Here is a 103,841-nt window from a genome sequence, read left to right on the forward strand (position 1 = left end):
AGACTTTGTCCCGTCTTTTCCTTGGGGATAAGCGCAGGGCTTGACGCCGCTTTTCCAAAGCCTGGCTTGACAGGCGGTATCTCGTGCAGGGATGCTCGATTGATCGAAGAACGGCGCGTCAAGCCGCGCCGAAGAAAAGCGGCTCAAGCCGCCGCACTCCAAACAGAGGCCATCTTGACTCGGAACTCGCAACCCGAAACTCGGAACTGATTTAAAGGTGGTGCCGGAGCACGGACTTGAACCGTGATACCCGTGAAGGTGGTAGATTTTGAGTCTACTTTTTTGCGTGTTTTTGCTAATATTTATCGATAATGGTTATTTTGTGATTGCTTTGTGAATTGCCATGCCTTAGTATTAGGGCTGAGTTAAGCGGCATTGAGCGAAATACGGCAATCGGAGAGTAACCATGAAACATCGAACAGGGCACATATTTAAAAGAGCTAACAGTAATACTTTTTATTTGCGGTATGTCATTAATGGCAAGGTCATGCAGCAGGCCTTGTATAACGACAACGGCGAAGCGATTACCTCGGCCAAGGATGCGGAACAGGCCCGGGTAAAGATCATGTCCCCCTTCACGGTGGCGGATGAAGCCGGGGCGCTGGAAAACGTCAAGGCTAAACTGGAAGGCCGGCGGCACGAACTGGAGGTCATTGATGAACAGCGCAACCCCGCCCTGCCCCTCCAGCAAGCTTGGGGCACCTTTATCAAGTCTCACAACCGGCCTGACACCGGTACAGCCACGTTGAGGGTTTATGCCCTGACTTGGGGGCGTTTCTTAAAGTGGATAACTGGCGCATACCCGGATGTGAAGACATTACGGGCCGTGACACCGGAGATCGCGGGAGAGTATGCCGCCCATTTGACCGCTGAAAAACTGAGCCCAAACACGTTCAACAAATACATGAACCTGCTGAGCCTCGTTTTCCGGACTGTTGCCGAGAAAGCACGCCTGACGAAAAATCCCTGGGAAGATATTCAACGGAAACGACTGGTGACTCATGGTCGCCGGGAACTTACCATCGCGGAACTCCGTGCGGTTTGCACAAAAGCTACCGGGGATTTGCGTCTCATGGTGGCTATTGGGCTCTACACAGGGCTACGACTGGGCGATTGCGCCACCTTGCGCTGGGCCGAAGTTGACCTTGCGCGCGGCATCATCCTCCGGATCCCCAATAAAACAGGACGACGTAGCCAGAAACCCGTTATGGTGCCGATCCATCAAACCTTGCGCGCCCTGCTGGAGGAGGAGCCCAAGAGTGACAGAACCGAATACGTCTTGCCCCGTATTGCCGCCGACTACGCGCGGCATCACAGTTATGTGACGGATCGCATGCAAGCCCTGTTCAAGAAGTGCGAAATACAGACAACGCGGGCTGTAGAATGTCAGAAAATGGCGCAAGTTGAAGTTGGGTTTCATTCCCTGCGGCATTCATTTGTCTCCCTCTGCCGGGAGGCCAATGCACCGCTGGCGGTTGTTGAAGCGATTGTTGGTCACAGCAATCCTGCCATGACCCGGCATTACACCCATACCGGGGAAGCCGCCGCCATCGCGGCGGTGGCGGGACTGCCGTCCATTATGACTGAGGAGGAACCCAAAGCCCTCCCCCCGGCACCAGCGCCTCGCCTGGTGGATGCTGATGCCGTTCTGACAATATTTGAAGGGGCAAATTCAAAGAACTGGCAATCCAAGGTGGCTGAATTGCATGTTTTGGCTGAAAAGATAAGCCGCAGCGACGGGCAGAGCAACGCATCGTGAGTTCGTGTCTACGACTGTTCGTGTCTACAACTTGACCGCTCGTATTCGGAATATTACGTTTTTAGGGAGGACTCAGATCATGACGACCAAAACTTTGCGTTTATCAGACCACATGCTGGATGCTGTGCGGGAACTCGGCACCGCCGAACATATTGAGGAGGCCACCGGTAACACTGGCATGGATGACACCCTAGCGTCTTTGCGATCTCTTCAGAAGAGTAACCGCTGAACAGGGTTACCTCCATAATCCTTAGCCTAGGATCGCATCCTTGCAGGCCTTGGCCACGCGGAACTTCACCAGGCGTTTGGCCTTGATCTTGATCGTCTCGCCCTTCGCGGGGTTACGTCCCATGCGAGCCTTACGATTCACCAACACCAGTTTACCCAAGCCAGGAAGGGTGAAACTGTTCTTGGCATTCTTGTATGCCAAACAACCCGTCCAGAACGTAAAAACTTATGATGTTAAAAAGACGACGTCGCCATTGCGTTTCAGGCAGTAATTGAGGAAGATTATTCTATGTGCCATTTTGAAGTAGATTCTTTCGCTTTTTTGGATAAGTCAGTTGTCACGACCGCTGACCAGAAGGGAGAGCGGGTTGTGAAACAACTTAGAGCGCTGACTCTGACGGTGGCATGTGCCATCGCGGCTGGGATGGCTGGCATACCTGATGTTTCAGCCTGCAATGTGCCGGTGTTTCGTTATGCTCTGGAACGTTGGCAGGCTGACACCTTTGACGTCACACTTTACCGCCAAGGACCCCTCCCAGCCGACAAACAAACCTCCGCGACCGTGCTTCAGGATGCGGCTGACCGAGGAGCCGCCAATTTAACTTTAAAAGTCGTCGAAGTATCCGGCCCGAACAATTTCCCCCTGCCATGGGTGAAGGTGGATTTCCAGGTTGGAAACGCGACTGAGATTCCGCCTGCGTGGCAGGGACCTTTTGACGCCGCAACTGGCCAACTGCTGCTGAATTCGCCGGCCCGCCGCGAACTAGTCCGCCGCCTAGTCAACGGCGACTCGGTTGTGTGGGTATTGCTCGACGGCAATCCGGCGACCAAAAGCCTGCTCGACACTGAGTTTCGCAGACTTGAAAAGGAAATCGCCATCCCCGAAGTTGACCCAAACGATCCACGCACAGAAGGTAACCGCGCTCTGAAAGTCGCCTTTTCCGTGTTACCGGTCACGCGTGCTGACCCGGCTGAGACAGTCTTCATCGCCATGTTGTTCGGCATTGATTTATCGCTGACCAACGCGACCGGGCCAGTGGTGTTTCCGGTCTATGGCCGCGGCCGTGTGCTCGCCGGGTTTGCAGGGAAGGATCTCAATGCCAGCACGATCTCAGGAGCGGCGTACTACGTTTGTGGCGCGTGTTCCTGCGAAGTCAAGGCACAGAAACCCGGCACAGACCTCCTGCTCTCGGTTAACTGGGATGAGGCTATCCCGCAGTGTGTCGTCACGGATCCTCCCCTGCCACCACTTGTCAGTCTGTCGTCACTCCCCCCGCTGGCGACAAGCGTAACGACGTCCGGCGTACCCGCGCCGGCACCGGTTTCACCCGGCGGATTGCGCCGCAATCTTTTCATCTCTCTGGCAGTTGTACTGGGGGTGGTCGCTGCCGGCACACTCGTCATCATGCGAAGGAACCGGTCATGACCCTCCTACACCTTATTCTCCGCGAGGTTGGGTGCCGCCAACTGAATTTCATGCTGGGCATTGTGTCAGTCGCTGTCGCTGTGGCATGCCTAGTGTCTGAACTGACCGTCTTGAAGCGATATGACCTGCGCACCGAAGAGATCATTGCCGCCCGGTCTGCCGAGACGCAGTCTCGCATGGCCGGGCTTGAGGATGACTACCGGAAACTGACACTCAAGATGGGGTTCAATGTGCTGATTTTACCCAAGGATCAGAACTTGGGCGACCTGTACGCTGACGATTTCGCGGCGAAGTCCATGCCGGAGGACTATGCCGTGCGCCTCGCAAAAAGCCGCGTTGCCACGATCAACCACATTCTGCCCAGCCTTCAGCAGAAAATCAAATGGCCGGAGCGCAATCGCTCGATTCTCCTGATGGGCGTGCGCGGCGAGGTGTACCTGCAAAGCGCCAAACAGAAACCTCTGATCGAACCCGTCGCGACGGGTACGATGCTCCTCGGCCATGAACTCGCCATAACCCTTCACCTCAAGGCCGGGGATGAAGCCGTGTTGATGGGGCGGATGTTCACGGTGGCAAAAATTAATCCCGAACGTGGCAACAAGGATGACATTACTGTCTGGGTCAATCTATCTGAGGCTCAGACCCTGCTGGGCAAACCCGGACTGATCAACGCGATTCTCGCGCTGGACTGCACCTGTGACACCTTGGACCGGCTCGGAAAGATCCGCGTTGAGATCGCACGCATCCTGCCAGACACGCAGGTGATCGAGTTCGCCTCGCAAGCCGTTGCCCGTGCCGAAACAAGGCAGCGAGCGGCGTCCGAAGCCGCCGCCGCTATCGCCCAGGAAAGTGCTGGCCGCGCGAAACTGCGCGCGGAGAAGGAGTCCTTCGCCGCGGTTCTTGTGCCGGCAACGCTGGTCGGCGCCGCAATATGGATCGCGTTTCTAGCCCTAGGCAACGTTCGTGAACGGGCTGTCGAGATCGGCATCCTGCGCGCCCTGGGACTGCGGTCATGGCAGATTCTCGTTCTCTTTCTAGCCCGGGCTCTGGTTACCGGATTCGTGGGGGCGGCGCTGGGGTTTGGCGCGGGGGTGCTCCTGACTGCCCCGGCGATGCCGACGTTCCAGTTGCCTTGGTTGCCAGTCGTGCTGGCGGTTGCTCCGATCCTGGCAGCCCTCGCGAGTTGGATTCCAGCGATGCTTGCCGTAGGGCAGGATCCGGCGGTGGTATTGAGCAGGGAGTAGGAATGATTCTTGAAATATCAGATTTGAGTAAACGTTTTACCGGGCCGGCCGGTATGGTTAACGCCGTGAGCGGACTGTCACTGGTTCTTGCCGCTGGCGAGTTCGTCGCTGTTCAGGGGCCGAGCGGATGCGGCAAATCCACACTTTTGCTGGCAGCCGGCGGATTGTTGCGACCCGATGGGGGCGGGGTTCGCGTGGCGGGGCAGGATCCGTATGCCATGCCTCCTGAGGCCCGGGCCGTGTTCCGGGCTGCGCACATTGGATTTGTCTTCCAGCAATTCCATCTAGTCCCGTACTTGAGTGTTCGGGATAATGTACTGGTCCCGACCCTTGCCCTGACGATGCCGGACGCCAGGGTCCGGGTGACGGAATTGCTTGAGAAATTCAACCTAACCGATAGGCAACACCATTTGCCTGAACACTTAAGCGTCGGCGAACGTCAGCGGACTGCGCTGGTCCGTGCCCTGCTAAACCGGCCTCAACTTCTGCTCGCCGATGAGCCGACGGGAAATCTTGACCGCACCAACGCCGAAACGGTAATGGCGGCCCTGGCGGGCTTTGCAAAAACCGGCGGGGCTGTTCTGCTCGTGACTCACGACGACACCGCCGCCAGCCGTGCTGATCGGATTGTCCGGATTGAGAAAAAGCCTTAGATCACCCAGCCGTACTTCCGGTAGCATTGCTTGGATTCGGCGGTGGTCAGAAAGTCCATGAACTTCACCGCTTCGGCAGGATTTTTTGAGAACTTGAGCAACCCGATACACGTTCCCCGGTAAATACAATAGGCCGGAGGCAACTTCACAACCTCAATCCTTCCCGGGGCCAGGTGCGCAAAACTCGACCAGCCAAACGCACAGTCGATTTTGCCTTCGACCACAGCTTCAACAATCGCCACGCACCCATTGGCCTTGAATGTAATGTTACGGCGGATCGGCTCAATCAATCCGGCCCGTCCACTCAAATCCTCCCACAGGCCCTTCAGGCAGTCCATGACCGAGATGGCCACCTTGACGCCTGGCCGCGCCATGTCTTTGAGGGTCGTGATTCCGGCCGGGTTACCGGCTGGCACCACGATGGCTGATTCGCGGCAGGCGATGGTGCGCCGTTCTCCCTTTTTGACGATGCCACGCACCTCCCCGTCATCAAGCAGGTATTCCGCACCGGCGATCGCCAAATCGTGAATTCCCTCCTCTGCAATTTCCACGAGAAAATCAGCATGCCCGCCGCCCTCCACCGCCTCTTCGGCCACGGGACTTGCGCAATGCCGGTTGCAGACGCTGATCTCCACATGTGTGCCGGTGTTCTGCTCAAAGAGAACCGCTGCTTCCCTGAGTGGTTCGGCGCACGCCCTTGCGGAAAAAACCCGGATTATTCTGTCATGGTTCATCGTGTTCATCACTGTGGCCTATCTTGGTTTGAATCCAAATACCTCACTCATGCCTTCACCGTTCCGTTCTCCAACCGCAACACCAAGTCGGCGAGCCGCACGGCATCGACCGGGTTATGCGTGATATGCAGCACGGTTGCACCGCTGTCCGTCTGAACGCGTCGGAGCAGTGCGACCATGTCGTCACGCGTGTCCTCATCCACCGCGCAGAGCGGCTCATCGAGCAGCAGGATACCGGGCCGGAATGAAAGCGCGCGCCCCAGCGCGACGCGCTGGCGCTCCCCCCCGCTCAAGCCTAACGGCAGGCGGTGCAACAGCGGCTCAATATTCAGCAACTCAGCCAGTTCCTGAACCCGGGCCGCAATGCGGGCCTTTGGCTCGCGCCGGATGGCGAGTGCGAACGCCAGATGTTCGCGCACGGTCATACAGGAGAACAGGGCCCCGTCCTGGGGCACATACCCTATGTTGCGCTCCGCCGGCCTGGCCCGGGTGACATCCACACCGCACAGTCTGACGCGTCCGGCACGCAAAGGACGAAGGCCGGCAATCGCCTCCAGAATGGTGGTTTTACCGGTTCCGGTGCGTCCCATCAGCACGGCATAACGGCCCGTAGGCACCGAAAACGTCACATCTTGTAACGTGAACGAGCCCTGCTGAACGGCAAGTTGTTCGACTGAAATCATGAAAAAGGTCCCCCACCCGCCAGGCTGCGATCCATGGATTGCTGCAGCCCGAACGTGCGCGCCAGTGTTAACACCACCAACGCCATGCCGATCATCAACAACGATACCGCGACAGCCGCTTCGATGTTGCCCACGCTCAGTTCCAGAAATACCGTGGTGGGCAAAACTTCCGTGCGCAACCGCGTGGCGCCGGCAAAAACGAGTATCGGGCCAAATTCACCGAGTGCCCGCGCCCACGCGAGCGTGGCGGCGGCCAACACGCCCCTACGAGCCTCCGGCAAGGCCACCCACCAGAACGCTGCCGCACGGTTGCACCCCAAGGTCAACGCCACCTGCTCCCGGCGGGTATCGATCTGTCCAAACGTCACGAGCATCGTCCGCACGGCAAACGCGCACGCAACGGCGAATTGCGCCAGCACCACGCCTCCAGTCGAGTAGGTAAAAGGCACGACGCGCTCAATGGCTTTGCCAACAGGCGTCTGGAACAGTATGAGCAGACTGAGTCCAATGACCAGCGGCGGCAACACGACGGGAATATCAAGGATACCATTGATGAGATTCTTGCCCGGAAAATCAAACCGCGAGATCAGATAGGCGGTCGGCACGGCAACCCAAAGCGACAACAACGTGGTCAAGGTACAGGAAATCAGGCTCAACCGAATCGAAAATTGGATATCAGGGCTGCGCAATGCCGCCAGTAGATGCCCCGGCGTGGTGAACGACAGGTCTGCAACCAGCATCGCCACGATCAGCACGATATAGACGCTGCTGAGTAACGCAAGACCCAGTAGAAATGGCCAGTCAGGGCCAGGACGCACTTTTAACGATGGAGGCTCACCAACTACATGATTCACGGGGTCTGACTCCATCGCGCATGGTTTACAATAATAGCCGCAGTAGGACACTCTTTTTCACACAAAGCGCAGCCGGTACACAGGTTGACCCGAACTGTAGGGCACAGGTCTCCCGAGTCCATCTTAAGCGCCACTGTGGGGCATACATCCACGCAAACAGCACAGGCAATACATTGCCCTCGATCGATTTGCAATAGTTCACCCGACTGGACGTTAGGAATCATGCCCAGTGTTTTTCTCCTGACCATGCCGACTTGAGCGCATGGCACCGACGATTAACGCCCAGACAAATACAAGCATCAATGCCGGATTCGCCCATTGGAACGTCACCATGGCAAGGTCAGGATTTAAATCCGACCGCATACTCTTAAGCATCGGCCAAAATGAATCCGCATGTCCTTTCAAGTATTCATCCCCGGCAGCTTCCATGACGAAGGTGAACCCAAACCAGTTGGCCGCACAGGCCACGACCAATAATCCCAGCACACTCCACCAGGCAGGTGAACCTGCGATCCGCCCGCCGTGAAACACACGGAGCACCAGGGCAACGGCCATCAACACCATCGCCAGAGGCACCCAGGGCACACCAATCTTGATATCGGCCATAATGTCAGGATTAATGATGAACACCCCGACCAATGTGACAAACCCCAGCAACAGATCAATGAGGACATCGGTTCCCGTCTCCCACGCTTCCGCGGCCAGTCGCAGGGTCAAACGGCGGCGAATGCTGTCCAGATAAGATCGTCCCGCGACCAGCGCGAGAATCACAAATGACAACATAATCGCAAGATCGCTCACGCTTTGAAGAGACCAGACTTCCAGTCCCTTGTGAATACCTCGCTCCAGTTCTTCCATATTCATCGTGTTATTCCTTCATCATCCATTAACGGGGTAACGAAACCGGAGTCTTCCGGTAAGTCCAGCCAAACCCGACAGACTCAAATCGCTGACGGGACTCAGCCGAGACAATCACATCACGAAGGCGTGTCATCAATTGCGGGTATCGGGTGTCTTTTCCGACCGCATAAGGTTGGACCATATGGGCCATCGGGTGCTCAATCTTCACGCCATCAAGATACTCATGCACGCTCCCCAAATTGCTGCGGCAGGCAATGATCACATCGAGAGAGCCGGTGCGGAGCTGATTGACAAGAAAGTCTCCGGTGGGTGACTCGACTTTCATATTGGCCCCGATTTTATCGTAAATCTCAAGTGCCATAAGCATTTTCCAGGCAATATTGCCCATGGCCGACTTCTCGTGGTGTGGCAGCCCCACACGCAACCCGGGACGCAACAGGTCTGCCGGGGTATGGATGTTGAGCGGGTTGCCCTTCGGGACGATCAGCATAAGATCATTATCCACCACGTCACGGGGATCAACATAGAGATCTTTGACACTTGTCATGAACGATGTGTCGCATGAAAAATAGGCATCAGGCCGCTCCCCCGCCCGCATTTGGGCACAGAGAACGCCGCACCCGTTGTACACCGTCGTGATGCGAATGCCCTCGCGCGCCTCGAATTCCTTCAGTGTTTTTTCAAGACCCGGACGCAACATGGCACCACTGAAGAACACCACATCCGGTGATACGGCCCAGGCATCACCGTCAAGCGACACATAGTGGTTCTGAGCAAATATAGGCAATCCACGGTCACGCGCTCCAAGATATCGGGCAAACCTCAACGCTTCGGTCGGCGCCCGACTGGCTTTGACCACTCCGACCGTGACTGTTTCAAAGGCCCCCGTAAAGGTCGACGCTTCAATGATTTGAAGTTTGGGATACTGCCGGGCCGTCGCGTCCCAGACAATGCCCGCATCCACAGCACCTATTTTGACATCATTGGCCACATCATTTACTGTAGGCTTAAACACTTTGGCGCGCGGCTTCAGCGCAGCCCACATCCCTGCGGACTCCATCAATTTCTGGGTCATCCTGCCAATGGACGCCGCCTCGGGATTGGCCAGAGAAACAGTTACGTCCTCGCGCAACAGATCGGAAACCGCCTGGATATGCTTCGGGTTGCCAGCGCCCACAAGGATAACGGGATGCACCTTCGCCAATGGAATCGCCTCGGCGATCACGCCCAATGCCTGCCCTTCACGGATGTAACTATCATCTCCCGCAATGAAAAGATCCCCGGCATGGGCAACCCGGAGGTTGCTGAGCAGTGTACCCGATCCGCCAAACTGCAATTGGATGCTGACCCCGAATTCCTTCTCATACTCACGGGCCACCGCCTCAACCGGCGGTTTAATCCCAGCCGCACAGTAGACCAGCAGAGTTTGCCGGGGTTCGACTGTCGGTCGGCGTGGCAGCAACAGGACAATCAAGGCGGCAACCGCTATCAACGAGGTCACGACAATCAGCATCGCAACACCCATCTTGCCCGCCTTGAATTCCGGTATCCTGTCAGAGGTCGTTTTCATCGTTTATGCACGGATGCGAAGGGTATGTACACCAACCCCATTAACGTTCACACTGGCGTAACCGCTGCGCTCAACTTGGCGGTATTCGAAATCAACCTGGCGCCCATCCAGGGTGAGGCCGCGCGGCCGGCGTGCCTCCGGCAACAGAATTTCCAGCCGCGTCGTCGGCGCACTGCTCGTAAAGGTCAAGGTCAACAAGCGACCATTGCCACGATAGCGGTAGCTTGCATACCCCTCTGAGGCGGGGTAGCGCACGCAAACCTCGGCACGTTTCACGCCGGCGGCTACCCAGCGCGGCGCCAACAGCAAACGATCAAAGGCCACGCCTTCGTCCTTTACGCCTGCAAGCCCCTCGAGCAAAGCATACATCACGGCGGCTGCGCCCCAGTGGTCTGGAATGCCAAAACTGATCGGGTTGGGCTGGAAGTAGACCGGCGCATCGCACAGCGTCAACCCCAGCACAAACCACTCTCCAGCCCCCGGCATGGTGGCCAGCCTGATCCCGGCAATTATTTTTTCGGGGTGCGGGTTATAGATCCCGCAGGTAAAGACGGCGATATTGGGGCAGACGCGGTTCTTGCCGCGCCACGCCACGCGCGCATGAGGGTGGAAGAAATCCGGCGGCGTCCACCAGTTTCGCACCATGTTGTCCTTCACCGCGACATGATGTTCGCTCCCATCCGCGTACTGCATCGTAATGCTTCCAGCCGGAAAGGCGGCACTGGAGTAGGTGTGCAGCAGATAGAGCGATTGCGCAACGCGATTCACCGGGAGTTTGATCTCCGGCAGGTAGGGAGCCTTCGGCGCAAGGCCGATGCAGGCCCGGCGCTGGTTTTGGCGCGGATCGATCAAGACAAAGGGGATGTCCTCATACCGCTGCCTACCCACCAGCATTTCCGCGAGGTCATTCCGGCCTTCACCAGTCCACCCCGGTACGTTTTTGGCGCCTTTGCCGCAAAAGTCCACGTTGGCCGCCGTGGTGAGATCAAGCGTGTGGAAGGTGCGGCGGGGCGGCGTTGATTCTGCACCGCGCAGCACGCAGGGGAGGATGCGCTGCCGGCTCCACTCCGTCACGGCCGAGCCGCCATTGGGGGCGCGCGGCAGCCAGTCGGCAAACTTGTCGCACAGACCTCCCACGCGGCGCAGGATGTCGGCACCGTAGTTCTCAAAGCCATGTTCAAATGCGCCATGCGCAAGTTCACCAGCCGTGATCGTGGAGACGCCGCCGTTCATGTACTCCCATTTGTCGTTGGCATGCTTGAACCCACGCTCGAAGGGAGGATAGATCAGGTACCATTCGCCCGGCGACCCCTTGGGTAGATCGCGCCGCAGGTGCTGGTAGGTGCGTAGGATCTCCACGCACTGCGCATGAGGGATGCCACGGTTGAGCGCGTAGGTGTTGGAGAGAGAAATCTGCTTGCTTTCATCCACGCCGAGGTCGCGTTTGACCCGGGGATCCTCGGGCACATGATGCCGGTAAAACCGGCCGTTCCACGCCACCCGGTCGAGCCGCTGCCGGATCGCGTCGCCGGTGCGCCGCCATTGCCGCGCCTCGGCGTTGCGACCGGCGTGCTCCAGCATTTCGGCCAGATAGCGGCAGCCGGCGGCATAGCCGGTGTTGTCGCCGTGCATGATGCCAAAGCGCGTCTTCTCCGGGTCGATCAGCATGTTGTGGCCGGAGATGGCCAGGTCTTCCTCGGTCTGGAAGTCCCAAGTGTCGATCGTGTAGCCACGCTTGAGGAGTTTGAATTTCCGCGACCAGTAGCAGGGCGATTGGCGTGAAAAGTTCAGCGCCCGGATGGCCTGATCCAGACGCCCCCGCATCCAGGCCTCGTCACCTGTCGCCTTCCAGATGTAGTAGAGGCCTTCCACGTAGATATACTCCAAGTCATTCTCCACAGGGGTGCGCTGCATGCAGACATCGCGCGCCGGATCCTGCCAGCGGAAGCCCGTGGGAAGAAACACGATGTCCCAGTAGCTGGCGACGCGTTCCAGGGGTTTCACGGTATCCGCCAGCATGCCATTCGTGTGCTGGGTGTCGCCAAAGAGATCGAGCCCCGGCTTCAACTCGGGACAGAAATATTTCAACCCCTTCATCACATGAATATGGTCCCGCAGGCAAAAACTGAAAAAATTGTAAAAGCGGTTGCCAAGGCGCAGGTAATGCGGCTCGCTCCAGCAGAGCATGGTCCAGAGCGCATCCGCGAAAAGTTGTTGGTAGATGCCATCCGATTCCTTTAATTCCGTCCGGCAATCCACCTGGAAGGAAAGCGCCGCCAGTTCGCATTGCGCCTCATCCAGCAACCGTACCTCATGACGCCCCAGAGCCCCGCCGACCGTAAAACGAAACGGCGTCTTTCCTTTTTGCCGTATGTATTCGCGACCCTGTCCGTCGCGCACAGTCCAAGTTCCTGACAGGCAGCCACCGGTGACCGTTACCCGGCTCAAGGGCGTCATCGGCTCATTCAGCGGCGACTCGGCAAGGTGAAGATGATGTTCCCTGTCGACTCCATTATTCTGACGTTTCATGCGCCCATGCTACTATATCCAATGAGAAGAATGACACACTCTTAGATATTTTTTTTGTTGAATCGCGCATTACTTTGGATGCCGCCCTCGCCTCGTTTCCTCGCGCGTGATCATGATGAGGCTTAAACGCAGGCCTTTTCGGCCCATCGTCCGTTACTGCCGCCTCGTGCGGCAGAGGCCAAAAGCCATGATGCGAACGCCTTCCGCCGGGGACATAATCCTTGCCTTGACGGCAACGGTTTACCCATAATATTCACATTCTTTATTGTAACCGAAAACCTGAGAGGCTTACCATGTTCAGCGCCAAAACGATTGCCAAAGCTGTGCGCCGCGCCAATATTGTTTATGACCTCCACGAACTCCAGACCGGCCATGAGTTCATCCCGCCCTACGTTGCCAACGGCTGGGTGGGTGGCTCTTTTGATGAGTTCGGCTTTCCCTCCAAACCCAACTTCGACTACGATCATGGACGCCGGCATATCGGGTATGTAAACCATTACTACCGCTATTCCAATGGGGGGCACAATCAGGCGGCTCTCCTCGCCATGTCACCCGGACGCGCAGACGGACGCGGCCTCTGGCTGGGCGACCTCTCACGCTACCGCCAGGTCCTTGACCTCTACGCCATGACGCTCACCACCGATTGGACCGTGGACACCGCTACCTACCGGACGCGTTCCTTTGCAAGCATGGCCCTGCCGGAACTTTTCGAGACGGCCTTCACCTGCACCGGCATCACACCCCGCGACGCGCTGACCGTCCGCATGCGCTTTGACTTGCTGCAGGCCGAGAACACAAGTTGCCGCTGGAAGCAGGGTCTCATGGATACCCTTCAGGTGGAAATCGAGGAGGCTAAACAGGGCTGGCTCGTACGTTCCATCACCAACTGCAAAACAACTGAGTTTCTGATCGCTGGCGTGAACCTCACCCTCCAGTGCGAGGGCAATGAACTCGTCTTTATCGTGCCGGAGGGCAATAGCGCGCTGCGCGTGCTCATCCTCGACCCCGAACTCGGCGCCCAACGCGACGCCGCCGTGAAGGCACTGCCCAAACCCTCACCACGCTTCCGTCAGGACCATCTCGCTGCCGCCGCCGCCTTCTGGGAACGCAGTGGTCTTTTCCTCCCACAGGGTCCTGCCGCCAAGGTATGGACACGTTCCGCCTACTACCTGGCCTCAGCCGTCTCGCCGTTGCCTACCCATATCATGGAGCCGACGGGACTCAATAATAACATCTGGAAGCACGGTTTCCCGCAGGACATGTATTACGTCACCGAGAATCTGGCACGACTTGGTCACATCGAGCGCGCCTTGGCACAACTTCCCAACTGGCTCGACAACCTGGAGGCGGTCAAGCGCTATACCCGGCGGATCGCGGAGCGCGAGGGCGCCTTCTACCCTTGGATCCCTCCATTCGAGGACTGGGACGGATTCGAGAAAGACGGCCCCACCAACCCCGACACCTACGAGTTCCACAACTCCGCCTATGTGGCGGCCATGGTCTGGAACTGCTTCAAGATCACCGGCGACCGGGCCTTCCTGGCAAAACATTTTCCCATCCTGGAGGAGGTGGCGCGATTCTATCTGTCACTCACCGTTCTGCCGCCGGGCGGCAAGGCACAAATCCAGCATCTGCACCTGCGCAGCCAGGATGAGGCCAGCACGGAGACCGGCGAAAAATCAAATGCGCTCTGCTGTTTCTGGTCCGCGCTCTACACTCTGCGCGCCTACCAAGAGGTCTGCCGCATCCTCGGGCGCCAAGGCGAACTTCAGGGCCGTGTGACCGAGGTACTCACAGTCGGCTATGATCTTGCCTCACTCGAACGCCCGGATGGCACACTGAAGACGTTTGCGGAGGATGACCGGCCAGTAGGCCTGCAGAAGCATCCGGTGCAATTAAATCCCATCTGTTACCTGCCTCTACCGGACATCATCGACAGTTATGCACCGGTAAAAACTTCCTGGGCCCGCCGCTATGACCTGACGCATCAGGCGCTTCTCCCCATCTCCTATGGTTGGACCTTTGGGGAGTTCACCCTCGCCTCGGCACGTATGCGGTCAGGCCGCGAGGTGGCACGTGACCTCTCAATGGTGCAACCCGCACGTTTCGCGGACCCGTACTGGATCCAGTTCTATGAATCGAGCATGCGTGAGCCGTGGCATATGAAGAAGGCTTACTACTTCACAACCAGCGGGCTCTACCTGCAAGCCCTGACAGACTGTGTGGTGCAATACTGCCGCGGGACGCTTGACCTGTTCGCCGCAATCCTGCCGGAATGGGAGGATAAATCTTTCTTTTTCCATGGACTCCGCACCGACGGCGGCCTCGCAGTCTCCGGCGAATGGCGGGCAGGCGGTTTTCGCGTAGAGATCGTGCCCTCACGAGACGTGGTGATGCCCCTGCGCATAAGTCGCGACCTCAAAGGCATCCGCCTGCTGGAAGCAGACGGCCAAGCCCGGCAATTCGACGGCCAGACTGAGATCCCCTATTCATTCCGCAAAGCCCATCAGGTCGTGGTGGAAAGAAATTGAGAGGCAAAACTTCTTAGTCTGTAGCCCAATCTGACGTGTACTCTGCGTTTTCCAGGAACAACTCATCCGTCATCGCCCGGATCTGCGGCAGAGTCAGGATGGCACCGGTGAGGGGATCGGCCTGAATCGCCTGCCTGACGAGGCGCCGGCTCTTCGTCAACGCCCCCTCTACGGCCATCCCATGCACCGCGACGTGCGGCGTCATGAGAGCGGCTAATGCAGCCGGGAGCTGACCCACACGACAGGGAGTGATCCCGTTGGCATCCGCCAGGCACGGCGTTTCCACCACCGCCTGCGGAGGAAGATTTTCAATGAGTCCATGATTGCGGATATTCCCATAAAAAACCCGCGGCCGGCCTGTTTCCAGAGAGTGCAGGATGCGCGCCCCATACTCGTTACTGCGTTCGTAGACAATCGGCTCTTTTCCGGTAATCTGGCGGTCCACTTCAGAAACCCTGGCCTTGTAGTTGGCAGAATCGCGATCATAGCCCCAGTAGGTTTCACAGGCATATTGCTTCGCGACGGTCTCGTCCTTGCGGAACCAGGGATAGTATTCGGTCTGATGTTGCGGCCCCTCGGCCGGGAAATAACCGATCGCCTCTAACAGCTCGAAGCGGGGACGCTCCCAGGGCTCGGCTGTCACCACGCGATCCTTGGCTGCCAACAGGTCCGGATAAATATTCCGTCCTTTGTGCTCGAGTGTAAGATAGAAGTTCACATGATTGAGTCCGCCGGCGGTGTAACGCACCTCATCGGGAGGAATACCAATCCACCTGGCGATCTGCGGGTACGTATTCTGGATACTGTGACACAGACCCACGGAACGTTCATGACCGGAATCCAGAAGCGTCCACAAGTTCATGGCCATGGGGTTGGCGTAGTTGAGAAGCCAAGCGCACGGAGCCACCTCCCGCAGGTCGCTGGCAAGACCTCGCAACACCGGAGCCGTGCGTACACAGCGGAAGACACCGCCGGGGCCGATCGTATCACTGACCGTCTGCAACACGCCGTATTTGGCCGGTATGGCCACATCAGACTGATAGTGCTTGAGCCCGCCCACCATGATCGTAACGATCACGTAGTCTGCCCCTTCCAGCGCCTGGCGCCGGTCTGTAGTGGCGGAAACGCGTGAAGGCAGTTTCCGATCCCGGATGATCTTGTTGATCATCCGCTCCGAACGGGCGACCCGCTCCGCATCAATATCCATAAGCGAGATCTCGAGCTCGCGAAGTTCCTCGTAACTAAAGAAATCAACAACCAGTTCCCGGACAAACTTGGCGCTACCGCCGCCAATAATCGCAATCTTCCTCATTCACTCCTCCAATGATTCACGAACATTCAAACATCTCCAACTCACTCTAATCCTTATGGTCGCAACAAAATCTTACCCGAAATTCTTCCCGAAATAAGATGTGTTCAATTCGTATGTGACGAATATGCCTGCCATCAAGGTTTAGCGGATCGTATACACCGACCCTTTCGAAGCCCATTGTAGCAGGCATGTGGGGGGATTATTCGTCCGAAACTGAACTAGCGCATCGCTTCCCGCATAAGCAAACGCCGTCACCTGGTAAGGCATGCCATAGACGAGGCTATTCACCAGCACATTCGTGCCACTGCCGGCGTACACGACATAATTCGAAGTTCCAAGGACAGAACCACCACCAAAGGACGCGTTCGCCGTGTAGTTACTACCATCCACCGGCGCTGCATCCACCGCACCGCCCTGCCTGATCAACACGACCGTTCCGGTACTGGAGACGCCGGCCGTCCAGGAGATCATGAACGCACCATTTGCCACATTGGCATCCGTCAGGTTCACTGCCTGCAGTGGTTCCGCGTAGAATTCGCCGTTCGCCGAATATGCAAACGCGTCACTATTACTGGCCCAGCCCCGGTAGTAGTAGTGCTGGCCAGGGCTGAAACCCGCCACATTCGTCGTAAAGCTGAATGGTGCGTTGGTCGATCCAAGGATCGTGACCACATTGCCCGTGGGGTTGACAGCCGTATCCCACACCACGCCCCAACTGGTGATCGGGCCTCCACCGCCATTGGTCACACTCGCACCCAGTGTCGCAGTGGTCATGCCGACATCCGCCACGGTAGGCGTCACCACCACCGGCGGCACATAGAAAGTCCGCTGACTCGCCGTCGGCGGGTTGTTCGTCCGGTACTGGATTAAACTGCCGCCGCCTGCATAGGCGAATGCCGCCACCTGATATATCGCGCCGCCAGGGATGAGGTTATTCACGATCACATTCGTGCCACTTCCGGCATACACAACATAATTCGAAGTTCCGAGGACAGAACCACCACTGAAGGATGCGTTCGCCGTGTAGTTACTGCCATCCACCGGCGCAGCGTCCACCGCACCGCCCTGCCTGATCAACACGACCGTCCCCGTACTGCTCGCGTCAGCCGTCCAGGACACCGAAACCGAACCGGTCGATAAGCTTGAAACGACAACTCCCGATGCCTGCACCGGTTCCGCGTAAAACTCACTATTCGTCGAATACGCAAGACCGACAGAGTTGCTGGCCCAACCCCGGCAGTAGTAGTGCTGGCCGGGACTGAAGCCCACCACATTCGTCGTAAAACTGAACGGCGCGTTGGTCGAACCCATAATCGTGACCACATTGCCCGTGGGGTTCACAACCGCATCCCACACCGTGCCCCAACTGGTAACCAAGCGGCCACCACCGTTGGTGACGACGCAGGCCAGAGTCGCCCCGTTGGTGCTGATAGAAGACACCGTCGGAGCCATCAACAACGGTGAATCGTAAATGAACCCTTTCTGGTCAATCTCCAAAGCATCGGGAATCCCATCGTTATCCAGATCAAGAGACACCACCCCTGCCCCGTTGGTCCACACGCTGTAAGTGTCCACATAGGCCGGGCCGACAGACCCGGCGTCCAGTTCAAAACGACCGCTATTGAGCAGGTTCGTATTGATAAACCTCAGTTGCTGGCGCAGCAGGCGCCCATCCAGGAACAAGGCGGCCCGCCCACGCTTGTAGTTCTGATTGACCGCAATCTGCATCCAGGCGTTATTCGCCAGATTCGATACGGCGACCCCTTGCGCATCGTTGGAACAAACGTCCCAGCCTCCCAGGTCCGGGTTGAATACAGTCACATAACCATTGGTGTTGACAAACAGTTCAACGGCAACGCTGTTATCCTGGCGGTTATCGGCCGTCTCGACCGAAATCCTGTTGGTGTCCTGATAATAAAATTCAAGCCATACGTTGGACGATGCAGAGGCCGCCATCGTGCCGGAAAGTACGGACTGTGCCGAAACCGCCACGGCGACGTTGTTCTGCGCCTGGTTAGTCTGCGCAACGACGGAATCGGAGGAGGCCGCCCACCCGAAATAGCCCATGCGGTTCATCTTCGTCCCTATCGCATAGCGCTCGAACGGGTCGGCATAGGGCGGAACCTGAGGCACGACCGTCGTCTCCCAGCCGTAAGTGAACGTAACGGTACCGGTGAACGTGGCACCGTCGGCCACAAACGCCGTCACATTGGATACCTGCACCGTCCCGCCGGATTGAACGGTAAGCGTCCCGATGTCGTTGCTACCGCCATTCACCACGAGCAACCCGTTGCTGGCCACCGTCACACCGCCTGTTATCGTCAATCCCTGACACCCCGCCAACGTGCCCGTCGCACCACCCGACACCGTCAAGCCTCCCAGGATCGTCGTGTTCGTGGCGAGTACGGTCAGATTCAAACCGAAGGTCACAGCGTTCGTATAGAATCCGGAACTAACCACGATCGTGTCACCGGCCTGCGCCGCGCTCACTGCGGCCTGGATTGTCGGGTAGTCGCTGGGCACAAACCTCAATCCCGTATGGGTGAAAACCGCGGTCACAGTCGTATCCGTCCAAATGTTGGAGAACGTGTAGGATCCCGTACGCTGTTGGCCCGTGAAGGTCGCCGCCGTACCGCTATTGGTCAGCACCGAGGTCACCGCCCACGCCACGCCGGCTGTCATGGCTACATTCACCTGCCCACCCGGAAACACCTCGTTGGTCGAGATCGTAATGGTACCGCTGCCGCTGGAGGCCGGCGTCAATTGCGGTTTTCGCACAAATACCGCTGCAAAGACCCCATCAGAGAGTCCGTCCGGACTGATGTTGGTCCACGTGTAGGTTGCGCCGGCTGTATATTGTCCCGTGAAACTTCCCACACTCTGCCCGTTGGTCCGCACATCCGCCACGTAATAACCATTTGAAGCCGTGATTAGGAAATTGGTCTGGCCACCCGGAATAACGTCGAACGGGCCGACGGGCGTCACGGTGCCATTGGTCGGAGCGACCAGGGTGATGATGGGACGGTGCCGGCCGGTTAAGTTCCCATACAACTGAATTTCCTGGGCATCCGACATCCCGTCATTGTCCAAGTCGGCTGTCCAGTTTGTGGGGGCCGTGTAGGAGATCGACACTTGATCGAAATACAAGGATCCGGACATCCCTCCGTCCGCCTCAAAGCGCTGATAACTTGTCAGATTCGTATTGATGAAGGGCAGTCCCGCTATTAACAGGTGCTGGTTCATAAAGACCGCGACCGTCTTGTTCGAGTAGTTCTGGCACAGGGTGAGCCGTTCCCACTGGGACGTGAACGTTGTTGTGTTGGTCTGCCAATAATCCTGCGCATAGGTGACCCATGCATTGCTGACCGAATTCCATACCACCGGACAACCGTTGGTATCCAGGAAGGTTTCCACGGCCAGATTCGTATCCACATATTGCGATGTCGCCAAGGCCGCCGACACTCCCATGGACGTGTTGACGTAGAGATCGACCCAGACATTGGAGAATGTCACCGCTGTCAGCAGATTCGAGGAAACAGTGCCGCCCGGCACGGACACTCCATTAGTCCCTCGCACGACATCGGCCACATCGGTCAAGGTTCGGATTACCACCGAGGGGGACGATGCCCCCCAGCCTGTGGCGCTAAGGTTGGTCAGAGGCGTCCCATCCGCATAATTCTCAAAACCTTCAGTGACGGGAAGTGTGGCCGCGTTAGCACAAGCAACGCTCATCGCCACACACATGACCCATGCGAGTATCGCTCCAAGTCCATGTATAAAAATACGCATCATCCCCCCCTCCTATCGATTAGGACCGTACTACTGAATTTTCAACATCGACCCCGTGAATAACGAATCAGTTACTGTCATGGTCTGCGTTACACCGCCAAAGCCACTAAACACTGTATTTGACGCCTCATTCAGATAGGCCGCCCATATCCAGTTCGTCGAGCGGACCACGCCCGAAATCTGCACGTCGTCGATCACACACGAGGGATAACGCTGGCCACCTCCATATCCACCGATCGCGATGGAGGTTTGGGGCACACCAGGTGCACCTGTCGCAAGGTCTGGCAACTTCGCGCCATCCAGAAACACGATCGGATTACCCAAAGCACTCACCTCCAAGGTGACGTGGTGCCAACCCGTACCAATGACCCTGCCGCTGGTGATCCATCGTGAATGTTCGTAAAGCAAGGTACATACGTTCCCGGTGTTGCCGTTGTCCCATCCTAAACCGTCTCCAACACCGATACCATAGCCCCCACCAGTGCCATTACCGACATTCACGAACGGACCATGCAACGACGCGCTCGCCAGATTGACCCAGCAAGAAATCGTCACGTTATTCGTACTTAATCCCAGTAAAGAGTTCACCGTCACACAGGCTGTGGCACCCGTGAAATTCAATGCGCCGCCCATTTGCCCGTTGGTCCATGAAGTCGAACTGTTCATGCTGGTCAGGACGCCATTGTTCGTACTCGCGGAATCGAGTGCGCTCAGGGTGTTCGTATAACTGCTGCAGTGCCAGACCCCCCTGAAGCCATTAGTCCAGACCGCCCCGTTGGTCGTGCAGGCCAACTGACTGCTGTTGGCTGGATCACCCCAGCGGGCCCAGATGACACCAGTCCCGTTGCTGGGTATCGTCGGCGCCTGAACCCACACATAGGAGGCCTGGCCGTCGTTCGTATTCCAGCGTTCAATCTCGTAGTTCAGGTAAGCCGTATTGGTCAAGTCACCGGTGGAAAGAAAGCGCAGATCCCATCCATTGGGAGACACAAAGTTGGTAAACGAAAATCCACTTCCGTTGACATTATTGCTCAACACGACCAAGACGGGGAAGTTGGTCAATGTTTCCGTCCGGTTGGTATATCCCCGGAATGTAATCGGCATGCTATAGGAATACTGTTGCACCGGAATAAACGACACAGCCGGGTCGGCCAAACTGGTGCCAAAGGAATTCGCGGCCCAGTAACGGTAATAATAGGTCGTCCCAGTCTGCAATCCTACCAGCGTGTTGGTGCTGATGATCGGCGCACTACTTGCCGAACCAATAGTGATCTGTCTGCCAGCGAGCCAGCCGCTCAAGGTCTGGCCCGGGTCATTGGTGCCATAGATCAAGCCCCAGGAGGTCACCGGAGCCGAACCGGTCGAAACCAGCGAGCCCGACACCACTACCGTATGCGGCGCAATCGAGATCACCCCGCTGTTCGCCACGTATGGCTTCAAAATGTAGGTATTGAAGGCGGCATTCGAGGCCTGATTCATGTAACTGGCCCAGATCCAGTTCGTCGAACGGGCGGCACCCGAAACCTGTACATCGTCAATGGCACACGTGGCGTAGCGTGCTGTGCTATACCCGCCGATCCCGCTGAAAACTGCAACCGGCTTTGGCGCCGCCGCCGATAATGATGGGGTAATAGATACGGAAGCACCATCCAGGAAAGCGGAGGCCTCACCAGAAGCACTCACGACCAAGACCACATGGTGCCAACCGCCTGTAGGAACCTTGGTGGAGGAATAATACCAACTGACACCATCGAATAGAACGGCGATATAATTGCCGGGGTTCTCCCAAAAACTATGACCCGAGGCGTTATCCCCAACACCGATCCCGTACCCCCCAGTGGTATCGCCGACATGCACAAAGGCGCCGCCCATATTCGTATTCGGAAGATTGACCCAACAAGAGAGCGTCGCGTTCGATGTCCCCAATCCCAACGTGGAGTTCACCCGGACATAAGCGGGACTGCCCGTAAAACTCAACGCGCCGCCCATTGTCCCGCTGGTCCAGGAGTTTGCGGCGTTCATAGAAGTCAGGACGCCATTGTTCGTACTCGCGGAATCGAGCGCGCTCAGGGTGTTCGTGTAGCTGCTGCAGTGCCAGACCCCCTTGAAGTTATTGGTCCACGTGGCGCCGTTGGTCGTGCAGGCCAGTTGGGTGCTGTCATTGCCCCATGTAGCCCAGATGGAGCCGGAGCCGTCGCCGGGCATGGTTGGAACCTGCACCCAGACGTAGGAGGCCTGACCGGCGTTCGTGTTCCACCGCTCGATCTCGTAACTGAGACTCGTGTCTGACGCGTTCGTGCCGAATCGCAGGTCGTAACCGTTCGGCGACAGAAAGCCGTCAAACGTGAACCCGCTATTGCCAAAGTTATTGCTGAGCACGAGAAGCACGGGGAAGTTTGTCAGCGTCTCCGAACGGCCGCTGTACCCGGTAAACCTGATTTGCATAAACGCTGCCTGCGATGAACCTGCCAGCAGAACCGCCAATACTCCGATTGCGAGCAACCGCGTCACAGCACCACTCTGCCAGCCCATTCCCAACCCTCTTGTCTGTACGTTCATGTTCGTGTCCTCCCCCTGATTTTTCCACTAAAACTCATTCCCTTTGCCGAGTTTTCCTTTTCAGCAACGCCTTACTGGATCATCAACAACGTCCCCTCAAACAAAGGATCTATGATGGTCATGGTCTGCGTTACACCGCCAAAGCCACTAAACACTGTATTTGACGCCTCATTCAGATAGGCCGCCCATATCCAGTTCGTCGAGCGGACCACGCCCGAAATCTGCACGTCGTCGATCACACACGAGGGATAACGCTGGCCACCTCCATATCCACCGATCGCGATGGAGGTTTGGGGCACACCAGGTGCACCTGTCGCAAGGTCTGGCAACTTCGCGCCATCCAGAAACACGATCGGATTACCCAAAGCACTCACCTCCAAGGTGACGTGGTGCCAACCCGTACCAATGACCCTGCCGCTGGTGATCCATCGTGAATGTTCGTAAAGCAAGGTACATACGTTCCCGGTGTTGCCGTTGTCCCATCCTAAACCGTCTCCAACACCGATACCATAGCCCCCACCAGTGCCATTACCGACATTCACGAACGGACCATGCAACGACGCGCTCGCCAGATTGACCCAGCAAGAAATCGTCACGTTATTCGTACTTAATCCCAGTAAAGAGTTCACCGTCACACAGGCTGTGGCACCCGTGAAATTCAATGCGCCGCCCATTTGCCCGTTGGTCCATGAAGTCGAACTGTTCATGCTGGTCAGGACGCCATTGTTCGTACTCGCGGAATCGAGTGCGCTCAGGGTGTTCGTATAACTGCTGCAGTGCCAGACCCCCCTGAAGCCATTAGTCCAGACCGCCCCGTTGGTCGTGCAGGCCAACTGACTGCTGTTGGCTGGATCACCCCAGCGGGCCCAGATGACACCAGTCCCGTTGCTGGGTATCGTCGGCGCCTGAACCCACACATAGGAGGCCTGGCCGTCGTTCGTATTCCAGCGTTCAATCTCGTAGTTCAGGTAAGCCGTATTGGTCAAGTCACCGGTGGAAAGAAAGCGCAGATCCCATCCATTGGGAGACACAAAGTTGGTAAACGAAAATCCACTTCCGTTGACATTATTGCTCAACACGACCAAGACGGGGAAGTTGGTCAATGTTTCCGTCCGGTTGGTATATCCCCGGAATGTAATCGGCATGCTATAGGAATACTGTTGCACCGGAATAAACGACACAGCCGGGTCGGCCAAACTGGTGCCAAAGGAATTCGCGGCCCAGTAACGGTAATAATAGGTCGTCCCAGTCTGCAATCCTACCAGCGTGTTGGTGCTGATGATCGGCGCACTACTTGCCGAACCAATAGTGATCTGTCTGCCAGCGAGCCAGCCGCTCAAGGTCTGGCCCGGGTCATTGGTGCCATAGATCAAGCCCCAGGAGGTCACCGGAGCCGAACCGGTCGAAACCAGCGAGCCCGACACCACTACCGTATGCGGCGCAATCGAGATCACCCCGCTGTTCGCCACGTATGGCTTCAAAATGTAGGTATTGAAGGCGGCATTCGAGGCCTGATTCATGTAACTGGCCCAGATCCAGTTCGTCGAACGGGCGGCACCCGAAACCTGTACATCGTCAATGGCACACGTGGCGTAGCGTGCTGTGCTATACCCGCCGATCCCGCTGAAAACTGCAACCGGCTTTGGCGCCGCCGCCGATAATGATGGGGTAATAGATACGGAAGCACCATCCAGGAAAGCGGAGGCCTCACCAGAAGCACTCACGACCAAGACCACATGGTGCCAACCGCCTGTAGGAACCTTGGTGGAGGAATAATACCAACTGACACCATCGAATAGAACGGCGATATAATTGCCGGGGTTCTCCCAAAAACTATGACCCGAGGCGTTATCCCCAACACCGATCCCGTACCCCCCAGTGGTATCGCCGACATGCACAAAGGCGCCGCCCATATTCGTATTCGGAAGATTGACCCAACAAGAGAGCGTCGCGTTCGATGTCCCCAATCCCAACGTGGAGTTCACCCGGACATAAGCGGGACTGCCCGTAAAACTCAACGCGCCGCCCATTGTCCCGCTGGTCCAGGAGTTTGCGGCGTTCATAGAAGTCAGGACGCCATTGTTCGTACTCGCGGAATCGAGCGCGCTCAGGGTGTTCGTGTAGCTGCTGCAGTGCCAGACCCCCTTGAAGTTATTGGTCCACGTGGCGCCGTTGGTCGTGCAGGCCAGTTGGGTGCTGTCATTGCCCCATGTAGCCCAGATGGAGCCGGAGCCGTCGCCGGGCATGGTTGGAACCTGCACCCAGACGTAGGAGGCCTGACCGGCGTTCGTGTTCCACCGCTCGATCTCGTAACTGAGACTCGTGTCTGACGCGTTCGTGCCGAATCGCAGGTCGTAACCGTTCGGCGACAGAAAGCCGTCAAACGTGAACCCGCTATTGCCAAAGTTATTGCTGAGCACGAGAAGCACGGGGAAGTTTGTCAGCGTCTCCGAACGGCCGCTGTACCCGGTAAACCTGATTTGCATAAACGCTGCCTGCGATGAACCTGCCAGCAGAACCGCCAATACTCCGATTGCGAACAACCGCGCAGCAACTCTCCTCCTCCAGCCCACACTCGCAACCTTTGTCATCGCAGCCATATTGGAGTCTCCTGATTGATCCAAAGCAATTCCATTCGAACGATCCATGCATCCCCCTCGTTTTGAACTTCATGACTATCGCCTGCAACTTGTCTTATCTCATGCTATGCCAATTTATCAAATAGGCCTTACCGTGTCTTATCCTTGTAAGCCTTTTCTTTTGATCTTTCGCGCAAAACGTTGCCCTTCGGTTGACGCCAGACGGCACACGACTATGCCAGACTAAATTCACCAAACTGAAACACGCTTGAATATGTCATTCGGTTGACTTATAAAGACACACGGTATCGTTACGAATCCGAACATTATGTTAATCATTCGTCAACGCGCAATATCAACCGCTTGACTTAAAGGAAAACTTGAAAGCGAAGGCAATTCAGAGAGAGAAAGGCGACCTCAAGATACAACGGCGAGTGACATTGGCGGATATTGCAAAAGAGTTGAATTTAGACAAATCCAGTGTGTCGCTGGCGTTGCGAGGACACTTGAGGGTCTCAGCGGAGACCCGCGCCCGCGTTCTGACTTCGGCACAACGGCTCGGTTACCGGGTCAACGCCGCCGCTCAGCAACTGGCCACCGGGAAATCCCACGCGCTGGGACTGGTTCTGCCGGGAACCTTCGCCACATTGCGGGTCGAGGTGGCCATGAGAACCATCGAGCGACTGGCCACGCTGGTGGCAGCCGGCGGGAAAGCCTTCACCATCCTCTCGGCCTCGGACCTGATCCTCGCCGCGCATGATCCCATGGCACTACCCCATCCCGAGGGCGTCTTCGTCTGGGGCGATGTCCCTCTTGCCGCCCTGTCGGACGCCGGCCTGCGTAATACCCCGTCCGTAGTGCTGGATCCTAACCACGTCTCCTACGCCGACTACCGCGGTCTCCAGGTGGCGATGGATAACAAGGGCGTCGGACGGATGATGGTGGAGCATCTCGTCAGCCGGGGAGTTCAACGCCTGCTCTTCGTCCAGGCCAATACCGATCATCTCGGACACCTTCAGCGCTGGGACGGCGCCCGGCAGGCGTGGGGTGAACACCGCCCCCCCCAGAACCTGACCTGCGCCCCCTTCGCGGAAGTGAACGACAACCTGCTGCGCACCTTCGCCACCGGAGGTGACGGCGGCATTCTCTGCGTGGTGGATGACACGGCGGTGGTACTGATGCGACGCCTGACGCAGATGGGGTTCCGTATTCCACAGGATATCCGTATCGCCGGTATCAACGGCGAGGAGCCCGCAAGGCTGATGGAAGTGACGACCGCCCTGTTCGATGCCGAGACGCTGGCCGAGAAAGCCTACCAGGCCTTAAGTGAATCGTTGACCCTCCCTCCCGTCACCACCCCTCCCCCGATCCCCTTCACCCTGAAGGTCGGCGAAACCACCTGAGGCGTTTTGCTAAACCGCTTGACTTGTCGCGTGATTTGCTCCAAAAACGGCGGCTCATCGTCAAACCATCAGAAATACAACGAGAAGGAGACATCATGATTTTCGAAAAAAAGGAATATGTCCGGCGCTACGAACACAACCCCATCATCACCCCCCGCGACCTGCCCTGTCGCAGCAACTCGGTGTTCAACTCCAGCTGTATCAAGCAGGGAGACCGGTATATCATGATGCTGCGCATCGAGGATGTGGATGGATCACAACACTTCCGCATGGCGTACAGCAAGGATGGCATTCATTTCGACATTGCGGCTCAACCGGTCCAGATTCCCGATTCGGACGAAATGGAACGTTTCGAATTGCTGCGCTACGATCCGCGCATCACACCGCTGGAAGGCACCTTCTACGTCACCTACGCCGCCCACGGCTCCAAGGGTGTGCGCGTATGCATGGTCCAGACCGACGACTTCGTGAACTTCAAGCGCATCGGCTATGTCTCCCAACCGGATAACCGCAACGGCGTCCTGTTCCCCGAGAAGATCAAGGGCCGTTATGCGCGCTTCGACCGTCCCACCATGGCCCACGGCCAGGGCGGCAAAGGTGACATGTGGCTCAGTTACTCGCCTGACATGATTCACTGGGGCGACGCCAAACTGGTCGCGGAGACCCGCGCGGAACGTTGGGACGGCCACAAACTGGGTGCCGGGGCCGTGCCGATCAAGACCGCCGAGGGCTGGTTGCTGCTCTACCACGGCGTCTATGAACGGTGTAACGGACTGGTCTACCGCTGCGGCGCCATGCTGCTGGATCTGGATGACCCTTCCAAGGTCATCGCCCGCAGCCGCGGCTATATCCTCGGCCCGCAGGAACCCTACGAACGCATCGGCGACGTGGGGAACGTGGTCTTCGTTACCGGCAACGTGGTGGAGCCTGATGGCACCGTGAAACTCTATTACGGTGCCGCCGACACGGTCATGTGCCTCGCCTTCGCCAAACTGACCGACCTGATCGACGCGGCGCGGAACGGTTAATAGGATTCCTCATGCGTTTCGCTTCGCCTTTTCAGGTCCATGCCGTACTGCAACGTGATCAACCCATCCCGGTCTGGGGATGGGCAGGCGCCAATGAGGAGGTCGTCGTTCAACTGGGCGACTCCGAAGCTAAGGTCATGGCTGCCCCTGACGGGCGATGGCTGGTCCGTTTGCCTTCGCTGCAGGCGGGCGGGCCTTACGAACTGCTCGCCAGCAGTGCGTCCGGCGAGGCGCGCCTGGCTGACATTCTCGTTGGCGAGGTCTGGATCTGCTCCGGGCAGTCGAACATGGGGTATACCCTTGTAGAAAGTCCGCAGGCGCCGCCAGCACACGAGTCGGATCTGCCGCGGATCCGCCTGCTTACTGTCAGCACACAGGCATGCCAGGGCCCGCAGACCGAGATTTATGGAAAGTGGGCGCCCGCCACACACGCGTCCTTTGCCGCGTTTTCGGCGGTGGGCGGCTGGTTCGGCCGCCGGTTGCACTGCGAATTGGGTGTGCCCGTGGGGTTGATTTGCAACGCCTGGGGTGGCACCCGCGTTCAGGCCTGGATGAGCCGCGAGGCGCTGATGTGCGATGCGCTGGGAGTGGATGAAGTGCGCAGTTATGAAAACTACGCCTATCGCGTGGAGCCCTGCGGTGATGGGCGGGATTTCAACACGCTCATTGATTGGGAGCGCTACATGGCAGCCCTCGACACCGGTAATGCCAGCCTGGTCAAAGGGTGGGCCGCGGCAGACTTTGCAGATCAGGCTTGGGAAACCATGCGCGTTCCCGGGCACTGGCAGGATGATGGTCATCCGGGCAGCGGCGTGTACTGGTTTCGCCGGACCGTGCAGGTGCCGGCAGGCTGGCGTGGACATGACCTGGAACTGCATCTGGGCGCGGTGGACAAGCACGACGACACGTATGTCAATGGCGAGCGCGTGGGCGGCCTGACGTGGACCGATGGGCCCAATACATGGAACACGCCGCGTGTTTACCGGATTCCGTCGCGACTGGTCGGAGCATCGGGCGCGGTGTGCATCGCGGTCCGCGCCCGGTCGCATCTGTATGACGGCGGCCTTATTGGTCCGGCCGAGACGATGCGTCTGCATCCGGTGGACCATGCCAGCGGCGCGCTGGCACTGCACGGCGAATGGCGCTACGCCTGCGAACAGGATTGGGGCGTGCAGACCGTTCCCAATCTGCCACTGGGGCCGGGCAATCCGAACGCGCCCTACACCATGTTCGACAGCCGTCTGGCGCCGCTGATCCCCTACGGCATTCGCGGCTTCATCTGGTACCAGGGCGAAAGCAACGCCCACGAGGCAGGCGTGTACCGCCAGTTGCTGCCGCAGATGATCCGCGACTGGCGCCGGGCTTTTGGACAGGGCAACGTTCCGTTCCTGCAGGTTCAACTGGCCAACTTTGGCAGCGTTACGGATAAGCCGGGACCCAGCGACTGGGCCCTGTTACGTGAAGCCCAAACCGCGGCCCTGTGCGAACCGGCCACCGGCATGGCGGTGGCCATCGATGTTGGCGAAGGCAATGACATTCATCCCCGCGACAAGCACAGCGTCGGCGAACGTCTGGCGCGCTGGGCCCTGGCGGAAACCTACGGGCGCGGCGGGATGCCATCCGGCCCACTCTATGCTGGCATGACCATTGAATCTGGCAATCGCCTGCGCATCCGCTTCCGGCATGCGGACGGATTGAAGACCCGCGATGGTGAACCACTGCAGCACATCGCCATTGCCGGCATTGACCGCAATTTTCAATGGGCAATGGCGGCCATCGAAGGCGATACACTGGTGGTCTGGCACCCCGAGATCAGTCGCCCGGCAGCGGTGCGCTACGCCTGGGCCAATAATCCGGAAGGCTGCAACCTGGTAAACGGCGCCGGACTGCCGGCCTTACCATTCCGCACTGATAGTTGGTGACTACGATGAAAAGTCCTGCCCTCGCTCGATTACTGGCAGTTATGATTGGTGTAGGCTTCCACTCCGTTGCCGCACCTTCCGGAACCGGTGTGACAGATCTAACCATCGAACAACTCCTGCTCCCCTCGCCGACACCGCCACCGCCCCTTTTGCCAATGGTGGATGACCAGAACGATTCGTGGTGGCAGGGCAGGCCGGTTTGGGAAGCACAATCCAGAAACATCGGCGCCACATTCTGGGCGGCCGCCTCACCAACAGCGTTCCGTTTCCACGTGGTAGTGCATGCCGATAAACAGACCAACTCCTACCACGAACGGAATCTCTGGCGCGGGGACTGTATCTATATCAGCCTCGACGCACGGGGCGACGATCCCCCCGGCAAACCGCAGCCTCTGGAGCCAGATGACGCTGTCTTCATCTTCGGACTTGGCGTTCAGGGGCCGGAATGCCGGGTCTCACATGGAAACCCGGTCGAACAGAAAGCGGATTCCGCCCGTTTCCTGAAATCCATCTTGCGCAATGAAGACGACAAGACCACTACCTATGAAATCGTGATTCCGTACTCGGCCGTGGGAACCGCCGTCGGACAAACGCCCACGGCCGGACTGGCTGTATGCATTGCCCACAAGAATGACGAGGAAAAAGACCTGACCTGGGGCCGGATTACCGGCGACGCCAGGACACCCCGGGAACTCCACGTCTTTGCACTACCCGCGCCGGCGCACCCATTTATCTCAACGGCACCCTTTCGAACGCGCCTCGTTCAGGACACCGATACGGCCATGGTGACGATCGCCTTCCGCACGGAGGGTGAGGCGGTCATCGAGGCGTCACTGGGCGGCCGGAAACTCACCAAAACGTTCAGGGGGGACGGGAGCGTTCAGCGTTTTGCCATCCGCGTACACGGGGCAGCGGTCAGGCCGGGTGCGGACTCTCTGGACCTCACCCTTTCCGCCACGGCCACGCCCGGCGTGACTGCCCATTATGCCTTATCCACGCCCGCCGTTGTGATGTCAAGGCTCCAGGCCCGGATCGAAAAGCTCCTGGCTGGCGCGCCTAACGCGCTCGTCCGGGACAACCTGCAGGCAACTCTTGCGCTAGTCCAGGAATCCTATCGGTGCCTGCCGCTGGAGAAACCCGACCATCCTGAACGCGCAGGAGAATTCATCGATAACGCGGAACTGATCCTGCGGAAACTTCCGTTCGAAACGGTCGATTGGCAGGATCATATCCGCAAGTGCATCCCGCTGGCGTTCACCTTTATATCCGACGTGGACCGGACGCTGCAGTACTACTCGTTGCAGATGCCGTTCGATTACCAGGAAGGCCGCACGTATCCCCTGACGATCTACCTGCATGGAATGGGCGACGATAACCCATTGGGCGGTTTAACCTCCACGTTTGACAATTCCAGCGAAGACACGCTGTTCCGGACCGTGGACATTGATCCGTCCAACATCCCCCCCTCGCACCGGGGCTTTGTCCTGGCCCCGTGGGCACGGGGGAATTCCATGTATCGCGGGGCCGGTGAGAGTGACGTGTGGCAGTCGATCGCCCGAGTGAAGCAACGTTTCCAGATCGATCCTGACCGGGTCTACCTGACGGGTTTTTCCATGGGATGCAGTGGCGTCATGGGCCTTGCCGGAAGGCATCCCGATGTCTTTGCCGGCCTCAATCTGGCCAGTGGGTTCGGGCCCTGGAGCGAAACCAGCCAGATAGACCTGATCAACCATCTGCGGAACATGCCCATGGCCGTGTGGGTTGGCGAACTGGATCCGATGGCCGGAGCGGCGACAGCCTTTCATGAACAACTTGGAAGGCAGGGGATCTCGCACCGCTTCGAGATCGCCAAACAATTGCCGCACACCTACCCCTATCTGGAGTATCAGAAAAATGTCGGTTACCTGATGACCTTCCGGCGGAAGGCCGAAGGGGTCACGCCCGTTTCCCGGTAGAACGCCCGGGTAAACACGGGGCCGCTTTCGTAGCCGCAATGTTCAGCCACTTCGGACATGGAAAGGTGGCTGGAGAGCAACAGGCGCCGGGCGGCATCAATGCGCACGCGCACTATTTCCTGCTGTACCGTGCGGCCCAGCACCGTGCGAAAACGCAATTGAAGCGCGCGGCGGCTCAGTCCTGCCGTACGCGCAACTTCTTCCATAGAGATCTTCCCCGTTGCGGCGGTCGTGCGGATGCGATTCAGAGCGGTGGCCAGACGTCGATCGCTGATCGCAAAAGAGTCTGTAGATTGACGTTCAACCACGCCTGAGGGCAGGATGTACAGCGGCTTGCGGGGTATGGTTTCACCCGCGAGCAGGCGGATCATCACCATCGTCGCTTCGTAACCGACCCGCCACATGTTCTGGTCGATGCCGGAGATGGACGGGTGAATGGTCGCGCAGAGCAGATCGTCGTTGTCGCAGGACAGAACCGCCACCTCTTCGGGCACCGCGAAACCGAAGCTCTCGCACAAGGCGACAATCTCACGTGCGTGGGTCGTCATATCCGCAAGCACGGCAACGGGCCGGGGGAGTGAGGAAAGCCATCGTTCCATGGGCATTTGGGTCTGCACCCGGTTGGCATTCCCGAATGGCAGATGGCAGGAAATCAATTCGTTTCCCGAGCGGTGGATGATCTCGGCGAAGGCTTGTTCGCGTTCGTCGGAATAAAGCGAACCCTCGACTCCTAAGAATCCAAAACGACGGTGGCCCTTGGCGAGCAGGAACTCGGCGGCCATCCGGCCGATGGCGGCGTTGTCGGCACGGACGGAAGGAAACCCGGCGACGTGATCCTGCTCCACAAACACCACGGGACGGTGGCACCGGCGCAGATAGGCCATATGCTCGGGCGCAGTTGCACGACACAGGATACCGGCAACACGCCCTCCCCCTGCGGTGATTTCGTTGGAGATGTCGCCGCTCCATGACCCTCTGTAAAACACCTCGATCCGTCCCGTCTGTTCCGCCGCTTCCACACAACCGCGAACCAGGGACGCATAGTCCGGCATAGCGGAATTCAGCAGCAGGGACACTCGCGGCCGTCTCCCGGCAAAATCGCGACGGTGCGGAACCACCGCCAGACTCTCAGGTATTGCGCGTTTCATCAAATAATTATACCCAAAATGATGATACACGGCAACGTTTTATTGATATATTGGAAAACCAATAATGAAAGCGAGAACTGAAAATGCGTAGACTATCTACCTGGCGACACCGACTGGCATCACTCCTGGCCCTGGCCATTCTCAGTTTGATCCCTTCACGTGGGATGACGGTAACCGGGGCGGTCTGGCTTGAGGGTGAGGAGTTCACCAGCGCCGGTCCCGGACTGGAACGTAAAGAGTGGAAGTGTTCCAGCCTCTCCAAGGAAGGGTGGGCTTCAATCATCCTGTCCGCTGAGGAGATGGAGAAGAATATCCCGGAAGACGGTTTGCCGTTGACCTACGACTTTTCTGTAAACACTGCCGGAACCTACGAGGTCTGGAATCGCATCGGCTACACCGGCGCGCGGGCGCCACTGCGCTGGCGCATAGACCAGGGCACGTGGCAGGATCTCAGCGCCAAGGCGCCAGGCCAGGACCACATGGAACTGGCGATGTTTTGCGATGTTTCATGGATCAAGATGGGAACGAGCACACTCACGGCCGGCAAGCACACGCTCGAAATCCGCATCCTGCGCTGCTACAAAACGAATGAAGGCAAGAAGCAACCTGATCGCGTGATCTACGGCTCGGACGTGATCTGCATCTCCCCTGCCCCGTTCCTCCCCAACGGAAAGGCTCGCCCCGGTGAGGCCTGGCAGACCGAAAAGGATCAACAAGCCGCCGCGCAGATCTTCGAGTTACCGGACGCCATCGCGGGCCAGCGCGCCAGCGTAACGCTGTCCGGTTTCTGGCAGATGGCCCGCTACGACGAATTGGGAATCCAGGATCGCACCGGCCCCGTGAATGCACTGCCGCCGGATACCGAACTGAACTGGTCATCGATACGCGTACCTTCGGATCGCAACTTGGCGCGACCAGACCAGGTCTTCGCCCACCGCTTCATCTGCCGAACCAAGGTCAATGTGCCGGCTGATTTGTCTGGCCGTGCCTTCGTACTCGAACTGCCGCTCTACAGTTTTTCCGTGAGCGTCTTTATCAATGGCCAGTTCTGCGGGTTTGAGAGCACCGCTTTTGCACCCAGCAGTTTCGATGTCACGAAGGCGCTGAAACCAGGGACAGTCAACGAAATCGCAGTGGTGGTCAAGGACTTCTACTACGCCAGCGACACCATGACCCCGCAGGGGTTCGCGGTCCCGCTGGGGGCGATGCGCGACAACCAGCGGTTCACCTTTGGCTACGACTTCCCTGTCGGACTCAAGACCGACGCCGGACTGCTCTTCCCGCCCATCCTGACCGCCTGCGGTTCGGCCTACACCACTGACGTGTTTGCCAAACCCTCGCTAAGAAAGAAAGAACTCGGGCTCGAAATCACCTTGCGCAATGCCACCGACAAGGCGGCGAAACTGTCCGTGGAGAACGCCGTGGAACCGCTGTCCGGCGGACCGGCAGAGAAGGTGTTCGCCGCCAAAGAGGTCGATTTGGCGGCTGGACAGGAACTCGTGCTGGATCTCCACGAATCGTGGACCAACCCCAAACTCTGGTGGCCGGATGATCCGCAGCAGTACATCGTCGTCACCACTCTCAAGCAAGGTAACAAGATGCTGGACGTGAAGCGCACCAAGTTCGGTTTCCGCGAATGGGAGTGGAGCGGTCGCTCGTTCAAGCTCAATGGCATCCCCTGGCAGGGGTGGGCGGACATGACCTACCACAACGGCGTACCCGGACATGCAACCGAGGCGCAACTCGCTGAAGTCGCCGCAACCTGGCGCCGCACCGGCCAGACCATGATCCGCCGCGAACCGCAGCACATGACCAGTTGGGGCGGCATGACGGACCAGGAATCCTACGATTTCTTTGACCGCATCGGCATGCCGACCCGCGCCTCGGGCATTTTTATCGGCGACTTCGGCTCCTTCCGCCTCGTCGATCAGATCAAAGACGCAGCAGGCAAGGAAATCCATGTGGCTCGGAAGCCTCTCTTCGACAACTGGCGGCGCCAGATGCAACCGTGGATCCGTTCGCTACGCAATCACCCCTCCATCTTCATCTGGTCGATCGAGGATGAGATCACCTTCATCAACTCCCGCCTGCGCGGCGACTCCAAGGTTGTGGAGCCTGAGATCCGCAAGGGCGCTGAGATGGTCATGGCGCTCGACCCGACCAGGCCGGCCATGGTGGACGGCGGCGATGCCCTGTATGACCAGTCGCTGCCGGTCAACGGTGGCCACTACAACGAGACCGACTTTCGTGATTATCCCGACGAGGCCTACACCTACGAGCATTTGCTGCAGATTGAAAACGTCCGAACCCCATGGAAAATGCGCGAGGATTGTCCTTACATTCTTGGCGAAGGACTCTACTGGCGCGGCTGCGCGCCCTCGGCGTTCGCCGGCATCGCGGGCGAAGGCGCCTTCTCCGGCTGGACCGAAGCCGACCCCGGCATCGCCAAGTTTCTGCGCATGATGTGCGAGGGGTACCGCTGGTCCGGTTGGTGTTCGCCGCAGTACTGGGGCGTGATGCCGGAAACGGCTGAATATTACAAGGCCTGGAAGCCGGTCGTCGCACTCTGCCGCCAGTGGAACTGGAGCTTCGGCGGCGGCAGCTCCGTCGAACGCACCCTGAAAGTCATCAACAGCACCCGCTATGACGACCCCATCGACCTGAACTGGCAGTTCGTGATCAACAGCAAGGTTCTGCAACATGGACAGGAAACCTGCAAGGTGGCACCGGGCCTGGGGCAGGAATTGACCATCACGCTTCAGATGCCGAAAGTCTCCAACCGCACCGCCGGCCAGTTCATCCTCGCCTGCTCCCGGAAGGGACAGGAGATCTGGCGTGACGAGAAATTGCTCTGGATCCTGCCGTCCGACGCGGGCGCCAAGCCGAAGTTGAAAGCCGGCCAACTCTGGGTCTGGGATCCGGTCGGCACGGTCAAGGCGCGCCTGAAAGCGCGCGGCATCGACTTCAACGAGACCGATGGTTTGGCCAAGGTTCCGGCCAGTGCCAAGGTGCTCATCGTCGGCAAGGACGCCATCACCAATGAAATCCTTTCCACCTCGCCCCAGTGGCTGGCGCTGGCCACCCGCGGCACACGCCTCGTGGTGCTCGAGCAGGAATTCCCCCTCCACTATCAGGCCGTGCCGGCGGATTTCGAAGTCGCCCGCAATATCAAGGGCCGCATCGCCTTCCTGCAGAACCTGGAGCATCCAGTCAGCGCCGGACTTGACCAGCCCGATTTCTTCACCTGGTCCAAGGACCACATCGTCTACAAGAACCCCTACCGCAAGGCCACGACCGGCACCCGCTCGCTGATCCAGTGCGACACGGAACTGGGGTGCAGCGCCCTGGCCGAATGCACCACCGGCGAGAGCGTGATGCTGTTCTGCCAGTTGGTGGTCGGCGAGAAACTGGGCTTCGATCCCGTGGCGCAGCGGCTCTTCGACAACCTGCTCGCCTACGCCGCGGCCTATGCTCCGCAGCGCCGGAGCAGCGCCGTGGCCATCCCACCCGACAGCGTGCGCGGCCAGTTGCTCTCCGGCTCCGGCCTGGCATTTGCACCGGTTAAAGACACGCTCGCCGAGATAGTCTCTGGCAAGCACAACATCGTCATCGCCGATGCCAACGCCAAAAACCTCAAGGCGCTGGCCGGGTCGGTCGAGCAGGTACGCGCCTTTGCCGAAAAAGGCAACTGGATCTTCCTCTGGGGGCTCACACCCGAAGGACTGGCCGACTTCAACCGCCTTGTCGGGGTCGATCACCTGATTCGCCCATTTGAACTTGAGAAGGTAGCACTCGCCCCGGTCTCCGATCCGCTAACCGCCGGTCTCTCCACCCGCGATGTGGTCATGGGTTCCGGCCAGGGCGTGGGCGCCAACAAAGGCGACACCTTCGCGGCCGACGACGTGTTCACCTATATCGTGGACACCGACGACGTGTCCCCCTTCGCCACCTGGCCGGCAGGCGAATACTTCAAGCAGCCCGGCGCCAAACCCCGGAACGACCACTATCCGCGCAATATGGTGAACGGATTCGGCGTCTCGGATTGGTGGCAGTACAGTTTCTCAATCCTGCTCTTCAAAGGCGAACCAACCTCGTGGACCATCGAGTTGCCACGGAAAGAAACCATCGAGCAGTTCTCCATCCAGCCCAATGCCAGTTATCACCAGTTGACACAGGTGAACCTGCTCTTTGACGACGACCCGACGCCGGTCTCGCTGAGCTTCAAGGCCGGCAGTGAGCGCCACGATCTCGCGGTGAACCCGCCACGGGAATGCCGCAAGCTCACGATCGAGCTCGCACAGTGGGAAAAGACCGGCAAACTAGACGTACTCGGCATCGACAACATCTGGATCAAGGTCAAACGACCGGCGGACTTCTATCAGAAGGTCAAACCGATGCTGAACATCGGTGGACTGGTCCGGTACCCCATTGGCAAAGGCGGCATAGTGCTCTGCCAGCTCAACATCCCCGAGCGCGAGAAACTGCCGGTGAATGCCGAGAAGAAGAAGAACATCGTCGCCACCATCCTGCGCAACCTCGGCGCGATCTATGCCGGCGGGCCGACGGTGGTTGCCGGTGCGGGGCTGGAATATGATCCGATCCCGCTGGAGAACAAGTGCAACCAGTATCTGACCTCCGGCCACGGTTGGTTCAACGAGGAGCACAACCTCTCCCACCTGCCAGTCGGCGAACAGGTCTTCGAAGGGGTGCGTTACCAGATCCGTGATTTCAAGACCTCGCCCGCACCGGGCTGCATCATGCTGGCCACGAAATATGCCCGCGAGCAGATGCCGGACAAGGTCGAGGGGATCCCAGTCGGCAAGAAGGCAGACGCCCTGTTCTTCCTGCATACATTCCAGGGCCAGACCGAATGGAATTCACGCGAACGCCCCCAACATCCGGTGCTCTTCAAGTATGTGATCCATTATGCCGACGGCCAGACGGCCGAGGTGCCGGTCCTGCAGGGACTGGGCGTCGGCAACTGGTTTGCCAGGGAACCCAAGAGCCTGAGCCAGGCGGCGGTGGTCTGGGCCGCACCCTTCCCGAACGCGAAGGTCGCCGGCGAGCAGGCGGTTGTCTACCAGTTCCAGTGGAACAACCCGCGACCGGACGTGACCATCCAGTCCATCGATGTGACCTACGATGCCAAGGATAAAAACGAATTCGGCGGCGCCGCCGTGCTGGCCATTACCGCAGCGCGGGCGCTGCCAGCTCAGGGGAAATAGCCACGGATGCTGACCTGAAACGAACGAGAGACTTTCAGCCAGGTGGAGCGAGGCTTCCCGCCGGGCCAGGAACATCTAATGAAGAAGAAGGAGTAGAAAACACTATGAAAATGCTAAAGTTGCCGTTTTTGCTGACCTGCCTGATGACGGGATCCGTATTCCTCACGTCTGCCCGTGCGCAGACCGGGATGACTACCAAGGTCGACTACACCTGGTGGGAGGCGGAGAACCCCGCGCAAACCACCTTCCCGCTTAGCGCCGTCCACCCGGCCAAAGCCGATGCCGAACAGGTCTCCGGCGGAGACTGGCTGCTCACGGACAAAGGTGCCGGTGCCACGGCCACATGGGAGGTGCAGGTCACCTCGGGCGGCGAGTACAACTTCTGGGGGCGCATGCATGTCAAGAGCGGCGCCTTCCAGTGGCGTTGGAATGCGGGCGAATGGCAGTCCGTTCCCAAGGATTTCAAGTACATCGAGTACAAGGAGTTCGTCCCCAACATTCTCAACATTCCGCCCTTGGGTTGGGGTTTCTCCTGGGTCTCGCTCGGCAAGGTCCAGCTTCCTGCCGGCAAGAACACCCTGGAGGTAAAGATGTCCCCGGAGGCCGGCAAGGTGGCCTTCGACTGCTGGCTATTGAACAAGTTCCAGGACATCCCTTTCAGGACGGAGAAACCGGATTTAAAGTTCAACCGGGCCGCGCAAGGGTGGTTCCCCTTTGAACCGGATCGTGACGACTTCCTCTCCTCGCTCATGGATCTGCGCTCGCTCAACGAGAAGGAAGCTGGCTCACAAGGGCGGATCGTGGCCAAGGGCGATGACTTCGTTTTTGAGAAGACCGGTAAAAAAGTCCGCTTCTGGGGCGCGACCCTTGGTGACATCAACGGCATGGACAAGGCGGATATCGATTACATGGCGCGGCGGTTTGCCAAAATGGGCATCAATCTGATTCGTCTGCACGCCGGCGGGCCGCTCCAGCAAGACCCCAAGAAATGCGTGGAGAACATGCATTACCTGGTGGCCGCATTCAAGAAACAGGGCATCTACTCCGAGTTGAACTGGTGGTGTACGGCGCAGAACGGCAAGCCGCTCTGCTTCTACATCGATGACGTGATGATGAAGGAGTTCTACCTCAAATGGCCCGAGATGCTGTTGAAGCCCTTGAATCCGTACACGGGCCTGTCGCTGGCCAAGGACCCGGCGGTGATGGCAGTGGAATTGATCGATGAAGACAGCATCTTCTGGCACACGTTCAAGCCCCGCCAGTCGCTTTGGCCGGAGGCCTGGGATCGGGCGGAGCACGATTTTCATGCTTGGCTGCAGGCTAAGTACGGCTCCCTGGAGAAAGCGACAGCCGCCTGGGGTCCCGGGCAGTGGCCCAAGGGGGACAACTTCGACAAGCAGCGCGTCGCCATGTATCCGGGGTATCTGCTGGGCTGCGCCGACTGGGCCTTGGCACAACGCAATCCGCAACGGGCCGCCGACCAGGTGGAGTTCATGACGTACGTCCAGCGCAAATGGACTGCGGACCTGAAGACCTGGCTCCAGAAGGAACTGGGCTATGACGGCATCGTCATCGGCAGCAACTGGCAGGGTGCGGACACACGCAACCTGGACCCTCTGGATCAATACGCGAACATGGCAGGTGACGCCACAGCCTGGAACTGCTACTTCGCCGGTCTGTCCACCACGGGATCCCGCGTGACGCCGAAGGATATCTATACCGACCTGTCGCTGCTGAAGAATCCGCTTCAGGGCGTCATCATGCACAAGCGGGTTGCCGGGCGACCGCATCTCATGACGGAAGGCGACTGGTGCCTGCCCAACCGCTTCCGCGCCGAAGAACCCTTCATGGAAGCCTGTTACGGATCACTTCAGGGCATGGGCGGATGGTGTTTGTTTGCTCTCGAGGGAGACTGGATCAACAAATATGTGCGGCGCTGGCCCATGCAGGTCCCGGTGGTGATGGGCCAGCACCCCGCCGCCGCGCTCATCTATCGCAACGAATACGTCAAGGAAGCACCGGTGGTAATTAACGATGCACTGGCGCTCAAAGACCTCTATGCCTTGAAAGGTGCCACCTTTGTCCCTCAGTTCCGCGGATCGGTGGACTTCAATGCCAAGGCCGAGGCCGCATCAGGGAAAACGGTTGCGTCCGCCGAGACGGATCCGGTCAAGATCGAACTGGCCCAGGCTGACGGACTGGCCTACTACGTGGGGCGGGTTCAGCGGACGATCGCTGAAAATCCCGGTGCTTCCTACATCCTGCCTGATCTGAACAAGCATATCGACCGGAAGGCGCAGGTGGTGCGCAGCGTGACCGGTGAAATGATGCTCGATTACGGTAAAGGGCTTTGTACCGTCAATGCCCCCTGTGCGCAGGGGGCCACCGGATTCCTGCAAGCCGCCGGAACCCTCGCGCTGGCAGATGTCAGCATCGCCATGCAGAACGAATATGGCACGGTGTTGGTGGTCTCCCTCGACGGCAAGCCGCTGAAAAGCTCCGCCAAAATCCTTGTCCAGGTCATGACCGAGGAGCAACAGTACGGCTACACGACCGCGCCTATTAAGCATGCGTTTGCAAAGGGCCAACCTGAGATCGACTGCCTGCAGGTCGTCTCCAACGGTGTGCCGCCCATCTGCGTACGCAACTTCAGCGGCAGCATCACCCTCATGCGCGCCGACGCCGGCAAGTTCAAGGTCGCAGCCCTGGACATCAATGGCCACAAGACCAGGGATCTGCCCACCGGATCCGGCGACACACTCACGATTGAACTGTTGCCAAATTGCCTTTATTATGTGATTCAAAAATAAGGAACGTGTGTTTAATAAACACCATGAGCATCTATCTCGCAACCGAACACGGCGTCATTGGAGATGACCGCACTTGCAACACCAAAGTCTTCCAAACTTTGATTGACCGGATCGTGGCGGCCGGTGGCGGCACCATCCTGCTTCCCCGCGGGTCCTACCGTAGCGGGACCTTACGCCTGGGCAGCGGGCTTACCCTGTGCCTGATGGATGGCGCGGTGCTGCGCGGCACCGGCCGACTGGCCGACTACCAGATAGACGGGAAGCTCGCGGGGCTGCTCTACGCCCGCGAGGCGAACGACCTGCGGATCGAGGGGCCGGGGCTGATCGACGGCGCCGGCGAAGCTTTCTTCGACCCAGCCCGGCCCCATGATTTCATCGACTACGACCTGAGCCGTACGCGCCAGGGGCACGACTTCATCGACCCAGCCACCCGCTGCGCCAACGGGCCGGTCCATACTTTCGAGCGGCCGGGCAACCTCCTGGTGTTCGCCGCCTGCCGCAACCTGGTGCTGGCCGACTTTGCGGTGCGAGGTGCAGCCTACTGGACAATCCATCTGGCCGACTGCGAGAACGCGCTGATCCAGCGCCTGCATATCGACAACGACCGCTGCCACCCCAACAACGACGGTATCCACCTGACCACCTGCCGACGGACGCGCATCCTCGACTGCGTGATCTCGACCGGCGACGACGCCATCGCGGTTACCGGCTTCCGCAGCATGCCACTGGAACCTAACATCAACCTGGGTCTGGAGGATCGCGACGGCGTTGGCGAGGACATCGAGATCGCCCGCTGCCGCCTCGCCAGCCGCTCAAGCGGAATCCGGATCGGCTATGGCCAAAACGACGTCCGCCGTGTCAGCGTCCACGACGTGTTGATCCACGACTCCAATCGCGGCATCTGCATCCAGAGCCGCAACCAGGGTGCATTGGCCGACCTCTCCTTCGAGCGGATCCGGATCGGCACCCGCTATGAGAACGGTCCCTGGTGGGGCCACGGCGAGACCATCCATATGAGCGCCGCTGATTACGAGAGCGGCATTGCCCCTGGGAAGATCCAGAACGTGAGTTTCCGCGACATCGACGCTGAGGGCGAGGACGGCATCCTCCTGTGGGCCGAGCGACCGGGCCTGATCCGCGACGTGCGCCTGGAGCGCGTCAGCATGCGCCTGTGCCCGGGTGCCTTGAGCCTGCGCATGGGCGGCAACCGCGACCTCCGCCCAACCCTGAACCCGGCGAGCGCGATCACCGCCGGTCCCCTGGCCCCGCTCGACGCGACCCGCATCGAAGGCCTTGCGGTAAAAGACTGCCGCTGGAGCGCCCTGCCCGGGATGCCGGTCTTTGCGGACAACCATCCGTATCTGGATGATTCCGGCGAACATTGAAAGAGCATTCAACAGCAAAAACCACAACTCTTTTTGAAAGATTATGACAAGACCACACCAGCCAACTGTTCATGTCGTTTTCACGACCCACTGGGACCGGGAGTGGGTTCAGACGTTTGAGCAGTACCGCTTTCGTCTCGTAAACCTGCTCGACCGGGTCATCGAAATCCTCCGCGCAGAGCCCGAAATCCGCTTTGTCATGGACGGCCAGACCATCGTGTTGGAAGACTACCTGGCAGTGCGGCCCGATCAGCGTGCACGCCTCCAACGCCTGTCACGTGCAGGCCGCATCCTCTTCGGGCCGTGGTATGTGCTGGCCGACCAGTTTCTCGAAGGGCCAGAGGCCACTATCCGCAACCTGCAACTTGGCTTCCGGGATGCGGCGGCCTTCGGCGGTCCCATGATGGAAGGTTATGTGCCGGACTCCTTTGGCTCCATCGCCACGCTGCCGCTGCTGCTGAACGGCTTTGGCATTCGCGCGGCGAATTTTGGACGCGGGCGCGCCAACGGCTCCAACCGCGACCTGCTCTTCCGCTGGCGCTGGCACGATGGCAGCGAAGTTCTGGCGCTGAACCGTGGCTATGCCGGCGCCCTCGGGATCGCCTACCCGGACATCTGGCGCAACCTGGACGATGCGCCCGCCGATCCCGTGGCGGCCACGATTGCCGCTACCAACGTGTTGAAGAGCGAGCAGACGGTCAGCCCCGTGGATTGCTACTATTTCTCAGTAGGCGTGGATCACATGGAACTGCGCCCTGGCATGTCCCGTATCCTGCAGGCCTTGAACTCGAACCTGCCCGCGCACTTTATTTCGTCCACTCCGGAGCGCTACGCCGCAGACGCCGCCGCGCGGCTCCGTGAAACCGGCCAAGTGCTGCAGGTCGCCACCGGTGAAATGCGCGGCGAAGCGCCGGATTGGATGGACCTGAACGGCGTCCTCTCGACCCACGCCGAGATCAAACGCCGCAACCGCGCCTGCGAGATCATGCTGGCTCAGGTGATCGAACCGCTGGCCGCTGTCTATGAAATAAAACAGAAGCGTCCGGTGCAGCACCATCTGGACCACGCCTGGCGCCTGCTGATCCAAAACCATCCGCACGACTCGATCTGCGCCTGCAGCCGCGATGCCGTGATCGACGACATCCTGGCGCGCTTCCGGAACGTGGAGGATCTGTCCACCCTCCTGCGCCAGCGCCTGATGCACGAATTGCTGCCGCATCCGCCGGCCGATACCGAGACCAAGCCTGTGGTGGTGCTGTTCAACCCGGCCGTCGCCCGTGGCGTGAGCCCCTTTCAAGCCGTCGTGCGCGTACCGACGCGACTTGCGGACGAACGCTTCGACTTGCTTAACTCAGACCGGAAAAAGATCGGCACAGCACAGCGCCTGGCCATCAAGCAGGCCGACCTGGAATCCTACTACCAAGTCAACGAAGACCTGCCCAAACTGGTATCCAAGACGCCGGCCACAGGCCGCGCCGACCGCCAATGCTACAGCCTGCTCGAGATTCGCGGCGTCACAGACTTTGGCCAAGCTGCCGGCTTTCAAACACTTCAGCTCGCGCCATTGACTGCGGCCACACACGCGCACCCGGAATTTGAGGCGCACACAAACCGGCTACGCAACGACCTCGTCGAACTTTTGTTCGCCACAGACGGTAGCGTCACACTGTGCGAACGCGCCACCGGCCGTCATTGGTCACACCTCGGCTATTATCAGAACCTCGCCGACCTCGGCGATACCTACGACTACCAGCCTCTGGCCCCCGACACACCCCTGGAGACGCGCGGAGGCCAAGCTGAAATCGCCGCAGATGAGATGGACGATTTCTCTGCAACCGTGCGCGTGACCACCACCCTGCGCATCCCCGTGCGCTCGCAGGCGCAAGGGCGTGCCACGGAAACGGAGACACACCGGATCATGACCGCCTTCACGCTGTATGCTGGATCACCGGTGGTCCACGTTCGCGTGCAGGTTGTGAACCGGGCGCTGAATCACCGGTTGCGGGTCGGTTTCCCATGCCACGGTACCCCCCCCGTGGCCGCAGGCGGTCATTTTGCGGTGATGACACGTGCCTGGACCCGACCGAACGACAAGTACCCATCCCGTCCGTTGCTGGACTTCCTGCACGTGGGCGAAGAAGCCGGGTTGGGAATCCTGGTCCGCGGAATGTACGAATATCAGGCGCTGGGCAACGAAACCGACGGCGAAGTGCTGCTCACGCTCTTTCGTTCAGTGGAAACCATCGGCCCGGCCGCCGGGTGCAACTATCCGGTCGAGCACGCAAAAAGTCTAGGCATACAAACGGCCGAATTTGCGCTCACACCGAGCGCATCTCTGCGCGAGACCATGGATCGCGCCAGCGCCTACATCGTGCCAGTGACCGCAGAAGGGTGCCTCAGCGCCGGTTTGGATCTGAATCTTCCGAGCAAACTACTGCAGGCGGACGGCGCACCGGTGGTCACCTGTTTCAAGCGCGCCGCCGATGGCAAGGGGCTGATTGTGCGCGCCTTCAACCCCGGCGGCGAAAAAGCCTTTCTGCACCTGCGTTGCGGCCTGCGCTGGTCAAAAGCCAGCCGTGTGAATCTTGCGGAAGAACCAGCTGAAGGCGCCACACCCGCGTGCAGCAAAAAAACGATGACGCTGGAATTTCAACCCTACGAAGTGATTACCCTTCGCCTGAAGTAAAATGAACCAACTAATTGAGGCACAATACGTCTGGCATGATGACGCGGGGCGCGGGCGGAATCTTCACGCCTGTTTCCGCCTGACCTTCATCCTTGATGCGGCCGTCGTATCGGCACGGCTCAATCTCTTTGCCGACACGACGTACCAACTTTTTGTAAACGGCCAGTTCGTTGAGTTTGGACCGATCCGGTTTGATCCGCGGTTCCCGATGTTCGACACGGTGGATATCGCACACTGGTTACGTGTCGGAAGAAATGTCATCGCCGTATCAGTCAACTCCTTCCAGCACAAGACCCTCAAGTCCATCACCCACCAGGCGGGATTTATCACCTGGGGTGAGGTGAGGACATCCGATGACGCCACAGTTTCCCTGGCAACGCCGGGCGCGTGGCGTGGCGTTCCCGACCTTTCGCTGGCGCGCTACACCGGCAAGTTCAGCTTCGCCCTCAACGCTGCGGAGTTGTTTGACCAGGCTGGCGAGGAACCCGGATGGCGGGAAGCGGATTTTGCCGACGGCCATTGGCCGCAGGCAGTGTCGCTGGCCAATCAGGCAGCGTGGGGGCCGCTCGAGCCGCGATCAATCCCCTTCCTGTCCAAAGCGTCGATTCCGTTCGAGCGCGTGACGCAGGCCCTTCCCCTGGCTATCGATGAGGATTGGTATTCGTTCGCAGTGCCGTTTCCCGCGTTTTACGAGGCGGACAAGAAGACCTTCAGTAGTCTCGTGGCGTTCGCGACCTGGATCCACTCGCCCGAAGACCAGGAAATCATAGCCGGCGTGTTCTGGGGCGAGTACTGGCTCAATGGCAAACGGATTCCCGACGGTGTCCTGTGCACTTTCCGCAACCAGCGCATCAACCAAAGCTGGCGTCTGCGGAAAGGCTGGAACTATTTCTTCGGAACCGTGCAGGCATATCAGAATATTGTCGAACAATATTTCGCCTTGCCGCGCGGCAAAGGTCTTTTCGTCTCCGCCGATAAGGACCTCACCGGTACGCGCCGTTTTAAACATACACGTATCCTGATGGCAGCAGAACACGCGGAACATCTCACATCGAAACCCGTCCCCTTCGTTCCGGACGACGCGCTTGAAGAGATCGGGGGATGGATCTACGTGGACGTTTCGGAATGCGCGCAGAGCCCGAGCCGCGAACTGGGATGGGACAGTTACAGCGAACCGGTCGAGACGCTCACGCCTGAGACGCTCCAGGGCCACATCTTCCGTCACACCGATTACCCGGAAGGCTTCTCGCTAGTGCTGGACGCCGGACAAACCCGTCTTGTCCTGCCACGGCTGGTACTCGACGGCGTCGAAGGCGCGACGATCGATCTCGGCTATACCGAACATCTTCGCGGTGATGGCGTACATATCCAGACGCAGCACCATTCACCCTGTTCCGACCGGATCCTGTGTTCGCGTGACAACCTCGACTGGATGCCCCGCCACCCGCGCGGTTTCCGCTATCTCATGCTCACCGTAAGAAATACGCGTGCCGATGTGACCTTGAGAAAGTTGTCGCTGCGCTCCGCCATGTATCCGGTCCAGGAGCGTGGCCGCTTTACCTGTTCTGACCCGCTGTTGACGGCAATCTGGGAGATGGGCCGGCGCACCCAGGCCGTCACCATGGAAGACGCCTACGTGGACTGCGTTGGCCGTGAACGCGGCATGTACGGCCGGGATACGATCATCCAGTACCATGTTAACCTGGCAACCTTTGGCGATCAGACTCTGATGGAACGTTGCCTGCAACTCTTCGGGCAGTCACCAGACGCCAGCGGAAAATTCCGGGCGGTCTACCCGAACACCGGTGACTACACCATCGCCGACTTCGCCCTGAACATGGTCGACGGGTACTGGAACTACTATGCGCACAGCGGCGACCTGGAACGGATCCGTCAGGACTGGGCGGCCATCCTCGTGAACCTGCACTGGTTCCATGAACTCTCCGACGAGAGGAAGGATTATTTACTGGATGCCGACTGGCCCGCGAACCGGCGGATTGCGGCGGAGTACGGCGGCTACCATGGCGACAGCGGCGCCACGGGATACATGTCGAAAAAGGGACCAACCTGCCTCTTTTCATGCTTCTATCTATCGGCACTCCAGGCGGCCTCGCGGCTGGCCAAGGCGTTGGGCGGCGAAGCGCTGACAGAAAAGCGGCGACTCGACCGGAGATCCGCGCGACTCGCGGCATCCATCCAGGTCGCGTTCTGGGACGAAGGCCGGGGATGCTTTGCGGATGACCTGGCGCACACGACCGTCTCGGCGCATGCGAGTCTGCTGGCGGTGTGCACCGGCGTTGCCAAAAGACGGCAAGTACCACGGATTCGGCAGCATGTATCATTCGAATTGCGTTCAATCTTCCGTAACGGCTTTGACCCGAGCGGAGGGACGTTAACCAGCCCGAGTTTCGCCTTCTCCCTGTTTGACGGCCTGTACCATCTCGGACTCCACGAGACCGCCGAGAGCATGATGCGGCAGGGCTGGGGATGGATGCTGGCGCAAGGGCTCAAGACTTGTGTCGAGCATTTCTCGCTCGCCGACAGTCTCTGCCATGCCTGGTCGGCTTCGCCAACCTACTACCTTTCCAAGAATGTGCTGGGCGTCCACTTTCCGGAGGCGCCGAACCTCGACGTCGTGGAGATCCGGATCAGGACCCATGGCGTCACCTGGGCCGAGGGCGCTTTCCCGCATCCGCGGGGCGCCATTGAAGTGAAGTGGCGCAGGGAAGGCGGCCGATGCATCATCGAAACCAAAGTGCCTGAAGGCGTGTGCGTAACAAAACAGGGTGAGTCATGAGATCATTCAAAGCGCCACCCCGTTTTCTGATCCGCGATGGGGACCGTGTTGTTTTCTGGGGCGATTCCATTACGGACAACAGTTATTGGTGCCGCACGGTGGAAACCTATGTGCGCTGCCGGTATCCGGATTACCACGTTGATTTCATCAATCTCGGCCTGGGTGGCGACACGGCCCAGGCGGGAAAGATCCGCATCCAGCGTGACCTTCCAGCCACCCGGCCTACCCTGGTCTTGATCAACCTGGGGATGAATGACGCCGGCTTCGCCCCTTATCGTCAAGCCTCCTGCGACGTCTACATCCGGAGCCTGCGCGATATGCTGCACTTCATCCGACGCCGCACCAGGGCGCGAGTGGTGTTCATCTCCCCCATTCCCTATGAGTGCGGTGCGGCCCGGGATTCCACCGGTCGGAAACGGAGCATCTGGTATCCGCAGACTCTGCGTCGATTCTCCCGGGCGATGGCTGTCTTTGCCAAAGCATCCCGTTGCACCTTCATCGACCTGAATCGGCTGTATCAGAAGGAACTGAACCGGTACCAAGTAGCTGACCCGCAATTAACGCTCTCTCATGACGGCATCCATCCCGGTGCGGATGGCAACGCACTCATCGCCGCCCTGCTGCTTCAGGCCATGGGCGCCGAAGGCGACCTCCTGCACCTCCAAATTGACCTTACAAAGCGCACCGCGGAGGCGACCCATCAGCGCATCACGTCGCTGACCCGGATCCCAAAAGGTATCCGCTTCACGCGCCAACCTCAGGCCTTCCCGTTCCAGTTCAGCGGCCGCGACGTCATCCGCCTCGACCTGAAACCGTGGCAGGCCCGTCTCAATCAGAACACTCTCCGTGTAACCGGACTGCCGACCCCGTACCTGCTGCTGTTGGTAAACGGCCGCGTTCGGGCAACTTTCACCAGAGCCCAGGCACAGCGGGGTGTTTCGTTGACCAACCTGGGTCTACCGGAGGAAGCTGTCGGCACACTGGTGGGCGACATCGTGGAAGAGGTCCATCGCCAGCGTTATAGACTGTGGCGCCAGATGCCGCCGCGCAGTTCCGGCGACCATCCGGAAACCGACTATCTGCGCGAACAGTCAGACTCGCAGGTCAGGTACTTGAACAGCCGCGGCATCCACTGCCAACCCTATCAGGTGGAACTGGTCGCCAGCAAAACTGCCGATCTGTATGCCACTGCACCCTTCCCAGTGCTCCCGCCCTTCCCTTGTCATGGGGCCGAGGTGCAGATCCTGTTCGAGATCGACACCTCGGCCTGGACCGGGATTATCTCCCCGCGCACCGGCCAGAAACTGAAGTTCCACGCCCCACTGCGCATCAAGGGCGATTTCAACAACTGGGTGGCCACGCCGATGAAGCCGCCAGCCAGCGGCAGCGACGGGATCTGGACGCTCCGAACCAACGTCCGAATCAAGGATTCTCTGAGTTCCTTTGCATTCGAGGATGCCAGCCCTGAGCGCGGCGCGCACGAAAGCGAACTCATGGAGATCATCAAGTTCGGGTTGCACGATCTGGTTGGCCCTTCGGCGAGCGCTGCTTTCGCCTTTGTGCCGGACCGACATCGCCACCTTTGCATCACCACAGCCCATGTCAAGGAGGCCATACGCCTGAGCCGCATCAAGAAACCATGAAACAAAAACAGAAGGTAAAGTATATAAACATGATAAGCACTATGCCGTTCTCCAAACAGGACGCTACTTGGATACTTAATGATGATGGCTCGTTCGGATACACTTCCGGAAGTATTGCCTTGCTGGATTGCCGTCCGGCATTCAACGGCCACCCGGTTTCCGCGAAATCGGTCGACGTAATACAGCTGACGGGCGGTGGTGAGATTATTTATCATCTCAAAAACGGGCGTATCAGACTGATTTTTTCCACCAATGCCGATTCGCTGGTCCTGCGCTCCTTTCTGGATATGCCCGTGGCGCCGCACTGGTTCCAACCCATCGCCTACGCCAGGGTTCAGGGCGCCGATAGATATTTCAAGCAGGGGATCGGCTTCGCCGGCCCGAGCGGAATCATTCCGGTTCCCCAGACGCCAAAAAAACGCGAGTCACCTCAGCTCAACGAGGCCTGGGCCGCAGACAGTTATCTCGTCTCGGGCTTCCTTACCCCGTCCGAACAGGCGCTGGCGATCGGTGCCTGCCGGCATGACCGCTTCCTGCAGCGCAGCAGTTACCGCAACCGCCCGTACCGCTACAATCTGATCGACCGCCACCTGGAGTCGGATGATCTCCTGTTCGAAGCCGGCTTCGCTACCGAGGAGTTGCCTCTGGCGGAACCGCTGGCGCTGCCCGATCTGCATTTCGTCGCCGGGATCGAGCCGTTCAGCACCTACCGTCACTTCGCGGAGAACGTTGCGCAGGAGAACCAGGTTAGATTCAACAACCAGCCGCACTATCAGGTCTGCACCTTCTGGGAATGGATGACCGAATATACCCAGGAGCGGCTGAACGATCTCGTCGCCGGCTGGAAGGCGGCCAAACCCGCCATCCCGATCGAGACCATCCAGGTCGATGGCGGCTTCTGCACCTATGGCGACTGGCTGCAGGCCAACCACCGTTTCCCGCAGGGCATCCAGCACATGGCCGACACCATCCTCCATGCAAGATGCAAGGCAGGCATCTGGATCGGCCCCTTCATCGTTGCCACCACCAGCCAGACGGCCAAGGATCATCCGGAATGGCTGCTGCGAAATCTGGACGGCACAATCCACGTCGCGGGCAAGCTCGACGAGTACGAATGCTACATCCTGGATACCACGCACCCCGAGGCCTTTGCGTACCTGCGTCAGGTTTTCCGCACCTACCGGAAGATGGGGTTCAGTTACTACAAGACCGACTTCATGGAATGGGGACTGCGCGACCGGACGCGCTTCCTGCGTCATGATAACCGCACGACCTCGGTTGAGCACATGACTGAGGTTATCCGCATGATCCGCGAGGAGATCGGCCCGGACAGTTTTTGGGTCGCCTGCATCGCCGTCTATCCGCAGTTCATTGGCTACGCGGACGCGGTACGTATCTCCAACGATGTGCCGGCAAACTGGCGGGAAGGCAGCCATGGCAACCTCATCCAGGAGGCGTTCACCATGCACTACCTGCAGCAGGTGCTCTGGCAGAACGACCCCGACTGCCTCTTCCTGCGCGATGTCGACTCCGGCCTGAATTCCAAGCTCACCCGCGACGAGACTTACCTGCTCGCCTACTGGAACGCCATGATCGGCGGATTCATCACCGCCAGCGACCGATTCCATAAAATCACCCCGGAATACCTCAAACTCTGGCGCTTCCTGCAACCGGGAAAACAGCAGATGAGTTGCCGTTTCCCGTACTGGTCCGGCAACAAGAAGCTGAAAGTGGCTGTGCGCGACTACGCCGATGGTACGGCCGCCGTGCTGATCATCAACCCCACAACCGAAACGATCCGCGAAGAGTACCAGGTCAAGGAACTCCTGGGCGAGGAAGACGCCTGGCTGTTCCTCTGGCAACCCGGCGCAAGCACGCCCCTCGGCCAGCAGACCAAGATCACGGCCGAATTGGCCGCGCATCAACCGTTCCTGCTCTACGCCAACCCGAAAAACCAGCCACCCGCACCGGAACTTACCCTGTTTGGAGAAACGGTGGAGGGGCTATTACCATGACCCCCGAACCCTGGATGCAGTTACCCCACAACTTTAACCTCATCAATCACATCAGCATGTCAATCGGTTGACTCTAACGCCTTATGCGTTTAATATTAGTTGATAAAAAAGGCCTATTCATGAAACCAAAGTGTCAGGTGCTGGGGACTTCGTATTGCATTCCGAACGGCGTCTTCTGGAAAGGGCTCGACGGCAGCACCGTGCTCTGCCCGCGCGGCGGCTTCTCCAACGGCACCAGGCATCCGCTGCCACCCTCCACCACCGAACCACGCGGCTTTGAGCAACTGCGCACCACGCTGGATCCTGTGAACCTGGACATCATCCGCGACCGGCTTGATTTCACCACGCTGATCGTGGGCGCCGAGGAGCGGCTGCCGAATCCGGATACGCCGCGCTTCATTGATGAGATGCGCAAGCGCAACCCCTGGGCCGAGTTCCGCTTCGGCCTGCTGAGAGAAATGCCGGACCACTTCCGGGATCTGGACCGGTTGCTCGATCAGCCGCCCGCCGACCGCGTCTCCACCAACCTGGAGGGGAACCCTACCTCGAGCGGCGTGCTGGTCACCCGCATCCTCCTGAAACAGCTCAACCGCCGGGCGGAAAACCGCCTGGTCTCCGCCGAAAAACTGGCGGTTGCGGGCTATGTCAAAACCGGCTCCTACGGACAAAATCTACTGCTGGACGCGTGGCGCAAGTTCATCTTCACCCAGTTTCACGACTCAGTGACCGCCACCCACCTTGACCCGTGCTTCGACGAACTGATGGATGCGCACACGGATCTGGCGCGGCAGACAGAAACCATCATTCAGCAGGCGGCTGAACAATTGCAGGGGCGCAAATTGCGCATGCATCAACCGGCAGGCACAGAGACGCTCAGCATTTTCAATCCGCACTCCTTTGCCTGCACTGAGCGCGTGTCGCTGCCTGTTCCTGCGGGTGCACGCACGGTCGTGGTCACGGATACTACCGGCCACACACTGCCGCTGGCCGAGATTCGCGACGGTCAGGCGGAACTGGTGCTGAAAGATCTGCCACCCCTGTCGGCCGTGACGCTGCGCGTGCGCGGCGTTGCTAAGCCTTCCAAGCCACCGCGAAAATCGCACCAATCACAAATTGAAAATGAATTCTACCATTTACGCTGCGACGATCATGGTGTGGTGAGCGTGTGGGAGTTCTGGGATGGTTTCCGCTACGAGGTGCATCGACTCTGGGGCGTCGCCGTCCTAAATGTCGGCACCCCCTCCTACCGCATCGAGGATGGCACCATTCTGGTTTCGGTCCTGCGCAGCCCGACGCTACGCTCACACATGCAGGGCGTCGCCTTTGGCCCGGATGGCACGGATCACTACACCCTGGATGTCTGTCAGGGGATGCTGGACAAGGGCGAGCATGAGTTCGTGCATGCACTGACCTCGTTCGATGGGCACTTTGCCGACAGCCCGATGCCGCGCATGAGCATGGCCATGAATGCACCGCCGCTGGTGATCCCCGGCAAACTCGCGCGGCTGGATCTGCCACAACTCGAGGCCTGCGGCTCCGTGATCGCAGCCGTGAAAAAGGCCGAGCAAGGCGCAGGGTTGGTGGTGCGGTTGCAGGAACAGCGCGGCCAGAGCGAGGAAGTGAGCCTCTCGCTGCCGCGAGGGTTCCGGCATGCCATTCTGGTCAACCTCCTCGAACGCCAACCCAAACGTCTGGCCGTGCGCCAGGGACAGGTCCGGGTGACCTTGCGTCCTTTCCAGATCGCCACCGTCTTGATGACCAGAACAGGAGATGTAGAGCGATGACATCCATGACCCCTCGTGAACGTGTATGGGCTGCTGTCCGCCGCACCGACTCGGACCGCACACTGTACCTGCGAGGGAAGGCCATCGCAGCGGCCCGGGGAGCATGTTGATGTATTATATCTTGCTATCCTGCATCCTCCTGCTGAATGGCACAATCGCATGCGGCGAGACAGACATCTCCCGACCTGCGGTGGGCGCCATTCGCTGGGATGCCTGGACCGGCGGGAACGTGACCCGACAGGTCGAGCAAACCCTTGGACCTCTGAAATATCATGATCGCCTCCCCTGGTTTACAGAGGTGATCAACGATGCAACCGTGAAGATCGACGGCAGCAAACCCGACGTAATGGACCAGGAAATCAAGTTTGCCGTTGCCGCCGGATTGGACTACTGGGCCTTTCTCGTCTACCCGGAGGCCAGTTCCATGAGTGTCGCCCTGCAACAGTATCTACACAGTCCCAAGCGCAATCAGATCCACTTTTGCCTGATCCTGCACAATTCGCTCAACGTCCCCACCAACCAGTGGCCCGCAGAGTTGAGTCGCACCCTCGCGCTGCTGCAGGAACCTGGCTACCAAACCGACCTGAACGGACGCCCTCTGGTCTATGCCTATGCAGGCACGGGGCTCCGCTTTGACCGCTTCAACGAACTTCAAGCCGTTGCCAAAAAACAGGGAATCAACCCGTATTGTGCCTACCTGGGGCACAACCCGGCACTGGATTTCCAAACCGTCTCGAATCGCGGATTTGATGCGGTCTCGGCCTATGCCAAAAGCAGTAGCGCCCCCCAATTCACGGACCTGGCCAAAACGGTGGAACAAAGCTATTGGCAGGAAGCCGTCCAGGCCAAAGTTCCCTGTATCCCACTCGTGACCACCGGATGGGATAACCGTCCCCGCAAGGAACATCCTGTATCCTGGGAAAAAGAAGCGGGCTACTACAATCAGACGGTGTATCCATCCCGCGCAACGCCCGCAGAAATCGCCACCCACTTGAGCCATGCCGTATCTTTTGTAAAGGACTATCCGCGCATCTGCGCTGCCAACACCATCCTCATCTATGCATGGAACGAATATGATGAAGGGGGGTGGCTTGCCCCGACAAGAGGTTTGGATGGAAAACCCGATACCCACCGGATCGAGGCCACGCATAATATACTGAACCCGATCAAAGGAATGAATAACGCCAAGTCGTTCTGAACGATGTGATTCAAATAATGAAACAGAAAGAACACCGTATGACTACCTTAGACATCCAACGTGAAGCGTTTAGGAAGGCAAGCGCTGAACTGGGCATGGTCTGCCGGCAGCCGGTTGACCGGTTCCTAGCGGAAATGGAGTTCGCCGAAAAACTGGCCCTGCTCGTCGGCAGAGAGAGCCGCGGCTGGGACAAGTTGTTCGCCAAGGCATGGGGCATAGTTAATACAGCGGTCGCGACTGGCGTCCCTTCAGGACTGGCCGGGGCGGTCGAGTCGGCGGAAAAAATTCTCGCACCTGTGGCCGAAGTGGCGAAAACGTTCACCATCCATTGCGTCGGCCATGCGCACATCGACATGAACTGGAGGTGGGCGTGGTCGGAGACAGTCGCCATCACCAACGATACGGTCATCACGGTACTGAAACTCATGGAGGAGTTCCCCGAGTTCCGATTTTCACAGAGCCAGGTGTCTATCTATGCGATCCTGCGTGATTTCAACCCGGAACTGTTTGAACAGGTCAAACAGCGCGTCAAGGAGGGCCGCTGGGAGGTCACGGCCTCGCAATGGGTCGAGGGTGACAAGAACCTGTCGAGCGGCGAGTCGCTGGCCCGGCACCTTCTTTACTCACGCCAGTTTTTCAAAAAATATTTCGATCTCGACCCTGAGGATGTTGCCATCGACTGGGAGCCGGATATGTTCGGCCATTCCCACGCGGTACCCGCCATCCTGCGGCGCGGTGCGGTGAGTCGCTATTACCTCTACCGGCAGGGCGGAACAGAGCGGCCACCTGTATTCTGGTGGCAGGCTAAAGATGGCTCACGCGTGCTGGTCTACAGGGACTTCAAGGGCTACCTTGGTCCCATCGACCCGCAGGCCATCACTCCAAACTTTATCCGCTTCGTGCAGGAGACCGGCTTCCATGATTACATGTGGGTGTACGGCGTGGGCGATCACGGCGGCGGGCCTACTCGCCGTGACCTCATGCGGGCAATGGAAATGGCCGAATGGCCCGTCTTTCCCCGGCTGCAGTTGACCACGACGAACGACTATTACACCATCCTCGAACAGCATCCCGACCGCTGGCCAGTCGTCAACGAGGAACTTAACTTTGAGTTCACCGGCTGCTATACCACGCAGGCACTCGTCAAGAAGGGCAACCGCTACGGCGAGAACTACTGCCTCGAGGCCGAGACGGCCGCCGTGCTGGCCGAGCTCATCTCCGGCAGGGCCTGCCCATCCGACAAGTTGCGCGAAGCCTGGACCGATGTCCTCTTCGGCCAGTTCCACGACATCCTGCCTGGCTCCGGCGTCCACTGGACGCGCGGCTACCAGAGCGGACTGTTCCAGAAGATCGGCGCGATCACAGGCATGATCAAGACGCACTCTTGGCGCGCCATAGCCGCAATGGTGGACACCTCCTTTTGTGGAGAGGCCCCATCGGCACCGACGCCCGCCATGACGAGCCGCGCCATGGGCGGAGGGCCGGGATGCTGCCGTTTTTCGACCAGCGGCGTATCCATGGCCGCACATGTAACCGACGGCCCGCGGCCTTTTGTGGCTTTCAACACGACGGCTCGGCCACGCAGCGAGGTTAGCAACGCGATCGTCTGGGACGCCGACACAGGTATCTGCCCCGGTGACATCCAGCAGAAGAGTTTCGTTGCACGCACGGCTGACGGCCGCCTGCTGCCCACTCAGAAGTTCGGAGCCGGCGAATGGGCCGGGCACAGATATCTGCACCTCTTCTTTCCGGTAGAAGTTCCCGCCCTTGGCTACACAACCGTGGTCCTTGAAGAGGGGCGCGCCGAGGCACCCGTCAATGCCGTGAAACTGCCGCCAACCGCCGCTGAACGCGAGGCACCGCCCGTTCCATCGCTGGAAAATGACAAACTGCTTGTCGAATTCGATCCCTGTACCGGTGGCATCCGCAAGTTGGTTGATAAGGTAACCGGCCGCGACTTGGCCTGTGCAGACAGTCCGTTGGGAATTTTGGAATACGTTCTTGAGCGGCCGCGCAGCATGTCGGCCTGGCTTATCGCCGCCGCGAAGACTGTAGAGTGCCCGCTTGTGGTCCACTCGTTCGAACCCGGCCACAGAGGGCCGCTGTTCGGCTCCTGGGTGGCAAAACTCAAGGTCAAGAGTTCCGATATCGAACTAACCTACTCTCTTTCGGCGGGCAGTCCTGCACTGGAAATAGAGGTTCGAGCCAAGTGGTTGGAGGCCGGTGGCCCGGAGACCGGCACGCCGCGACTCAATATGAAATTCCCGCTGGCGGTCAAAGACGCCAAAGGAGTGTACGAAACCCAGTTCGGCGCCATCGCGCGTGACCTTAACCACGGCGAAGAGGTTCCTGCCCTGCGCTGGGTCGACATTCGCGGCAAGGCTCCAGGCGGCAAGGGTTTTGCCGGTCTCGCGCTCCTAAACGATTGCAAATACGGCCATTCTCTCGACGGCTCGACACTACGGCTCACGTTGATCCGTTCCAGTTACGAGCCGGACCCGCTGCCCGATGTGGCCGAGCACGAACTCAGGTTGGCACTGGTGCCCCACGGCACGGCACTGAGCGTTGCCGACCTGACGCAACTCGGGGCGGCCTTCAACCACCCGCTGGAACCGGTATCCACCGATATCCACCCCGGAAAACTTCCGCCGCAGGCCGGGCTCGTAAGCGCGGTCTCGCCTACATCGGCGGTGGTTTCCTCGTTACGCAAAGTTCAGGACGGCGATGGATATATCGTAACAATCTATGAAACGGCGGGTAAGAAGGCGACCGCTGCGCTGAACATCAACCCCGTCCTGTTCGGCAAGGTTAAGGGCGTCGTTGAAGTGGATATGATGGAGCGGCCACTGGTGAAATCCTCAGCCCGGATCAACCAAAATGGAGTTCAAGTGGCACTCCCCGCCTATGGCATCGTCAGCGTCAAGGTAACGGGTGCACAACCTAAACCTTCATGATCAACAGGACTTAACTGATAACGGACAAATAAAGGAGGGCAACGATGAGTTTTGCAAAGAATTTCAGCTGGGGCGTTGCCTCGGCAGCGTACCAAATTGAGGGTGCCCACGACGCCGACGGTAAGGGGCCATCCATCTGGGACGTCTTCTGTCGTCGTCCCAATACGATTTTTGACAACCACACCGGTGAGGTCGCCTGCGATCACTACCACCGCTGGCAGGAAGATGTGGCATTGATGAAGACGCTTGGTGTCAACGCCTACCGCCTATCGCTGGCCTGGCCGCGCATCCTGCCAGCCGGCGACGGTGCCCTGAATGAAGCCGGTCTCGCTTTCTACGACCGCCTGATCGACGCCCTGCTGGCTGCCGGCATAACACCCTGGGTCACCCTCTACCACTGGGACTACCCGCTGCGACTGCAGCAACGCGGCGGCTGGGCCAACCCTGACAGCCCACGCTGGCTGGCCGACTACGCCACGGTCTGCGCCCGCCGCTTCGGCGACCGCGTCCGCCACTGGATGCCGGTCAACGAACCTCAGGTCATCGTGCAACACGGTCTGGTCAACGGCGGCCATGCGCCCGGATACCGTCTGCCGTTGGCCGACGCAGTGCAGTGCGGCCATCACCTGAACATCGGCACCTTGCTGGCGGCCAAGGCATTACGCGCCCATGCCCGGTTACCTGCCGAAGTCGGCAGTGCTCTGGCGGCGCAGGGAATGATCCCATACACCGACTCCCCGTCCGATATCGCCGCCGCTCGGAGCGCGACCTGGCAAGTTCCCTCCGAATACCTGTGGAATAACGCCTGGTGGACCGATCCGTTGTTTCTCGGCGTCTACCCTGAGGAGGGACGGCGGGTGTTTGGCGACCCGCGCCCACATTCCGATGAGGTCGAGGCCTTCTCAACCAAACTCGATTTCTGCGGCATCAACCTCTATTCCGCACGTGTCTGGCGCGCCGGAACAGACGGAGTACCGCAGGAAGTTCCGCGTCCGGTCGGCTATCCGCGCACGGCGCAGGGTGACTGGCACATGACCCCGCCGGTTTTGCGCTGGACCCCGCGCTTTTTCCATGAACGCTACCACGTGCCCGTGGTCATCACCGAGAACGGGCATCAGAATCTTGACCACGTCCATCTTGATGGCAAAGTCCACGATCCGCAGCGCATCGACTACCTGCACCGCCACTTGCGCGAACTCGGCCAGGCCATTGCCGATGGCGCCGATATCCGCGGCTACTTCCACTGGACGCTGATGGATAACTTCGAGTGGGCCCTCGGCTACAATGTCCGCGTCGGCCTCGTCCATGTCGATTTCCAGACCCTCAAACGCACGCCCAAGGACTCTTTTACCTGGTACCGTGAGGTCATACGATCCAATGGATCAAACATGGAAAAGGAGTAATATTTGAACATTTGCAATGCCATGGAAAGGAAACCCGTTGTCGTTGGACTAGGCGAAGTTTTATGGGACCTTTTCCCCGGTGGCCGAAAACTGGGCGGTGCCTCCGCCAATTTCGCCTGGCACGCCAATCAACTGGGCGCAACGGGGATCGTAGTCAGCAGCATTGGCGATGACGATTTAGGACATGAAATCCTGTCCGCCCTGCATCTTATGGGGCTTGATGGCGGCTTCATTCACCGACAGGCATCCTATCCGACCGGGACCGTCAACGTGCGGGTCGACAGCGGGGGCATACCGAGCTACACGATTCACGAGCGAGTTGCCTGGGATTCCATTCCCTTTAGCCCGGACCTGGCGTTGCTGGCACAACGTGCCGACGCTGTGTGCGTTGGGTCATTGGCCCAGCGAAGCGCAATAACGAGCCGGACCATTCAAAACTTTCTCGACGCCACGCCGCCGGCATGCTGGCGGGTGTTCGACCTCAATCTGCGGCAGCAGTTCTATTCACGGGAGACCATTGAGCTCACATTGCGCAAGACCCGGCTGTTGAAGCTCAACGACGAGGAATGGCCCATACTGGCTGATATGTTCGGCCTCGATGCGGAAGTTCCAGGTGGCATGAAAAAGTTAATGCGGCTTTTTGATATTGAGATCGTTGCCTTGACGCGTGGAGCTGAGGGCAGCCTGATCTATTCCGCTACTGAGACGCACACGGCGAAGGCTCCCCTTGTCAAGGTGATAGACACCGTGGGTGCGGGCGATTCTTTCACCGCCGCCTTTGTGATGGGGATCTTGAAGGGCCGCCCGCTGACCCGGGCCCATGCCCAGGCGGCCAAGGTGGCATCTTACGTATGCACCCAACAGGGGGCCACTCCGGAAATTCCGGATGAATTGGTTGACGGAATCTAACAGAAGTAAAAGTTGATTGATCATGAAAGGAACTATTATGAACGAACGCTACCTTGCCACGAAACCCGCCTCTCACTTGAAGCGCCCCATTCTGCGTCTGCAGCCGATCCAGGCCAAACCGGGAACTCCCTCGGTCGATCCTGCCATACTCGCCGGACACCTCGCCGGGGTGGCCGAGATCCTGCCGCCCATCGCCGTAGAAAGTCCCGAACACTGGAGCCGGGTGGTGCGCGGGCTTGGGTCTGACATCGACGCCATCCTGCCACTGTCGATCCCCTGTTACCCGACCGAGGTTTGGAACAGTCATCCCCAGCCACTGGTCGACCGCCAACTGCCGTTCCTCTTCTGGTGCCTGCCAGCCTACGACGAGCCTGATTTCTGGCGCTGGTCGGCGCGGGATTTCCTAGCCTCACTGGGGGTCGAGGTGCATCTGGTCGAGAATCGGTGCCATGGGCTCAACCTGTTGCGCGGCCTGGCCCTGCGGCGCCAGTTTGCAGGCGCCCGTCTGGCCGTGTTCGGAATTCAGAATTTCCCATGGAACGCTCATGCCGCAGGCACCCATCTTGGCCGGGCTCTCGGGCTGCAGGTGGAAGTCCATGACCTTGACCCGGTGCGAGAACGCGCCGCCGCGATCAGTGATTCCGAAGCCCTGGCGTTGTGGAAAGGGCGTGCGGCTCGTTACCACGAGAACGGCGTCGCCCATCCCTGGTTGCTGACGGCCATCAAGACATGGATTGCCATTCGTGAGGTACTGGAGCAGAATCGTGCGCTCGGTTTTGGTGTAAACTGTTTTGGCGACCTCATCCCGAACGGTCACCGCGAGGTGCCCTGCCTGGCCCAGGTGTTGGCACGCGAGGAGGGGTACGTCGCTGCGTGCGACGGCGACTTCTGCTGTCTCGCCTCGATGGCCTTGATGACCCACCTCACCGGCACGACCTGCACCATGTCGAACCTCTATCCAGCATCATACGTGGGTGCCCTGCGCGAGCATTTCGGCGACCCCCTGGTGCCGGATCCAGCGCGCTTTGCGCCTGAGGAATGGGCGAATCTGGCCCGTCTCGCTCATTGCGGCTTCGTCGGCGTGGTTTCGCCCGAAGTCGGCGGTGGTTCGGCGGCTTTGCGCGACTGGGGCGGCACCTACGAGATCAAGCGCGATGGCCGCGGCTGCGGCATCGACGGCGATCTTCCGCCCGGGACGATTACCGCCGTTGAGTTGAAATTTGACGGAACCACATTACTTGCCGCCAGCGGTGAAGTCATCGAAACCACCTCCCATCCCGGCCTGCCGCACTGCGAGAAGAGCGCCCTGTTACGTTTTCGGGACCTGCCAGGTTTCGTGAAGTCCATTTCACGCGAACATCCCGCGATTATCTATGGCGACCATACCAAGGCCCTGCGCACGGTGGCGCCGCTCCTGGGCCTCAAATTGGAAGTGTTCTGATGTTGGCGCTAGGTGTTGATCTCGGAACCAGCAAGGTGGCCGTGGCGGTAGTTGATCGCGACGGAGTCCAGGTGCATGCCGTTGCGGCCGCCCATGCGGCAGACCTACCGACCTCCACCGGGCGCTTTGAACAGGACGCCGAGGTGATCATCGCCACTGCGGAGAGACTGGTGCGCGAACTACCAGCGGCGCTGCGGGCACGCATTGCTGCCATCGGCTGCACGGGCCAAATGCATGGTGTGGTCCTGCACGACCCCACCACCCTCGCGCAATCACCACTGGTCACCTGGCAGGATCAACGTGTCCTTGAGGATCCGACATTCATGCCTTCGCTCGGTCGGCCGTTGCACGCCGGCTACGGACTCGCCACGCTGGCGTGGTGGGCTCGACATGGCGGATTGCCGGAAGGGACAAAAGCGGCGACCATCCACGGTCTGCTTTCGGCACGCTGGGCCGGATTGCAACGAGCGCCAATGGATCCCACCGACGCCCAAGCCTGGGGCGGGTTGACGCCTATCACCGGCGTAAAGGAGGACATCTTGCCCAATGCGGTCGGGCACGGGGAGCGGATCGGTAGTTTGGCGGTCAATCTCGGCCTGCCAGCGGGCATTCCGATCGCGGCGCCACTGGGCGATAATCAGGCCTCGCTTCGCGCCACCCTCAGCGATCCCGACCACGAGTTGGCCTTCACTATCGGCACTGGATGCCAACTATCGGCGGTGGTGCCGCGCGGAAGCATTGGCGCCGTGCCCGGCTGCGATGTGCGGCCATTCACAAGTACCCACGATGCACTGGTCGCTGCCCCCCTTGTCGGCGGTGCCGCCTGGCTCTGGCTGGCCGATACTGCGACCTCATGGGTCAGAGAACTCGGCCTTTTGTCCCCGAGCTGGGAAGACGTATTGGCGTTGCTGGATCGCCTTGGCCTGGCCTCAAACGACTGTCTCGAATTCCGTCCACATTTGGCAGGTGAACGCCATGATCCGTCGTTGACCGGGACTCTGCACGGTCTCACCCTTGGCAACGGCCGGCTTGGCGAAGTCGCCCGTGCCCTCGCCCGCGGCATCGCTGCCACCGCCCGGGACATGTTGCCGTCTCAGGCCTTTACCGGGCGGATACGCGTTGTCGCCAGTGGCAATGCCCTGCGTCGTTCGCGTCTGCTACTGGCCATGGCCGAAGCCGAATTCGCCTTGCCTATTTCCCTGATCCACTGTCGCGAGGAGGCGGCCACAGGCGCAGCCCTCGTGGCCAGGGAACTGATTGCATCTCCTCAACTCGTCAGGTTGATGTCGGCAGACCCGGAAAGCCGGATGGGCTTCCGGGCAAACCAGGCGAAGACACCACCCACCAGCACCATGATCAAACCCATGAACCCGGTCAAGGCAGGTGCCAGCCAAGAACTATGTTCATAAGGCAATACCGAGCGCGCCGGATTCCTGAGATCGTAGAGCACCGTGGCCGTGGTCGGCAGTCCATCGTCATCCAGTAACGACATGGGGGGTTTGAGTTTGCTCCCCACGGGACGAAGAAATCTAATTTCATGACCACTTCCTGTTTCAAAGGCAAACACATCAAAAAAGGTCCAGTTGTAATCTTTGGCGTTGCTCACCGTCTTTTCGTGGGCGTCAAGTTCAGACTGCGTTCGCAGGGTCAGGTCGGGCTGTCCCTGTTTCCGGGCCACAACCTCCACGACAATGGCTTCTGTGCGTTCACCGGTAGCAAGCAAGCGCAGATCCGGCCAGGCCTGCATGCCCCCCATTACCAGTACAACCATCCCTAACAACGCGAAAACCACCTTGGGTAAAAGGTAGCCGGGTGTATAGGTTTCATACGTTTCTGCCGGCAAGGGGGTTGCGCTCGCCTTGGCGGTGGCTGCTGCCGCGAGTTTCTTCTCCTCAACATCCTGTTTCGCGGCCTGGCTTTCTTCTGCGCCCCATTTCCTGACGACTCCCGCTCTTTCCTTGTAAATGAAGTATACCACTAAAATCAGACCGATGGCGACCAATGCGAAGGTGTAGAGATATCCGGACATGTAGTTGTACTTCATGGGAAGCACATCTTTGCCGATCAGCGGGGTGAGCACCGTGAGTTTGAGCGAGGCGCAATCGCCACGAACCTTCTCGCGCATCTGCTTGATCCATGTCTCCAGGTCATCCAGTTTCTCATCGGCCGCCACAGCAGTGATGCGCACGCCGTTCCGGTTCTGGAGCGCATCGGCACGGGCATGTCCAATCCGGCCGCCTTTGCTCAGACTATCGGCGAGCGAATGGAGTTTCTGGTCCGGCGTCGGCAGTTCCGTAAACCGCACCAGCAGTGCATTTACCAGGCGGGTAACAGGCGACACAAAGTTACGCGAGGGGTCTTCCACCAGGGCAAAATCGGTGATGACCGCCGGTTTCACAACAGCGTTCGCCACGGAACAAGGTGTAATGACCAGTCCGGGAGTGGTCATATTTGCCAGCTGGGCCACCTGTTGACATATCCTTTCGGCCGTCGACTGCGGATCGCGGCCGGCCGGAAGAAGTGTGGCCACGGAAAGAGCAAAGTCATGGTCCCGGCGTACGATCGTCACACCGATGGAGGAAGGGTCCCCGGCCCGCAACAGTTTATTGATCTTATCCACCGCCGCGGCCGTAGGCTTATGCGTGACAGCGACCTGCGACACCACCGCAGGGGTCGTTGTGCTGGCGAGGATTTCCGATCCCTCCGGCATCAACTGGTCGCCCAGGCCACGAAGCACTTCCCGGCGCCAGAATTCGATACGCGTTGCAAGTTCGCTATCCAGCGCGGCCTGCTCAGTCCGCATGGCGTCCAGTTCCTTTTCCTGCCGGGACAGGGAGGTGGCGGCGGAGCCGCTGTTCCGGTTCGTTGTAAGGGTGGACGCAAGGGTTTCGATCTCCGACTTGAGTGCGTCCCGGCGTTTCATCTTCTTTGCACCATCATTGTCCCGCAGCCGGAATTCGTAGCAGACACCGTGGTCGCTCACAATGCCGTTCGCATACCAGGGCTGAACCGAAACGTCCCGGTTGGCAGCCTTTCCGCCTGCGGGCGTGGCCAAACCGGCCTCGTGCAGGAATTGCTCCACCTGCGTCTGCGGTCGTTCCTGCTTCAGGCAGACACGCATCATCTCGCCAGCCGGCGGCTGGAAGAGTGACCCCCAGCAGTAAAGGAACAGCCCCAACCCATTGATCGTGCAGTAGCTTGTGATCGAACCTACAATGCCGGCGCCCGCGCAGTAGGTACCCATGAGGTTGCGGGGAACGTAGTCATACACCAGCGGATAATAAATCATGCCGGCCATAAGACCGAAGACGGCGGTAACTTCGCTGAAAAACACAATTTCCACAAGGGTAGGCCGCTGGTCCGGTAGATAGCAGGTGTAATACAAGAAGGTTCCCAGGGTGAACGCCTTGACAATCAGGATGCAGATAATCCAGATGGTCATGCGGTGATTTTTACCCTTGTCCGCAAAAATGCCGGCCAGTGGAATCAGGAAGAGGTTGATGAAGCCACCAATGGCTACATTGCGGCCGAACTCCTGCATACTGTAGCCCCATTGGTTGATGTACAGGAGCATCCCCATGCTTCCCAAGCTGGCGTTCACCATGGCGGTGGCGATAATGAAGACGTACAGATAACGGAGCTGCGGCATGGTCATGGCCGCCCAGGCCTTTTTGAAACTGAACTTCTCCCCGGTGAGCGTGCTGGTCGGTTTGATCTCGTGAATGCCGAACAGGTAGAAAAACACAAGGATGCCACTCGCGGCAGCGAGGCACCAGTAGATCAAGGTGACCCCGTTGATGGAACGTCCCCAGACCGGTAACACCTCGTTGAAGCACCCGATCACCGCCGCGTAATAGGCGATGTTCATGGCGGTGCTGACCCAACTCCCCATGGCCGCTGAACGTCCCCTCATTTCCGAGGGCACGATCTCCAGCTTTAGCGCCTCGAAGGGTCCGCCAAAAAGACCGAAAATGGCGCCAAGGAACATGATGCCCAGAAAAACCGTAACATTGGGTGCCAGGGGATATAGAATGGCAACGAGGGCGCTGCCGGCGCTCCAGATGAGAAGGAAAATCTTGCGCCGCCCCCACCGGGTCCAGATGCGATCGGACATGTAATTGACGTAGGAACCGATCGGTAAAAACGTCAGGATCAGCCCCGGCAGCGAAACCACGAAGGTCAGAGTTGCCGGGTTGTCAATCAGTCGGTTGAGGATCAGAAAACTGAGCCCACCGGTCAGGATCATAAAGTAGAATACCACCCAGGGGATGGTGATCATGAACAACCAAGGGAGGGGGATGTGATTTTGGCGTGTGACTAGCATGGTTTGTTTCCTTTTGTAAACTTATTTGGATTGTCCTACACAAACCACCGCACCATTCGACAGTGTGACGATGATATTGCCAGCACGATCAAGGCAGACTCCGTTTAACATGGGTTCGCCCGGCAACTTCACTTCCCAGAACACTTGCCCATTGGTACGGTCCAAAGCCGCAACCGACCAGGAACGGTCTGCCAGGGCAGGATACCGCACTTTCCAAGGTGCTTCCCTGAGCACAACCACGGTATGGGGGGTAAGCACCAGACCATATGTCCTACACGGTTGTTCCCAGAGTTTCAACTCCGGTTGCCGAGCCGCAGGGACAGGATCGCCCGGAGTGTTGAGCGATAGTCGCGCGGACATTCGGGATGGACGTTGAAAACACTTTTCAGCCAGGGGTTTGTGAGGCATTTGATCCAGCCGCGCAACCAACTGCCTGACGTCCAAACTCATCAAGGTACAACCATCTCTGTCACTCGTCAGCACCAGGTTACCCGTATCCCACGCCGGCGTAATGCAGGAGTCGGCGATAATGTTCTCCGGGTACTGTGCCCGACCGGTTTCATCCAGCGCCATCAAACCCAGGGTGTGGGACTTGGACTGCCGCTGCTCGCTGGCGCCCCGATACAGCACGGAACCGCCAAGGAAGATGAACCGGTCAGCGAAAATGCCGATCTCGGCGGCCGGATTACGATCGAAAGGGCCGCCTGTGAAATCCGGGGGCGCCATTTTACCATCCGCAAGATCATAACAGACCCGGCCAACCCACCCACCTCCGGCCATCCACAGATGGTTGCGATCCACAGTCAGTCCACCAGCCGCATACACCCCGATTCGGTTCGCGATGGCCTCCTTTTCCGCACCGTCGCCACCTAATTGCCAGCCTCCCTGATGCCAGACTATCTTCCCCGTGAGCGCATCCACGGCCCAGACATGAACGCCGTCCAGACTGGCGATTCCGGCAGAGAAACAAGCGAGTGTCGGGCCGAGTTGATTTGTGCCGGTGGGTTGCGGCGTCACCAGCACGCCGCTATCCACCGGCCAAGTTTCGGCCAGGGCTCCATAGACCATGATCCGCCTCCGTTGCGGTGCCGCCTGGAAGCGCCACAACAGGCGCCCAGTGACTGCCTCCAGGCAATAGACCCGGCCATCTCCGGAACCGACATAGAGGCGGTTCTCCCAGACCGTGGGGCTGGCGAGGATCCGACCGCCGGTGACATATTCCCAGCGTACCTGTCCGCTGTCAGCGGCCAGCGCCTGTACCGTACCGTCGGCGCGACCGATGAACACCAGTCCGCTTGCTGTTACCGGACAGGTGGCCGCGACGTTGCCGGGGAGGGACCACAGCACCTGTGCGGTGGCAGGCACGGTGCTGCACGAAAAGCCGCTCCGTTGCAAGTTGGCGCGATACATGGGCCAATCACGATCGGTTATAGCCAACGCAGAGGCCCGATCCGCCTGCTGAAAGATTTCCAGACGCCCGGATCCGGCATTGGTTTCAACGATGTCCGATGTGAGAGATGCAGGTGCCAAAGCGATTTGACCGCGCAGGCTTACCGGGCAGACGCATGAATGCGGTGCGCCGAATAACATACCCCCGGCGGGGATGCAGGCTTCATAGCAGCTCACCTTCATGCCTTGTGTTTGTGTTCCAACACCGCTTCGCCGGTCAAAACTGCGCCCGCCCTGGCCGTAGAAGGCGTCCGGGCTAGCCGTGATACGGCTGCAAACCGTGGCGATGCGTTGTGAAGCCGCCGGCTTACCGGTGGCTGTATCGAAGAGTCCTACCGTGGTGTAGAGTTTATTTTCGGTCTCCAGCAGGTGGACCGCGCCCCACTTCTTGCCAGTCTTTCCAGGTGCTTTGCTCCACAACAGATGGCCGTCTTCAGGTGCAAGGGCAATCATGTTTTTGCATCCGACCCGGTTGAAAATGATGGCATTCGTGGTGCACAGAACCTCGGCGCGGGTACGATTAATCCCGATGCTCATATCATTATCAGATTCATCGAACAGGGTCAGCGTTGCAGGCGTGCCATTGGCCCAGACATCCTGGCCGGTGGCGATATTCAAACACGCAGCACGCCCACCCGGGGCATAAAAATACAGTCGTTCTCCCCGCACACCGATCAGTCTTGAATCAACAGGCTTCTCTTCACGATGTTGCCACAGCAGATGCTTGTCGACGAGATCATAGGCAGCAATCTGTTGACCGAACCCATAGGGGATCTCGTGTTTTTCGTCGCCCACCATGCCATAGTGGCTATTGTACTTAACGGCGTCAAACGACGGGTCCGGACTTCCGGACAAGGTCAGGAGCGTTCCCCCGGCCAGCGCCAGCCATTTGGTTTCACTGCCGGCATCGGAACTGGTGATGCGTCCACATTCGCGTCCGGTAGCGGGATCGAGGTTCAGCACACCTGCCTCATCGAGCAGATAAAACGCCTGTGGAGTGGCCACGGCACAGGAGCGGTGGATCAGGAAATTATCAGGGAGCTGACGCGTCCATAATTCCTGACCGTTGTAAGCGCTGCGGACGATCAGCGTGTTCGCCATAATTTGCTTGCGACTCTCACCGCCCAATCCGGGGCCGTCCCAGCCATGGCCTATAAAAAGGAACACCCGCCCGTCGGAGACCAGCGTCAGAACCGGTTGGGGGCTTTGGTATGGCAGCGCCAGCCATTGCGTGGCATAAGGCCATTTAAGCGCCGTGTCCAGCGAGAGCGGATTGTTGTCCGGGCCATGGAACCAATGACTCCAGTCATCAGTACCCGGTGGCACGGGTTTGCTGGAGGTGCTCCACAGGCCGTCGGCCTCCGCCACCTGAGCATCGGCTATACCGCCGGCCTTCAACCAGGCCGTCAGGGCAGCCTTGGTCAATTCTTTCCTGGAAGTCGACTTCTGGCGGCCGACCACCAGCAACCCATGAGGCGCTAAAACCCGCTGCAATTCCTTCGCCGGCATTTCCGCCAGGGACTGGTCATCGAGATCCGCCACGACAATCAAGTCCACATAGTTATCCGGGAAGGGGGCATGCCCGAGTTCGGAGCGATCGACGACCAGCCGGCTGCCCGGGATGCCTGCGTTCCTGGCGGCGGCACGGGTGGCCGCCACATGCGTCCAGTCAGCATCTTCCGCCAACACCAGTAAGCGACTCGTCCGTGCGAGTTCCACTGCAAGGCGACCTTCGCCACAATGCGGCACCCAGCAGATCCCCGCATCAGAGGGCCGCATACGTACCCAGCGGGATGCGAGCGCGGCCTCGTCGGCTTGCGCGTGGTTCAGGACTGCCGCCAGAATCAAGGTGATGAACATTAAACTTTTCATATCGGAATACTCCATCTGTGAATTCCCTTAACCCATGCGATATGTTCCGTCGCATCCTCACCGGGACGCAGCTGGAATCGCACAAGCAGACCCCGTTGATCCAGCGTCTTCATGATGCGCTCGATGTCCGTGGAAGGCAGGGGGATTTCCCAACTGCCGAATTGCAATGCTCGTCCCGCCGACTGGATGAGTCGCGCCGTTTCCAGCCTTGTCGTGAGGTCCGGCCCGTTTGGATCGTTACCGAACTCGATCGCGCCAATAGGCTGTGTCTTGAGGAATCCCGGTATGTTCCGCCATGCGGCGGAATGCACATGCATGAAAACATGATCGCAATTCCGGCAGGCACGGGTATCGGCCTCGATAAAGAAATCTTCAAACTGCCCGGGACCTACAAGCGCCGAGAAGTCCTCGGAGAGCCGGGCGCCTCTTCCAGGCAGCCAGACACTGAAATTCTCGGTTACTCCACCGGGGATCCCTGCCAGCCGGTAAAGATCCAGTTCATAATCAAGCACTGCAGCCATGAAATCGGCAGCATCCCCTGCGAGACGCCGGACCGCCTCCGGATTATCGAACATCTCAACCGCCAGCGTCTCGGGGCCGAGGAGCCCTGCGGCGATATCCATGGGTCCGAGGTAGTCGGCCATCCCCGGCAGATAGCTGTCCCAACTCCAGTTCTCCAGCAGCGGGTCCAGCCGGCACCGGTATTCGACGAACAGCGGGTGATCCGGATTAAAGGGACGCACCGTGGCTTCCACGGCAGAGCGGAAAGCAGGGATGGACCACGAGGTGTGGTTGTCGTGTTCAAACCCGGCACCGGCAAGAGCAGGAAGGAAGGCCGGACCGAAGTGAATCTCCTCGACGGTCAGTGCATCGCCGGGTAACCCGCCATGCACCTCGGCATTGGCCTTTTTGCGCAAGGCAATTTGCGAGGGCGGCACCACGATGTCCAGGCCACCATAGGGTGATTTCACAGGGATGTACGGGGCAACCAGCGGCACTGTGTTTTCGCGGCGCCACCAGGACTTGTGCAGTTCGATCTTTTCTTTATTGTTCACAAATAGTGAGATTCTCCATTATTTGCTTAACAGGTTTTCAAACAGACGCACTGCCGCCGGATCGAAGTCAGGTGACTGCGGATCGAGGCGGCCGGCAAAGAGCAGTTGGGCGAAGCGCACCTTGCCCGTGCCGCAGGCTACCTCCACAATGGCGGGCTTATGTCCGCCGGACCATGCCAGCACGCGGCTTTCCACCCGTGGCGTGAGCAGCAGGGAGTCAAGCGCCAACAGGTAGGTGCCATCTGCGGTGGGGCGCTCCACGGCAATCTCGATTTCATGTTTGCCAGCGGCCAGTTCTGCGCTGCCCAGGTCGCTCCAGCCGAACCAGACCGGAGCCTCCGGGGTGACGCGCGCCATGCGGCGGCAGGGCAAGTCGCAAGGCGCAGCATGCCAGGGTCCGCCATCCATGCGCCAACGGAAGGGCGATGATCCGGTGCGGCCATGCTCGAAGGCCTGGATCCGGGCCGACATAGCCGGGGAGGTGAAGGACAGACGCACCGTGTAGCCGCCGGACGGCGGCGTGCGGGTGCAGAGCAATAACGGGGTGTTGCGCACATGGCTGAAGAGGCGCAGTTGCCCATCGACAATGAAGCGTGGGTCCGCAGCATCCGCAGGCCAGTTGGTTGCCCCCTGGCACGCCACCACCACGGCGGCATCGCTGACCGGAATCCAACCATTGCTGTTCTGCAGCACAGACACACTGTCAGGCGTCCACGGCGCCACGATAGCCTCGCAAGTGAGCACGCCCTCCCGACCGTTCCAGCCATCGAGTTGCTCCGGCAACAGCCCCTGCCAGAGCGGCCCGTCGGCAGCGCGCCAGACCGTGGAACATTCGTCCGGCTCTGTGGTAAAAGTCAGGCGCTCGCCGCTTGGCAGGCATGGGAAACCCGCCCAGCGACCGGCGTCCGGCCAGTTACGCTGCCGCAGGATAAGCATGCGGCCGCCCTGTTGCAGCCAGGCATTGAGTTGGACAGAGGAGGAGGAAGAACTGGCCTCGATTCGGGCGTCTTCCCACACCAGAACCACGTCGGCATCAATATCGCGACTCGATGGATCCAGCCCGGCATCGACGTGCAAGCCAAGGCGGCGGAGCCCGGCGAGTACTTCGGGGGTGCCGCCGACCAGACGCACATGTACGGCTGGCGCCGGCGCCGGGCGCAGGATGCGCAGCGGGCGCTGGCTCAGCGTGTCGTCGATGCGCGCCACCAGGAAGCGGTTGGCGTCGGCGTCCGGGAGTTGTGCGGCCACGGGCACGCGCAAGTGCGCCCCGGCCGGCACAGTCACCTCGCGGCGGAGGATCGGCGGCCCGTTCAACCCACCGGATAACCACATCGGATCGTGCTCGAGCATGTAGATTTTAACAGTGCGCGTGACCGCCTCCTCCGTGTCGTTGCACACCACCACTGCGGTCTGCAGCACGCTGCCGGAGGTTAAATTGCGAGGCAGCGGCTCCCAGGCCAGCCCCACGGGTGCCATGGCGCTGCGCAAGGCGGCGAACATCGGCATGGGTGCCTCCGGGCACCAGGGTTTTTCGCGCCGGTCCCAGTTCGCAAACCAGTACGGCAGGATCAAGGTATAGCCGAGTTCGCGCAGGGTTTCGGTCTGAGTGGCACCGATGGCTGCGTATCGCAGTTGAGTGGCCTCATCCTTGCTGTCGGTTCCGGTCCATCGGAAAATCCGATCGGGATTCAGCCCTTCGATGTATTCAGTGTTGGCCAAGATCTGACCCGGTTGGATGCAGGCGGCATGGCGAATGGAGACCTCGCGGAACTGTCCTTCGGAACCGCTCCAAAAGCCGGCATAGTTGTGGTTGTCGTGAACTTCGACCGTGTTGCCCGAGGCCGCGATCACCGGACGCCCCGGAGAGGCGGCGCGCACCACCGGGATGAGCCGGCCGTGAATCCACCCCTGCAGATCGAAGGGCGCATTCAGGGGGGCCTCATTGACCGGCACCCAGGCGAGAATGGAGGGATGATTGTGGAGGGCTTCACACCAGGCGGTCATCATCGTCTCGGCATTGGCGCGCCATATACGTTCGCCGGCTTCGTCAAGACCAGTTGGCTCGCCATTGTATGTGGCTGGCATTTCCGCCAGTAGCCATTGCCCGCTCTGGTCACAGATGGCGGCGGTGGCATGCGAGGGCGGCAGGGAATGCGTTCGAAAACCTCCGACATTCATGGCGCGGGCATCGTCCACGAGAAAGCGGCGCAGCGCGCTGCAGTCCAGCCGCAGCCACTCGTACACCAAATTAGAACCTCGCAACGGCAGCGGCCGGCCGTCAAGTCGCAAGCAGCCTGCCACAGTCACGATACGGGCGCCGAAGGTTTCGTCGCGGCGGTCAAGTTCGCTTCCATCGGCCGCCCGCAATACCACGGTAGCGCGGCAAAGCACCGGTGAGGCCGGCGACCAGGCGGGCAGGCCGGGACAGGCGACGACGAGGGACCCGGCGGCAGATGCCGTGCCGGTGCCCAGAACCCGGCCGTCCGGACCGATCACCGTCAAGGCGGCAGTGACTCCGGCGGGAAGTGTGCCGGCACACCGCAAGGTTGCGCGTACACTGCCCGTCTGTGGATCACCGTCGAGAAGGACGGCGCGCAAGCGCACGCCGCGGTACAGGTGCAGCCCAATGTCACCAAATACGCAAGCATGGCGCTCCCCCCAATCGAAGCGGGCCGAACCGATAGGAAACAGGACCTCACCCCCCACCCCGCGAGGCACATTCTTCCAGCCGCGCACCTGCAGGAGCAACTCGTTAAAACCGGCATGCAGGGTTCCTGGCGGAACGTGCAATGAACCCGGTCCATACAACTCGGCGCCACCCAGGTCGACATCGTTGAGCCGGGCACGAAACCCCCATCGAATCATTTCCCAAACCAACGCTGCATCCTGCCCGGCCTCTGCGGCCGTAAGATCAAAACGCCGGCGCAACCACACGCCATCAGTCTCCTTCAGGTTCTCGTTTCCGGATGAAGCGGTCCGCCAGTTGGGCGCCGGAAGGTGAACCTCCTGCCAACCGTCATCTTTTGGTGCCGTCACCGCAGGCCAGACACCTTCAGGCAGTGCCTGGATAGCCCAGGTTCCTGATAGATCAACATCGTTTGCACAGGCGTTTTGCGCAAACAGGATGAACAAAGAAATCGCGAGGATTCTGCTTAAACCAAGCGCCACATCAAAGCATGCTGCTTTTTCACGTCCGGAGAATTGCCACGCGATTCCATTACGCTTCATGGCGCGACCTTTACTTGATAGGGCTCATGGTTTTCCGGGAAACGCTGACGTTGGAGGCTGTCAAACAGCGTTTCAACATTAGCCAGAGGATAGCCGGGGAACAGTTCGCCCCAGAAAATGAGGCCACCGGCCGGGTCGTAGAAGCGCTGCTTCGCTGCAGCCACCGCGGCCGCCACCTCCGCCGGTGAGCCCTGGCTCATGGTATGCTGCCTGTCGATGTCCCACTGCAGTGTCAGGCCGTTACGCCTGATCGCCGCGGCCACTTCCACTTGGTTGTTGGCACCCGCTTGCGGCCAAATCACCTGGACACCGATCTCAGCTAAGTCATCAAAAAATGGAAGGGTATGGCCGCAGGAATGGAAGAACACATGCTTACCGCGGGCGCGCACCTGCTGGGCAAGTTGGCGGTAACGGGGTTTGAAGAAATGCTGCCACATCGGCCGACTGATGAGAGTCGCCTGTTGCGATCCCCAGTCGTCGGCCAGTTGAATACCATCGACGCCCGCGTCGAGAAGACTTTCGATCTGGCGGGACCGGACTCCCATTACGAGATCGGCGAGATCGTTGGCCAGCGCATTGTCCTCGGCGATATCTATCAAAAGGTCTTCCATGCGCCGCAGGGAGTGCAAAGTCTCAAACAGCGTGACCCATCCTTCCAGTCTGTAGAAACCGCGAGCCTGATGATTGGCTACGTCCTCCGCCCAATTCCTGGCGGCCGTGCTGCCCGGCTCCGGGATGTCAGGCAGACACACTTTCTTGAGATCATCCGGCTCCTCCACCAGATAATGGACAACATGGCCCATGATGCCATAAGTACACTGTTCCCACGTCACGCCCCATCCATCGACATAGGTGTTACGATAAGTACCGTTCACGAAATGCTTCGTATCGGGGCGTGGCATGGGACAGCTGGCGGGGGTCAGATCGCCACTATCCTCGGGGCAACGGGCAGCCAGGTGGTAAAGCGCCGCACCGTGCTCATAGAGGGCGCCGTCCTGTATCTTGTGTAGAACGGGAATGCAGTCCGGGTGACTGCGCTCAATGGCGCGGGTCACGCGTTCACGACCAGTCATGACAACAGGCATCGACGTTTCCTTTTCAGGTGTTGCCTACCAATTCCCATCCGGTGTCGTTCAATCGAAAAACATACACACCTCCGGCCGCCGTGACTTGAACACCATCGACGGTGGCCTTAGCCGAAACCGGAATATTCCGGGGTGACAGAATGACAAAATACGATTCCGAGTTTCCCGTTGCCGTAACCTCTGCCGAAAGACAGGGGCCGAAGTTGGTGCCAGCAGACAAGTTCATTTTGCAGGGGAGCACGATCTGAACTTGTATCGACGTCTTCCGGCCATTAATCCAGGCAGATTTCCGATCATTCGACAGGAGTGGCACCTCCGATGTCTGCAATTTCCACTCGTACTTGTTTCCCACTGATCCCCGAAGCACATCACCGATCGCGACAAATCGGTCGGGTATCAGGAATGCCGTACGCCGGAAACCTGAAAGACGTTCACCATACGCCTTACCCGCCTCGGCAGTGGCGAAAAGTACACCACCGGGTGTTGTCCCACTTTGAACAATTGCACCCGTGGTGTTCCATTTCTGCCCCTGTTCATTAACCAGAACGGTGGAGTGATAGCCGGTGTCAACCTTCCCATAAGGCGCAGTCGGCACTAACCGCTCGCCGTTAACAATCATGACGAAGGCATTCAGGTCGGCATGCTTATGCCCCTCCCCTATATTACCGCTCTTGAAAAATAATTGCATCGTATCCGACCGCATCGCGGCCCATTGCGTCTCAGGAAAAACCTTAAGAGCCTCCCGAGGGGGGGCGGCAAGGGATGCCGGGGCTGAGGAACGGAAGATGATCTCCCATGGGGCGCTCATGCCTTTCCGCCACCTGCTGTCATACTGCTGAAGATACGCATCCAGGGCTGCGTCGTGATAATAGGCGGCCAGCGGGTAAAGATCCCCGGTCATGTCGATCAGAGTCTGGCAGTTGGAAAAGTTGACCCAAGCGTTGTCGGCCCCGGTAAAAGTGCGGAGAAAAGACCCGAATTGCCGGAATCCGGGATGGTCCAGGATGCCGTCATCCGTTCCGGCGACACGCTTGAGCGCCGTACCGAACAGGCTCGCATTGGACACCCCGTAAAGGCCGTACATCACGCCTTCCACGCAACCACCATCCTTTGGAAACGGGTCGAGGTAGTTGTGAAGCCGTTTGCGGGTCTGCCCCAAGATCCATTCGGCTTCCGAGACCTCGCCCAACGTGGCCAGGGCCGCGATACCGACGCCACCCTGGATCACCGGGCACCAGTTGTTGACGGATCGTAGCCACCATTCGTTCGCGTCGCCGAGGTCAACGCCCTCCTTGTAAATAGCGAAGGCTTTCGTGGCCAGAGCGTCACGGACAAACCTGCGTTCATCTTCTGACAGGAATGGATAGAGCCAGTCATAGCAGATACCCACCGCCCGCGCGAAATGCCCTAACCCCAGGCCGGCCGCTTTCCCGCAATTGGGCGTTACCCCGCCGCGCCAGATCTCACGATCCCAACCGGCCACCTGCAGGAGTTGTTTCTTCGCCTTTTCGATATGACGCGGTTCCTGCGTGACCAGCGCCAGAAAGGCCTCGGCCACCATGGCCGGATTGCTAAAAAGTCCGCGAGGGTCTTGTGGCTTAACATCAAATGGATAGGCCTCGACATCGGCGACAAGCGACGTAAAACAAGCAGAAGCCCGTGCCTTGTCGCGCAGCGCAGGAAGGTCGGCCGCAGAGAAAAACAAACGCGGGTGCTGTCCTGGTTGTCCGCCTACACCCGGAGCGGGTTCAACCGTGGCGGAGACGGACGGGGGGTCTACGGTCATCCCCACCAAGAACAACATCGCCACCAGAGAACTAAAACAAGGGCTTTTCACGGCAAACCTTTCATCATCCATCCGCATCCTTAGCGTCCCCCGGTTTCGCAGCCATTGCCGTACATGTCAGGTCAACGGTCATTCCAATGGCGGCGATCATCGCAAATAATTGACTTTGTTTACTCATCTATATTCTCCCCGCTGAAGTTGTCGTTGCCCCATTCTATAGGGAAACGCGTACACCATAATCCGGTACGCACACATTCAGTCGCGGATATTTAACCCGCATATAATCTGCAAATAACGAAGGATCTTCCAAGTTCCCCTTGAACATGTCGAAATGAGCCGGAACAGTCAGCCCAGGCCGCAATGCGCCGGCCAGATCCGCAGCTTCCTGATAGGTCATGTTGCCGATGCAGTCGGAAGCCAATCGTTTGGCGTCTCTTCCATTGATCGGCAAAAATACCACGTCGAACTGCCAGCGCTGAAGTTTCGTCTGAAGTCCCTCGTAGATACAGCAGTCACCGGAGTGATAAATCGTGCAACCGCCGGACTCGATGACAAAGCCTAAACAGGCAAATTGGCCGGTCTGCGGATCCGGATCCAGAAGTTCATGAGCCGAAGCAATGCCTGTGATTTTCACACCAGATCGCCTTTTCGATTGGCCGTCGTCAATGCCGATAAATCGCCTGGACGGGATACCCAACTCGCGACTGACTTTTCCCCTCAGGATTTCCGGGACAACGAAACTGGCCCTAGGCGAGGCCGCTGCCATAGCAGGCCAGACCTCGCGGTCAATATGATCAGCATGGTCGTGGCTCCCGAAGATGAAATCAGCATGCGTCACCTTGCCCGGTTTGAGTAGCGGCGGCACACGACGTTTGGGATGCAGGGCAAGGAATGGATCAAGATACATCACGGCTTCACAGGTCTTCACCACAAAGCTGTGCTGGCCAAGCCACCAGAACGCCAGATGTCCATGCCGCACCCGGCAACGGTCAATGTCACGGATCAGGGATTTATATTTAATCATTTTACCACTCCATCACAACCTTAACCACCCCGGCAGCACGGCCTTTTACCAATTCCATGGCTTCAGCGAAACGCGACACCGGAAAGCGATGGGACACGAGTTGGGCAAGCGGAAGATGGCCTTGCACCGCCAACTGAACAGCTTCCGGCCAGGCCCCGGCGCTGGCATTGCTGCCAATCAGTTCCAACTCATGGTGAAGCACGGTATTCCATGGGAAACTCGCACGACCCTCGCCATAGTCACCCAGAACCAGGACTTTGGCCCCACGCCCGGCCACGGCAAAGGCCGTCTCAAAAGCCCTGCCTGAACCCGAGGTCTCGAGAATGTTGGCGCATTTTTTACCCAGGGCCGTTTCTACGGCCGCCGTCAGGTTGTTGCCGGCAACATGGTAATCGACCGTCGCATGTGCTCCAAGACCTTTCGCCAATGCGAGCCGGTCCGGTCGCCCACCCGCCAGCACGATATGTCGCACTCCCGCACGGACAAGGAGCATGAGAAAGAGCAACCCGATGGGCCCGTCGCCGAATATCACAGCGGAGTTGGCATCCTCCAGGCGGTGCCGCCGCAAGCCGCGCAGGCATACTGCCAGAGGCTCGATGAGAGCCGCCTCGGCAGCACACATACCTTCCGGAAGCAGAAGAACATTGGCGGCCTCGGTGAGGAAATACTCGGCGTAACCGCCGGGATATTCAAAACCAACTTCGCCACCATCCCGGACCACGTTTTCCGCAACGCAGCGCTGGCCCACAACACCGCCGGCAACACCCAGGCCGGCGGCATCAACACGGCCTGACCATTCATGGCCGGGAATGGCAGGGAAACCCGTACGTTGCCAACCGGAGATCATCAACAGATCCGTGACACACACGCCACAAGCCGCCGTCTTGATGCGAACCTGCCCCGGCCCCGGTTCCGGCAGCGGAAGGTCACGCATCTCCAGCCGGCCCGGCCCTGTATTGACAATGGCTTTCATGGATTGATGATCACCTTGTTATGATTCGTACCGGCCATGACCTCAACAGCCTCGTGAATGTGTTTGAGAGGGAAGCGGTGCGAAATGATTTTCTCCACATCCACCAATCCCCGATCCATCAGCCGGATCGCCCTGGACATGGCCAGCGGGGTGGTCCCAAAACTGGCGTCCATGCGTCCTTCGAGGAAATGAGTGATTCCACCATCCAACTCAAAAGTTTCGTGCGTGGTAATTCCAAACACATTCCAGCGTGTGCCGCGGCGGCGCAAATCCACCATCAATTTCACAGCCTGAATGGGGCCTGCCGCCTCGATCACCAAATCCGGCCCGTCCGGCATGATATCGTACACCTGTTTCTTCGCGTCCCCTTTGGCGGGATTCACCACATCGGTGGCCCCCAATTTCATGGCATTCGCAAGGGCGGCCTCGCTCGTATCAACAGCGATGAGGCGGCCCGCACCCGCCGCCTTGGCCACCATAAGGCAAAGCAGGCCGATACTGCCCACGCCAATGACTACCACATCGTCACCGACCTTCATCTCACTGTACAGGATCATCCCTTTCCAGGCGCCGGAAAGCGGTTCCGTAATGGCGGCGGCATCAAACGACAATGTTTTCGGCTTCGCGAAAAGACAGGACTCCGTGGTACGCATGTATTCGGCGAATGCGCCCGGCCAGACGTCGGTCGGACCGTCACCGCCCGTGGTGAAGGCATGTTCGCAGTAGTGCGAGTTCCCGACGCGACAGTGTTCGCAGAAGCCGCAGAAACCGGACGGCTGGATGATGACATCATCCCCCTCCTTGAAATGACGGACGCCACGTCCGATCCGGGCAATGGTACCAGAAGGCTCATGCCCCGGCACAAAGGGGAAGTTCACATTCTTCCGGATGCCTTTGATGGCCTTGAAGTCCGTGGCGCAGAATCCACACGATCGGATCCGCACGACAACCTCGCCCTCCCCCGGTTCGGGCATGGGAACGTCCTGAAGTTCGAGTTTATTGAAGTCCTTAAGTACGGCAGCCAGCATGGTTATTTCTCCTTATTTAAGTTGTTGTCCCCTGATGTATACTCACCGGTACCAGCGGACTGGCTCCGGACGTCTTCTTTCCCGCAACCATTTTCAGCATCTGCGTCAGCGCGGCCTCTGCCAGACGCTCACAATCAAAAACCGCCGAGGTGAGCCCGATCAAACGGGCGGCAGGCGTGTCGTCAAAACCGGCAAGCTTCACGTCACCCGGCATCATCACCCCCATCTCCTTGAGTCGGCGCCAGAGTTCAATGGCCCCCCCGTCCGAGGAACAGAAAATGGCGCCACCCGGTTTGGCGACGAACTCGCGCAGGGTTTGATCCGTCACTTGCGCCAGTGTGGTGCAAGAAACAGAACGCCCGGGCTTATGACGGAGCCATTCCTCACGGCCCCCCTTCCACCGTTCGGCGTGCCCCAGATGATCCTCTAAAACCATGACAAACAGCAGGCGCTTTGCCCCGCAATCCAGGAGATGCCGGACCATGGCTGCGGCGCCGCCGGCATTGTCCGGTTTGACGCTGGCGAGCGCGGATTTGGAATACGACAGATGATTGGGATCCAACACCAATACCGGATGACCGTCCGGTATCCGGCTGTTCAGGGTATCGGAGGCCATGTCACCCCAGACAAACAGGCCATCTGGAAGATGCGTGGCAGCTCCCGTGATTTCGGGCTCAGCAAAGGCCGCGGGGGAAAAGATGGCGAAGATCATCCCCTGCCGGGCCGCCTTACTTGCCAGAGCCTGAATGGTCCTCACCACCACGGGTTCCGAGAGCGCCTGAAATGTGTCCGGGATCACCAGCCCGAGCAAATTGGATTTTGCCGACCGTAATTGGCGCGCCGCCATATTCGGCCGGTAGTTATATTTCCGCGCCGCCTCAAGCACCTTCCTGCGGGTTTCGTTCGAAATCCTGTCACTGTGACTTAATGCCAGCGAAACACTGGACCGGTCAAATCCCAGTAAGCGAGCCAGATCCACTTGAGTGATTTTCTTTTTCGCGTTCATGAGTATTAATTCACACGTGTGAATACAGAGTTCTGAGTTATCAGTCAATAGAAAAGTAGTGCTTGATCACCTTGCCAAGGATTCCAATCCAAGGAAATCGCCACGCAATTAGGCATCAGTTATTGGACCATTGAAGATTATGTGGCAACATCTACAAGAAGCTTTACGTCCGCTCCCGCACCAGGGCTATGGCGAACTATATCGGAACGTGAGGCGATTTGACAGTTTCCGTAATTTAAGCGAGGTGACACAATCATACAGATGCTGTTGTCACAAATTTCCGCCAATTTTCGGCCAATTCATTTACACATTTTGCCGCCGCCTCGATTTCAATCAGATCGGTGTCCTTGATTCCGTGGATATATGCACATTTGGCAACCGTTGCTACCATGTACCGAATGCGACGAACCTGCACATAATCATAAGGGGTAATGCTGTCTTTCAGGTGGACATGATAGTTCCTGCCATCTGCGCCGCGTCGTATAGAGGTTGATGGCACCCGCCCTGTTGCCGCATATCGGAAGGCCTGCCTCATGCTCAAACCGTACTCGGCCACTATTCGCCGCGCCTCATTCGCCAACCGTCCCCGTGTCTTCATCACCCGATCTCCCTTTAACTGATCCTGAATCAACAACTACTCATATTATGGGCGAAAATCAACTGATTGCGCGAGAAGGCTAATAACGTGTGTAATGTCAAAGGGAGACAAGCCGCGGGTCTGGAGTGATTGAACTTATTCGGCCCGCAATAACGCGGCAACAATCTCATCCGAGAGATGAAAGCCCGCTTTCATCTTCAAATCTCGCAATGCCTCAGACAAGTTTGGAATGCGCTGCATCCGATGCGCCTTGAGCAGGATACCCAGCACGCCTGTCGTCTTCATGTTAAGCCGGGCAGCCACCCGCCTGGCATCGCGCTCATCGAGCAGGACAAGTTCAGCATGCCTCTCGAATGCCAACGCTATCGCTTCGGATTCACCGCCATCAAGTTCGGTACGGAGAACATCGGTCATACCGGTGTTCTCCACAGTCGCAACCACAATCCATCCATCGTCGATGGCTTTGCGGATGATCTTGGAGCCGGGACGATCCTCCTGCACGCGAAGTTCATCCAGCACGGCCTTCGGCACATGGATGACGCCGAATTGCTCTTTCAACAGGTCAAGAGCGCCGATAATCGCCAGATTTAGAATCGGGGATGTATTACAGACAACCTGCATACTTCAGGTCATCCTCCAGTTCCTCACTCGTATAGTGACGGGGTGTGCCGTGCTTCGCCAGCAGTTGTCCGAATTCGAATTTGCCTACACCGGCAAGTTCGCGGGCCTTTCCGAAAGCAAGCACCCCATCCGCGTAAAGCGTTACGGCTAGTTCCTCACATAGACGCTCTTGAAGATGCGCCTCAGGCAGCCTAATGGCCCCTGTGATCGTATCCGGTATGGTAATCGTAACTGACATACTGCCTCCTCGTTAGTGTCGCTGGCGTTCATTTCAACTGTTTCCAGACACCCTGCCTTACTCGCTCCTTGTTACAAAGTAATGTAGCAGGACAAATCCATCAAATCCAGCGAAAAGCCAAGAGAAAATGGGCAAGAGATGCGTGCCTTGGAACAAGGGCGTTGATTTTGGCGCAAATTAACAAAAATAAGTTTGCCGATTTTCCAGGGGTTGATTTTTCCGCCCTACCCTTACACTCAAGCATTTTTTCATGGTGGGTTGATTTCAGTCCCCTCCCCTCATGAATAATCACCTAAGAATGATCCAATTTTTGCCTGGCGGGCTCAACGGTTTCTGATGGCGAGGTGCCAGGTGGTTGATTTTCACCCATATAGTAGCGGAACAACAAGCAACACAATCTGAACAGGAGAAGAAAAATTATGAATTCTTGCACACTGCATGAACACTTAAGAAAGGCTGGAAAGTCGATTAGGGGAACCGCCCTGGAGATCGGCATCGAGCCGCATTTGATGAACGCTTATGTACATGGGAAGCGGCCCAACCAACGAAATGCCATGCGTGTCGCAACGGGTTTGGGCGTCGAGGTGCGTGAACTGTGGCCAAACTTCGATGAACTCCGGTCGTACTGACATGACAGCCCAAGACCTTGCCACACGCCTTGAGGCCCGCCGTACGGCAAACGGCTGGGAGGCCCGATGTCCTGCCCATGAAGACCATGACGCAAGCCTGAGCATCGCCGAAGGGAAGAACGGCTGCGTCCTGCTGAAGTGTCACGCCGGATGCGATATAAATGCGATATGTACCGCATTGAAAATCGACCTGCGTGACCTCTTTGCGACGAAACCCGACGCCCCCCGACAGACCCGCAAGCAGGGCAAGATCGTGGCGACCTACGACTACACAGACGCCGCAGGCAAACTGCTCTATCAGGTCTGTCGCTTTGAGCCCAAGGGTTTCCGGCAACGGCGACCGGATCCCAATAAGCCCGGCGCCTGGGCATGGAACATGGACGAACAGACGCGCGTACTGTATCGGCTGCCAGCCGTATTGAAGGCAAAGGACGAGGGCCGGGCCGTCTTCCTGGCCGAAGGCGAAAAGGACTGTGACGCACTGGCCTCGATCGGTCTGACCGCAACGTGCAACACCGGCGGGGCAGGTAAATGGTCGAACGGCTACACCGAATCACTGACCGGGGCCAAGGTGGTCATTCTCCCCGACCGTGATCAAGCCGGTCACCAACATGCCTCCCTTGTCTTGAAAGCGCTGACTGGTAAGGCGGAGTCCTGCTGCGTGGTCGAATTGCCCGACCGCGACGGCCATGCTGTGAAAGACGCTGCGGACTGGATAGCTGCCGGAGGAACGCTCGAGGAACTGCGTGAGATCGTACTCAATGCCCCGACATGGAAACCTCCTAAGGAAGCTGAGCCCACGCAAGCCGATGCAAAGATGCAGATGAACGGCAAGCCTTGCGTGATCCTTCCAGAGGGACCGTACAGCATATCGAGCGCCGGATTTAACCTGGGCACACTGCTCGCACGGACGAATTCCTTTTTCCTTCGCGGGGCGGCCGTTGTGAAGTTAGTGCAGGACCAAGACGCATTCCCTTTCCTGGAAGATGTCAAACCGGCTACACTTGCAAGTGACTTTGAGTCTGTGGCCGTGCTTGTGAGAATGAAAGGCAAGGAACCGAAGTTTGTCATCTGCCCGGAGCAAACCGCAAAACTGATTGCCTCCTCGTCCACATTCCGTGAGGCCCTGCCTCCTATCCATGTCTTGACCCGTTGTCCGGTTCTGATTGAACGGGCAGGAAGTCTGATGCAGGTAACTGGATACGACCGGGAAAGCGGAATCTTCGCCGGGGGGAAGTCAGCCGAGCCGATGGATTTAGCCGAAGCCCGTTACCAGCTTACTGAAGTTCTGGATGGCTTCCACTTCGCCACACCGGCAGACCGGGCACGCGCCCTAGCCGCAATGATCACCCCCGCTCTTGTCTTTGGTGGACTACTGAAAGGCCGAACCCCTGTCGATCTGGGTGAAGCCAACGCGAGCCAGACTGGTAAGGGGTACCGCAACAAGTTGACCGCCGCCATCTACTCGCAAAACATCAAAACCGTTACACAACAACGGGGCGGCGTAGGGAGCATGGAAGAAAGCTTCAACATGGCGTTGATTCGCGGGGCAAACTTCATTGCCTTGGATAATGTCCGGGGCAAGATCGATTCCCCGAGTTTTGAGAGTTTCCTGACTGAAGACACCTATCACGCCCGCGCCCCCTACCGTGAACCTGTCGAGATTGACCCCCGCCGTGTTGTCATCATGATGACATCCAACAAGGCTGACGTAACGACAGACCTGGCAAACCGTTCAAGTTGTGTCCGTCTGCTCAAGCAAGCGGAGGGATATGCCTTCAAATCCTATCCCGAAGGCGACATCCTGGAGCACGTCCGGGCTAATCAGCCCCGCTATTTGGGTGCCGTTTTCGCGATTGTTCAGGCCTGGGTCGCCGCCGGCCGTCCCAAGACGACCGAGACGCGCCATGACTTCCGTCCCTGGGCACAGACCCTGGATTGGATAACACGCAACCTACTGGATGCCGGTCCATTACTGGACGGCCACCGCGAGACTCAAGACCGAATGACAAACCCCGTCTTGAACTGGTTGCGCGACGTGGCAATTGACGTGATCCGAGCAAAACAAGCTGGTGCATGGTTAAGAGCGGGCGATTTAGTTGACCTTCTGGCAGAGACAGGTACGGAAACGCCAGGACTGCCCGAACTTGCCGACCTGACCGACCCCGAGACGCGCAAGTCTGCGCAACAGGCCACTGGTCGCAGAATGGGGTTATGCTTCCGGGCAAGCGATACTGTTCATCTTGACGGCATGACGATTGAGCGCCGGGAAATAGAGGACTTGGAGCGGCGGAAATCGACGCGGGAATATCGCTTTTCGACTGCGTCTGATGACGGTCACTCATTAGGCGCAAATCCCGCCACACATTCCAGAAAGAAGCCCGAGACGTGTAGTGAGCAGGTACCCGAAACTTCTGAAACAGGGGTTTGCGCCTATTGTGCGCCTGGTGCCGCGCCTGATGATGCGCCTAATAAACCCCTTATTGCGCCTAATGCGCCTGATACTTCCCAACATTGGCAAAATTCAAACACGGTAACGCATGATGAAAGCAAAAATATTGTCAGTATGGAGACCATCAGGCGCATAGGCGCAAAACCCCCGTCCGAATCGGCCACCGATTTCGAGTTGTATGAGTACCAGGAACGGGCCGCGATACTGGAATACGATGCCCGCCTGCCACGGGCCGAAGCCGAGGCGAGTGGCGCAAACAACCTGGAGGACGGTGCGCCCATAACCACCCAATGACCGAGCACTATTTCAGCGTAAAATGGTCACGAAACAGGCCCGAAACAGGCATGTTTTCGCTATATTTGATGAAAATCACGGGGGTTTTTAGCCCAAAAGAGCAAAAAAACGAAAAATTAATTTTCGCCAGAACATATTTACTATCAATCAATTACGCTGAATTTCGCCGAGTTTCGTTCAAGGAATAACAGGCGCTGCGCGCTACGCGCGGCGGGGGCCCCATGGCCGGATGGCGGCCAGCGATGGGCAGAATGCGGAGATGAGGGGGGCCTGGGGGAGAAGATTCGCGATCAGTAGTTACAGTGCCAAACGGAATAATCGTTCAGCGTGGTGTAGAACGAGTCGCTTTTGTTGGCCGTCCTGAGCCATGACAGGCCAATATGAAAGACCTTACCGTCGGTCACACGCTTAACCTTTGCATCCAGGTCGTCGTGATCGCGGGGATCGCCAATACCGATAAGATCAAACGTATCGGTGTACGAAGGCTGGATCTTCTTCAATTCCGCATACTCGTGCTTGTCCCATCCGCCAAAGATATAGGGTTCTTCCCAGGAGAAGTCCTCTATGCCGGTAACGCGAATTGGTAGTGGCAGGAGTGACAACAAATGTGTCCGCCAGCGTAACGAATTACGCGCACAACGCTTATTGTCCTCTCCCAAAACATCCTGAATCCTTTGTTGCCAGTCATCCATGCGATGCATCCTGCAACAACTGAGTGTTCATTCCCAGTCAAAATCTGTTGGCCAGTTCAATACTCAGTGTTGGTGTCATTGACCGGCAATAATCAGAACCGGCTGCCAGAGATTGGCGTGGTGGCATGGCTGATGACGCTGGCCTGGTGGATTGCCGGCCGCCGGCGCTTTCGCGCGCGTGGGGGTAAGGGGGTGTCCCCCTTCCTCAGTTTGCGAGGGCGCTCGCGCGCGAAGGCCGGCGCGCCCAGCAAACCAAGCGCCCACCCCCTCCGGGGGTGATAAGGCGCCAGGGGGCTAAGGCGTAGCCGCAACAAATGGGTGAGCTTGCGAACTCCTTGAAGGGCTGGGGAGGTGTGAGGAATCGAGCCCTCCCCTGCCCGACCAACGCGCCCGGCCCCTCGGGGGCCGAGGAGCAAGGGGGACAAGCGGCGGAGTGGACCGGGAACCCGAAGGGCGGCGGCGCGCGGCTCCGCGGGGGGAGAGGGGCCCCGCGGTTTCTTCAGCCGCGCCATAGAAGCCGCCGTGCCAGTGCCCCCTGCGGTTTCCCCCCCTTTGGTGGATTCGAGTTTGGAGGGGGGATCAGGAAAGGGGGGTTTCCAAAGGGGGGAAAACTGAGGGGGGAACTGGCATTCCCGGGCCGCCCGCCGCGCTCTTCTGTACGAACCCACCCGAAGGGTGTCCAGTTTACCGCCGATCAGCAAGAATTGTGTGGCGCATTTGGTCACACATTTCTTGCCGGCGGTCTCTGAAAGGCGTTCGGAATGGCCGACCAGCGACACGCGGGAGCGGAGCCGGGCAGCCGTCGCCCCCTTGGGCAAGGGCTCTGACGGTGGGACAAGACGGGGGCCACCGCTACTGCGGTGGACAACCTGCCGAAATCGGCAGGTGAACCGTCTTGACCCACCGTGGAGCCCGCAGCGACCCGGCGGTCGCCGGGGCGGCGACGGATGACCGGAACCGTGGACGCGGGGCGATGAGCGGACATTCGGAACGCCGTGTGAACCCGCCCGTAGGGCGTCCGATGAGTGGAGGGGCTGGCGCGCCGGTTGGCCTTTTGAAGCAACCGGCGTGTCAGCCCCGGAGCGAGTAAATGTTCATGGGGTGTTTACCCTGGTGGCTCACCTCGTATTGAAGCGGAAGGCGGTCTGCGCCGCCGTTACTGCGGCGGTGCAGTCCGTCTGAAGCGATCTTCCCCAGGTGACTGAAGAGTTAATGATATCCGGGTTGTCCGGCGAGCCGGTTCGTAAGAGCCGTCTCGCCGGTCAGCCCGGAGTGTCTGATGGTGAGCGGAGCTCATTAAGCGCCGGTGTCCGGCGCGCTGAACTGGGGCGGTGTTGAATCTGCCCGGTTCGAGATCAGCGCGTATGCGCCTCGAACCGGGTGGATTGAACACCGCATTCCGGTTTGTATTTGGCGAAGCGCATGGAGTGGCGCTTGAGCTGGAATGCGCATGAGGTTCATCCTGGATAATATTGGGTCCATCAAAAGCTGCGCATGGAAGCACAAGTGACACTCGATGCGCGTAGCCGTGAATAGGGTGTCCACCCAAGATCGAAGATCCTGGTGAATAGATGGTCGTGGATTTGTCCGGAGGCCGCGTAGCGACGCCCTGGCACGGCACCTGGCCTTTTCTTTTCTTCGCAGGTGCCGAGACGGGCGTCGCGTAGCGGGTGCAAGCGCCGGTAATCCGGCGCGCTCTTCTGAAGGGCTGGCGGGCCAATGAAGCAAGGGACGTGCCCCGCTTTAGCGGGCGAAGCAGGCGCCGCCAGCGGTCGGGCCGGAATTTTGAGACCGGACCGATGGCGGTGACTGGCACGACCCTTGCGGCCCGCCAGTACCGACCGCCGTAGGCGGCTTCGAGCCGTAGGCGAGTTCTTGGCGCTTGAAAGGGACGGACGGGCGACGCGTTTGTGGAAACCGGAACCCTGAAGGCGGATCCCGCCGCAGGCGGGGCGAGACGGCCCCGCCGGTTCGTGTGCGGGTGCGAGGCTTTTGCGAGCACGAGCCGCCGCACATTTGCCATTTTGCGGGGGTGAGGTACGAACCTCCGCAATATGGCGCGGCGGCGAAAGCACACGATCCGGTGGGGACGCGAGCGCGAAGCGGACGCCTCCAGGGTGAGGGTTGAAGCAATAAGCGGCGATCCGACCGGCCCTTTGAAGCGCCCAGGTCCATAGGGTGTCAATAGAGAGACCGAAGGCCGCGTAGCGGTTTGAGCGCCGGTCCCCGGCGCGCTGAGATGGAGCGGTGTTGAATCCGACCGGGGCGAGATCAGCGCGGTACGCGCCTCGCCACGGACGGATTGAACACCGCACTCCGTTTGTATGGCGAAGCGCATGGAGAGATGGCTGTGGGGGAGTGCGGCGATTTGAACGGAGCCGACGGCAGGAGGCACCGGGCAAATCGTCCGCACGGCGGAACAGACAGCGCTCGATGCGCGCAGCTTTCCGCGCCGGTTGTCCGGCGCGGTGTGATGGGGCTGCCTTGGTGTGACCGATCCGGGTGGGGAGCGAGGAACGAGCGGAGACCCGGAACGGGCACACGAAGGCAACACTCCGGTTTGTATTGTATTGCGTAGCGCATGGAGTGGTGCTTGGGACGGAGCGAGCCGGTTGGCCAGCCTGACGAAGGAAGGCTGTACGACCGGCACGCGGAGGCACAAGTGACACTCGATGCGCGGAGCTGTGCATAGGGTGTCAATAGAGAGTCCGAAGGTCTGGGAGCGGAGCCGACGGCACGGCACCTGGCCTTTTCCTCCGCAGGTGCCGTGCCGGAGGCGTAGCGGGTGAGTAGAGAGTCAATAGGGAGATCGAAGATCCAAATCCCGGTGAATACTGGTCATGTGCGGAGGGCGGTCTGCGTCGGCTCTGTAAGGGCTGTCGCTGTCCGCCCGGAGCGCATCCGGCAGGTCGTATTTACGGCGGAGCTCAGGCAGGCGCTGGCGAAGCCAGCGTCTGTCTGAGCGGAGCCGTGCCGGACCAAAACGACTGCATAAAGTTGTTTCCGCGGAAATGTAGACAAACACCGCTCGCATAAATATATTCAAAGAAATGAAAGCCCATATCACTGTAATGATTGCATCGCTGACCTTTCTTTTGTGCGGATGTATGTCCGCAACAATCGTCGGCACCGGAAAACGCTATGAAGGATTGACCTCACATTCGACGACCGTTGATCAAGTAAGAAAGTCTTTGGGAAAACCCTCATGGAGTCAGGTTTATGCTCCACCAATTCCAATAAACACATCATCGGATCAGGGGCCTAAGGCAGCTCTTTGTGAAGTTTACACCCGAAAGGGTCCTTATGCTGAACCAATACGAGGGGAAGCGTATGCGATGATCGGCGCTTTGACTCTCGGTATCGGTGATATCATCAGCATCCCCTTTGCTATCAGAGACCGCATAGGGCTGAACAAAAGAAATTATTCGCTGACATTTTGGTTTGATGATAGCGGATTTGTTGTCTCCTATTTCAGAGGAGACTACACAATAAAACCTCCAGCCGAGGATATTTGGGGAAAAGATCCGCAAGCAACTCCAGCAGAACGTCGTTGATTTCCCGAAATGATTACCCCCCTGCACCTCACGGAATTCGGTGAAGATGCCTTCGGTATCTAATCGCACATTTTTCCACGCGCGCCTGAAAGACTGAAATCCTCAATACCCGCCCTCGGTGGTTGATTTTCACCCATTTATTAGATGGCGTGATGAAATAACCGAAAAAGGGTGAGACATATGAGTTTTGAAACTGGAGAATCGGGTAATCCAAACGGGCGGCCAAAGGGATCGTATGGCGGACGTATTATGGCTCTGTCGAGCCTTGATACGCTACTGGCCAAAAAAAAGAATCAAAAGGCGCTGATGGCGGCACTGGAGCAGGATCTGTTGGAGGATCCTGTCCGGTTCTTCAAGACGGTCATCATGCCACTGCTCCCGAGGGAGGCGAAACTGTCGTTTGACCATGACGGGGTGATCCAGTGGAAGAGTTTATTGGGGGGTGAGCCGGTCGGCGATCCCGATGCCGGTAAGGGGCGGTTGATTTTGGACGTTGAAGGCAACCCTCACCCCAGCGCTCTCCCCTCCCAGGGAGCGGGTGTCGTTTCCGGCCAGAATGAGGAGGCGTAAACACTATGGCTTTCGTGTTCAATTATCTCCCCCACCCTGCACAACAGGCAATACACAAGGCGCGCAAGAAAAGGTTCCGGACAGTGTGTACTGGGCGGCGATTCGGTAAGACATTATGCCTGGCGGCGGAGTTGCTGGATCGCGGGGGGTGTGAGAAGGCCGGTGATTATGGGTGGATTGCGCCGACCTATAATGTCGCAGACCGCGGAATTGAGGCTTTTCGCACCATTGCCGATGGATTCATCCAGATTTGTGGCCGGGCACCGACACGGGTTGAATTTACCGGGCCTGCTGGACCTGTGAGGATCTGGTTCTTGTCCGCCGATAACCCGGATAATATTCGCGGTTTCGGTTTCCAGGGAATTGTGATTGATGAAGCGGCGATGATTTCTCCGGATGTGTGGAATTACGTCCTGCGCCCCACCATTGCCCAGACCTTGGGCTGGGCGGTATTTGTCAGCACCCCAAAGGGTCACAATTGGTTTTATGATCTGTACACCCGGGGAATGGATCCTGGCGAAGAGGATTATGCCAGTTTCACCTTCCCGAGTAAGGCATCACCATTCTTTCCGACAAAAGAATGGAACGAGGCAAAGCGGACTTTACCGGAAGATGTATTCCGGCAGGAATACATGGCGGAGTTTATGGAGGACAGTGCTGGTGTGTTCCGGAATATTGACGCGTGTCTGATCACACAGACAGAACGGACTGAAACGGACAAATATCACCGGCATGTCGTGATTGGCTGTGATGTGGCCAAGCATACGGACTGGACGGTTCTGATCGCCATGGATGCGGAGACGGGGCGGTGTTTCGCAATGGAACGGTTCAATCAACTGGACTGGCCTATCCAGAAGGAACGGATACTGGGGTTTGCCCGTAAATACCGGGGGCGGTTGATTTTGGACGCAACGGGAGTTGGAGATCCAATTTATGACGACCTGAAACGGGTATACGCGGATATTGAAGGGTTCAAGCTGACGTCATCGAGCAAGACGGCGTTGATTCAGCGGTTGATTGTCTCCGTTGAACAACGAAAATTAGCATGGCCCTCCTTCGCTCCCACGGCGCAAGCGCCTGGAGCTACGCAGGGCAGGCCAAGTTCCGTACACTGGGATATCCTGACAGCTGAATTAAAGCGATATGAGTATGAAATCACGCCATCAGGCGGGATCACCTATAATGCCCCGTCGGGGTATCATGATGACTGCGTCATGGCCTTGGCCCTGGCGAACCATGGGCGGTGGGAAGCGGAGAGTAGCGGGAGTATGATTGCGTTAGGTGGATTTGGACGCCCGGCCGCCAGTACTTTACGTCGCCGCCAGCGTGTTTTATCGGGTTGATTCTCACCCTTTTTCACCCGTCTTCTCTGACAGGTGGTTGATTTCTGCCTATATATTGGAGGAATCAATATGAAAAAATGTTTATTCGTAATGTTGGGTTCTGGGTTCTTGGTGTGTGGTGGGTGCGCGTCCATGGTGAAAAAAGTGGACGTCAATAAGGGGCTGGACAGTTATTACAGCCAACCGCGAACGGTTAATTTAGTCACGATCAAGGGATCGAACATGACCATTTCGGCGACCGGGGTCAATGAGATGAAGGTTTCTTCCATCCTGCCGCCGTTGAATGCCATCCCCAGGGAGCCGGGTGTGTTGGAGAAGATTGTTGAGGGCGCGTCCGGCGTGGCCAAGTTCGGGCTTGGGTTCTATTACGGCAACCAGATGCTGGGTAAGGCGCTTGAACAGCCCCGCACGGTGAGTCCGGAGATTGTCAGGCCTGAAGTGATTCAGGTCGGGCAGTAACACCAGTTGGCAATGGGCATATTTCAGTGGGCATTATTCGGACGTATCGGACGTATCTGTTGGTAAGACTATGGGCATCCAGATTTTCGATCACAAAAGCCAAGGCTGGCGGGATAAATATAATCCCCTTCGGGGATTGAGCCTGCCGAAATTGGTCTCACTCCTGGAAGCCGGAGAGCGTGGCACCTATGCCGACCTGCAATGGTTCTACCATTATATGGAGCGTTCGGATGCCATGATCTATGCCGTAATCCAGAGGCGGAGAGCGGCTTTGCTGGCTTGTGATTGGGATATTCGCCTCTGCCCGCCGGAGGCGGGAGAGGCGAGAATCCAGAAGTCAGTATCCAGAATCCAGAAGAAAACCGGGGATCAGATACTTGCAGAGGAACAAGCGGCGTTTCTACGCGAGGCGTATGACCGGGTTGAGAATTTCCGGGATGCAGTGGCATTTTTGTTTTCTGGGTTCTTCCGGGGGTATGCGCACCTGGAGAAACACTTTGCGCCGTCGGGCATGGTTACGCGATTGGAGCCGGTCGAACAATGGTTCTGGGTACGAGACGGTATTTTTGGGACGTGGGAGTATAACCAGAATGCCAGAAGTGGTGCTGCCCGAGGGGTGGTGGTTGATTTTGAGAACTTTCTGGTATTTGAATCCGTACCCCTGAATCGGATGCTGGCGGTGCTGTATCTTCGAAAGAATCTGAGTCAAAAAGACTGGGATTCTTTCCTGGAGGTCTACGGTATACCGTCCATTTTTCTTGTCGGACCGCCGAATACACCGGAAACGAAGGAAGCGGAATACCACAAGGTTGCCCAAGAGATCATGTCGGATGGCAGGGGTTACCTCCCCTACGGCAGCGATGTGAAGTTTGTGAATGGCGGCGGTAATAAGCCACCATTTCTGGAACATATTGACTACATCGACCGGCAGATTACTTTGGCGGCCACCGGCGGACTGTTGACGATGCTGGCGGAGTCCGGATCCGGAACACTTGCCGGCAATGCGCACTCGGATACCTTTCTGCAGATCGCCCGGGGCGATGCGGCGTTGTTGAGCGGATTGTTTCAGGAACAGTTCGACACGCCATTGATGAGAGAATATTTCCCAGATCAACCGATCCTGGCCTATTTCGAGTTCGCCCCGCCTGCGGCGGATGAGGTGTCGAGGGTAGTCAAGGACGCGGTGGAGTTGGCAAAGGCTGGGGTGCGGATGGATTTGGGGGAGTTGAGCGAGAAGACGGGGTATAAGCTTCAGGAAAGGGCCGTCTTTTCATGATGGATAGCCATACGGGCCGCATCCATCGCCCGATTCTTCGCCCGGTTACCAGAAACCTTTGGCGACCAGGTGATAGATTCCCTTATTTTGGTGATAGATTAGTGATAGATTATTCAGGCCACCGAAAAGACCGGAAGGCTACGATAACTTACCATCGGACTTCGATAACTGATGAGAGTCAATTGAGTCATTTCTTTGCGCCGACTTTGAAGAGTCATCAACCCCTTCAGTCCGCTCCCCATCGGTCGATTAAGGAAAACCATCAGTCGATTATCGGTCGATTCACCAGAAATATTTAGCGGACAGGTGTTAGATTCCCGCATACTGGTGAGACATCAACTCTTCGTATCCTTATCAAGCCAGGCACGGCCTTTTGCCGTGAGACGGTATTTCTGAAGGCGACTGTTGGGTTTAGAGGAAATGGTCATCTCGACAGCCCCAGATGCGAGAGCAGGTTGCAGGTAACTCTTGTGGATATGCGCCCGGTCTTTGAGGCCCAACGCTATGCGGATTCCGGTGCTGCCCAATTCGCCTTCTTTTTGCAATAAGGACAGTAGTGCCCCCACTGTATGGGTGACTGTAGGGGTGACTGTAGGGGTGTTGGCCCTTGAGTGGGCGTCAACCCGACTAGAAATTTCTTCAGGTGGTTTCGCTTGGGGATGGATCGGCAGGCGGCACATGAAATACGTGTGGTCCTTGTCGAACTCAAATTCCGGCGCCGGAGAGCCGTTCTGTTTCATGGCATGAAGAATTTTCGGGATACCGGTTGCCCGACCCTCCGTCATGTCCAGTTCCTTGAGGAACTCCCCGATTCTGCGGTTTCGATACCGACGAGGCAATGACCGACCAGCGCGCAATTGTGCCAGGCGTACGGAACGATCCGGACCAGGATAACTGAGGACAACGAGGTCATCTTTGGAGATGCGAACCTCTATAGGTTCGCGCTCCTCGTAACTGCGATGGTAAACCGCATTGGCGACTGCCTCTTCAATGGCTGGGTATGGGAAATTCTCAACGCGAGTGGCTTCCGCGCGGTCCGGGTGTTTGATGACCGTTTCATTGATGTAGTTGCGGCGGATGTACTCCAATGCCTCCCGCGTCATGTGATCCAAGGGACCTCGGAATATTTTTTCAGTAAATTTGTTGCCGCCAGCGCCTTCCGGGAACCAGACCACATCAATCTGGGTGACCGGGAAGAATTTATGCGGCTCCGGGTTAAAAAAGAGCAGACCCACATTCTTGGGGAAGAGTGCCTCCTTCGGACCATCCACGATGTTCATCTGACGACCCAGGTCACCCATGGACAACTTCTTTGCGGGTCTGGCCAACGGGCTTTCGACCTTCTTAAGGAAGTCCACGATCAGGGCACGGGATAAATCGTTCAGGCTCGCCCGGCGATTTATCCGGTCATCAAAAGGCACGGTTGCCGCAAGGGAAAGCAATTCCACCTCATCAGGCCCCTTGGCCCTAACCGTACTGGAACCCTTCCGGATAAAATAGCCCCAGTCCTTACAATCCTTGCCCAGCCCCAACTTCACTTTGTAGGGACGGGTCGGACCTCCTGAGACCCAGAGAATCAGAATGTGTTTACCGTCCACGACCTCGGGCACAATGATTGGATGGAAGTGGGGCTGCATCGCGTTCTGGCCAAGATGAAGGATCTCCTTTTGAATCGCATTCAACTGATCCGCCTCGACACCAACCGGCGGAAGGATCGGGCGGCCGGCCTTTTCGGCCACACCCACCACAATGTATCCGCCGCCGAGATTATGGAAGTCATTGGCAAACGCACACATCGAGTGCAGGACGGCCAGCGGATTCCAGCCGGCCTTGAACTCAAGCCGCTCCCATTCCACGGCTTTGCCATTCAAAAGTGAGTCAATAGAGATTGGTAATGTCATTTATCCTCCATACACGAGAGCACTGTTGCATAAGTGCAGCCAATATCTCAATTGCAAAGACAATCAGAGATCCCGAATGTCAGTCATGATGCCTCGGGTGGTTGATTTCTTCCCATCTATTGGAGGCCCATGAATAATTTAATTTTGAACCGAGATTTTCGACTGCCCGATGACGGGTGGTATCACATCGCGCCTTTCGGGGAATTCCCGCACGCTGCAGCTGGTGTAATTCAGGTCATTGACCTGGAGGCCTGTATTGCCATGGCCGCACGATTCGCCGCAGACGCCCAAACCCCCAATTTCCCGGGATTGTTGGTTGATTTTGATCATTTCTCACTTGATGGAGAGAAGCGTTCTGAGGCCGCTGGCTGGATTATAGGCCTTGAAAACCGAGAAAACGGCCTTTGGGCGCAGATTCGATGGTCAGATTTGGGAGAAAAGGCCGTGAAAGGCGGGAGGTATCGCTTCTTGTCGCCGGTGTGGGCACGGTCGGATTGCGTTGATCTTGGCGATGGAAGGGTGCGTCCTGTTCGAATCCTGAACGCGGCTGTGACAAACGACCCAAATCTCAAAGGTTTGGTGCCCCTTTCCAACAGTGGACAGAGGGGGGTGGTTGATTTTCAGACATTATATGGAGGCCCCGCAGTAGAGAGGAAGTCTCACTGCGAGGCAGGGGCGAAATGCAAGGAGATAGAAAACATGAAAGCAGTGATTGAAAAGTTAGTGAATCATCTTGGGTTGGCAGCGGACGCGACGGAAGCAGTCATCCTGGAGAAGATGGATGGGTTGATTGCGGCGACCGTAGTGACGAAGTTGCAAAACTCGCTGACGGCGCTCCAGGGGCAGCATGACGCTCTGGTGACAAACCTGAAAGCAGTCGAAGGTGAACTGGTGAACCGACATCTGGCTGATTTCGAGGGCGTTATTAGCGAAACGGCAAAACCGTTCTGGACTGAACAGTTGATTCAGAATCGGGCGGGAACTCTGACTGTACTCGGTGATCTGCGGGAGTTGGCATGCAAAGAGGAAGTACCCCCCACCCAGGCTAAGGTAGAGGGGAAGGAGTCTACTCGGAAACCGCTCCACAACCGCGCAACTGCGCGGCCGGTACCGCCCCATTCGACAAGCTCAGGGCAGGCTGGGCAGGGAGGCCAGTCCGGGGCGGATGGCGATACTAAAGCCGTCAAGATTCGGAACCGAGCGCAAGAAATTGCGGTTACTGAAAAAATTCCGTTCATCGTCGCCTTCAGGCGCGCGGAGCGGGAAATAGGCGGCCAATAGGTCGCTCCAGTGGGCTGAGAGAATAGGATTACGATTAAGATTACGAAAGGGATAAAGACATGAGTCAGAGTAATACGAAGGTTGGGGATATTCGCATGAGGGCTGGTGGGGATCTGACGGGGAAAGAGGGTTACCTCGCTAAAATGATCAATGTATGGGGGCCAGCTGTTGATCTTGTGAAATTTGCAGGGGAACGCCCTTTGTACGTGGTGACTGAAGGTGCTGCGCCACCGCAACTTGTTTCTGCCCGTCCACTTGATCCGAGCCGGAATGTTCGGTTGGTCCTGGTAGGCACCTGCAACCCGGGGGACACCTTGGTTGCCATGGTGGATGCGGGAGCGAACAACGGCAAGGTGCAAGCATTGCCGGCTGGGGCGGGAACGTATTTTGGAGTGGCCATCGCCGAAGAGGCGGGAATTGACGGGCAGTTGGTACTGGCCCGGCCGTCGATGATTGGGAACATCGTTGTCGCGGGAGAGTAACAAGCTAATTGGCAGAGGGCAGTATTCAGTAAGCAGTCTTAAAGAAGGAAAATATTATGAGCAGATTGAGTGATCTTAGTTCGTCCCCTACCCTGCGGCAGTTTGCACAGGGCGCGGCGCAGAGTGCGATTATGCCAGTGGCAGATTTTCTGGCGCCAACGGTCGAGGTGGCCACCAGCGTGGGCCGGTTTAAGTGCTATACGGAAAAGAACCGGTTTCATATTCCGGATACGCTCCGGACGTTGGGTGGACGGGCAGCTGAGTTGCGGTTCGACGCGACGGATGCGACGTTCAATTGCGAACCTCATGCCCTGGACTATCCCGTCGATAACCTGGAGCAGCTCGAGGCTGATGGCCTTGAGAATATGCTGCGTGAAGGGGCCGTGGCGGTGGCCGAAATAGCGGCGCTGTCCCACGAGAAAGCAGTAATCGACGCCGCATTGTCGGCTGTGGGGGTGGGCACGAACAAAACCTGGAATCCGGCGGCTGACCCGATTGCTGACGTTGATGACGCCATTCTGTCGGTCATCAAGGCGGCAAAGTATGGTTCGCTGATGGGCGTTGGTGTGCTGTTCGGGGCAACAGCATGGAAAGTATTCAAGAACCAGGACAAGGTCCGGGGCCGGTTCGTGGTAGGCAATGGGCGTAATAAAGGTGACCTGGGGTTGGCAGTTCCCACGGAACAGTCAGCCAGCCAGATGTTTATCGGCACGCCGGATGTCCGCACGTCCTACATGATCTATGACGTGGCCCCTGAAGGGAAAGCGGAGAACATCAACTTCCTGCTGGATACCGCGGTGTTGATTTTCGCGCGGAAAGAAGCACCGAGTCGGCGAGACCCAAGCTTCATGAAAACATTCAGATTGATGAATGAATTCATGGTTCCAGGCTCGTACATGCGAGATGACGGTCGCGTCGAGGTGGCAAAGTTCGACTGGTCTGAAGATGTGAAGGTGACGAACGGCGCGGCATGCGTGCGTCTGAATGTAGCAGCGGCGTAGTTGCGGTGAGATGTTAAGTGTGAGGCGTGAGATGTTGGGGGAACTGCGCCGCCAGGAGTAGTTCCCTCAACGGTTTACAGGGGTAATCGTGAGCGGGTGGAAAGAATTGACGAGCGAGACGGTGTTAAATGCGTTGCCGACTGATATGAGCAACCTATACCGGTCTTGGGTGGATGCCAATCCGACCAAGACGAATCGACTCGGCGAGATAGTGGACGAAACCGTGAATATGTTCCGTGAGGCCGTGTCCGTTTATCCCTGGTATGTGATGGATCCTGATCTCTCAAAGGTGCCGGTATCGGGGTTTCGGCACGCTTTGGACATGATCATCTTCAATCTTGGAATGGAGATGGGTGTCCAGTTTGCGCCAGAGGTCTACAGCCTGGTGACCCAGGCGAACGTTTGGTTGCGCATGGTGCAGACGGGAAAGATCCGGGCGGTGGATACGATTGGTGATGGCGGAACGCCCCGGTACTCGCAGAAGTCAGTATTCGGAATTCAGGAGTCAGAATGAAAAAGATAGCGATTACTATGTGGGTGGCTGTGGTGGTGGGAATAGGGACTTGTCTGGCTGGGTGGCTCAATCCGACCCAGCAGGGGTTTGTGATTCAAACTTTCACGACTTATGAGCCAATGAGCGGGAACAACAGCGGGACCATTGTCACGAATGGGAATTCATATCAATTTGCCGGGGACAATACCGGCTGGATGTGGATTGGCGGGCCGGGCTCGCAGTTCCGTGGCAAGAACGATGGACAGATGGTTCTGAACGGCGACGGGGCATTTATTCTTGGCACCTTCGGAAGTCTGTCGTCTGTCACTAACCGGGGGAAAGGCTCCCTGCTCCTGGGGAATCTCTCAGGCGGCCAGAAGGCCGTGATAACCGATGTGGGTAATGCAGCCATCCTGCTGGGGGCCGGGACGGTGAGCAATAGCCAGTCCATTGTGGTTGGCGATGATCTGGGGTCACACGGGACGAAGTCGGTCACGGCAGGAGCATTCTGGGCGATGGGTGACGGCTTCTTCGGGAATGCGTCAGGATTGACGGGTATTCCCCTGCCCTTTGGATACGGGGTAACCGAGGAGACCACTGCGCTCGGGCGTGAGGCCAACGGGGCAGAAAGCGGTACGGCGCTGGGGCTACTTGCTGATGGATCCTCTTACGGGGTGGCGGTTGGGCAGGAAACCATTGGAGCTTCGTGTGGGGCGGCCGTAGGGTATTCCTCCGACGGCACTGCCGGGGCGGCAATTGGTTATGGATCCCTGGGGGCATATGGCGCTGCAGTTGGCACATTTTCCGCCGGTAGTGCATACGGCGCGGCGGTCGGCGTCTCAGCCAGCGGTTATTCCTACGGCGTTGGGATCGGGGCTTATGCCGTTGGTAACGGATTGGGAAATGTCGCCCTGGGCGGAGGCGAAGAAGGCGGGTTGGTTGCCGCCATACCTTCGGGCTTTACTGACACGGTTGAATTAGGCCGGGGTACGGCTGTCAGCAACGGGTGGCTCCATTTCCATGGGCACCCGGTCGTTGACGGTAATGGCGGAATCTATCCCGGCGCCATCAGGGGTTTTGTCTCCACGAACGATGCGCGTTACCGGGCCTCTGTGACGAACGGGGCAAGTCCTTTTTTTCAGACGGTGACTGCAACCAATTTCTCCCTGGGAGCCGTTGGCAAATTCATGATCTTGGGTGGGACGCAATTGGTCTTCGTGGCCGGCAACGTAACGAACGTGTTGGATTCGGATGTGAGTCGGCCGTGAGGGAATTACTATGAAACGAAACGGCTTCACAATCTTGATGCTTTTGATGGTGGCCGATGCGGCCTACGCGGCACCCTGGGCACAAACCTATCCACTGAACGGCTCGCTCATCATGCTCACGAACCAACAGGTTAATACCGTATGGATGCCGGTGACGGTTCTTTGGAAGTTTCCAGCGAACACGAACGCAACCCTGACGGTTTCCCGGGTGAGCCAGGGAAACACCTACCTGATTGGAAATCTCCCTGTAACGAATGCCAGTACGGTCATCTGGGTACCCGAGGTTGAATACCCTTTCGAATTTGGGGATGTCTTGCAGTTAACCAGTTCGGTGACAAATGCCCATGTGCAGATCATCAGGAAAGGGAATTGACGTGAAATACGCGGCGTTGATTTTTGGCGAACTGATTCTCGCCTCGATTCTTTGCTTTGCGGAAGCCGGCAAGAAGTCCAAGCAGGAACATTGGGTGATTGATGGCGCGCCTGCAGAATGGGCGAGCGATTCAACGGCTTCGGGCTGGCTGACCAACCTGCCGATCCGGGCTGGGGATAATATCAAGGTAACCAACACCCCGACAGGTACCGTGGTGGCGGCGACCCTGAGTGGCGTGACGAACCACTATTGCTGGATCCCGGCCGACTATCTCTATTCCTGCCCGCGAGAGTCCCTGATCAATGCGAACGGTCAGGCAGAATTCACGAAGCATGATAAAACCCGAACCGACTTTGCTGGGCCAATCTCAAGCCCGACGCCCCAGGGTTATACCTCGAACATGGTTTTCCGCTGGTACACCTACCACACGACCCCCGGCACCTACGCCATGGCCTGCCGGTGGCGTGCGGGTGGTTTGAAGGCCTGGACAAGTGTCACGAGCGGATTATTCCAAGCCAGTACCACCCTGACAAATCTCTCGACGGCCACACTCACAGCATATGTCCCCGCTCCGGACGATTGTCTGATCGACATGGAATACTGGGTGATTCCCACCAACGCGCCCGGCGGGGGGACTGCGGGCGGGATTGGATATGTCCGGGGAATGAGGTTTGAGTACGAAGCACGGTTTTAGGAGGGCATGAAAATGATAGGGAAAATTGAAGCGATAGTGGCGGGCGGTGCGGCATTGGGGGCGACCACGGCGGCCGCCCTACCCGATTCAGAGAGTCTCGACGTGATCGGGCGCTGGCCGCTGGTGGCCATCCTGGGCGCCGTATGCTGTTTCTGCGTGTGGATCATCTACTGCCAGGGGTGCCAGTTCGGGAAGCGGCTGGACAAGTTGTCGGATGCGATCCTGAAACTGGCGGCCAACATGAAAGAGCGGCCATGCATCCGGCATAAGGAGAACGATTGATGAAGACTGCTTTACTGAAGAAGCCGCCGTGTGGTTGCGCTTACAAGAAGAAACCAGCACAGGCGCCCCCAGGCGGGACGAAAGATAGCGGGTTGAACCGTGCGACCGAGTATCACCGCATTATCGAATCCTTTGACGTTCTGAGTATACCCCATGACATACAGGTCCTGATCAGGGAAGCCTTGGATTCAAAGCAGTGGGACTGGTTTGAAAAATGTGATGGTTGCACCTGCGTGTCCGAGATGTACTGGCCAACGAAATACTTTCCTCCCTGCCTGCGGCATGACTTCGACTGGCAAACCGGCAACGGCGGTTGGGAAGCAAATACCCGGTTCTACAGAACCCAGCGCGCCTACCGGATGTCGGCCCTGCAGGCTGGCACGCGCTTCATTGGTGTCACGGCTTCGTGGTATGCCTGGTTCAAATGGTGGAAGTAGCAGCAAACCGGACGTGCGGAACATCGAATGAGGTCGCAGGAAAGAAAAAATCAATGAAATTCACCTTATCAACAATTGAAATCATCAAGGCCACGGTAAAGGCTGACCCTCAGGCAACGCCGGCCGACAGAGCCAACCTCCTCGCCTTCTTGCGAAACGGCGGGAACGTTGAAACCACACCTGCCGCACCAGCGGAGAATCGGTTATTGAGACGAGTTGAAGCCGCCCGACTTCTGGGGCGGTCGGCACGAACGGTGGACGAACTTGCCCAGCAAGGGATCCTTTTCAAGGTGAAGTTGCCCGGCCGCAAACGTGCCGCGGGGTTCCGGTACACTGATGTTGTGGCACTGATTGCCTGAGCCCGTGTAAAGCCCTGCACTCAATGAGTAGATCAAAGTAGATCATAGTAGATCATGGTAGATTCAAGCCGAGATCTTTTCCTATGGTTACTTTATGATTACTTTATCGACCTCAAAACGTAATCCCCGGAAGAAGCGAATAAGAGCGAAAAGCGGCGAAAGCCAAAACCCATCAATCTCACGAAACTATTGATTTCATTGATCAAAACGCACGTTTAGAAGGGTTTTAAAGGTGGTGCCGGAGCACGGACTTGAACCGTGATACCCGTGAAGGTGGTAGATTTTGAGTCTACTGCGTCTGCCATTTCGCCACTCCGGCCTCGAAGAGGAGTTGGTCTTATATACTACCCCCCCAATTGGTTCAACCTGAATTTTGACAAATATTCATCTATCCCTATACTACCCCCCATGAATTTCTTCGAATATCAGGAAGCCGCCCGGCGGCAGACCAGCCGCCTGATCGCCTTTTATCTGCTCGCCGTCGTGATGATTATTGTGACGCTCTACCTCATCACCGCCCTGGTCTTCCATTACGACACGGCGGCCATCCCGCATGAACCCTTCAACTGGCTGGCCCTCTGGGATCCGAATCTGCTGGGCCTCGTGGCACTTGTCACCGGCGGCATCATCCTCTCCGGAAGTCTCTACAAAATCTCCTCCCTCTCCTCCGGCGGCGTGGCGGTGGCGGAAATGCTGAATGGCCGGCCGATCGCACCGGACACCACGGACTTCCAGGAGAAACGGCTGCTGAACGTGGTCGAGGAAATGGCCATCGCCTCCGGCACCCCCATCCCCAAGGTCTATGTCATGGATGGCGAGGACGGGATCAATGCCTTTGCCGCCGGGTTTTCGACCAAGGATGCGGTCATCGCGGTCACCCGCGGCACCCTGATGCAGCTTAACCGCGAGGAGCTGCAGGGAGTGGTCGGCCACGAATTCAGCCATATCCTGAATGGCGATATGCGCCTGAACATCCGCCTGATCGGGGTGTTGCACGGTATCCTGCTGATTGCCATCACCGGGTATTTCATGTTCCGCATCCTCGGCAGCACCACCGGCGGCAGTTCCCGTGACGACAAGAAAGGGAATCCGTTGATGGTGCTGGTCTTGCTGGGGTTGGCAATGATGATCATCGGCTATATCGGCGTCTTCTTTGCCCGCCTGATCAAAAGCGCCGTCTCGCGCCAGCGTGAATTCCTGGCGGACGCCAGCGCGGTTCAGTTCACCCGCAATCCGGCCGGCCTGTCCGGCGCCCTGAAGAAGATAGGCGGACTGGCCACCGGCTCACGCCTGGCGACCCCCGCCGCCGAAACGGCCAGTCACCTCTTTTTCGCCAACGGCCTGGCCTCGCCCTTCCTCGGCCTGCTGGCGACCCATCCGCCTCTGACCGAACGCATCCGGCGGCTGGATCCGCAGTTCAAAGAGGAAAGCGGCTCGGCAGGGACGCCTCGCCCTACCCAGACAGATGAGTTGTCAGGTTCGCCCATTGCGGAGTTGTCAGGCAACCGCCCTGCAAGTCCCCCCCTAACCACTCATCAACTCAACAACGTAACCACCGCTCTCACGCCCCCGCCGTTGCCGGGCATGTCGCCCGATCAGGCCGTGAACCAGGCGGGCACGCTGTCGGCCGGTAGCCTGATCCATGCCGCCCACTCGATCGAGGCCATCCCCCCCACCTTGCGGACGGCGGCGCATACGCCCACCCTGGCGCAGGCCGTCATTTTCGGGATTCTGCTGGATCCCCGGCCTGAGCCGCGTCAGCAGCAGTTGGCCTATCTGGCCAAACGGGTTCCGGCTGAGCTGAATGAGGCCATCCAGATGCTTGACCGGGAGTTATCGGCCCTGCCCGCCCCCTTACGGCAGCCCCTTGTGGACATCGCCATCGGCACGCTCAAGCATCTGCGGCCGGCCGAGTATCCTGCGTTCCGGGAAACCGTCATGGGGCTGGTGTCGGCCGATGAGGAGGTCTCCCTGTTTGAGTACATGGTATTGCGCATGCTGTTGCGCCATCTGGATACCCCGTTCGGACTGGCCAAACGGGCCAGGATCCACATTACCTCCCTGAACACCCTGACCCGTGAAGCGGCGACGGTCCTCTCGGCCCTGGCGTGGTTCGGGGCCAGGACGCCCGAGCTGGCCGCAGCGGCCTTTGCGGCAGGTTGCCGCGAACTCGGGGTGAGCGCGCTCAACCTGCTCCCCGCCGAGAAGGCCTCCCTGAAAGAGATGGATCAGGCGCTGGACCGGCTCGCGGAGACCACCCCGCCGATCAAGCAAAAACTGGTCGCGGCCTGCACGGCGGCGATCAGCGCCGACGGGATCGTCACGCTCGAGGAGGGCGAAGCCCTGCGCGCGGTGGCCGATGCACTGGATTGTCCGCTCCCGAGAGGATGAGGGGGAAGCCAGTTGTTAAACGGTTTCCTGGAGGAATTCGGGAGAATACTTCGACAATGATTCTTCGGCCAAGTCGGGAAAGGTCTTCTTTAACCCCTTTTTCTCGTGGTATTTCTCCAGAAAACCGTTGCGGAATTTCGAATTTCGGTACTCCGGAATTGAAAATTCAGCAACATTATCTTTGAATTCTCTCTCTAAATCTCCGTGTCTCCGTGGTAAATCCCCCTTTATTTCGAGTGTTTTAGATGCGTGGGTGGCCGACAAAATTCTTCAGTTAGGCAGCGCGAGCCAGGGGCTTATTGCGTG

68 protein-coding genes, 1 tRNA gene and 2 pseudogenes are annotated in these 103,841 nt (G+C 58.4%); 43 read left to right on the forward strand and 28 right to left on the reverse strand.

The window, feature by feature from the left end; all coding sequences use genetic code 11:
• Positions 1–406: 406 nt before the first annotated feature.
• Together WCS52_12330 and WCS52_12335 are read left to right on the forward strand one after the other, a co-directional pair.
• Positions 407–1,759 (forward strand): tyrosine-type recombinase/integrase, encoded by a 1,353-nt coding sequence (locus WCS52_12330; GenBank protein ID MEI6167971.1) that lies wholly within the window; start codon positions 407–409, stop codon positions 1,757–1,759.
• Positions 1,760–1,838: 79 nt separating this feature from the next.
• The gene (locus WCS52_12335; GenBank protein ID MEI6167972.1) at positions 1,839–1,988 is read left to right on the forward strand and encodes a hypothetical protein; all 150 of its coding nucleotides are present in this window, start codon (positions 1,839–1,841) and stop codon (positions 1,986–1,988) included.
• Positions 1,989–2,009: 21 nt separating this feature from the next.
• On the opposite strand, the pseudogene WCS52_12340 reads toward WCS52_12335, so the two are convergent.
• A pseudogene (locus tag WCS52_12340) lies at positions 2,010–2,189 on the reverse strand (HU family DNA-binding protein).
• A gap of 168 nt (positions 2,190–2,357) precedes the next feature.
• Between WCS52_12340 and WCS52_12345 the strand changes: the two are divergent.
• The 3 genes from WCS52_12345 to WCS52_12355 are packed head-to-tail and all read left to right on the forward strand — an operon-like array spanning position 2,358 to position 5,310.
• Positions 2,358–3,413, forward strand: coding sequence for a hypothetical protein (locus tag WCS52_12345; protein MEI6167973.1), 1,056 nt, complete (start codon positions 2,358–2,360; stop codon positions 3,411–3,413).
• A complete protein-coding gene (locus WCS52_12350; GenBank protein ID MEI6167974.1) occupies positions 3,410–4,657 on the forward strand; it encodes an FtsX-like permease family protein in 1,248 nt (415 codons plus the stop codon). Before WCS52_12345 ends, WCS52_12350 begins: the two co-directional genes overlap by 4 nt.
• Before the next feature lie 2 nt (positions 4,658–4,659).
• A complete protein-coding gene (locus WCS52_12355; GenBank protein ID MEI6167975.1) occupies positions 4,660–5,310 on the forward strand; it encodes an ABC transporter ATP-binding protein in 651 nt (216 codons plus the stop codon).
• On the opposite strand, the gene WCS52_12360 is transcribed toward WCS52_12355, so the two are convergent.
• From WCS52_12360 to WCS52_12385, 6 genes are all read right to left on the reverse strand, one after another.
• Complete coding sequence (locus tag WCS52_12360) at positions 5,307–6,044, reverse strand: substrate-binding domain-containing protein (protein ID MEI6167976.1); 738 nt, start codon at positions 6,042–6,044, stop codon at positions 5,307–5,309. The genes WCS52_12355 and WCS52_12360 overlap by 4 nt on opposite strands.
• A gap of 47 nt (positions 6,045–6,091) precedes the next feature.
• Positions 6,092–6,727: an ATP-binding cassette domain-containing protein gene (locus WCS52_12365; GenBank protein ID MEI6167977.1), complete on the reverse strand. Its 636-nt coding sequence runs from the start codon at positions 6,725–6,727 to the stop codon at positions 6,092–6,094.
• Positions 6,724–7,581: an ABC transporter permease subunit gene (locus WCS52_12370; protein MEI6167978.1), complete on the reverse strand. Its 858-nt coding sequence runs from the start codon at positions 7,579–7,581 to the stop codon at positions 6,724–6,726. Before WCS52_12370 ends, WCS52_12365 begins: the two co-directional genes overlap by 4 nt.
• A gap of 213 nt (positions 7,582–7,794) precedes the next feature.
• Positions 7,795–8,445 carry a hypothetical protein gene (locus WCS52_12375; protein MEI6167979.1) on the reverse strand — a complete coding sequence of 217 codons (651 nt, stop codon included), beginning with the start codon at positions 8,443–8,445 and terminating at the stop codon, positions 7,795–7,797.
• A 22-nt stretch (positions 8,446–8,467) separates the two neighbouring features.
• Positions 8,468–10,012 carry a substrate-binding domain-containing protein gene (locus tag WCS52_12380; protein MEI6167980.1) on the reverse strand — a complete coding sequence of 515 codons (1,545 nt, stop codon included), beginning with the start codon at positions 10,010–10,012 and terminating at the stop codon, positions 8,468–8,470.
• A 3-nt stretch (positions 10,013–10,015) separates the two neighbouring features.
• Positions 10,016–12,541 carry a hypothetical protein gene (locus WCS52_12385; protein MEI6167981.1) on the reverse strand — a complete coding sequence of 842 codons (2,526 nt, stop codon included), beginning with the start codon at positions 12,539–12,541 and terminating at the stop codon, positions 10,016–10,018.
• Positions 12,542–12,834: 293 nt separating this feature from the next.
• On the opposite strand from WCS52_12385, the gene WCS52_12390 reads away from it, so the two are divergent.
• Positions 12,835–15,072, forward strand: a complete 2,238-nt coding sequence (locus WCS52_12390) for a hypothetical protein (protein MEI6167982.1) — start codon at positions 12,835–12,837, stop codon at positions 15,070–15,072.
• Between the two features lie 13 nt (positions 15,073–15,085).
• Here the strand turns inward: WCS52_12390 and melA are convergent, their stop codons facing one another.
• From melA to WCS52_12410, 4 genes are all read right to left on the reverse strand, one after another.
• Positions 15,086–16,384 carry an alpha-galactosidase gene (melA, locus tag WCS52_12395; GenBank protein ID MEI6167983.1) on the reverse strand — a complete coding sequence of 433 codons (1,299 nt, stop codon included), beginning with the start codon at positions 16,382–16,384 and terminating at the stop codon, positions 15,086–15,088.
• A 141-nt stretch (positions 16,385–16,525) separates the two neighbouring features.
• Positions 16,526–20,176 (reverse strand): hypothetical protein, encoded by a 3,651-nt coding sequence (locus tag WCS52_12400; protein MEI6167984.1) that lies wholly within the window; start codon positions 20,174–20,176, stop codon positions 16,526–16,528.
• 27 nt (positions 20,177–20,203) lie between these two features.
• A complete protein-coding gene (locus WCS52_12405) occupies positions 20,204–22,732 on the reverse strand; it encodes a DUF2341 domain-containing protein (protein MEI6167985.1) in 2,529 nt (842 codons plus the stop codon).
• 71 nt (positions 22,733–22,803) lie between these two features.
• On the reverse strand, positions 22,804–25,332 hold the full coding sequence (locus WCS52_12410) for a DUF2341 domain-containing protein (protein ID MEI6167986.1): 2,529 nt from the start codon (positions 25,330–25,332) through the stop codon (positions 22,804–22,806).
• A gap of 359 nt (positions 25,333–25,691) precedes the next feature.
• On the opposite strand from WCS52_12410, the gene WCS52_12415 reads away from it, so the two are divergent.
• From WCS52_12415 to WCS52_12430, 4 genes are all read left to right on the forward strand, one after another.
• On the forward strand, positions 25,692–26,714 hold the full coding sequence (locus WCS52_12415; protein ID MEI6167987.1) for a LacI family DNA-binding transcriptional regulator: 1,023 nt from the start codon (positions 25,692–25,694) through the stop codon (positions 26,712–26,714).
• Between the two features lie 95 nt (positions 26,715–26,809).
• Positions 26,810–27,742, forward strand: coding sequence for a glycoside hydrolase family 130 protein (locus tag WCS52_12420; protein ID MEI6167988.1), 933 nt, complete (start codon positions 26,810–26,812; stop codon positions 27,740–27,742).
• Between the two features lie 11 nt (positions 27,743–27,753).
• Entirely contained in the window at positions 27,754–29,664 is a 1,911-nt protein-coding gene (locus tag WCS52_12425; protein MEI6167989.1) for a sialate O-acetylesterase, read from the forward strand.
• A gap of 5 nt (positions 29,665–29,669) precedes the next feature.
• Positions 29,670–31,619 (forward strand): PHB depolymerase family esterase, encoded by a 1,950-nt coding sequence (locus WCS52_12430; GenBank protein MEI6167990.1) that lies wholly within the window; start codon positions 29,670–29,672, stop codon positions 31,617–31,619.
• Here the strand turns inward: WCS52_12430 and WCS52_12435 are convergent.
• On the reverse strand, positions 31,565–32,767 hold the full coding sequence (locus WCS52_12435) for a substrate-binding domain-containing protein (protein MEI6167991.1): 1,203 nt from the start codon (positions 32,765–32,767) through the stop codon (positions 31,565–31,567). The genes WCS52_12430 and WCS52_12435 overlap by 55 nt on opposite strands.
• Positions 32,768–32,931: 164 nt before the next feature.
• Between WCS52_12435 and WCS52_12440 the strand changes: the two genes are divergently transcribed.
• The 14 genes and pseudogenes from WCS52_12440 to WCS52_12505 all read left to right on the forward strand — a co-directional run bounded on the left by WCS52_12440 (position 32,932) and on the right by WCS52_12505 (position 61,313).
• Entirely contained in the window at positions 32,932–37,992 is a 5,061-nt protein-coding gene (locus WCS52_12440; protein MEI6167992.1) for a hypothetical protein, read from the forward strand.
• Between the two features lie 104 nt (positions 37,993–38,096).
• Positions 38,097–40,802 (forward strand): hypothetical protein, encoded by a 2,706-nt coding sequence (locus WCS52_12445; protein MEI6167993.1) that lies wholly within the window; start codon positions 38,097–38,099, stop codon positions 40,800–40,802.
• Positions 40,803–40,825: 23 nt separating this feature from the next.
• Positions 40,826–42,187, forward strand: coding sequence for a glycosyl hydrolase family 28 protein (locus tag WCS52_12450; protein MEI6167994.1), 1,362 nt, complete (start codon positions 40,826–40,828; stop codon positions 42,185–42,187).
• A gap of 43 nt (positions 42,188–42,230) precedes the next feature.
• Positions 42,231–44,873, forward strand: coding sequence for a glycosyl hydrolase-related protein (locus WCS52_12455; GenBank protein ID MEI6167995.1), 2,643 nt, complete (start codon positions 42,231–42,233; stop codon positions 44,871–44,873).
• 1 nt (position 44,874) lies between these two features.
• Entirely contained in the window at positions 44,875–47,670 is a 2,796-nt protein-coding gene (locus tag WCS52_12460; protein ID MEI6167996.1) for a family 78 glycoside hydrolase catalytic domain, read from the forward strand.
• On the forward strand, positions 47,667–49,313 hold the full coding sequence (locus WCS52_12465) for an SGNH/GDSL hydrolase family protein (GenBank protein ID MEI6167997.1): 1,647 nt from the start codon (positions 47,667–47,669) through the stop codon (positions 49,311–49,313). The genes WCS52_12460 and WCS52_12465 overlap by 4 nt, the downstream gene beginning before the upstream one ends.
• Positions 49,310–51,328 carry a glycoside hydrolase family 36 protein gene (locus WCS52_12470; GenBank protein ID MEI6167998.1) on the forward strand — a complete coding sequence of 673 codons (2,019 nt, stop codon included), beginning with the start codon at positions 49,310–49,312 and terminating at the stop codon, positions 51,326–51,328. Before WCS52_12465 ends, WCS52_12470 begins: the two co-directional genes overlap by 4 nt.
• 119 nt (positions 51,329–51,447) lie before the next feature.
• On the forward strand, positions 51,448–53,112 hold the full coding sequence (locus tag WCS52_12475) for a glycosyl hydrolase-related protein (GenBank protein ID MEI6167999.1): 1,665 nt from the start codon (positions 51,448–51,450) through the stop codon (positions 53,110–53,112).
• 109 nt (positions 53,113–53,221) lie between these two features.
• Positions 53,222–54,310: a glycoside hydrolase family 99-like domain-containing protein gene (locus WCS52_12480; protein MEI6168000.1), complete on the forward strand. Its 1,089-nt coding sequence runs from the start codon at positions 53,222–53,224 to the stop codon at positions 54,308–54,310.
• Between the two features lie 38 nt (positions 54,311–54,348).
• Positions 54,349–57,264, forward strand: a complete 2,916-nt coding sequence (locus WCS52_12485; protein MEI6168001.1) for a glycoside hydrolase family 38 C-terminal domain-containing protein — start codon at positions 54,349–54,351, stop codon at positions 57,262–57,264.
• Between the two features lie 44 nt (positions 57,265–57,308).
• A complete protein-coding gene (locus WCS52_12490) occupies positions 57,309–58,667 on the forward strand; it encodes a GH1 family beta-glucosidase (GenBank protein ID MEI6168002.1) in 1,359 nt (452 codons plus the stop codon).
• Positions 58,668–58,670: 3 nt separating this feature from the next.
• Complete coding sequence (locus WCS52_12495; protein ID MEI6168003.1) at positions 58,671–59,576, forward strand: carbohydrate kinase; 906 nt, start codon at positions 58,671–58,673, stop codon at positions 59,574–59,576.
• 37 nt (positions 59,577–59,613) lie between these two features.
• Positions 59,614–61,017, forward strand: a complete 1,404-nt coding sequence (locus tag WCS52_12500; protein ID MEI6168004.1) for a hypothetical protein — start codon at positions 59,614–59,616, stop codon at positions 61,015–61,017.
• A pseudogene (locus WCS52_12505) lies at positions 61,017–61,313 on the forward strand (FGGY family carbohydrate kinase). Before WCS52_12500 ends, WCS52_12505 begins: the two are co-directional and overlap by 1 nt.
• Before the next feature lie 971 nt (positions 61,314–62,284).
• Here WCS52_12505 and WCS52_12510 read toward each other — a convergent pair.
• From WCS52_12510 to WCS52_12570, 13 genes are all read right to left on the reverse strand, one after another.
• Complete coding sequence (locus tag WCS52_12510; GenBank protein ID MEI6168005.1) at positions 62,285–65,341, reverse strand: DUF3592 domain-containing protein; 3,057 nt, start codon at positions 65,339–65,341, stop codon at positions 62,285–62,287.
• A gap of 21 nt (positions 65,342–65,362) precedes the next feature.
• Positions 65,363–68,662: a PQQ-binding-like beta-propeller repeat protein gene (locus WCS52_12515; protein MEI6168006.1), complete on the reverse strand. Its 3,300-nt coding sequence runs from the start codon at positions 68,660–68,662 to the stop codon at positions 65,363–65,365.
• Positions 68,659–69,717 (reverse strand): hypothetical protein, encoded by a 1,059-nt coding sequence (locus WCS52_12520; GenBank protein ID MEI6168007.1) that lies wholly within the window; start codon positions 69,715–69,717, stop codon positions 68,659–68,661. The genes WCS52_12515 and WCS52_12520 overlap by 4 nt, the downstream gene beginning before the upstream one ends.
• Positions 69,718–69,735: 18 nt before the next feature.
• On the reverse strand, positions 69,736–72,945 hold the full coding sequence (locus tag WCS52_12525; GenBank protein ID MEI6168008.1) for a glycoside hydrolase family 2 TIM barrel-domain containing protein: 3,210 nt from the start codon (positions 72,943–72,945) through the stop codon (positions 69,736–69,738).
• Complete coding sequence (locus tag WCS52_12530; protein ID MEI6168009.1) at positions 72,942–74,030, reverse strand: uroporphyrinogen decarboxylase family protein; 1,089 nt, start codon at positions 74,028–74,030, stop codon at positions 72,942–72,944. Before WCS52_12530 ends, WCS52_12525 begins: the two co-directional genes overlap by 4 nt.
• Before the next feature lie 13 nt (positions 74,031–74,043).
• Positions 74,044–75,888 carry a heparinase II/III family protein gene (locus WCS52_12535; protein MEI6168010.1) on the reverse strand — a complete coding sequence of 615 codons (1,845 nt, stop codon included), beginning with the start codon at positions 75,886–75,888 and terminating at the stop codon, positions 74,044–74,046.
• A gap of 142 nt (positions 75,889–76,030) precedes the next feature.
• Complete coding sequence (locus WCS52_12540; protein ID MEI6168011.1) at positions 76,031–76,840, reverse strand: MBL fold metallo-hydrolase; 810 nt, start codon at positions 76,838–76,840, stop codon at positions 76,031–76,033.
• A gap of 1 nt (position 76,841) precedes the next feature.
• Complete coding sequence (locus WCS52_12545) at positions 76,842–77,813, reverse strand: zinc-binding dehydrogenase (GenBank protein ID MEI6168012.1); 972 nt, start codon at positions 77,811–77,813, stop codon at positions 76,842–76,844.
• A complete protein-coding gene (locus WCS52_12550) occupies positions 77,810–78,841 on the reverse strand; it encodes an alcohol dehydrogenase catalytic domain-containing protein (protein MEI6168013.1) in 1,032 nt (343 codons plus the stop codon). Before WCS52_12550 ends, WCS52_12545 begins: the two co-directional genes overlap by 4 nt.
• Before the next feature lie 16 nt (positions 78,842–78,857).
• Positions 78,858–79,847 carry a LacI family DNA-binding transcriptional regulator gene (locus WCS52_12555; protein ID MEI6168014.1) on the reverse strand — a complete coding sequence of 330 codons (990 nt, stop codon included), beginning with the start codon at positions 79,845–79,847 and terminating at the stop codon, positions 78,858–78,860.
• A gap of 253 nt (positions 79,848–80,100) precedes the next feature.
• Positions 80,101–80,445 (reverse strand): hypothetical protein, encoded by a 345-nt coding sequence (locus WCS52_12560; protein MEI6168015.1) that lies wholly within the window; start codon positions 80,443–80,445, stop codon positions 80,101–80,103.
• A gap of 135 nt (positions 80,446–80,580) precedes the next feature.
• Entirely contained in the window at positions 80,581–81,066 is a 486-nt protein-coding gene (locus WCS52_12565) for a DUF3368 domain-containing protein (GenBank protein ID MEI6168016.1), read from the reverse strand.
• Entirely contained in the window at positions 81,050–81,304 is a 255-nt protein-coding gene (locus tag WCS52_12570; GenBank protein ID MEI6168017.1) for a UPF0175 family protein, read from the reverse strand. Before WCS52_12570 ends, WCS52_12565 begins: the two co-directional genes overlap by 17 nt.
• A gap of 419 nt (positions 81,305–81,723) precedes the next feature.
• Here WCS52_12570 and WCS52_12575 point away from each other — a divergent pair, with 419 nt between their 5' ends.
• Both WCS52_12575 and WCS52_12580 read left to right on the forward strand, forming a co-directional pair.
• A complete protein-coding gene (locus WCS52_12575; GenBank protein MEI6168018.1) occupies positions 81,724–81,933 on the forward strand; it encodes a helix-turn-helix domain-containing protein in 210 nt (69 codons plus the stop codon).
• 1 nt (position 81,934) lies between these two features.
• Positions 81,935–84,679: a hypothetical protein gene (locus tag WCS52_12580; GenBank protein ID MEI6168019.1), complete on the forward strand. Its 2,745-nt coding sequence runs from the start codon at positions 81,935–81,937 to the stop codon at positions 84,677–84,679.
• A 290-nt stretch (positions 84,680–84,969) separates the two neighbouring features.
• Here the strand turns inward: WCS52_12580 and WCS52_12585 are convergent, their stop codons facing one another.
• Entirely contained in the window at positions 84,970–85,371 is a 402-nt protein-coding gene (locus WCS52_12585) for a hypothetical protein (GenBank protein MEI6168020.1), read from the reverse strand.
• A gap of 895 nt (positions 85,372–86,266) precedes the next feature.
• Here WCS52_12585 and WCS52_12590 point away from each other — a divergent pair.
• The 6 genes from WCS52_12590 to WCS52_12615 all read left to right on the forward strand — a co-directional run bounded on the left by WCS52_12590 (position 86,267) and on the right by WCS52_12615 (position 92,573).
• Positions 86,267–86,461, forward strand: a complete 195-nt coding sequence (locus tag WCS52_12590; GenBank protein MEI6168021.1) for a hypothetical protein — start codon at positions 86,267–86,269, stop codon at positions 86,459–86,461.
• Between the two features lie 1,960 nt (positions 86,462–88,421).
• Positions 88,422–88,925, forward strand: coding sequence for a hypothetical protein (locus tag WCS52_12595; GenBank protein MEI6168022.1), 504 nt, complete (start codon positions 88,422–88,424; stop codon positions 88,923–88,925).
• Positions 88,926–89,105: 180 nt separating this feature from the next.
• A complete protein-coding gene (locus tag WCS52_12600; protein ID MEI6168023.1) occupies positions 89,106–89,495 on the forward strand; it encodes a hypothetical protein in 390 nt (129 codons plus the stop codon).
• 5 nt (positions 89,496–89,500) lie between these two features.
• The gene (locus WCS52_12605; protein ID MEI6168024.1) at positions 89,501–90,838 is read left to right on the forward strand and encodes a terminase family protein; all 1,338 of its coding nucleotides are present in this window, start codon (positions 89,501–89,503) and stop codon (positions 90,836–90,838) included.
• A gap of 69 nt (positions 90,839–90,907) precedes the next feature.
• Positions 90,908–91,297: a hypothetical protein gene (locus WCS52_12610; protein ID MEI6168025.1), complete on the forward strand. Its 390-nt coding sequence runs from the start codon at positions 90,908–90,910 to the stop codon at positions 91,295–91,297.
• Between the two features lie 70 nt (positions 91,298–91,367).
• On the forward strand, positions 91,368–92,573 hold the full coding sequence (locus WCS52_12615; GenBank protein MEI6168026.1) for a DUF935 family protein: 1,206 nt from the start codon (positions 91,368–91,370) through the stop codon (positions 92,571–92,573).
• A gap of 335 nt (positions 92,574–92,908) precedes the next feature.
• On the opposite strand, the gene WCS52_12620 is transcribed toward WCS52_12615, so the two are convergent.
• The gene (locus tag WCS52_12620) at positions 92,909–94,474 is read right to left on the reverse strand and encodes an RNA-binding domain-containing protein (GenBank protein MEI6168027.1); all 1,566 of its coding nucleotides are present in this window, start codon (positions 94,472–94,474) and stop codon (positions 92,909–92,911) included.
• Between the two features lie 129 nt (positions 94,475–94,603).
• Here WCS52_12620 and WCS52_12625 point away from each other — a divergent pair, with 129 nt between their 5' ends.
• The 10 genes from WCS52_12625 to WCS52_12670 all read left to right on the forward strand — a co-directional run bounded on the left by WCS52_12625 (position 94,604) and on the right by WCS52_12670 (position 101,144).
• Positions 94,604–95,755 carry a phage protease gene (locus tag WCS52_12625; protein MEI6168028.1) on the forward strand — a complete coding sequence of 384 codons (1,152 nt, stop codon included), beginning with the start codon at positions 94,604–94,606 and terminating at the stop codon, positions 95,753–95,755.
• 59 nt (positions 95,756–95,814) lie between these two features.
• The gene (locus tag WCS52_12630; protein MEI6168029.1) at positions 95,815–96,237 is read left to right on the forward strand and encodes a hypothetical protein; all 423 of its coding nucleotides are present in this window, start codon (positions 95,815–95,817) and stop codon (positions 96,235–96,237) included.
• A 56-nt stretch (positions 96,238–96,293) separates the two neighbouring features.
• Positions 96,294–97,238, forward strand: a complete 945-nt coding sequence (locus tag WCS52_12635) for a hypothetical protein (GenBank protein MEI6168030.1) — start codon at positions 96,294–96,296, stop codon at positions 97,236–97,238.
• 88 nt (positions 97,239–97,326) lie between these two features.
• The gene (locus tag WCS52_12640; GenBank protein ID MEI6168031.1) at positions 97,327–97,752 is read left to right on the forward strand and encodes a hypothetical protein; all 426 of its coding nucleotides are present in this window, start codon (positions 97,327–97,329) and stop codon (positions 97,750–97,752) included.
• Entirely contained in the window at positions 97,749–98,999 is a 1,251-nt protein-coding gene (locus tag WCS52_12645; GenBank protein MEI6168032.1) for a hypothetical protein, read from the forward strand. The genes WCS52_12640 and WCS52_12645 overlap by 4 nt, the downstream gene beginning before the upstream one ends.
• A gap of 10 nt (positions 99,000–99,009) precedes the next feature.
• Positions 99,010–99,372, forward strand: a complete 363-nt coding sequence (locus tag WCS52_12650; GenBank protein MEI6168033.1) for a hypothetical protein — start codon at positions 99,010–99,012, stop codon at positions 99,370–99,372.
• Position 99,373: 1 nt separating this feature from the next.
• Positions 99,374–100,066: a hypothetical protein gene (locus tag WCS52_12655; protein ID MEI6168034.1), complete on the forward strand. Its 693-nt coding sequence runs from the start codon at positions 99,374–99,376 to the stop codon at positions 100,064–100,066.
• A gap of 12 nt (positions 100,067–100,078) precedes the next feature.
• Positions 100,079–100,348, forward strand: coding sequence for a hypothetical protein (locus WCS52_12660; GenBank protein ID MEI6168035.1), 270 nt, complete (start codon positions 100,079–100,081; stop codon positions 100,346–100,348).
• Positions 100,348–100,785 (forward strand): hypothetical protein, encoded by a 438-nt coding sequence (locus WCS52_12665; protein ID MEI6168036.1) that lies wholly within the window; start codon positions 100,348–100,350, stop codon positions 100,783–100,785. The genes WCS52_12660 and WCS52_12665 overlap by 1 nt, the downstream gene beginning before the upstream one ends.
• Positions 100,786–100,838: 53 nt before the next feature.
• Positions 100,839–101,144: a hypothetical protein gene (locus WCS52_12670; protein MEI6168037.1), complete on the forward strand. Its 306-nt coding sequence runs from the start codon at positions 100,839–100,841 to the stop codon at positions 101,142–101,144.
• 233 nt (positions 101,145–101,377) lie between these two features.
• On the opposite strand, the gene WCS52_12675 is transcribed toward WCS52_12670, so the two are convergent.
• Positions 101,378–101,463, reverse strand: a tRNA-Leu gene (locus WCS52_12675).
• Positions 101,464–101,552: 89 nt separating this feature from the next.
• Between WCS52_12675 and WCS52_12680 the strand changes: the two genes are divergently transcribed.
• Positions 101,553–103,535: a M48 family metallopeptidase gene (locus tag WCS52_12680; protein MEI6168038.1), complete on the forward strand. Its 1,983-nt coding sequence runs from the start codon at positions 101,553–101,555 to the stop codon at positions 103,533–103,535.
• The last annotated feature ends 306 nt before the right edge of the window (positions 103,536–103,841 follow it).

The sequence above is a fragment of the bacterium genome, from assembly GCA_037128595.1.
Taxonomy (GTDB): domain Bacteria; phylum Verrucomicrobiota; class Kiritimatiellia; order CAIKKV01; family CAITUY01; genus JAABPW01.

Coding starts and splice junctions, on each gene's coding strand:
- WCS52_12330 (MEI6167971.1), top strand. CDS start 407: ATGAAACATCGAACAGGGCACATATTTAAAAGAGCTAACAGTAATACT.
- WCS52_12335 (MEI6167972.1), top strand. CDS start 1,839: ATGACGACCAAAACTTTGCGTTTATCAGACCACATGCTGGATGCTGTG.
- WCS52_12350 (MEI6167974.1), top strand. CDS start 3,410: ATGACCCTCCTACACCTTATTCTCCGCGAGGTTGGGTGCCGCCAACTG.
- WCS52_12355 (MEI6167975.1), top strand. CDS start 4,660: ATGATTCTTGAAATATCAGATTTGAGTAAACGTTTTACCGGGCCGGCC.
- WCS52_12360 (MEI6167976.1), bottom strand. CDS start 6,044: ATGAACCATGACAGAATAATCCGGGTTTTTTCCGCAAGGGCGTGCGCC.
- WCS52_12365 (MEI6167977.1), bottom strand. CDS start 6,727: ATGATTTCAGTCGAACAACTTGCCGTTCAGCAGGGCTCGTTCACGTTA.
- WCS52_12375 (MEI6167979.1), bottom strand. CDS start 8,445: ATGAATATGGAAGAACTGGAGCGAGGTATTCACAAGGGACTGGAAGTC.
- WCS52_12380 (MEI6167980.1), bottom strand. CDS start 10,012: ATGAAAACGACCTCTGACAGGATACCGGAATTCAAGGCGGGCAAGATG.
- WCS52_12385 (MEI6167981.1), bottom strand. CDS start 12,541: ATGAAACGTCAGAATAATGGAGTCGACAGGGAACATCATCTTCACCTT.
- WCS52_12390 (MEI6167982.1), top strand. CDS start 12,835: ATGTTCAGCGCCAAAACGATTGCCAAAGCTGTGCGCCGCGCCAATATT.
- melA (MEI6167983.1), bottom strand. CDS start 16,384: ATGAGGAAGATTGCGATTATTGGCGGCGGTAGCGCCAAGTTTGTCCGG.
- WCS52_12400 (MEI6167984.1), bottom strand. CDS start 20,176: ATGATGCGTATTTTTATACATGGACTTGGAGCGATACTCGCATGGGTC.
- WCS52_12405 (MEI6167985.1), bottom strand. CDS start 22,732: ATGAACGTACAGACAAGAGGGTTGGGAATGGGCTGGCAGAGTGGTGCT.
- WCS52_12410 (MEI6167986.1), bottom strand. CDS start 25,332: ATGGCTGCGATGACAAAGGTTGCGAGTGTGGGCTGGAGGAGGAGAGTT.
- WCS52_12420 (MEI6167988.1), top strand. CDS start 26,810: ATGATTTTCGAAAAAAAGGAATATGTCCGGCGCTACGAACACAACCCC.
- WCS52_12425 (MEI6167989.1), top strand. CDS start 27,754: ATGCGTTTCGCTTCGCCTTTTCAGGTCCATGCCGTACTGCAACGTGAT.
- WCS52_12430 (MEI6167990.1), top strand. CDS start 29,670: ATGAAAAGTCCTGCCCTCGCTCGATTACTGGCAGTTATGATTGGTGTA.
- WCS52_12435 (MEI6167991.1), bottom strand. CDS start 32,767: ATGAAACGCGCAATACCTGAGAGTCTGGCGGTGGTTCCGCACCGTCGC.
- WCS52_12440 (MEI6167992.1), top strand. CDS start 32,932: ATGACGGTAACCGGGGCGGTCTGGCTTGAGGGTGAGGAGTTCACCAGC.
- WCS52_12445 (MEI6167993.1), top strand. CDS start 38,097: ATGAAAATGCTAAAGTTGCCGTTTTTGCTGACCTGCCTGATGACGGGA.
- WCS52_12450 (MEI6167994.1), top strand. CDS start 40,826: ATGAGCATCTATCTCGCAACCGAACACGGCGTCATTGGAGATGACCGC.
- WCS52_12455 (MEI6167995.1), top strand. CDS start 42,231: ATGACAAGACCACACCAGCCAACTGTTCATGTCGTTTTCACGACCCAC.
- WCS52_12460 (MEI6167996.1), top strand. CDS start 44,875: ATGAACCAACTAATTGAGGCACAATACGTCTGGCATGATGACGCGGGG.
- WCS52_12465 (MEI6167997.1), top strand. CDS start 47,667: ATGAGATCATTCAAAGCGCCACCCCGTTTTCTGATCCGCGATGGGGAC.
- WCS52_12470 (MEI6167998.1), top strand. CDS start 49,310: ATGAAACAAAAACAGAAGGTAAAGTATATAAACATGATAAGCACTATG.
- WCS52_12475 (MEI6167999.1), top strand. CDS start 51,448: ATGAAACCAAAGTGTCAGGTGCTGGGGACTTCGTATTGCATTCCGAAC.
- WCS52_12480 (MEI6168000.1), top strand. CDS start 53,222: ATGTATTATATCTTGCTATCCTGCATCCTCCTGCTGAATGGCACAATC.
- WCS52_12485 (MEI6168001.1), top strand. CDS start 54,349: ATGACTACCTTAGACATCCAACGTGAAGCGTTTAGGAAGGCAAGCGCT.
- WCS52_12490 (MEI6168002.1), top strand. CDS start 57,309: ATGAGTTTTGCAAAGAATTTCAGCTGGGGCGTTGCCTCGGCAGCGTAC.
- WCS52_12500 (MEI6168004.1), top strand. CDS start 59,614: ATGAACGAACGCTACCTTGCCACGAAACCCGCCTCTCACTTGAAGCGC.
- WCS52_12510 (MEI6168005.1), bottom strand. CDS start 65,341: ATGCTAGTCACACGCCAAAATCACATCCCCCTCCCTTGGTTGTTCATG.
- WCS52_12515 (MEI6168006.1), bottom strand. CDS start 68,662: ATGAAAAGTTTAATGTTCATCACCTTGATTCTGGCGGCAGTCCTGAAC.
- WCS52_12525 (MEI6168008.1), bottom strand. CDS start 72,945: ATGAAGCGTAATGGAATCGCGTGGCAATTCTCCGGACGTGAAAAAGCA.
- WCS52_12530 (MEI6168009.1), bottom strand. CDS start 74,030: ATGCCTGTTGTCATGACTGGTCGTGAACGCGTGACCCGCGCCATTGAG.
- WCS52_12535 (MEI6168010.1), bottom strand. CDS start 75,888: ATGGATGATGAAAGGTTTGCCGTGAAAAGCCCTTGTTTTAGTTCTCTG.
- WCS52_12540 (MEI6168011.1), bottom strand. CDS start 76,840: ATGATTAAATATAAATCCCTGATCCGTGACATTGACCGTTGCCGGGTG.
- WCS52_12545 (MEI6168012.1), bottom strand. CDS start 77,813: ATGAAAGCCATTGTCAATACAGGGCCGGGCCGGCTGGAGATGCGTGAC.
- WCS52_12550 (MEI6168013.1), bottom strand. CDS start 78,841: ATGCTGGCTGCCGTACTTAAGGACTTCAATAAACTCGAACTTCAGGAC.
- WCS52_12555 (MEI6168014.1), bottom strand. CDS start 79,847: ATGAACGCGAAAAAGAAAATCACTCAAGTGGATCTGGCTCGCTTACTG.
- WCS52_12560 (MEI6168015.1), bottom strand. CDS start 80,445: ATGAAGACACGGGGACGGTTGGCGAATGAGGCGCGGCGAATAGTGGCC.
- WCS52_12565 (MEI6168016.1), bottom strand. CDS start 81,066: ATGCAGGTTGTCTGTAATACATCCCCGATTCTAAATCTGGCGATTATC.
- WCS52_12570 (MEI6168017.1), bottom strand. CDS start 81,304: ATGTCAGTTACGATTACCATACCGGATACGATCACAGGGGCCATTAGG.
- WCS52_12575 (MEI6168018.1), top strand. CDS start 81,724: ATGAATTCTTGCACACTGCATGAACACTTAAGAAAGGCTGGAAAGTCG.
- WCS52_12580 (MEI6168019.1), top strand. CDS start 81,935: ATGACAGCCCAAGACCTTGCCACACGCCTTGAGGCCCGCCGTACGGCA.
- WCS52_12585 (MEI6168020.1), bottom strand. CDS start 85,371: ATGGATGACTGGCAACAAAGGATTCAGGATGTTTTGGGAGAGGACAAT.
- WCS52_12595 (MEI6168022.1), top strand. CDS start 88,422: ATGAAAGCCCATATCACTGTAATGATTGCATCGCTGACCTTTCTTTTG.
- WCS52_12600 (MEI6168023.1), top strand. CDS start 89,106: ATGAGTTTTGAAACTGGAGAATCGGGTAATCCAAACGGGCGGCCAAAG.
- WCS52_12605 (MEI6168024.1), top strand. CDS start 89,501: ATGGCTTTCGTGTTCAATTATCTCCCCCACCCTGCACAACAGGCAATA.
- WCS52_12610 (MEI6168025.1), top strand. CDS start 90,908: ATGAAAAAATGTTTATTCGTAATGTTGGGTTCTGGGTTCTTGGTGTGT.
- WCS52_12615 (MEI6168026.1), top strand. CDS start 91,368: ATGGGCATCCAGATTTTCGATCACAAAAGCCAAGGCTGGCGGGATAAA.
- WCS52_12620 (MEI6168027.1), bottom strand. CDS start 94,474: ATGACATTACCAATCTCTATTGACTCACTTTTGAATGGCAAAGCCGTG.
- WCS52_12625 (MEI6168028.1), top strand. CDS start 94,604: ATGAATAATTTAATTTTGAACCGAGATTTTCGACTGCCCGATGACGGG.
- WCS52_12630 (MEI6168029.1), top strand. CDS start 95,815: ATGAGTCAGAGTAATACGAAGGTTGGGGATATTCGCATGAGGGCTGGT.
- WCS52_12635 (MEI6168030.1), top strand. CDS start 96,294: ATGAGCAGATTGAGTGATCTTAGTTCGTCCCCTACCCTGCGGCAGTTT.
- WCS52_12645 (MEI6168032.1), top strand. CDS start 97,749: ATGAAAAAGATAGCGATTACTATGTGGGTGGCTGTGGTGGTGGGAATA.
- WCS52_12650 (MEI6168033.1), top strand. CDS start 99,010: ATGAAACGAAACGGCTTCACAATCTTGATGCTTTTGATGGTGGCCGAT.
- WCS52_12660 (MEI6168035.1), top strand. CDS start 100,079: ATGATAGGGAAAATTGAAGCGATAGTGGCGGGCGGTGCGGCATTGGGG.
- WCS52_12665 (MEI6168036.1), top strand. CDS start 100,348: ATGAAGACTGCTTTACTGAAGAAGCCGCCGTGTGGTTGCGCTTACAAG.
- WCS52_12670 (MEI6168037.1), top strand. CDS start 100,839: ATGAAATTCACCTTATCAACAATTGAAATCATCAAGGCCACGGTAAAG.
- WCS52_12680 (MEI6168038.1), top strand. CDS start 101,553: ATGAATTTCTTCGAATATCAGGAAGCCGCCCGGCGGCAGACCAGCCGC.